The organism is Williamsia sp. z34 (assembly GCF_059553395.1).
In genome coordinates this window covers 224,415-339,757 of record NZ_JCANWW010000003.1, presented here as the reverse complement: position 1 = coordinate 339,757, position 115,343 = coordinate 224,415, and the positions used below count along the sequence as shown (strand labels likewise).

At 64.6% G+C, this 115,343-nt stretch carries 103 protein-coding genes, 2 tRNA genes and 4 pseudogenes (2 of these 109 cut by a window edge); 47 read left to right on the top strand and 62 right to left on the bottom strand.

Annotated features, from left to right (window positions below; genetic code table 11):
• Together AC51GT_RS10315 and AC51GT_RS10310 are read right to left on the bottom strand one after the other, a co-directional pair.
• Positions 1 to 78: the 5' end (the start) of an SDR family NAD(P)-dependent oxidoreductase gene (locus tag AC51GT_RS10315; RefSeq protein ID WP_496324401.1), read on the bottom strand. The gene continues 711 nt to the left of window position 1, outside the view; only the first 78 of its 789 coding nucleotides appear in the window; its start codon is at positions 76 to 78; the stop codon falls past the left edge of the window.
• Positions 79 to 124: 46 nt separating this feature from the next.
• Entirely contained in the window at positions 125 to 952 is an 828-nt protein-coding gene (locus tag AC51GT_RS10310; RefSeq protein ID WP_496328688.1) for a TauD/TfdA dioxygenase family protein, read from the bottom strand.
• A 181-nt stretch (positions 953 to 1,133) separates the two neighbouring features.
• On the opposite strand from AC51GT_RS10310, the gene AC51GT_RS10305 reads away from it, so the two are divergent.
• From AC51GT_RS10305 to AC51GT_RS10290, 4 genes are all read left to right on the top strand, one after another.
• Entirely contained in the window at positions 1,134 to 1,889 is a 756-nt protein-coding gene (locus AC51GT_RS10305) for a maleate cis-trans isomerase family protein (RefSeq protein WP_496328687.1), read from the top strand.
• A gap of 42 nt (positions 1,890 to 1,931) precedes the next feature.
• Positions 1,932 to 3,926 carry an oxidoreductase gene (locus tag AC51GT_RS10300; RefSeq protein WP_496328686.1) on the top strand — a complete coding sequence of 665 codons (1,995 nt, stop codon included), beginning with the start codon at positions 1,932 to 1,934 and terminating at the stop codon, positions 3,924 to 3,926.
• Positions 3,927 to 4,375: 449 nt separating this feature from the next.
• A complete protein-coding gene (locus AC51GT_RS10295) occupies positions 4,376 to 4,786 on the top strand; it encodes a hypothetical protein (protein WP_496324397.1) in 411 nt (136 codons plus the stop codon).
• 387 nt (positions 4,787 to 5,173) lie between these two features.
• Complete coding sequence (locus AC51GT_RS10290) at positions 5,174 to 5,617, top strand: helix-turn-helix domain-containing protein (protein WP_496328685.1); 444 nt, start codon at positions 5,174 to 5,176, stop codon at positions 5,615 to 5,617.
• Here the strand turns inward: AC51GT_RS10290 and AC51GT_RS10285 are convergent, their stop codons facing one another.
• Genes AC51GT_RS10285 through AC51GT_RS10265 form a run of 5 tightly spaced genes read right to left on the bottom strand, consistent with a single transcriptional unit; the run spans position 5,618 to position 11,073 of the window.
• The gene (locus tag AC51GT_RS10285; RefSeq protein WP_496328684.1) at positions 5,618 to 6,649 is read right to left on the bottom strand and encodes an ABC transporter ATP-binding protein; all 1,032 of its coding nucleotides are present in this window, start codon (positions 6,647 to 6,649) and stop codon (positions 5,618 to 5,620) included. It abuts the gene before it with no gap.
• Between the two features lies 1 nt (position 6,650).
• Complete coding sequence (locus AC51GT_RS10280; protein ID WP_496328683.1) at positions 6,651 to 7,763, bottom strand: ABC transporter ATP-binding protein; 1,113 nt, start codon at positions 7,761 to 7,763, stop codon at positions 6,651 to 6,653.
• A complete protein-coding gene (locus AC51GT_RS10275) occupies positions 7,760 to 8,659 on the bottom strand; it encodes an ABC transporter permease (protein WP_496328682.1) in 900 nt (299 codons plus the stop codon). Before AC51GT_RS10275 ends, AC51GT_RS10280 begins: the two co-directional genes overlap by 4 nt.
• Positions 8,656 to 9,618 carry an ABC transporter permease gene (locus AC51GT_RS10270; protein WP_496324392.1) on the bottom strand — a complete coding sequence of 321 codons (963 nt, stop codon included), beginning with the start codon at positions 9,616 to 9,618 and terminating at the stop codon, positions 8,656 to 8,658. The genes AC51GT_RS10275 and AC51GT_RS10270 overlap by 4 nt, the downstream gene beginning before the upstream one ends.
• 30 nt (positions 9,619 to 9,648) lie before the next feature.
• Positions 9,649 to 11,073 carry an ABC transporter substrate-binding protein gene (locus AC51GT_RS10265; protein ID WP_496328681.1) on the bottom strand — a complete coding sequence of 475 codons (1,425 nt, stop codon included), beginning with the start codon at positions 11,071 to 11,073 and terminating at the stop codon, positions 9,649 to 9,651.
• Between the two features lie 748 nt (positions 11,074 to 11,821).
• Here AC51GT_RS10265 and AC51GT_RS10260 point away from each other — a divergent pair.
• The 6 genes from AC51GT_RS10260 (at position 11,822) to AC51GT_RS10235 (ending at position 17,692) form a co-directional block, all read left to right on the top strand.
• Positions 11,822 to 12,655: an SDR family NAD(P)-dependent oxidoreductase gene (locus AC51GT_RS10260; protein WP_496328825.1), complete on the top strand. Its 834-nt coding sequence runs from the start codon at positions 11,822 to 11,824 to the stop codon at positions 12,653 to 12,655.
• A 63-nt stretch (positions 12,656 to 12,718) separates the two neighbouring features.
• Positions 12,719 to 14,419 carry a thiamine pyrophosphate-binding protein gene (locus AC51GT_RS10255; RefSeq protein ID WP_496328680.1) on the top strand — a complete coding sequence of 567 codons (1,701 nt, stop codon included), beginning with the start codon at positions 12,719 to 12,721 and terminating at the stop codon, positions 14,417 to 14,419.
• A gap of 126 nt (positions 14,420 to 14,545) precedes the next feature.
• Positions 14,546 to 15,289: an SDR family NAD(P)-dependent oxidoreductase gene (locus AC51GT_RS10250; protein ID WP_496324389.1), complete on the top strand. Its 744-nt coding sequence runs from the start codon at positions 14,546 to 14,548 to the stop codon at positions 15,287 to 15,289.
• An 11-nt stretch (positions 15,290 to 15,300) separates the two neighbouring features.
• On the top strand, positions 15,301 to 15,915 hold the full coding sequence (locus AC51GT_RS10245; RefSeq protein ID WP_496328679.1) for a carboxymuconolactone decarboxylase family protein: 615 nt from the start codon (positions 15,301 to 15,303) through the stop codon (positions 15,913 to 15,915).
• Positions 15,912 to 17,099 carry a MaoC family dehydratase gene (locus AC51GT_RS10240; RefSeq protein WP_496328678.1) on the top strand — a complete coding sequence of 396 codons (1,188 nt, stop codon included), beginning with the start codon at positions 15,912 to 15,914 and terminating at the stop codon, positions 17,097 to 17,099. The genes AC51GT_RS10245 and AC51GT_RS10240 overlap by 4 nt, the downstream gene beginning before the upstream one ends.
• An 83-nt stretch (positions 17,100 to 17,182) precedes the next feature.
• Entirely contained in the window at positions 17,183 to 17,692 is a 510-nt protein-coding gene (locus tag AC51GT_RS10235) for an FCD domain-containing protein (RefSeq protein WP_496328677.1), read from the top strand.
• 24 nt (positions 17,693 to 17,716) lie between these two features.
• On the opposite strand, the gene AC51GT_RS10230 is transcribed toward AC51GT_RS10235, so the two are convergent.
• On the bottom strand, positions 17,717 to 18,358 hold the full coding sequence (locus tag AC51GT_RS10230; RefSeq protein WP_496324625.1) for an aminodeoxychorismate/anthranilate synthase component II: 642 nt from the start codon (positions 18,356 to 18,358) through the stop codon (positions 17,717 to 17,719).
• Between the two features lie 144 nt (positions 18,359 to 18,502).
• Between AC51GT_RS10230 and crgA the strand changes: the two genes are divergently transcribed.
• Positions 18,503 to 18,793 carry a cell division protein CrgA gene (gene crgA, locus AC51GT_RS10225; RefSeq protein ID WP_496324385.1) on the top strand — a complete coding sequence of 97 codons (291 nt, stop codon included), beginning with the start codon at positions 18,503 to 18,505 and terminating at the stop codon, positions 18,791 to 18,793.
• A 161-nt stretch (positions 18,794 to 18,954) separates the two neighbouring features.
• Positions 18,955 to 19,416, top strand: coding sequence for a PH domain-containing protein (locus tag AC51GT_RS10220; protein ID WP_496324384.1), 462 nt, complete (start codon positions 18,955 to 18,957; stop codon positions 19,414 to 19,416).
• A gap of 21 nt (positions 19,417 to 19,437) precedes the next feature.
• Here AC51GT_RS10220 and AC51GT_RS10215 read toward each other — a convergent pair whose 3' ends face one another.
• Both AC51GT_RS10215 and AC51GT_RS10210 read right to left on the bottom strand, forming a co-directional pair.
• Complete coding sequence (locus AC51GT_RS10215; protein ID WP_496328676.1) at positions 19,438 to 20,271, bottom strand: rhomboid family intramembrane serine protease; 834 nt, start codon at positions 20,269 to 20,271, stop codon at positions 19,438 to 19,440.
• 60 nt (positions 20,272 to 20,331) lie between these two features.
• On the bottom strand, positions 20,332 to 20,868 hold the full coding sequence (locus AC51GT_RS10210; protein WP_496328675.1) for a peptidylprolyl isomerase: 537 nt from the start codon (positions 20,866 to 20,868) through the stop codon (positions 20,332 to 20,334).
• Positions 20,869 to 20,972: 104 nt separating this feature from the next.
• Between AC51GT_RS10210 and AC51GT_RS10205 the strand changes: the two genes are divergently transcribed.
• Both AC51GT_RS10205 and AC51GT_RS10200 read left to right on the top strand, forming a co-directional pair.
• Positions 20,973 to 21,599 (top strand): hypothetical protein, encoded by a 627-nt coding sequence (locus AC51GT_RS10205; protein WP_496324381.1) that lies wholly within the window; start codon positions 20,973 to 20,975, stop codon positions 21,597 to 21,599.
• A gap of 28 nt (positions 21,600 to 21,627) precedes the next feature.
• Positions 21,628 to 22,386: a DUF4190 domain-containing protein gene (locus AC51GT_RS10200; RefSeq protein ID WP_496328674.1), complete on the top strand. Its 759-nt coding sequence runs from the start codon at positions 21,628 to 21,630 to the stop codon at positions 22,384 to 22,386.
• A gap of 94 nt (positions 22,387 to 22,480) precedes the next feature.
• Here the strand turns inward: AC51GT_RS10200 and AC51GT_RS10195 are convergent, their stop codons facing one another.
• The 3 genes from AC51GT_RS10195 to AC51GT_RS10185 all read right to left on the bottom strand — a co-directional run bounded on the left by AC51GT_RS10195 (position 22,481) and on the right by AC51GT_RS10185 (position 26,463).
• Positions 22,481 to 23,407 carry an LLM class F420-dependent oxidoreductase gene (locus tag AC51GT_RS10195; protein ID WP_496328673.1) on the bottom strand — a complete coding sequence of 309 codons (927 nt, stop codon included), beginning with the start codon at positions 23,405 to 23,407 and terminating at the stop codon, positions 22,481 to 22,483.
• A 58-nt stretch (positions 23,408 to 23,465) separates the two neighbouring features.
• On the bottom strand, positions 23,466 to 25,784 hold the full coding sequence (locus AC51GT_RS10190) for a hypothetical protein (protein WP_496328672.1): 2,319 nt from the start codon (positions 25,782 to 25,784) through the stop codon (positions 23,466 to 23,468).
• 250 nt (positions 25,785 to 26,034) lie between these two features.
• On the bottom strand, positions 26,035 to 26,463 hold the full coding sequence (locus AC51GT_RS10185) for a phosphatase domain-containing protein (RefSeq protein WP_496328671.1): 429 nt from the start codon (positions 26,461 to 26,463) through the stop codon (positions 26,035 to 26,037).
• 350 nt (positions 26,464 to 26,813) lie between these two features.
• Here AC51GT_RS10185 and AC51GT_RS10180 point away from each other — a divergent pair.
• A pseudogene (locus AC51GT_RS10180) lies at positions 26,814 to 27,832 on the top strand (transposase family protein).
• 24 nt (positions 27,833 to 27,856) lie between these two features.
• Positions 27,857 to 28,002, top strand: a pseudogene (locus AC51GT_RS10175) (IS256 family transposase); the annotation flags it as partial.
• Between the two features lie 49 nt (positions 28,003 to 28,051).
• Here the strand turns inward: AC51GT_RS10175 and AC51GT_RS10170 are convergent.
• The 10 genes from AC51GT_RS10170 to dnaA all read right to left on the bottom strand — a co-directional run bounded on the left by AC51GT_RS10170 (position 28,052) and on the right by dnaA (position 40,940).
• Positions 28,052 to 28,124, bottom strand: a tRNA-Ala gene (locus AC51GT_RS10170).
• A gap of 170 nt (positions 28,125 to 28,294) precedes the next feature.
• A tRNA-Ile gene (locus AC51GT_RS10165) sits at positions 28,295 to 28,368 on the bottom strand.
• Positions 28,369 to 28,434: 66 nt separating this feature from the next.
• The gene (locus tag AC51GT_RS10160; RefSeq protein WP_496328670.1) at positions 28,435 to 29,583 is read right to left on the bottom strand and encodes a DUF3566 domain-containing protein; all 1,149 of its coding nucleotides are present in this window, start codon (positions 29,581 to 29,583) and stop codon (positions 28,435 to 28,437) included.
• 75 nt (positions 29,584 to 29,658) lie between these two features.
• On the bottom strand, positions 29,659 to 32,169 hold the full coding sequence (gene gyrA, locus AC51GT_RS10155; RefSeq protein ID WP_496324377.1) for a DNA gyrase subunit A: 2,511 nt from the start codon (positions 32,167 to 32,169) through the stop codon (positions 29,659 to 29,661).
• Between the two features lie 45 nt (positions 32,170 to 32,214).
• A complete protein-coding gene (gene gyrB, locus AC51GT_RS10150) occupies positions 32,215 to 34,368 on the bottom strand; it encodes a DNA topoisomerase (ATP-hydrolyzing) subunit B (protein ID WP_496324376.1) in 2,154 nt (717 codons plus the stop codon).
• 291 nt (positions 34,369 to 34,659) lie between these two features.
• On the bottom strand, positions 34,660 to 35,256 hold the full coding sequence (locus AC51GT_RS10145; protein WP_496328669.1) for a DUF721 family protein: 597 nt from the start codon (positions 35,254 to 35,256) through the stop codon (positions 34,660 to 34,662).
• A complete protein-coding gene (recF, locus tag AC51GT_RS10140) occupies positions 35,253 to 36,428 on the bottom strand; it encodes a DNA replication/repair protein RecF (protein ID WP_496328668.1) in 1,176 nt (391 codons plus the stop codon). The genes AC51GT_RS10145 and recF overlap by 4 nt, the downstream gene beginning before the upstream one ends.
• Before the next feature lie 20 nt (positions 36,429 to 36,448).
• Entirely contained in the window at positions 36,449 to 37,342 is an 894-nt protein-coding gene (gene gnd / locus AC51GT_RS10135) for a phosphogluconate dehydrogenase (NAD(+)-dependent, decarboxylating) (protein ID WP_496324373.1), read from the bottom strand.
• 155 nt (positions 37,343 to 37,497) lie between these two features.
• On the bottom strand, positions 37,498 to 38,667 hold the full coding sequence (gene dnaN, locus AC51GT_RS10130) for a DNA polymerase III subunit beta (protein WP_496324372.1): 1,170 nt from the start codon (positions 38,665 to 38,667) through the stop codon (positions 37,498 to 37,500).
• A gap of 656 nt (positions 38,668 to 39,323) precedes the next feature.
• A complete protein-coding gene (gene dnaA / locus AC51GT_RS10125; RefSeq protein WP_496328667.1) occupies positions 39,324 to 40,940 on the bottom strand; it encodes a chromosomal replication initiator protein DnaA in 1,617 nt (538 codons plus the stop codon).
• A gap of 443 nt (positions 40,941 to 41,383) precedes the next feature.
• Between dnaA and rpmH the strand changes: the two genes are divergently transcribed.
• From rpmH to AC51GT_RS10080, 9 genes are all read left to right on the top strand, one after another.
• Positions 41,384 to 41,527, top strand: a complete 144-nt coding sequence (gene rpmH / locus AC51GT_RS10120) for a 50S ribosomal protein L34 (protein ID WP_495513869.1) — start codon at positions 41,384 to 41,386, stop codon at positions 41,525 to 41,527.
• Between the two features lie 43 nt (positions 41,528 to 41,570).
• The gene (rnpA, locus tag AC51GT_RS10115; RefSeq protein ID WP_496324370.1) at positions 41,571 to 41,939 is read left to right on the top strand and encodes a ribonuclease P protein component; all 369 of its coding nucleotides are present in this window, start codon (positions 41,571 to 41,573) and stop codon (positions 41,937 to 41,939) included.
• Positions 41,939 to 42,292: a membrane protein insertion efficiency factor YidD gene (gene yidD / locus AC51GT_RS10110; RefSeq protein ID WP_496328666.1), complete on the top strand. Its 354-nt coding sequence runs from the start codon at positions 41,939 to 41,941 to the stop codon at positions 42,290 to 42,292. The genes rnpA and yidD overlap by 1 nt, the downstream gene beginning before the upstream one ends.
• Before the next feature lie 18 nt (positions 42,293 to 42,310).
• The gene (gene yidC / locus AC51GT_RS10105) at positions 42,311 to 43,492 is read left to right on the top strand and encodes a membrane protein insertase YidC (protein ID WP_496328665.1); all 1,182 of its coding nucleotides are present in this window, start codon (positions 42,311 to 42,313) and stop codon (positions 43,490 to 43,492) included.
• Positions 43,493 to 43,540: 48 nt separating this feature from the next.
• Positions 43,541 to 44,107 carry a Jag family protein gene (locus AC51GT_RS10100; RefSeq protein WP_496328664.1) on the top strand — a complete coding sequence of 189 codons (567 nt, stop codon included), beginning with the start codon at positions 43,541 to 43,543 and terminating at the stop codon, positions 44,105 to 44,107.
• Positions 44,108 to 44,405: 298 nt separating this feature from the next.
• Positions 44,406 to 45,071, top strand: coding sequence for a 16S rRNA (guanine(527)-N(7))-methyltransferase RsmG (rsmG, locus tag AC51GT_RS10095; protein WP_496328663.1), 666 nt, complete (start codon positions 44,406 to 44,408; stop codon positions 45,069 to 45,071).
• An 11-nt stretch (positions 45,072 to 45,082) separates the two neighbouring features.
• Positions 45,083 to 46,078 (top strand): ParA family protein, encoded by a 996-nt coding sequence (locus tag AC51GT_RS10090; RefSeq protein ID WP_496324623.1) that lies wholly within the window; start codon positions 45,083 to 45,085, stop codon positions 46,076 to 46,078.
• Positions 46,079 to 46,185: 107 nt separating this feature from the next.
• A complete protein-coding gene (locus tag AC51GT_RS10085; protein ID WP_496328824.1) occupies positions 46,186 to 47,226 on the top strand; it encodes a ParB/RepB/Spo0J family partition protein in 1,041 nt (346 codons plus the stop codon).
• Between the two features lie 220 nt (positions 47,227 to 47,446).
• The gene (locus tag AC51GT_RS10080; protein WP_496324366.1) at positions 47,447 to 48,166 is read left to right on the top strand and encodes a hypothetical protein; all 720 of its coding nucleotides are present in this window, start codon (positions 47,447 to 47,449) and stop codon (positions 48,164 to 48,166) included.
• A gap of 34 nt (positions 48,167 to 48,200) precedes the next feature.
• Here AC51GT_RS10080 and AC51GT_RS10075 read toward each other — a convergent pair whose 3' ends face one another.
• From AC51GT_RS10075 to trxB, 3 genes are all read right to left on the bottom strand, one after another.
• Positions 48,201 to 49,379 (bottom strand): N-acetylmuramoyl-L-alanine amidase, encoded by a 1,179-nt coding sequence (locus AC51GT_RS10075; RefSeq protein ID WP_496324365.1) that lies wholly within the window; start codon positions 49,377 to 49,379, stop codon positions 48,201 to 48,203.
• Positions 49,380 to 49,562: 183 nt separating this feature from the next.
• Positions 49,563 to 49,895 carry a thioredoxin gene (trxA, locus tag AC51GT_RS10070; RefSeq protein ID WP_496324364.1) on the bottom strand — a complete coding sequence of 111 codons (333 nt, stop codon included), beginning with the start codon at positions 49,893 to 49,895 and terminating at the stop codon, positions 49,563 to 49,565.
• A 69-nt stretch (positions 49,896 to 49,964) separates the two neighbouring features.
• Positions 49,965 to 50,966, bottom strand: coding sequence for a thioredoxin-disulfide reductase (gene trxB, locus AC51GT_RS10065; RefSeq protein ID WP_496328662.1), 1,002 nt, complete (start codon positions 50,964 to 50,966; stop codon positions 49,965 to 49,967).
• 117 nt (positions 50,967 to 51,083) lie between these two features.
• Between trxB and AC51GT_RS10060 the strand changes: the two are divergent.
• Positions 51,084 to 51,683 (top strand): annotated as a pseudogene (locus tag AC51GT_RS10060) (phosphatase PAP2 family protein); the annotation flags it as partial.
• A 171-nt stretch (positions 51,684 to 51,854) separates the two neighbouring features.
• On the opposite strand, the gene AC51GT_RS10055 reads toward AC51GT_RS10060, so the two are convergent.
• The 3 genes from AC51GT_RS10055 to sigM form a co-directional block, all read right to left on the bottom strand.
• Positions 51,855 to 52,619, bottom strand: coding sequence for an RsmA family anti-sigma factor (locus tag AC51GT_RS10055; protein ID WP_496328661.1), 765 nt, complete (start codon positions 52,617 to 52,619; stop codon positions 51,855 to 51,857).
• 71 nt (positions 52,620 to 52,690) lie between these two features.
• Positions 52,691 to 53,257, bottom strand: a complete 567-nt coding sequence (locus tag AC51GT_RS10050; protein WP_496324361.1) for a mismatch-specific DNA-glycosylase — start codon at positions 53,255 to 53,257, stop codon at positions 52,691 to 52,693.
• Positions 53,258 to 53,317: 60 nt separating this feature from the next.
• The gene (gene sigM / locus AC51GT_RS10045) at positions 53,318 to 53,908 is read right to left on the bottom strand and encodes an RNA polymerase sigma factor SigM (protein ID WP_496328660.1); all 591 of its coding nucleotides are present in this window, start codon (positions 53,906 to 53,908) and stop codon (positions 53,318 to 53,320) included.
• A gap of 169 nt (positions 53,909 to 54,077) precedes the next feature.
• On the opposite strand from sigM, the gene AC51GT_RS10040 reads away from it, so the two are divergent.
• From AC51GT_RS10040 to AC51GT_RS10030, 3 genes are all read left to right on the top strand, one after another.
• Entirely contained in the window at positions 54,078 to 54,587 is a 510-nt protein-coding gene (locus AC51GT_RS10040; protein WP_496328659.1) for a flavin reductase family protein, read from the top strand.
• Complete coding sequence (locus AC51GT_RS10035; protein ID WP_496328658.1) at positions 54,584 to 55,312, top strand: pyrimidine reductase family protein; 729 nt, start codon at positions 54,584 to 54,586, stop codon at positions 55,310 to 55,312. The genes AC51GT_RS10040 and AC51GT_RS10035 overlap by 4 nt, the downstream gene beginning before the upstream one ends.
• Positions 55,313 to 55,386: 74 nt before the next feature.
• A complete protein-coding gene (locus tag AC51GT_RS10030) occupies positions 55,387 to 57,021 on the top strand; it encodes a stealth family protein (RefSeq protein WP_496328657.1) in 1,635 nt (544 codons plus the stop codon).
• Here AC51GT_RS10030 and AC51GT_RS10025 read toward each other — a convergent pair.
• Positions 57,018 to 57,929, bottom strand: a complete 912-nt coding sequence (locus tag AC51GT_RS10025; RefSeq protein ID WP_496324356.1) for a phosphodiesterase — start codon at positions 57,927 to 57,929, stop codon at positions 57,018 to 57,020. The genes AC51GT_RS10030 and AC51GT_RS10025 overlap by 4 nt on opposite strands.
• A gap of 105 nt (positions 57,930 to 58,034) precedes the next feature.
• On the opposite strand from AC51GT_RS10025, the gene AC51GT_RS10020 reads away from it, so the two are divergent.
• Positions 58,035 to 58,595 carry an NUDIX hydrolase gene (locus AC51GT_RS10020; protein WP_496324355.1) on the top strand — a complete coding sequence of 187 codons (561 nt, stop codon included), beginning with the start codon at positions 58,035 to 58,037 and terminating at the stop codon, positions 58,593 to 58,595.
• On the opposite strand, the gene AC51GT_RS10015 is transcribed toward AC51GT_RS10020, so the two are convergent.
• From AC51GT_RS10015 to AC51GT_RS10000, 4 genes are all read right to left on the bottom strand, one after another.
• On the bottom strand, positions 58,573 to 59,214 hold the full coding sequence (locus AC51GT_RS10015; RefSeq protein WP_496324354.1) for a DNA-3-methyladenine glycosylase I: 642 nt from the start codon (positions 59,212 to 59,214) through the stop codon (positions 58,573 to 58,575). The genes AC51GT_RS10020 and AC51GT_RS10015 overlap by 23 nt on opposite strands.
• 8 nt (positions 59,215 to 59,222) lie before the next feature.
• Positions 59,223 to 62,918, bottom strand: a complete 3,696-nt coding sequence (gene murJ, locus AC51GT_RS10010; RefSeq protein ID WP_496328656.1) for a murein biosynthesis integral membrane protein MurJ — start codon at positions 62,916 to 62,918, stop codon at positions 59,223 to 59,225.
• A 215-nt stretch (positions 62,919 to 63,133) separates the two neighbouring features.
• Entirely contained in the window at positions 63,134 to 65,710 is a 2,577-nt protein-coding gene (locus AC51GT_RS10005) for a DUF6049 family protein (RefSeq protein WP_496328655.1), read from the bottom strand.
• An 11-nt stretch (positions 65,711 to 65,721) separates the two neighbouring features.
• Positions 65,722 to 66,786, bottom strand: a complete 1,065-nt coding sequence (locus AC51GT_RS10000; protein WP_496328654.1) for an NUDIX hydrolase — start codon at positions 66,784 to 66,786, stop codon at positions 65,722 to 65,724.
• 124 nt (positions 66,787 to 66,910) lie between these two features.
• Here AC51GT_RS10000 and AC51GT_RS09995 point away from each other — a divergent pair, with 124 nt between their 5' ends.
• Positions 66,911 to 68,398 carry a CCA tRNA nucleotidyltransferase gene (locus AC51GT_RS09995; RefSeq protein ID WP_496328653.1) on the top strand — a complete coding sequence of 496 codons (1,488 nt, stop codon included), beginning with the start codon at positions 66,911 to 66,913 and terminating at the stop codon, positions 68,396 to 68,398.
• A 28-nt stretch (positions 68,399 to 68,426) separates the two neighbouring features.
• Here the strand turns inward: AC51GT_RS09995 and AC51GT_RS09990 are convergent, their stop codons facing one another.
• Genes AC51GT_RS09990 through AC51GT_RS09980 form a run of 3 tightly spaced genes read right to left on the bottom strand, consistent with a single transcriptional unit; the run spans position 68,427 to position 71,782 of the window.
• On the bottom strand, positions 68,427 to 69,233 hold the full coding sequence (locus AC51GT_RS09990) for a transglutaminase-like domain-containing protein (RefSeq protein ID WP_496328652.1): 807 nt from the start codon (positions 69,231 to 69,233) through the stop codon (positions 68,427 to 68,429).
• A gap of 51 nt (positions 69,234 to 69,284) precedes the next feature.
• Positions 69,285 to 70,208 (bottom strand): diacylglycerol kinase, encoded by a 924-nt coding sequence (locus AC51GT_RS09985; RefSeq protein ID WP_496324349.1) that lies wholly within the window; start codon positions 70,206 to 70,208, stop codon positions 69,285 to 69,287.
• Positions 70,205 to 71,782, bottom strand: coding sequence for an FAD-binding oxidoreductase (locus AC51GT_RS09980; RefSeq protein ID WP_496328823.1), 1,578 nt, complete (start codon positions 71,780 to 71,782; stop codon positions 70,205 to 70,207). Before AC51GT_RS09980 ends, AC51GT_RS09985 begins: the two co-directional genes overlap by 4 nt.
• A 62-nt stretch (positions 71,783 to 71,844) precedes the next feature.
• On the opposite strand from AC51GT_RS09980, the gene AC51GT_RS09975 reads away from it, so the two are divergent.
• Together AC51GT_RS09975 and AC51GT_RS09970 are read left to right on the top strand one after the other, a co-directional pair.
• Entirely contained in the window at positions 71,845 to 72,483 is a 639-nt protein-coding gene (locus AC51GT_RS09975) for a TetR/AcrR family transcriptional regulator (RefSeq protein WP_496324348.1), read from the top strand.
• Positions 72,480 to 74,033, top strand: coding sequence for a glycerol-3-phosphate dehydrogenase/oxidase (locus AC51GT_RS09970; protein WP_496328651.1), 1,554 nt, complete (start codon positions 72,480 to 72,482; stop codon positions 74,031 to 74,033). The genes AC51GT_RS09975 and AC51GT_RS09970 overlap by 4 nt, the downstream gene beginning before the upstream one ends.
• Here AC51GT_RS09970 and AC51GT_RS09965 read toward each other — a convergent pair.
• The gene (locus AC51GT_RS09965) at positions 74,030 to 75,121 is read right to left on the bottom strand and encodes an aminotransferase class V-fold PLP-dependent enzyme (RefSeq protein ID WP_496328650.1); all 1,092 of its coding nucleotides are present in this window, start codon (positions 75,119 to 75,121) and stop codon (positions 74,030 to 74,032) included. The genes AC51GT_RS09970 and AC51GT_RS09965 overlap by 4 nt on opposite strands.
• 99 nt (positions 75,122 to 75,220) lie before the next feature.
• Between AC51GT_RS09965 and AC51GT_RS09960 the strand changes: the two genes are divergently transcribed.
• Positions 75,221 to 75,835: a hypothetical protein gene (locus tag AC51GT_RS09960; protein ID WP_496328649.1), complete on the top strand. Its 615-nt coding sequence runs from the start codon at positions 75,221 to 75,223 to the stop codon at positions 75,833 to 75,835.
• Positions 75,836 to 75,904: 69 nt separating this feature from the next.
• On the opposite strand, the gene AC51GT_RS09955 is transcribed toward AC51GT_RS09960, so the two are convergent.
• From AC51GT_RS09955 to AC51GT_RS09935, 5 genes are all read right to left on the bottom strand, one after another.
• The gene (locus tag AC51GT_RS09955) at positions 75,905 to 76,708 is read right to left on the bottom strand and encodes a hypothetical protein (RefSeq protein WP_496324344.1); all 804 of its coding nucleotides are present in this window, start codon (positions 76,706 to 76,708) and stop codon (positions 75,905 to 75,907) included.
• Positions 76,705 to 77,121: a M78 family metallopeptidase domain-containing protein gene (locus AC51GT_RS09950; RefSeq protein WP_496324343.1), complete on the bottom strand. Its 417-nt coding sequence runs from the start codon at positions 77,119 to 77,121 to the stop codon at positions 76,705 to 76,707. Before AC51GT_RS09950 ends, AC51GT_RS09955 begins: the two co-directional genes overlap by 4 nt.
• Positions 77,118 to 77,696: a hypothetical protein gene (locus tag AC51GT_RS09945; protein WP_496328648.1), complete on the bottom strand. Its 579-nt coding sequence runs from the start codon at positions 77,694 to 77,696 to the stop codon at positions 77,118 to 77,120. Before AC51GT_RS09945 ends, AC51GT_RS09950 begins: the two co-directional genes overlap by 4 nt.
• 198 nt (positions 77,697 to 77,894) lie before the next feature.
• Entirely contained in the window at positions 77,895 to 78,734 is an 840-nt protein-coding gene (locus tag AC51GT_RS09940; protein WP_496328647.1) for an LLM class flavin-dependent oxidoreductase, read from the bottom strand.
• Between the two features lie 45 nt (positions 78,735 to 78,779).
• Complete coding sequence (locus tag AC51GT_RS09935; RefSeq protein WP_496324341.1) at positions 78,780 to 80,162, bottom strand: MFS transporter; 1,383 nt, start codon at positions 80,160 to 80,162, stop codon at positions 78,780 to 78,782.
• A gap of 102 nt (positions 80,163 to 80,264) precedes the next feature.
• Between AC51GT_RS09935 and AC51GT_RS09930 the strand changes: the two genes are divergently transcribed.
• Entirely contained in the window at positions 80,265 to 80,849 is a 585-nt protein-coding gene (locus AC51GT_RS09930; protein WP_496328646.1) for a YqgE/AlgH family protein, read from the top strand.
• Positions 80,850 to 80,955: 106 nt separating this feature from the next.
• Positions 80,956 to 82,989, top strand: coding sequence for a CocE/NonD family hydrolase (locus AC51GT_RS09925; RefSeq protein WP_496324339.1), 2,034 nt, complete (start codon positions 80,956 to 80,958; stop codon positions 82,987 to 82,989).
• Between the two features lie 118 nt (positions 82,990 to 83,107).
• On the opposite strand, the gene AC51GT_RS09920 is transcribed toward AC51GT_RS09925, so the two are convergent.
• Together AC51GT_RS09920 and AC51GT_RS09915 are read right to left on the bottom strand one after the other, a co-directional pair.
• Entirely contained in the window at positions 83,108 to 84,043 is a 936-nt protein-coding gene (locus AC51GT_RS09920; RefSeq protein WP_496328822.1) for a bile acid:sodium symporter family protein, read from the bottom strand.
• A 55-nt stretch (positions 84,044 to 84,098) separates the two neighbouring features.
• Positions 84,099 to 84,545, bottom strand: coding sequence for an SdpI family protein (locus tag AC51GT_RS09915; RefSeq protein WP_496324338.1), 447 nt, complete (start codon positions 84,543 to 84,545; stop codon positions 84,099 to 84,101).
• An 84-nt stretch (positions 84,546 to 84,629) separates the two neighbouring features.
• Here AC51GT_RS09915 and leuS point away from each other — a divergent pair, with 84 nt between their 5' ends.
• From leuS to AC51GT_RS09900, 3 genes are all read left to right on the top strand, one after another.
• Positions 84,630 to 87,476 (top strand): leucine--tRNA ligase, encoded by a 2,847-nt coding sequence (gene leuS, locus AC51GT_RS09910; RefSeq protein WP_496324337.1) that lies wholly within the window; start codon positions 84,630 to 84,632, stop codon positions 87,474 to 87,476.
• 88 nt (positions 87,477 to 87,564) lie between these two features.
• Positions 87,565 to 88,710, top strand: a complete 1,146-nt coding sequence (locus AC51GT_RS09905) for an acyl-CoA dehydrogenase family protein (protein ID WP_496328645.1) — start codon at positions 87,565 to 87,567, stop codon at positions 88,708 to 88,710.
• Positions 88,710 to 89,738 carry an acyl-CoA dehydrogenase family protein gene (locus AC51GT_RS09900; RefSeq protein WP_496328644.1) on the top strand — a complete coding sequence of 343 codons (1,029 nt, stop codon included), beginning with the start codon at positions 88,710 to 88,712 and terminating at the stop codon, positions 89,736 to 89,738. Before AC51GT_RS09905 ends, AC51GT_RS09900 begins: the two co-directional genes overlap by 1 nt.
• A gap of 23 nt (positions 89,739 to 89,761) precedes the next feature.
• Here the strand turns inward: AC51GT_RS09900 and AC51GT_RS09895 are convergent, their stop codons facing one another.
• Complete coding sequence (locus AC51GT_RS09895) at positions 89,762 to 92,113, bottom strand: FHA domain-containing protein (RefSeq protein ID WP_496328643.1); 2,352 nt, start codon at positions 92,111 to 92,113, stop codon at positions 89,762 to 89,764.
• 56 nt (positions 92,114 to 92,169) lie between these two features.
• Complete coding sequence (locus tag AC51GT_RS09890) at positions 92,170 to 92,967, bottom strand: LppX_LprAFG lipoprotein (RefSeq protein WP_496328642.1); 798 nt, start codon at positions 92,965 to 92,967, stop codon at positions 92,170 to 92,172.
• 159 nt (positions 92,968 to 93,126) lie between these two features.
• Here AC51GT_RS09890 and AC51GT_RS09885 point away from each other — a divergent pair, with 159 nt between their 5' ends.
• From AC51GT_RS09885 to AC51GT_RS09875, 3 genes are all read left to right on the top strand, one after another.
• Positions 93,127 to 94,626, top strand: coding sequence for a cytochrome b5 domain-containing protein (locus AC51GT_RS09885; RefSeq protein ID WP_496328641.1), 1,500 nt, complete (start codon positions 93,127 to 93,129; stop codon positions 94,624 to 94,626).
• A gap of 67 nt (positions 94,627 to 94,693) precedes the next feature.
• Positions 94,694 to 95,887, top strand: coding sequence for a type III polyketide synthase (locus AC51GT_RS09880; RefSeq protein WP_496328640.1), 1,194 nt, complete (start codon positions 94,694 to 94,696; stop codon positions 95,885 to 95,887).
• 40 nt (positions 95,888 to 95,927) lie between these two features.
• The gene (locus AC51GT_RS09875) at positions 95,928 to 97,700 is read left to right on the top strand and encodes an ATP-binding cassette domain-containing protein (protein WP_496328639.1); all 1,773 of its coding nucleotides are present in this window, start codon (positions 95,928 to 95,930) and stop codon (positions 97,698 to 97,700) included.
• Here the strand turns inward: AC51GT_RS09875 and AC51GT_RS09870 are convergent.
• Positions 97,686 to 98,579, bottom strand: coding sequence for an LLM class flavin-dependent oxidoreductase (locus tag AC51GT_RS09870; RefSeq protein WP_496328638.1), 894 nt, complete (start codon positions 98,577 to 98,579; stop codon positions 97,686 to 97,688). The genes AC51GT_RS09875 and AC51GT_RS09870 overlap by 15 nt on opposite strands.
• A 152-nt stretch (positions 98,580 to 98,731) precedes the next feature.
• On the opposite strand from AC51GT_RS09870, the gene AC51GT_RS09865 reads away from it, so the two are divergent.
• A complete protein-coding gene (locus tag AC51GT_RS09865) occupies positions 98,732 to 99,370 on the top strand; it encodes a maleylpyruvate isomerase family mycothiol-dependent enzyme (RefSeq protein ID WP_496328637.1) in 639 nt (212 codons plus the stop codon).
• Positions 99,371 to 99,623: 253 nt separating this feature from the next.
• Here the strand turns inward: AC51GT_RS09865 and AC51GT_RS09860 are convergent.
• Positions 99,624 to 99,833 (bottom strand): annotated as a pseudogene (locus AC51GT_RS09860) (sigma factor); the annotation flags it as partial.
• 81 nt (positions 99,834 to 99,914) lie between these two features.
• On the opposite strand from AC51GT_RS09860, the gene AC51GT_RS09855 reads away from it, so the two are divergent.
• On the top strand, positions 99,915 to 100,298 hold the full coding sequence (locus AC51GT_RS09855) for a DoxX family protein (protein ID WP_496328636.1): 384 nt from the start codon (positions 99,915 to 99,917) through the stop codon (positions 100,296 to 100,298).
• 16 nt (positions 100,299 to 100,314) lie between these two features.
• Here AC51GT_RS09855 and AC51GT_RS09850 read toward each other — a convergent pair whose 3' ends face one another.
• Entirely contained in the window at positions 100,315 to 100,584 is a 270-nt protein-coding gene (locus AC51GT_RS09850; protein WP_496324325.1) for a DUF4235 domain-containing protein, read from the bottom strand.
• Between the two features lie 74 nt (positions 100,585 to 100,658).
• Positions 100,659 to 101,558, bottom strand: coding sequence for an alpha/beta fold hydrolase (locus tag AC51GT_RS09845; RefSeq protein WP_496328635.1), 900 nt, complete (start codon positions 101,556 to 101,558; stop codon positions 100,659 to 100,661).
• A 72-nt stretch (positions 101,559 to 101,630) separates the two neighbouring features.
• On the opposite strand from AC51GT_RS09845, the gene AC51GT_RS09840 reads away from it, so the two are divergent.
• Positions 101,631 to 103,589 (top strand): AfsR/SARP family transcriptional regulator, encoded by a 1,959-nt coding sequence (locus AC51GT_RS09840; protein ID WP_496328634.1) that lies wholly within the window; start codon positions 101,631 to 101,633, stop codon positions 103,587 to 103,589.
• Between the two features lie 27 nt (positions 103,590 to 103,616).
• On the opposite strand, the gene AC51GT_RS09835 is transcribed toward AC51GT_RS09840, so the two are convergent.
• The 8 genes from AC51GT_RS09835 to AC51GT_RS09800 form a co-directional block, all read right to left on the bottom strand.
• Positions 103,617 to 103,943 carry a TfoX/Sxy family protein gene (locus AC51GT_RS09835; protein WP_496328633.1) on the bottom strand — a complete coding sequence of 109 codons (327 nt, stop codon included), beginning with the start codon at positions 103,941 to 103,943 and terminating at the stop codon, positions 103,617 to 103,619.
• 106 nt (positions 103,944 to 104,049) lie between these two features.
• Positions 104,050 to 104,742 carry an urea ABC transporter ATP-binding subunit UrtE gene (urtE, locus tag AC51GT_RS09830; protein WP_496324321.1) on the bottom strand — a complete coding sequence of 231 codons (693 nt, stop codon included), beginning with the start codon at positions 104,740 to 104,742 and terminating at the stop codon, positions 104,050 to 104,052.
• Positions 104,742 to 105,590, bottom strand: a complete 849-nt coding sequence (urtD, locus tag AC51GT_RS09825) for an urea ABC transporter ATP-binding protein UrtD (protein ID WP_496324320.1) — start codon at positions 105,588 to 105,590, stop codon at positions 104,742 to 104,744. The genes urtE and urtD overlap by 1 nt, the downstream gene beginning before the upstream one ends.
• Positions 105,587 to 106,705, bottom strand: coding sequence for an urea ABC transporter permease subunit UrtC (urtC, locus tag AC51GT_RS09820; protein WP_496328632.1), 1,119 nt, complete (start codon positions 106,703 to 106,705; stop codon positions 105,587 to 105,589). The genes urtD and urtC overlap by 4 nt, the downstream gene beginning before the upstream one ends.
• Positions 106,702 to 107,589, bottom strand: a complete 888-nt coding sequence (urtB, locus tag AC51GT_RS09815) for an urea ABC transporter permease subunit UrtB (RefSeq protein ID WP_496324318.1) — start codon at positions 107,587 to 107,589, stop codon at positions 106,702 to 106,704. The genes urtC and urtB overlap by 4 nt, the downstream gene beginning before the upstream one ends.
• A gap of 62 nt (positions 107,590 to 107,651) precedes the next feature.
• Complete coding sequence (gene urtA / locus AC51GT_RS09810) at positions 107,652 to 108,929, bottom strand: urea ABC transporter substrate-binding protein (RefSeq protein WP_496328631.1); 1,278 nt, start codon at positions 108,927 to 108,929, stop codon at positions 107,652 to 107,654.
• Between the two features lie 390 nt (positions 108,930 to 109,319).
• Entirely contained in the window at positions 109,320 to 111,680 is a 2,361-nt protein-coding gene (gene lon / locus AC51GT_RS09805) for an endopeptidase La (RefSeq protein ID WP_496324316.1), read from the bottom strand.
• 128 nt (positions 111,681 to 111,808) lie between these two features.
• The gene (locus AC51GT_RS09800; protein ID WP_496328630.1) at positions 111,809 to 112,672 is read right to left on the bottom strand and encodes an LLM class flavin-dependent oxidoreductase; all 864 of its coding nucleotides are present in this window, start codon (positions 112,670 to 112,672) and stop codon (positions 111,809 to 111,811) included.
• A gap of 109 nt (positions 112,673 to 112,781) precedes the next feature.
• Here AC51GT_RS09800 and AC51GT_RS09795 point away from each other — a divergent pair, with 109 nt between their 5' ends.
• The gene (locus AC51GT_RS09795; RefSeq protein ID WP_496328629.1) at positions 112,782 to 113,648 is read left to right on the top strand and encodes a DUF5995 family protein; all 867 of its coding nucleotides are present in this window, start codon (positions 112,782 to 112,784) and stop codon (positions 113,646 to 113,648) included.
• A gap of 11 nt (positions 113,649 to 113,659) precedes the next feature.
• On the opposite strand, the gene AC51GT_RS09790 is transcribed toward AC51GT_RS09795, so the two are convergent.
• Positions 113,660 to 114,289 (bottom strand): hypothetical protein, encoded by a 630-nt coding sequence (locus tag AC51GT_RS09790; protein WP_496328628.1) that lies wholly within the window; start codon positions 114,287 to 114,289, stop codon positions 113,660 to 113,662.
• Between the two features lie 132 nt (positions 114,290 to 114,421).
• Here AC51GT_RS09790 and AC51GT_RS09785 point away from each other — a divergent pair, with 132 nt between their 5' ends.
• On the top strand, positions 114,422 to 114,703 hold the full coding sequence (locus AC51GT_RS09785) for a hypothetical protein (protein WP_496328627.1): 282 nt from the start codon (positions 114,422 to 114,424) through the stop codon (positions 114,701 to 114,703).
• On the opposite strand, the gene AC51GT_RS09780 is transcribed toward AC51GT_RS09785, so the two are convergent.
• A complete protein-coding gene (locus AC51GT_RS09780; protein WP_496328626.1) occupies positions 114,704 to 115,039 on the bottom strand; it encodes a transcriptional regulator in 336 nt (111 codons plus the stop codon).
• A protein-coding gene (locus tag AC51GT_RS09775; protein ID WP_496324310.1) for a hypothetical protein crosses the window boundary here: on the bottom strand, positions 115,024 to 115,343 show its 3' portion. 145 nt of this gene lie beyond the right edge of the window; only the last 320 of its 465 coding nucleotides appear in the window; its start codon lies off the right edge, out of view; its stop codon occupies positions 115,024 to 115,026. The genes AC51GT_RS09780 and AC51GT_RS09775 overlap by 16 nt, the downstream gene beginning before the upstream one ends.

Genomic DNA, 115,343 nt, shown 5'->3' with positions numbered 1-115,343 from the left:
GGCAAACAGATGTGCGATCGACTTGCCGATACCTGATCCGGCACCGGTGACAACCGCGACCTTGTCCTTCAGTTGCATGTGTGGTCCTTTGTATTCTCGTGGCCTCGGGGATCTGTCGGGGTCTTCAGATGATCTGCTCGGTTCCGGCCAGGGTGGTGCGGTGCATCCGGCGCGCCTCGGTCCGATCGAAAGGGCAGGCGCGATGCAACAGTCCGAGGTTGTCCCAGATGACCATGTCCCCCACCTGCCACTCGTGCCGCAACACCCGCTCGGGTGACGTGGCGCGCCTCTCCAGGTCCGCCAGCAAGGCGCGACCTTCGTCGACATCCATCCCAACGACGTGAGAAGCGCTGTGGCCGAACACCAATGATCGGCGCCCGGATCGGTGCTCCCACACCAGGGGATGTTCCCGTTCAGGCCACGTCGCCCAGTCCGCCAGTTGTTCCGGAGTCGGTTCCGGATGGCTGCGACGCTGGATGGCCTCGAACGTATGCAATACCCGTAGGTCTGCGTATCGCTGTTTTTCTTCTTCGGTCAGTACGTCATAGGCCGCATAGGTGCTGCTGAATTCCGTCTCACCGCCCTCACTCGCCAGCACATGCGCCGTGAGCGCGACAGCCTTCGCGGGCGTTTCGTCCATCGATCCGTCGAAGTGCCAATGGTCGTTGCTCGAGAAATAGCGCACATTCGGATTCGACGGATCGAAACTGATCTCCATCACGTCCGGGTTCGGATAGTTGGGGAATTGCACGAGATCACCGAGTTTCCGGCAGAACCCGACCTGTACCTCATCATCGATGGGCAGGCCACGCAGCAACAGAACCCCGTGTTCTTCCAGTGCGGCCATACACGCGGCGGGCAATTCCTCGTCGTTGCGAAGTCGATCGATGTCGACGTCGACCAGCTCGGCTCCGACGACGTCGGTCAATTTGCGCGTGGTGAGTGTGGCCATCTGCTCCCCTTTTCATCATTGCGGCAAGAAAACCGCGACCGCATGAATGGATGTGTATGCAATGTAGGTCTTCCTCATAACTATTTCAATCCTTGCTAGGATTGCAATCAAAGGTGTATGCAATAAAGGCACCGTTTGCCTTTCGGCAACTCAGGTCCCTACCACCAGAGGGAGATCGCTCATGGCCGATGCGTTGGGTTGGCGACTGAAATTGGGGATTGTGACACCGTCGGTGAACACCGTCGTACAGCCCGAATACGACGACATGCGGCCGACCGGTGTCACCAACCACATCGGACGCATTCACATCCCCGACCGGATCACCAACAACGACGATGACTTCGAATTGTTGGTCCGCGACATCGATCGCGGCCTCGACGACGCGGTCGAGCGGGTTCTGACCTGTGAACCGGACTGCATCGTCCTCGGCGTGTCCATCGAGGCCGTATACGGCGACCCCGAAGCCGGCGCCGGTATCCAGCAACGACTTCGAGCCAAGTTCGGCGATGATCTGCGGCTCGTCCATGCGGGCGACGCGATACCCGCCGCCCTGCGCGCGGTCGGCGTGAGCGATGGCCCGATCGCGCTGCTCACGCCCTACCAACCGGTGTCGGAAGGACATCTGCGCACCTTCGTCGAGAAGAGCGGTTACCAACTGCACGACGCCATCCATCTACGCGCCCCCAGCGCAGTACAGATCGCGCACACCACAAGGGAAACCATCCAAGAAGGATTCGACCGCCTCGCGCAGACCCGCCCACGTGCCATCGTCCAGTTCGGTGCCAACATGTGTGCCGGCCGCATCGCGGCCGAGGCCGAAGCGCGACTCGGCCTACCGGTGTTGGCCGTCAACACCATCACGTACTGGCATGCACTGCGCAGCAACGGGATAACGGATCAGATGGCAGGTTTCGGACAGCTGTTGTCGGACCACTGACCGCCCACGACCTTCACCGATGGCCAGGTATTGGAGCCAGACATGCCCCACGCGTACCCGACGTTGTTCTCTCCGATCGAGCTCGGGCCCCGCACGGCCCGCAACCGGGTCTGGATGACCGCCCATGCCACCGAGTTCTCCACCGACGGTACGTTCGCCGATGCCAGCGCGGACTATTACGCCGAGCGCGCTCGCGGGGGTGTCGCCGTCATCACCATGGAGGCCATGGCAGTTCATCCCACGAGCCAACCGCGGCGCGGGGTGATCCTCGCCTACGATCGCGCCGTGGTCGAGAGCTACCGCACGGTGGCCGACGCCGTACATCCGCACGGAACTCTTCTGCTGGCACAACTGTGGCACCGCGGACGGCAGACCGACGGGATCATCAGCCGGCTGCCGACGTGGGCGCCGAGCGCTGTGCCCGACACGGTGTATCGAGAGATCCCCCACGAGATGACACCGGGCGAGATCGACGAGCTGGTTGCGCATTACGTGCGGGCGGCCGAGTACGCGATCGAGGGTGGGGTCGACGGTATCGAGGTCCATGGCCTGGCCCATGGTTACCTGCTCGGTCAATTCCTTTCTTCGGCAACCAATCACCGCAGTGACGACTACGGTGGCTCGTTCGAGAACCGGATGCGGATCGTTCGGCGGATCGTCGACGATGTACGACGAATCGTCCCGTCCGATCGGATCCTGGGGATCCGGCTCAACAGCAGCGACGGCGATGCCACCGCGGGCCTGACCAACGCCGACTGGGTCCAGATCGCCACCGAGATCGATCGCTGGGGCGCCGTCGACTACATCTCGACCAGCCAGGGCACCTACCTGGACCGGATGCAGATCTACGGAACGTCGGCTGCCCGACCTGCCGGATACGAGGTTTCCGACACCGCCGCCATCACCCGGGCGGTCTCGGTTCCCGTTGTCGCGGTCGGACGCATCACCACCCCGGAGATGGCCGAGGACATACTCTCCACCGGCAGAGCACAATTCGTCGGGATGGCGCGTCAGCTGATCGCCGACCCCCGGTGGGCGGAGAAGGCGCAGCGGGGACGCCCGGGCACCATCCGGCCCTGTGTCGGTTCGAACTGGTGTGTCGCCTCGTTCGCGCGCGGCCCGCTCGCCTGCATCCACAACCCGAAGGTCGGTCGGGAGCGGGCATTCACGCTCGACGATGGCAGGGCCCGCCGAGCCCGCACCGTCGCGGTCGTCGGCGGCGGCCCGGCGGGACTGCGGGCGGCCCTGACGGCCTCCGAACTCGGCCACGAGGTGACACTGTTCGAGCAGGAATCGACGCTCGGCGGGCAGGTCGGATTGATCTCGATGGCGGACTCGTACGGTGAGTGGTCGGGCGTCACCGATTGGCTGGCAACACAACTCACCGAGAGCAACGTCAAGGTCGCGCTCGGGCACCGCGCCGGCGCGGATGATCTGATCGGGCACTATGACGCGGTGGTGATAGCCACCGGTTCGACACCGATCCGGCACGGTTGGACATCGCGTCATCCCGAGCGCTGGGCGGGCGCGGAGGTCCTGCCCGGCTCCGACCAGTGGAACGTCTTTACGCCGGCGCAGATCCTGGGCGGCCGCGCGGAAATACCTCATCGGGTCCTGATCGTCGACGACACCGGTGACCGCCAGGCCTTTGTCACCGCCGAATATCTCCTCAGCCGACGCCACCCGGTACACATCGTCTCCCAGTACCCCCAACTCGGACACGCCTTTGCCGATGCTCACGATCTTCCCTTCGCGTTCGGACAACTACGCAGGGCGGGAGCGACATTCGCGGCCGGAACAGAGGTCACCGCGATCGACGGTGACACCGTTACACTGAAAGACGTTTACACGCAAGACGTTTCGATACTCACGGACGTCGATACCGTCGTACTCGTACTCGGCAACACCGCCGACGATGCGCTGGCCGGCGACCTCCACGGCAGCGGGATGGACGTCCAGGTGGTCGGCGACGCACACGCACCCCGACGGATCTTCAACGCCATCTGGGAAGGCGAACAGGCCGCCCGCAAGCTCTGATCCCTCGCCGGCCTGCCGGCCACCGCTATCGGTGGCCGCCCGTTGTGGAAAAGAAGAACCGGTCAGCAACGAACCGTCGACCGGTCACCTGGCTCACCGTACCGACGAAGAGGATGTTTGCACTCACCGATCTGGGGAACTTTGTTGGCGGTGTCACCGGCGCTGCTCTCCGCATACCTTTTGGAAGCTCATCTGGACCTTCGACCCACGGGGTGTCAGTGGGGAATGCACCGGTGCCGAACCAGCACCCGTCGAAGCACTGACACCACGCTGTCGACTCCAGAGTTCGTTTGTCTTCCACGAGGGGAATTCTCATGTCTAGTCCGAACACCGATCGCACCACCAACATGAGGGCATCGCGCACGGGAATCCGCCATGCCACAAGCACGGGTTTGATCGTCACCGCAGTTGGCGTGGTTGTTTTCAACGTTGCCCCGTTTTTGAACTGGGTGGACGTTGAAGGAGATTCGAACCCGCGCACCGGATACGAGACCGACTCTCTGGTCCCGTTCATCGCCTACCTGGGCGTCGGTCTGCTGATTGCCATGGTCTACGCATACAAGCGGGCGCGGCGTGGCCAACACCGCGGCCTGACCCTGGTATCGATGGCTGTCGGTATTGCAGCTACCGTCCAGTGTCTCGCCTTCGGAATCGAGCCCATGGGAGGTCTCGAGCGCGGCGACGACCTCAACACTGATATCGGAGTGTGGGTGGGCATGATCGGAGCGGCGGTCTGGGCCATCGGCTCAGGCTTACTTGCCAAGGAGATCGAGGGCGACGACCACGAGCACACCGACAACTACACCCGCGATCCTGAGCGCACCGGCAACACCGCCCCCGATTCCGCCACCGGTCACTGAAATCCGAGTAGCCGGAACGGGAAAGACCGGCAAAGGTCAGCGTAATTCCTGATCGTGCTCGGCGGGGTTTGAGAAACAAGACCCGGGCGGCGGGCTGGGGCCGCAGCTCTGCAGGGTGGATCAGTGCTCGACCAGTACAGTCCGCGAACGGGTTGATTTCGCACATACAGAAAATCTGCAGTACCGGGTGTAGACATCCAGGACTGTCTGTTGTAAGCTTCTTTTCGTAACAAAGGAAGAATCACGAGGCGCGGGAGAGACGAACTACCCGCAAGCAGTACCGCAAGACAGGGGTCGTGCCCAGGCGAAGTTTGTGTTTGATGGTCGTGCCTGGGCGCCCCCTACGTTGGCTGACCTGGACATCTAGGCGAGTCCAGCAAAGTCGACATGTGCAGTGATGTCAGTGAGTTCATCCCGGCCCCCGGCGCAACCCCCTGCGCCGGGGGCCCTGTTCATCGACAGAGAGAAGTCCCCATTTCGCAAGAATCGGCCGGCGACCACCCGTCCAACAAGCTTGACGACGAAGATTACCCGGCGTACAGCATGGGTCACGCTGCCGAAATCCTCGGCGTCACGCAAGCTTTCCTACGCAGCCTCGACGCCGCCAAACTTTTGGCTCCACAGCGCTCAGAAGGCGGACACCGCCGCTACTCGCGCTACCAGCTACGCATCGCTTCTCGCGCCCGTGAACTCATCGATCACGGCACACCCCTAGAGGCCGCGTGCCGCATCATCATCCTCGAAGACCAACTCGCCGAGGCCCACCGAATCAACGCCGAGCTTCAAGACACCATCACCGACGCAAACCCCACCGCCGGCGAACCCGACTGATCACTCCCCCGAAGCGGACCCGAGCGTCTTGACCGGTTGACCGTCGACGTGCGGGTAGTGACAAGCCGCGAAGTGCCCGGGACGGATCTCCCTGATCTCCGGTTCGTCTGTTGCACAACGATCTTGCACCGAAGGACAACGCGTCCGGAAGCGACAGCCGCTGGGCGGGTTCATCGGTGATGGCAGATCGCCCTGCAGCTGTGCCTGCGACACCGGCGCGGTCGGGTCGGGCTCGGGGACCGAGTTGATCAGGGCGCGCGTATAAGGGTGTACCGGCGACGAGAACAGTTCTTCGGTGGCCGCGACCTCGCACACCTTGCCGAGGTACATCACCACAACGCGGTCACTGAGGTTCTTGACCACCGCCAGATCATGCGCGATGAACACCAACGTGAGCTGATACCGGTCCCTCATCTCTTTGAGGAGGTTGATGATCTGGGCCTGCACCAGGACGTCGAGAGCGGACACCGGTTCGTCGCAGATGACGATCTCCGGGTCCAGGACCATGGCCCGCGCGATCGAGATGCGTTGGCACTGACCGCCGGAGAACTCGTGGGGGCGTCGGTCGGAGGCGGTGTCCGGATCGAGGCCGACCCGCTCGATCATCGCCCGGGTCCGCGCGATGATCTCCGACTTGGTCAGATTGCCCTGGATCCGCAGGCCCTCGGCGACGATGTCCTCGACCCGCCTCAGTGGGTTGAGCGATGAGATGGGGTCCTGGAAGATCATCTGCAACTTGCCGCGCTGGCGGCGCATGTCGCTGCCGCCGAGCCCGACGATCTCCACCCCGTCGAGGGTCACCGAACCGGAGGTCGGTGGGGGAAGCTGCATGATCGATTTGGCCGCACTGGATTTGCCGCAGCCGGACTCCCCGACCAACCCGACGGTCTCACCTCGTCGGGCATCGAAACTGACGTCCGAAACCGCATGGACGCGTTCATTGCCCTTGCCGCGGTATTCGACCGTGAGGTTCCGGACACCGAGCAGCACGTCGTCGTCGGTCCGGAGATGGGCGGTTCCACTGCCGGCCATGTCAGATCACATCCTTCTTCTCGAAGATGGTGCCGGCCGCGGTATGGCCCGCAACCGCATTCGCCTCCCGCGCCTCGCGACCGGCCGGTGTGCCGAGCGGAAAGAAGCAGGCCACCGAATGCGCTTGCCCGGGTGTGGTTTCCAATACCGGCGTCTCGGTGAGACATCTCGCCTGTGCCGATGGGCAACGCGGCGCGAATGCACATCCCGGCGGCGGGTCGATCACGACCGGAGGACGTCCCGGGATCGCCGGCAGATGGGTGTGGCTCGGTTGCGAGAGCCGGGGGATCGCGTCGATCAACGCCCGCGTGTACGGATGGCGCATACGTTCGAAAAGCTCGACAGTCGGCGCCTTTTCGACAATCTTCCCGGCGTACATGACAACAACGGTGTCGGCCCGGCCGGCAACGACGCCGAGGTCGTGGGTGACCAGCACCAATCCCATGCCCGATTCCCGCTGCAGATCCGATAGGAGGTCGAGGATCTGCTGTTGCACGGTGACGTCGAGCGCTGTGGTGGGCTCGTCTGCGATGAGCAGTTTCGGTGAACACGAGATCGCCAGGGCGATGGTCACCCGCTGACGCATGCCTCCGGACAAGTTGTGCGGGTACTGATCGAACCGGGTCGCCGGCTCCGGGATCCCCACCGAGGTGAGCAGACGAATCGCCGTCTCCTTCGCGGCGTCTTTGCTCAAACCCCGGTGGTAACGCAGGGTCTCGGTGAGTTGGCTGCCTATCGTCAGCACCGGGGTCAGCGATGTCATCGGGTCCTGGAACACCATCGCGACATCCACACCCCACAGGTGCTTGTGTTTCTTCGGGGAGACGGTCGCCAGGTTCTTGCCGTCGAAACGGATCTCGCTGCCGGGCATGATGTGCGCGTTGGGGGCGAGGATTCGCATCATCGCGCGGCAGAGCACCGACTTTCCCGATCCCGACTCCCCCACGACGCCGACGGTGCGTCCGGCCGCGACGTCGAGGTCGACGCCACCGACCGCGCGGACAGCGCCACGTGGGGTGTCGAACCAGACATGCAGATCCCGCACTTCGAGCAGTGGTGAGCCGGCCACCGGAATGTTCTCGCCGACTTCAGCGGTCGCGATCTCGGGGCTCATAGTGCTGACTCTCTTCCGATCCGGCCCCGCACCCAGTCACCGAGGACATTGAACGAATACACCGTGAGGAAGAAGAACACTGCTGGAACCAGCACCAGGTAGGGGTCGGTGGCCAGCGACTCCCGACCGGCCGCGAGCATCCCGCCCCAACTCGGTGTCGGGGGCGGTATCCCGAGTCCGAGGAAGCTCAAACTTCCCTCCGCGACGACCAGGGTCGCCATGACGACCAAGGCCAGCGACATCACCGGCAACATGACATTTGCGAGCAGTTCTCGGCGCAGCACCCGCAATGGACCCGCGCCGAGGGCTTTCGCAGCGGTCACGAACTCGCGGTCGGAGAAAGCAATCGTGTTGGCCCGCGCCACCCGTGCGAAGTTCGGGATGCCCAGCAGGGACAGACCGATCAGCAACGTGGTCAGGCTCGGGCCCATGGCGGCGACGAGCGCGATCAGGAATATGAGCGCCGGGAAGGACAGCAGAAAGTTGATGAACAGGGACAGGACCCGGTCCGCTGCACCGCGGAAGTAGCCGGCGACCAGTCCACAGCTCACGCCGATGACCAGAGCGATCAATGTGCTGCCGATGGCCACGATCAGTGACACCCGCGCACCGTAGATGCAGCGGGACAATACATCCCGGCCCAGCGAATCGGTGCCCAGGACGTGCTCCCACGAGGAGAACGGCGACGCACTGAAGTCGTCGCTGATCTCGCCCGGATCCGGTAGCGGTAGCCATGAGGCGGTGATCGCGGCAAACATCATCAGCCCCAGCCAGATGGCGCCCACGAGCGCCCCGACGGCACGGCGTCGGCGCCGTTTGGGCAGGAACATCCGTTCCGGACCGGAGGCGGCCAGAATCGCCTCTGCGCCCGAGGACTGCCTGATGGTCTCGGTCATGAGGTGCGCACCTTTCTCACTCTGGGGTCGAGCCACGGATACGTGACATCGACAAGTGCGTTGAGGGTCAGGAACAGCAGGGCACTCAGCAACACGATGGCCTGGACGACGATGAAGTCGCGGGATTGGATCGAGGTGACCACAAGCGTGCCCAAACCTGGTATCGCAAAGATCGATTCGACGATCACGGTGCCCCCGATGAGGCGACCGATCACCACCCCGGAGACTGTGACCAGCGAGAAGGACGACTGCTTGAGTGCATGCCGGATGAGGATGCGCCAGGTCGGCAGACCGCGGGCCCGCGCAGACAGGACATGATCCTGCTGCAGGGTTGCCATCATGTCGCCCTTGAGAAGTCGGGTGAACAACACACATTCTCCGGCCGCCAAGGTCATCACCGGCAGGATCAGATACTCGAAGTGCTTGACCGGATCCTCGGCAAAGGACACCCAGCCGAGGACCGGCAGCACGCCCATCTCGACCGCGAAGACGTACACCAGCAGGATGCCGAGTACGAACGACGGGATGGCCAGCGTCGCGGAGGTCACCGCTGTCGCGATGCGGTCTACGACACCCCGCGGCCGGTATGCCGACCACACCGCCACCGGTATCGAGATCACCAGGGCCACGATCATCGCCAGCGCGGCGAGTTCCAGTGACACCGGGGCACGTTCACCCACAGCGGTCATGACCGGCATCCGGGTCGTATACGACCTGCCGAAGTCTCCCTGCATGATTCCGCCCAGCCACGACAGATAACGCTCGACGAGCGGCTGGTCGAGGCCGTACATCTGCCGCGCCTGTTGACGCATTTCCTCACTGGCTCCCGCAGGAACCAGCCCGTCCACCGGATCACCGGGGATCAGTTCCAGCAGAAGGAATACCGCGATGGTCACCGCCGCGAGCAGGAGCAGGAAATTACCGACCGCGACCATCCAACGGATTGCTTGTCCACGCACGTTGCACTCCCTCTTTGGCGTAAAACGCCGTTACTGTGCGATCCAGGCGCGGTCGAGACGTACTCCAGCACCACCCGACGAGCCGACGACGTTCAGGTCGTTCACCTTGTCCGAGGTGAAGATGTAGCCGTTCTGGTACCGGAAGGTCAGCATCGGAGCCTGCTGCGACACCAGGCCGTTGACCTTTGCATATGCCTTCTCGATCTCAGCAGCATCTTTGGAGGTTCGCGTCGTCTCGAGGGCCGCGTCGACTTCGGGGTTCGAGTAGTTGGTGAAGTTCCTGGCACCGTCGGTGTGAAAGACCTCGTACATCATGTCGATGTCATCGGAGAGCTGAGCACCCAAGGCCATCTGGTAGGTCCCGGAATGGCGTTGGCCTTCGAGGGTGGCGAAATCCATGGCGTCGATCTTGACGGTGAGGCCGTCGATCTCCTGAAGCTGCGACTGCAGGAGCTGACCGACGAGATCGAGGTCGGGGATGCCGGCATATGTACTCAGCGTCACCGTCACGTCGGACTTGCCGGTCTTCTTCAGGTACGCGTCGAACTGCTTCTGTGCCTCCTCGACGTTCTTCTCGGGATACATCCCGAGCGCATCATCTCGATAGGGGCTGTCCGGGAACAGGAATGCATCGGCCGGCTTGTCGGCCGGCCACACGGCGGCAACGATCTGCTTGTTGTCGATGGCGTGGAGAAGTGCCGAACGCAGCCCGCTGTCCTGCATGGTCGGATCGGTGAGGTTGAAGTTCACTCCCGTTCCGCCGACCAGCGGGATGTCATACACGGTGAATCCTTCGGCCTCCGCAGCCTGTGCATTCTTGGACTGCAGTGACCAGGCGATGTCGATCTCACCCGAACGCAGGGTGTTCATCCGCTGGTCATCCTGCGAGATGACCTTGAGGACGAAGCTGTCGATGAACGGCCCCTCGCCCCAATAGTCGGGATTGGCCGTGAATTTCGCTTCCGCGTTACGTGTCCAGCTCTCCAGGATGAACGGACCGGCACCGACCGGCTGGTTCCCGAAGTCCGGCCCCTTCTCCGTGATCGCGGTGGGAGAGGCGATCATTCCCAGCGGCGCCGCCATCAGGGACGGAAGGTTGAAGTTCGGCTGTTCGGAGGTGACCTCGAGGGTCAACGGGTCGACCACCTGCCACGTGAGCGGGGTGAGGTACGGAAGTGAGGACGACAATGTCGCCGGATCCTTGAGCCGGTTCCAGTTGAAAGCGACCGCTTCGGCGTCGAACGGCGTCCCGTCGGAGAACGTCATGCCGTCGCGAAGCTTGAGTGTCCAGGCCCTGCCGTCCGCCGACTCGAAGGATTCGGCCATGCCGGCACCGAGTTCGCCTGACTCCGGGTCGTACTCGAGCAGGGTCCCGAACACCGGTGCGCACCTGTCGGGCGCCATCAACGCACACCAGGCGGGGTCCATGCTCTGGCCCTCGGTGTTGATCGCCATGACGATTTCACCACCCCGCTGGGGCGTGCCTCCTGCGCTTTGGTTCGCGTCCGATGGTCCACCGCAGGCGGCGACAACCAATCCCACTGCAGCCAGTGCGATTGTGGTGCGGCCCGCTGCCCTCGTTCGTCCGGTTACCTTCAACGACTTCTCCCGTCATCTCACATCTCCGTCGATCGACCACGACGGCCACTTCACGTATCGGGGATCGAATCAAGCAGGTGCACAACGGTTCTGCCCGGCGCCGGCAATCGACCCCAACTCGGATGAATTATCAACGGGACAGCTCGTATACGCATTCGACCAACCGAAAAGTTTTTTGTTGCAAGTGAATCCAGTTAGCCAGGTGGTAATACCCGGCAACGGCGAGACCCGGGCGGTGTGCGCGGTCCGCCGAAGTACGCCGGCACCCCCACCCGAACCCTTGATGGTGATCGCCATCACAGCAATGATGCACTTCTGGCTCATAATTAGCAAGCATTGCAATCCTTGCGAGGATTGCATATGGTCACGAAAGGGCACTGAGCGCTCCCGCCGAGACGCGCACGATCCGGACCGGGCGTTCTCCTCGCCCTGATCCACGCACGCCGGTTCCCACTGGCTTCCTTTGTCCAGTGCGGCAACCCTTTACGCCTGACATCGAACCGCGATCCCCGCGCGTTCGTACGATCGCAGGGAGCACCCCGCCTAGCGCGAGCGAAAGCAGATCCGTGCCCCCGGGAAAGTGAGACCGCCCGTGAGCGAGAACATGATCGACCTGACCGGCCGGATAGTCATCGTCGCCGGCGCAGCCGGTGGTGGAATCGGCACGGCGGTCACCCGCGCAGTGGCCCGCGCCGGCGCCACCGTCCTCGCGGTGAGCCGGTCCGAGGAAAAGCTCGGCACCCACATCGAACCTCTGGTGACGGAGGGCTTTTCGGTGATCCCGGTATCCGCCGATGTCGGCACCGACGACGGCATCGCAACCGTGATGGATCGGGTGGCCGCCACTGAGGACCACCTCTATGGCCTCGTCAACATTGCCGGCGGCGCTGCGCCGGAGACCTGGATGCGGGCCACGCGGGTCACCCGGGAGACCTGGCGGGAGCTGTTTGCCCAGAACCTCGAAACGATGTTCTTCATGAGCCAGGCGGTTGCAGCCGAACTCCGCAGGCAAGGGCGTCCGGGTTCGATCGTGTCGACGTCGTCGATCAGCGGGATGAACTCTGCCCCCTTCCATATCGCCTATGGCACTGCGAAAGCCGCGATCGTCGCCGCCACGCGCACGATGGCGGTCGAGCTCGCGCAGGACGAAATCCGGGTCAACGCGATCGCACCAGGGGTCACGGAAACCCCGTCGTCCGGCACCTACGTCGACAAAGACGTCGATCGCGACCGGCGGGCGATCACGATGGGACGCCGCGCCCGGCCTGACGAGCAGGCCGGCGCAGCGTTGTTCCTGCTGTCGGACCTCGCCTCCTACGTCACCGGGCAGACGTTGCTCGTCGACGGGGGGCTCAACCTCAAGTGGAACCACCTCGATGCCGACAACATCTCCCTGTTCCTCAAGGACGAGTCGTTCCGGGCTGCCATCACCCGTTGATCCATCCCAACCCCAGACAACGCAGTGAAGGTTCCGGATACCCCGATACACAAAGGATCATCAATGACAGTCAAGGTGTATGAACGAATCCTCGATCTCCTTGAGGCAGAGGGCATCAAGACACTGTTCGGTATTCCGGACCCCAACTTCGTCCATATGTTCCATCTCGCCGACGAACGCGGTTGGCAGGTCGTGGCGCCTCACCACGAAGAGGCGGCGGGGTTCATGGCCGAAGCGGTCTCCCGCATGACAGGTCAGCCCGCCGTCTGTATCGGCACACTCGGTCCCGGCGTGGCCAACCTGGCCGGGGCCATGATGTGCGCGAAGGTCGAGAACTCCCCGGTGATGTTCATCGGCGGTCAGCGGGCCCGGATCACCGAGCAGCGGGTCCGCCGCGGGCGTATCCAATTCGTCCAGCAATCCGCACTGTTCGAACCCTCCGTCAAGTATTCGGCCAGCATCGAATACGCCGACCAAACCGACGAGATCATCCGAGAAGGCCTGCGCAAGGCGGTCTCCGGGACCCCTGGCCCGGTCTACATCGAATACCCGTCAAATGTGATCCTCGAAGAACTCGATGTGCTGCCTCCCCTGCCGCCCGAACGCTATCGCATCGTCGGCCAGGCGGCGGGCGCCGAATCGATCACCCGGGCCGCCGAATTGATCCGGACTGCCCAGCACCCGGTCCTCCTGGTCGGTCACGGCGTCCACACGGCGCGGACCGCCGAACCGGTGCGCGCACTCGCCGAACTGATGGCCTGCCCGGTGATCCAAACCTCCGGGGGCACCTCATATATCGAGGGTCTGGAAGACCGCACCTTCCCGTATGGCTTCTCCCCTTCCTCGGTCGAAGCCGTCGAGAAGTCGGATCTGTGCGTGGCCCTCGGTACCGAACTCGGCGAACCGGTGCACTTCGGTCGCGGACGCCACTGGGCGTCCAACGACGCCACCCGTAAATGGGTCCTGGTCGAACAGGATCCGACCGCGATCGGTGTCAACCGGCCGATCGACGTACCCCTGGTCGGTGACCTGCGAGCGATCGTCCCACAGCTCGTCGAGGCCCTCGCGGACACTCCGCGGCAGCCCACCGGCGAACTGGCACAGTTGATCTCCGACGAGAAGGCGCACCTCGCCGAAGTTGCCGAGTCCGCCCCGGCCGGACAGAGTCCGATACATCCGGCACGTCTGGCCGTAGAGGCCACCAAAGCGTTCCCACCGGAAGGCATCATGGTCCGCGACGGTGGTGCAACCACGATTTTCGGGTGGACATACTCGCAGGCCAAGCCGCATGACGTGATCTGGAATCAGAACTTCGGTCACCTCGGTACCGGTCTGCCCTACGCGATCGGGGCATCGGTCGCCGACGGTGGAAAGCGACCCGTCATGTTGGTGACCGGCGACTCCGCCTTCCTGTTCCACATCGCCGAACTCGAAACTGCGTCGAGACTGAACCTTCCGCTGGTCTGCGTCGTGGGGGTCGACTATTCCTGGGGTCTCGAGGTCGGCGTCTACAAACGCACCTTCGGGCCAGGATCCCGTGAGACCGGCGGGCACTGGAGCGAGAGCACCCGGCTTGACCGGGTTGCCGAGGGTTTTGGCTGCTATGGCGAGTACGTCGAGAAAGAGATCGAGATCGGCCCGGCAATCAACCGGGCCTATGCCAGCGGCCGACCCGGGGTGATCCACGTCGTCATCGACCCGAAGGCCAACTCGGAAGAGATGCCCAACTATTCCGAGTACGCCACCTGGGCCTCCGAGGGATAGCAATGGTGTTGCCCTTCAAACGATTTCCCCAACCCCTCACCACAGAACCCCCGAGAGGACCTCAACCATGCGTGAGTTCGTGACGTTCGACATCAGGATCGACCGAGACCGGACCGGAGCCTCCGAATGAGCCCGCGGGTTGCGGTCGTCACGGGCGCAGGTTCCGGGATCGGACTGGCGATCGCACAACGTCTCGCCACCGACGGCAATGCTGTCGCATTGTTCGATCGCGACGGCGCCTCGGCGAAAGAGGCAGCGGCACAGATCGAGTCAGGCGGTGGTACCGCGATCGGGATCGAGGTCGACGTCACCGACCGCAGCGCGATAGACGCCGGAATCGATGAGGTGAAGAGCCGGCTCGGCGCCCCGCAGATCCTGGTGAACAGTGCCGGGAAGACCGTCGCGGGTCCGACCCTCGACGTGACCAGGGACCTGTGGGATCTGGTGCACGCCATCAACCTCACCGGCACCTTCGACTGCTGCCAGGCCGTCCTCCCGCACATGATCGAGGCCGGCTGGGGCCGGATCGTGAACATTTCGTCCTCGAGCACCCATGGTGGCGTCGCGCAGATGGCGGCGTACGTGTCGTCGAAGTCCGCCGTGAACGGCCTGACCAAAGTGCTCGCCCTCGAGTTCGCCAAGCACGGCATCACCGTCAACGCGATCCCACCGGGCTTCATCGACACCCCGATGATGCGCGACCACGAGAGTCAGGGACTGATCTCGGTGGACCAGCAGATCGAGCGCACCCCGGTCGGCCGCGTCGGGACAGCACAGGACATCGCCGGGGCCTGTTCGTTCTTGGTCGGCGACGACGCGAGCTACATCACCGGACAAGTGATCGGTGTCAACGGCGGCCGAAACACCTAGGAGAGCATGACATGACACGAATCCCACCGCTCGCGGTCGACGACTGGTCGCCCGATCTCACCGAATTCTTCGCGGACTTCCGCTCCAATGTGGCAAGTCAGAACGCGGCAAAGCCCAAGGGCGCCAACCTACTCGGTACCCTGGCGCGGCACCCCGGCCTGGCCAAACCCTTCATCTCCTTCAACCAGCATCTACTCTCGGGTTCTTCATTGACGACACGGCACAGAGAGATCCTCATCCTGCGGGTGGCGAGCCGCCGGGCCTGCGCATACGAGCACGCCCAGCATGTTCTGCTGGCGCGCGACGCCGGGGTGACCGACACCGAGATCGACCACATCGCCGTCGGATCTGCCGCACCCGGCTGGTCACCGTTCGAGGCGGCGCTGCTCGACACGGTCGATCAGCTCCTCGACAACGGCATCATCAGCGATGGCACCTGGGAGATCCTCTCCGCAGAATTGGACGAGAAGCAGCTGATGGACGTGGTCTTCACCGTCGGGACCTACGCGATGGTGGCGATGGCCCTGCGGTCGTTCGGCGTCGAACTCGACGACGATCTGCTGATCCACTTCCCCAACGGTGACGTTCGCCTGAACGCCTCCCTGTCCGGCAGGAGCATCCCATGACCGACCCCATCGAACCCGTCACACTCGATCTGAGCGACGTCGACCATCGGGTGGGGCAACTCGTCGGCGGTGGCCAGCTATGGGATCCCTGCAGCGCCTCCGACATCCGGCGGTGGGTGATGGCGATGGACAATCCGAACCCCTTGCACTGGGACGAAGAATTCGCGCGCAACACCAGGTTCGGCGGACTTGTCGCACCACAGTCCATCGCGGTCGGTCTCGATTTCGGCCACGGCGCCCAGCCGGCCTGCGTCGGATACATCCCGGACAGCCATCTGATCTTCGGGGGCGAGGAGTGGTGGTTTTACGGGACACCAGTGCGCCCGGGTGACAAGTTGTTCCAGGACAGGCGATTCCATGGATACAAGGTGGTCGACACGAAGTTCGCCGGGCCGACCATGTTCTCGCACGGAGACACCATCCACAAGAACCAGCACGGTTCTCTCGTCGCCAAAGAGCGGTCCACGGCCATCCGGTATCTGTCGGCCGAAGCCACCAAACGCGGGATGTACGACAACCAGATCGGTTCACTCAAGAAGTGGACCAACGACGAACTGATCGAGGTCGAGAAGCTGCGACATGAATGGCTGATGTCCAATCGTCTCGGCGTCTCGCCACGATTCGACGAGGTGAATATCGGTGACGCCCTACCCCGCCGCGTCATCGGCCCACACAGCATCGCGAGCTTCACCACCGAATACCGTGCCTTCGTCTTCAACATCTGGGGGACCTCGCAGTGGGTTGCGCCCGAAGGTGTCGACGATCCGTGGATCTACCAGGATCCGGGCTGGACGGACGGTTTCGGCTACGACGAGGAGGGCGCCAAGATCGATCCGCGTAAACGGGACGGCTTGTACGTCGGACCGTCACGCGGTCACATCGACGCCGACAAGGCCAGTGAGGTCGGCATGGCTCGCGCCTACGGTTACGGCGCGACGATGGGTGCCTGGTGCACCGATTTCCTGGCCAACTGGGCCGGGCACGAGGGCATGGTCCGGCACACCAAGGCCGACTTCCGCGGCCCCGCCTTCGAAGGCGACGTCACGTACTTCGACGCCGAGGTGGTCGACAAGATCACCGAATCCGAGTGGGGCGTACCGCTTGTCCAGATCAAGCTCAAGCTCACCAGCCAGGACGGCACCACCCTGGTGACCTGCACGGCCGAGGTCGAGTTGCCGCGGTAGCGGCACGGTGGTGAGATTCCCTGGTCGGCGACCGGGTGCGGATCTGGAACAGGGTCGACGCCCATGAATGAAATGCGGTACGCGTGACCAGTGCACGAAGCAGAAGAGTCCCACAGCGCCGCATCGCAGAAACCGTTGCCGCCCAGATCCGCGACCGCCTCGACGTCGTGGTCCCCGCTCTCGACGAGGCCATCGACGCCTCCACCCATCACCTCACCAGCGGTGTGGCATTCACCCACTCCGCCCGCGATTTTCACGACCTGGTCGTCTCGTTCACACCCAACGCCACCATTCGATTCGCCGTCGGCAGCTACGTCGCACTGTGGTCGGCCCAGGAAGAGGCCTGGGCCGAGGCCCGCACCCGGTACGGCGAATATCCCTCCGGCCACGAAGCGGAAGGTGCGGTCCACGCCCACCGCCGCCTCGTCGACGAGATCGCCGCCGGACATGCCGACGAGGCCGAGCGACTGGCCCGAGCCCATCTGGCCGCCACGCAGGCGTTTGTACTCGAGCGCTTCGGCGATCAGATTGTCAACGCCTCGGCGGCCATGTCGCGCCAGGCGATCGGCTCGGGCCGGCGCTCGCGGATGTGACGTCGCCGGTCTGAGATCCGGGGCTCAGCCCAGCGCTGCGGCGACCTGCGCTTCGAGGGTGTTGACCTGACCGTCGGGCACCGCCATGCCGCAGACCGTCAGCCAGTTGGCCAGCATCCGGTGCCCACCCTGGGTGAGCACGCTCTCCGGATGGAACTGGACGCCATGGATGGGAAGCTCGCGGTGCCGCATCGCCATCACGATGCCGGTGGCGGTGCGGGCGGTGACGACCAATTCGGTCGGGATGGTCTCCGGCAACACCGTCAGCGAGTGGTATCTGGTGGCGGTGAACGGGTTGGGCAGACCGGCCAGGACACCCTCGTCGCTGTGGGTCACCAGTGAGGTCTTGCCGTGCAGGAGTTCGGGTGCCCGATCGACCGTGGCACCGAAGGCGGCGCCGATGGCCTGGTGGCCGAGGCAGACCCCGAGCAAGGGCGTGCCGGCAGCAGCGGCGGCACCCACCAGGGGCATCGTCGCGCCGGCGCGCTGCGGTGTCCCCGGGCCGGGTGAGAGCAGCACACCGTCGAACTGCGTCACCGCGGCCGCCGGGTCTGCGAGCCGCTCGTCGTCGTTACGCCAGACCTGGGCATGCACACCCAGTTGTCCGAGGTATTGGACGAGGTTGTAGACGAAGCTGTCGTAGTTGTCGACAACCAGGATCTGCACAGGGGCGCCAGGGTTCACGTCGACAGGCTACCTGGGTCGATGCGGCGAGCTCATCCCACTTTCGCCGTGGCCGCATATCACTGTCACCGTCGACGGGTGCGTTAGGTTATAGGGAAACGTTTGTACCCGCGAACCGAGGAAATCATGCCCAAGTCAAAGGTCCGCAAGAAGACCGATTACACGATCAACCCTGCCAGCCGCACACCGGTGAAAGTGAAGGCAGGCCCGTCGGGCACCGTCTTCGTTTCGGTGATGCTCGGCCTGATGCTGCTGGGCCTCGCCTGGCTGATGGTTTTCTACCTTGTCGCCACACCCGAATCCCTCGGTGCCCCCGGCAAGATCCTCAACTGGATGTACGAGCTGGGTTCCTGGAACTTCCTGATCGGATTCGGGTTCATGGTCGCTGGTCTGGTCATGACGATGAAGTGGCGTTGAACAGCGATTTCAACAATTCACAGCCTGTGGAACACCATGTGTGTAATTCATCCCCAGTGTGGATAACTCCTGTGGAGTGAAGTGGCGGTGAGCAGCACGTTCATTCATCCACAGCTGTGGAACAACATGTGTGTAATTCATCCTCAATGTGGATAAGGCCTGTGGATAACCTTCAAAACGCCCGTTCGGAATGGGCCACACCAGCACCCATGGGCGCGCTGATGGTGGTCGGTGGGATCGCACTCGGTGCCGCGGGCCTGTTCTCGGGTACCGACGCGGCGGGCATGGCGCTGATGCTCCTCGCCGCGGTGCTGCTGCTGCTGATCGGCGGGCAGAGTCTGTGGGTTCGTCCCAGGCTGGCCATCGAGGGCCGCGAATTACACGTCCGCACGCTCTTTCGGGGGACGTGTGGTTATTCGTTCGATGACGTTCGGCGCGCACAGGTGCTCACGTACCCGCGGTTCGGACGCCGGGTACCGCATCTGGAACTGGATCTCGACGATGAGCAGGCCCACGACGGGGAACGTCTGGTCATCTACGGACGCTGGGATCTGGGCACCAACCCACTCGATGTGGCCGATGCACTGCGTGCGGCCGGACTGACCGTGGAAGAGCGCAAATAGCGGGAGGGCGGCGAACCACCGTCAGAACGTGAGCGTCTGGGCCTTCGCGATGCCGATGACCAGCGCCGCCATGATGAGCAGACCCATCGCGAGGAAGCCGACCGTCGCCGCGTTGCGGGGATTACGTGATCGGGCGGGCAGCAACTCAGGTCCGTAGACGATGCCTGCGGCCGCCGCGGCGCCGAATGCCAGGCCGCCGAAATGGGCCCAGATGGAGATGTTCGGGATCGTGAACGAGAGCACGACGTTCAGGGCGATGATGCCGTACAGACCGGTGGCGGGGAGTTTGGCCTTGAGCACCACGACCAGCGTGGCACCCATCAAACCGAAGATCGCTCCGGAGGCACCGGCATTGATGGCCAGCGAATCGCCGAACAGCATCACCGCGGCACTGCCGCCGAGCAACGAGGTCAGGTAGATCCCGAGGAAACGGGCGGTACCCAGGGTCAACTCGACGTCGCGACCCAGGATGTACAGGGAAAACATGTTGATCGCGACGTGGATCAGTGAGAAATGCAAGAAGCCGGCGGTGAGCAACCGCCAGTATTCGCCGGAAGCCATGAACGGCCCCCAGAGCGCGCCTTCGGCGAACACCCGCGATGACGCCACGACATCGGTGATGCTCTTCGCCTGGGCGGCGACGATCACGAACAGGGCGATGTTGATCGCCATCAGGGTGTAGGTGGCCCAGGCGACCTTGGCGCCGATGGTGCGGGCCCGGGGAACCTGACGACCGGAAGCCCGGACGCAGTCGACACAGTGTTGGCCGACTGCGGCCGGGGTCAGACAATCAGCGCAGGCCGGACGCCCGCACCGGCTGCATGCCAGTCCCGTCGCTCGATCAGGATGCCGCACGCACACCTGGGTCGGCGGCGACGGCGATTGAGAAGACGGGGGCTGGTACGTCACAACAGGTCAGGAAATCGTGATCCGCTCGATGACAACGTCTTCCAGGGGCCGGTCACGACGATCGGTGGCAACCTTCTCGATCGCGTCAACGACCTTCTTCGACTCGTCGTCCTCGACGACACCGAAGATCGTGTGCTTGCGGTTCAGGTGCGGGGTCGGGCCGACGGTGATGAAGAACTGCGAACCATTGGTGCCCGGTCCGGCGTTGGCCATCGCCAGCAGGTACGGCTGGTTGAAGGTGAGCTCCGGGTGGAACTCGTCTTCGAACTGGTAGCCGGGGCCACCCATGCCGGTTCCGGTGGGGTCACCACCCTGGAGCATGAAGCCGGCGATGATCCGGTGGAAGACGGCGCCATCGTAGAACGGTCCGCTGTCGCCACCCGAGGCGTTTGCCGTCGAGTAGTCCTTGGAGCCGTCTGCCAGGCCGACGAAGTTCGCAACCGTCTTGGGTGCGTGGTTACCGAACAGGGCGATCTTGATGTCACCTTTATTGGTGTGCAGGGTCGCGGTTGCGGTTTTCAATGCTGTGGTCACGCCCACCATGGTGCCACTTCGCCCGTGGCACCCCGGACACAACCGCCCAGATCGCGTCGCCGGTGGCACTAGTGTGGAGTCGATCCCGCTGGTTCTACCCGAGGAGGTTTTTCATGAGCACGCTCGAATCCGATCTGAAAGCAGTGCGAGACAAGGCGGTCTCCCTGTCCTCCGGTCAGCGCCTGCGACTCGGCACCCACCAGAGCCTGGCCGGCCTGTCGAACGTGACCCGAGGATCGCTCGGCTTGAGCGGTGTCGGCATCCGCAAGACCTTCGACTCCGCGGCCCTTGCCACCCGCGCCACCGGCGCAGCGGCCTGGTCGGGTGCAAAAAAGCTTGGTGCCCAGGCATATTCGAAAGAGGCCGAACTCGCCGCGGACGCCCGTCGCCGGACCGACGAATATCTGCATCGCGCAGCCGACACCTTCCCCGTGCAGATCAGCAATCCGGTCGTGGTGTCGAGTCTGCAGCGAACCGGCCTGGCGGACGCGTTGCCCGAACAGATCGCAACGATCAAACCCTCACGACGACGTCTGAAGATCGCGCTCATCGCAGCCGGTGCCCTGGCGACCGGTGCGGCCGTGTTCGCGGTCTCGCGTCGTCGCCGTCCGCAACCGCCGTCAGTGGCCGCTGCTCCACCGCGCCTGACCGATGTTCCGGTCGCCGATGAGGTGACACCGGTCCCCGCATCCTCGTCTCCCGCGTCGTCACCGTCATCGAACGGACAGACGGAAAGCTGAGACCGGGCAGACAGGTACCGTGTGATTCGTGAGTGTTGAGAACGGGGACCCAGACCGGCGGCGCAGTGCGCCGGTGCCCGCATGGGAGCAGCGAGGACCTGCGGGTGCGCCGCCTCCCGGCTATCGGCAGCCCCCGCGTGAGGGCACGGGGCCTACCCCGCAGGGTGTGCGCCCGGGACCACCGCCTGTCGATCAGACACCGAACCGCGTCGCACCGCCCGTGCCGGGATCCGGTCCGCCACGGGGTGAGCCCTACCGGCCGGCTCCCGTTTGGCCCGGACCGGGACAGCCCGGCCGGCAGCAGCGGCCACCGCAGCAACCACCGCCACAGCAACCACCCCCTCGGCGACCACCGCCGCCTGCGTCACCGGCTCCCCTGAGCGGACCGGCCGCCGGCATCGGCGTCCCCGTCACCGACGCCGGCAACGCTTATTCACAGACCACCGACCCGGCGGATCGTCGCAATGACAATTACGACAGCTATTCCGCCGACCATCTCGCCGACCCCATCGAGGGTCACGAATCCGGAGCACAGATGACCCCCGCACCCACCTCGCGGGCAAACACGACCAATCGCCTCTCGATCGCGGCGTTGGTCTTGTCCGTGATCGGCGTGACCTTCATCGCCGGGATCATCTGCGGCCACATGGCCCGCGCGCAGATCCGCCAGACCCGCGAGCAGGGCGACGTTTTTGCGATCGCCGCGCTCTGGGTCGGTTACCTGTATCTGGCGGCCTCCGTGCTCGTTCTCGGCGGCTATCTCTACATCGTCGGTACCGGTAGCTGACGCAGGCCACACCCGCTCCACCTTTCGCGATCCGCTCCAGTTGCAGTGCGCTGCAAGTGGAGCGGATCGTTGTTTGTGGAGCAGATGCCGACCATCAGAGTTGGGGCATGACCTTCTCGGCGATGAACTCGATGTGCGCCAGGTCGGTCATGTCGAGCACCTGGAGATAGATCCGCGACGCGCCGGTTTCTGCGAAGGTGCCGATCTTGTCGACGATCTCGGCCGGGGATCCGGCCAGTCCGTTGGTCTTGAGTTCGTCGACGTCCCGGCCGATCTTTGCCGCCCGGCGGGCGACCTCGGCGTCGTCGGCACCCGCGCACACGACCAAGGCGGCGGAGTAGACCAGGTCGTCGGGTGAGCGGCCCCGGTCGGTACAGGCCCGCCGGACGCGATCGAACGCCTCCCGGGCCGTCTGAGCCGACACGAACGGGACGTTGAACTCACTGGCGTACTGCGCGGCCAACGCCGGGGTGCGCTTCTTGCCCTGGCCACCGAGCAGGATCGGCGGAGTCGGACTCTGGACGGGTTTCGGCAGTCCCGGGGAATCGGTCACCGTGTACTGCTCACCGGTATACGAGAACGTCTCCCCCACCGGGGTCGTCCACAGGCCGGTGATGATCGCCAGCGACTCCTCGAGGCGGTCGAACCGCTGACCGAGCGGTGGGAACGGGATGGCATAAGCGTTGTGCTCGGCCTCGAACCAGCCGGCACCGTATCCGAAGTCCACCCGGCCACCCGACATCTCGTCGACCTGCGCGACGGTGATCGCCAACGGCCCCGGATACCGGAACGTCGCCGACGTGACCAACGTGCCCAGTCGGATCGTGGACGTCTCCCTGGCGATGCCGGCGAGTGTGGTCCAGGCGTCCGTCGGCCCGGGCAGCCCCTCGGCATTCATCGCGAGGTAGTGGTCGGAGCGGAAGAAGGCCCCGTATCCCGCTGCCTCTGCGGTCTGGGCCACCGCCAGCTGATCGCGGTAGGTGGCACCCTGCTGTGGTTCGACGAAGACACGTAATTCCATGCCCCTCACTCTTGTCGGAGGGGCCGGGGTTTACCAACTATCCCTGCTGGGATAACCGTCATAGCGCGACGCATCCGCACTTGCATGCCATACCACTGGAGTTTCCACTAATCCAGGACCCACACGCCGAACAGCGCGTTTCGTTGTGGAGCTCTAAGGTGTCTTCCGCCAATTGCCGAATATCGCTCCACGGAATCTCATCGGCCCAGCTGTTGTAATGTGCCCCGAGCAGATTCCGGATGTCGAGGCGCATACCAATCGCTCCAACGAGTTCCTTCAGAGCTGTGCGACGGAGGGCTTTCGCAACACCAGGCCACAGATCGCCCAGAGTGTACTTGTCCCCCTCCCGACGAGTCACGCTAACACCGACTCGCCAACTGAGTTCCTGGGATATTTCCTCCAGCAATAGACCCGTTGCCGCTGCCGTCGGACGTTCGTCCGCATGCGCGAGCGCCACTCGAACCGAGTCGGCCCGACTTCGACTAGGCCCTGTGACCTCAATCCCCCCGTCGAAAGTCCAGTGCGAAATTCTACGTTCGACGAAGCTGCGCCCACGTCGCGAAAACAGACCTCGCAGCTGCTCCAACCAGGCGCGATCGTGCCCTGTCACGATCAGCTGCCAATCATTGAACTCGTCGGCAACGTAATCCATCACACCAAGTCGAATTGTTGAGTCCACGCTTTGCAGAGCGTCGTCTAGAACGAGAACCTTAGCCTGCCCAAATTCGGACGCTTTCTTGGTCACCGTCAAAAAGAAGAGAAGTGCGATCAAATCTTTGTAGCCCTCACTAAACACCTGTTGAGGTAGGGCGGACTTACCATTGTCAAAGTCCACAACTACATCCAGGCTGACCGGGCCAGACTTCGCCACCAAGACTTTGAGGCGCTCGACGTGCGGGGCACGTGTGATTCGTTTAAAACTCGATGTGAGATCTAACGTAACCGCCTGCAAGATGGGGACGATTCGTTCCAGCTGGGACTTGTATGCGACGGGATTGAGAGTTTGTACCCCTTGATCAAGTTTCTTCTTAATTGTTTTGAGGCGCTGCTGTGCTGTCCTGAGCTCTGCGATGCAGTGCCTCGCATCTTCCGGTAGCGCATCCATCCTGTTCTCATAAGCGGCAAGATCGACGTTCTCAAAGAGACGCTCGACAAAGGTCTCTAACTTCGCAGCGTTACTTAGGTCGTCCTTGGCCTCTGGATAGAGGGAGTGAAGTCTATTCGCCGCATCGTCCCGAAGCACACGAAGTACGAAACGCTCCTCCTCCAGCACCTTCAACTCCTCATCAGGCCGAGCTCCGAGAACGCCAGCAGGGTCCGGGAAATAGTCGAAGAAAACGGTGCCACGCGATAGCGCGTCGGTGTCCAGGAACCGCAGAATATCTGCGCGCCGAATTACTACTGGCGCAATGCGAAATCCTGGCCGCACTTCAGCCGTCGAAGGTTCATCGCGGCCAGCAGAGTTGGTGATCAGCGAACGGTCAATTATGGACCCATCACTCAGCTCCACTACAGCCCGGGCTTTGGGAACGCTCAGGTTTCGTACGGACGAGCGCAAAGTGCTGTTGAAGTCAGCTGATCGATCAACGCGGCGTTGTAACGCGAACTCGATTCCATCAACCAGCGTCGACTTCCCCACTCCGTTGTCGCCCCACAGAAGAACATCTGAGGGTTTTTGGTTCTTTGTCAGGTCCAAGGTAACTTCACCGGCCGAACCTCTAAAACCAGCAACCGTCACACTAACCACCCGCAGATTTCGGTCAGCCATGTCATAATTCGGCGGGCTGACAGACGTTTCCGGCTCGTTCGGCGCAAGCCGTGAGAGACGTTCCGCCACACCAAGTTCAATAGGTCGCATCTCAGCGTCAGCAATACGTTGCGCAGCAGGGATGCTCCGCTCCGCAGTCTCAGTGACCATTCCTTGAACCAGTCGGTCCCACTCCCGGCGCTCAAGTCCTGTAATTTCCCGAACCACCAGAGATTTCGCCGCTCCGTGCGCATGACTTGTGTAGTTCATCAGCCATTGTGGGGGTTTAGAAATTCCCTTTGCCAGGTCCCTCGCCATTGCTCGTGCTGACATTCCTGTCGCCCGATTCGGTGACCCCGATACGCTGCGGAGCAGCGAAACAAGCGCTAAAATGACGCGTTCATGCGCTTTCGCAGAATGATCGCGCCGCGCGGCGGCAATCTCACGCCGAAGGATCTCCCGGCTCACGTGGATGACTTTGTCACGGTCACTCTGCTTACTCGCCCCCGCGCGAAGGTTGTAGAGCCACGACAAGTCGCCGCGCTTCAACCCATACGGTTTAGTTCGCAGATTTGCAAACTCGTAGGCTGCTCCCGCGACCTGCTCGACCTCGCCATACAAATCAGGCACTCCGCGGCTCACAGTTCATCCAGGGATGCACGACCGACCAGCACTTGATGCCCACCGGATATTGACGCAGCTATTTCGATACCCGCGCATGCCGTAGCTCTGTTGCCAGCAAACTTCGAGGCCAGCCATATGCCAGCGGTGACAGCACAACAATCAACCGAGACCTCTCTGCCGTCGGGGGCGATGACCGATCGCTTCAACATCCAGCTCCCTCTTTGCAGCCAATACCTGTCCCCATCGACATCCTCACTCAGAAGTTCCCCTCGGCGACCTGGAAGCATGTCAAACCCAACCTTCTCCACATCGTCACAACCTTGTCGCGGTCGTCAAGAACACCCTTCACTTCGTACCGCGTCGCGATGTTTCTGCGATAGATCTCTTCCTTCACGACCTCGTCGCTTCGACCATCCCCATTCGCGCGCATATGAAGCTCGCTGTATGGAACAGCCTGGGCTGATAGCCACATCTCGGTCTGCAACCGAGCGGTCTCTTCTCGCCCTGAGACAGCAATGATCGCGCCAACTCCGGGATGCGCGCTGAGCGCTTGCGTTGCGATGACCACGGATTCGTTCGGTCGGTCTTCGCCCACTCGATGCCAGTCAAAGGGGCTTCGATTGGTGCGTAGCGCGAGCGTCCCATCCAGATCGACGATCCAGGCAACAACACGCGGGCGTGACATCGAATCCCTCCATGATGGGTTCGTTAGTTAAAGCCGCTGCGCCAATCCGCACCGACGTCAATGACCAGGTTCGTCCCCCTGGTGGGAGTCGGGATCGAGTCACTACGAACATAGCTGAAGACGAGACTGGCTACCCGGTGCGGCTCGACGCCAGAACCCGGTCGTCGATGGAGCTGTACGATGTTTCACGGGAAACAATCACATTCGTGTGATTCGTTCGTACGCGCTGAAATTTCGAACTCCTGTCAACACAAAATGGGTAAAGGCCAAGATGTGTGTGCAAAACCGTCGATTTCTGGTGCTTTCCCTCCAATGATGATGGCCTCAACATGCGTTGTAAGCATGTTCTAGTGCCAGGTCCCCGGAATTTCCCGTCGTGTGGTGCACGCGGTTGCATGCTCGTCAGAACGGGACTAGCAGCGCAGGACGGACCCGCTGGCGCTGTAAGTCGTGCGCCGCCTCAACCACGCAGTCGCGCCCAGATATCCCTCGCTAAGCCAACTCGATGCATTCAGAGCCTGGCTCCTCGACGGCGCAAACCCGGCGACGTCGCCTCTAGTCCCCGCACCTTCCGCCGGGACACCGCCTGGCGTTGGAACACCCAGGTCCTACCGCCGACACCGGCGACAACGGCGGCGCAACTGCTGTTGCTCGCCCGCACCTACTTCCAGTTGTGGTGCCTGCTCACTCCCTTCGCAGGATTCAACGCTGCTACTTCCACATTTTTCAGACCGTGCGGCGCCACCATACCTTCAAACCCGGACTCGACTCTGGCCGCGAAATCCTCGCCCTGACAAGGGGCTTTGATGAAAGCAATATCGACCAAGCCGTGCTGTGGCTGCAGCCCTACAACGAGGGGGTACAACGATGGGACCAGTTCCTACGCACCACACCTATGCCCGCATGCACGCCATCCCGCCCCACGGAGTTCCCGAACGCAGCACCTGGTGGTACAGCCACCGACCTTCGCAAGACTCGCAGCCTATTTCGTTGGCGATCACCAACGAGCACCTGTTCACCTGGACCGACCCCAGACTCTCAGACGACCAGCACCCCTGCAGCAGACGACCTCACCACTCGAAGGCGGCCCTACGAAGCCCATAAAACCTCTACTTGGCGACCACTGAGGACTGCCCACCGACCACCCCGTCGAGCCTCCAGTGGTTCCTCAACAGCCTCACCGCCACAACCCGTGGAGTCTGGTCCAACCCGAGCACTACAACCCGCCACCCCAACGCCCGAAACACAAGCCCGTCGAGGACCAGCACATCGGACAACACTGAGCACTGACTTCAGCTGGGACGACGGCAACGGCACCCAACACAGGGCGGCCGATCACGTCGGTAACAACCGTCAGACACGCCAGTAGCCATACACACATTCTGGCCATTACGGCCAGCACGTCGTGGACTGGCAGTGGTGTGATCAGGAAAGAAGATCGCCTGGCAGCAAATCCTGCAGCGCCAGCCACCGCCCGCGGTGACCGTCATGGACGCCGTGGACAACAGGCCCGCGATCGCCGACGACTGGCCCACCACAACGCACAAAATGACCACCTCCCCGGATCGGGAAGGTGGTCATTTTTCTGTGGAGCCTAGGAGATTCGAACTCCTGACATCTGCCTTGCAAAGGCAGCGCTCTACCAACTGAGCTAAGGCCCCGGCGCCAGTTCACACTGACTATTCGGGCAGCCCGTGCCAAATCTCCATCTTGCGGCGAGATTCGGCAAGCAGACCGGCGACCACGAGTGCCAGTGCCGCGGCGGTGATCAGAACGAACTTCATCACGTCCCTTTCGGGTTTTCGTCCGCGGTGTGGACTCATGGTCACAGTGGGCCTAGGAGGACTTGAACCTCCGACCTCTTCGTTATCAGCGAAGCGCTCTAACCGCCTGAGCTATAGGCCCTTGAACCGAAATCAGAGATTACCCGACGTCGGCCCACACAACAAAACGGCTGGTCAAACGCCCTGTTTAGTCGCGATCTGCGAGTGTGACCTCGAGGCCACCGACCAGATCGGACGACAGGTTGTAGATGAACGAACCAACCGTCGCCAAAGCTGTGAACAACACCACGTTCACCGCGCCGATCAAAGCTGCGATCCCGAACACACCACCAGCGCTGATCTCGAACGACGACTCGGTCTCGGTGTCGCTCGACACCAGGGTTCCGAAGGAGTTGTTGACCTGATCCCAGACACCCATCCCGTCGAGGATGAGATACAGCACGCCGATCGCGATCATCCAGACGAAGAACGAGGCCACCGACAACACGGCCGACACCTTGAACGCCGCCCACGGGTCTATCCGGCGCAGCTGGACCGACGCGCGGAGGGCCGCGCCAACCGGACCGTGCGTCGGGACCGCTGAGATCGCCTGTATCGGCGCCGGAGCGGCTTCTGGATGGTGGATGGCATCGAGGTCCGGGAGCTCCTCCTGGACCAGATCCCGGCGATCGATGTTCCGGGTGGGACCGTCGAGCAATTTCGGAGCCGCCGTACCGGTGATCACCGGACGTTTGACGGTCTGCGGACCACTTCCCTGCCCCGGAGCGCCCGAACCCGAGGACGGACGACCGGGAGGCGGCCCGGCCGGACCGCGACCCTGGGTGGGAACACCGGGGTGCTGCTGTCCGGCTGCTCCCGGAAGCGGCTGACTGCCGGTGGCGGGAGGCGGCTGACCGGGTCCACCGGCCGGACCCTGCGGAGGGGCCTGTCCCGGTAGCGGTTGCTGACCCTGGGGTGGCTGCTGACCCGGGCCGGGTGCCCCACCCCCGCCACGCTGCCACGGCGGCACACCGCCGGGGCCGGTACCGGCCGGTCGGCCCTGAACCGGGGCCGAAGCCGACGGGGCCGACGGTGGCGACACGACCGGATTTGCCTTGGTCTCGTCGCCACCCGTCTGCACCTTGTGGGGGCCCGTGTCGGCACCCCGCGCCGGCTGATCCTGCACCGAGACCGCCGGGCGCACACCGTTGGTCCCGGCCGCGGGCGGCGTAGCGCCCACACCGTTCGACGACGCCGCGCCCGCTCCGCTCGACGAGGACGGCTTCTGCACCGGCCCAGGGCTCTCGGCCGAGTCGCCTGAGGTCTTCGGGTCCGTGGGCTCGTTGGGTGTGCTCATGCGTTCCTTTGCCTTCGGCTTCGTCTCGCGGAGCGCTCGCCTGCTCCGACCGTTCGGTGCTACTGCTCTGCCGGCCTACTTCTTGCCAGCAGGCCCGGTCTGCTGCTCCACCGGTTCGTCCGGCTCGTCAGCGTTACGGGCAATAGCCAAGAGAGTAGTTCCTTCGTCGAGGTTCATCAGGCGGACGCCCTTGGTTTGGCGCCCGGCCTTGCGAACCTGGCGGGCCGCGGTGCGGATCACACCACCACCCGACGTGATCGCGTAGAGCTCGCTGTCATCGTCGACGATCAGTGCGCCGACCAAGGCACCACGACGCTTGTCGTACTGGATCGTCAACACACCCTTGCCGCCACGGCCCTGGACCGGGTAGTCGTCCATCGCGGTGCGTTTGGCATAGCCACCGGAGGTCGCCACCAGCAGATAGGTGCCCTCACGGACAACGTTCAGCGACAACAACTGGTCGTCGTCGTTGAACCGCATGCCCTGGACACCCGAGGTTTGCCTGCCCATCGGGCGAAGCGCGTCGTCGGTCGCGGAGAACCGGATCGACTGCCCCTTCTTCGAGACCAGCAGCAGATCGTCGTCGGCGCTACACAGCTGTGCTCCGACGAGTTCGTCCTCGCCGCGCAGGTTGATCGCGAAGATGCCCCCGGAACGATTCGAGTCGAAGTCGACCAGCCGGGACTTCTTGACCAGTCCGTTGACGGTTGCGAGAACCAGGTAGGGCGCATCCTCGTAGCTCTGGATCTGGATGACCTGGGCGATGCGCTCCTCCGGCTGGAAGGCCAGCAGGTTGGCGACGTGCTGTCCACGGGCCGTCCGGTTGGCCTCGGGCAGTTCATATGCCTTGGCCCGGTAGACCCGGCCCTTGGTGGTGAAGAACAGGATCCAGTCGTGCGTGGAGCACACAAAGAAGTGCCGGACGATGTCGTCCTGCTTGAGACCCGCACCCTGCACGCCCTTGCCGCCGCGCTTCTGGCTGCGGTACAGGTCGGTCTTGGTGCGCTTGGCATAGCCGGTCTCGGTGATCGTGACCACCACGTCTTCCCGGGCGATCAGATCTTCATCCGAGACATCTCCGTCTGCGGCAATGATCTTCGTGCGGCGTTCGTCGGCGAACTTCTCGACGATCTCGGCCAATTCGTCACGCACGATGGCGCGCTGGCGCTCGGGCCTGGCGAGAATGTCCTGGTAGTCGGCGATCTCGACTTCGATCTCCGCCAACTCGTCGACGATCTTCTGTCGCTCCAGGGCAGCGAGGCGGCGCAACTGCATCGCCAGGATCGCGTCGGCCTGGATCTCGTCGACGTCGAGCAGGTCGATCAACCCGGTACGGGCCAGATCAACCGTCTGCGAACGCCGGATGAGTGCGATCACTTCATCAAGTGCATCAAGGGCTTTGACCAGACCACGCAGGATGTGGGCCCGCTCTTCGGCCTTGCGCAGGCGGTACCTGGTCCGCCGGACGATGACCTCGATCTGATGGGCCACGTAGAGCCGGATCATCCTGTCCAACCGCAGGGTTCGCGGCACGCCATCGACGATGGACAGCATGTTCACACCGAAGCTGGTCTGCAGCTGACTGTGCTTGTAGAGGTTGTTCAGGACAACCTTGGCCACCGCGTCACGACGCAGGGTGACCACGATGCGCATACCCACACGATCCGAGGACTCGTCATCAATCTTGCTGATGCCCTTGAGTTTTCCTTCGTTCACCTGCTCGGCGATCGAGAGGATCATGTTGTCCGGGTTCACCTGATACGGGAGTTCGGTGATGACCAGGGTGGTCGCACCCTTGTTCTCTTCGATCTCCACGACACCGCGCATGCGCACACTGCCGCGTCCGGTGGTGTAGGCATCCCGGATACCCTGTCCGCCCACGATGAGTCCCGCGGTGGGAAAGTCCGGTCCCTTGATGGCTTCCATACACGCGGCGAGGGTGGTTTCCTCGTCGGCTTCGTAATTGTCCAGGGCCCAGAAGATGGCATTGGCAACTTCACCGAGGTTATGCGGCGGGATGTTCGTGGCCATACCGACCGCGATACCGCTCGAACCGTTGATCAGCAGATTGGGGATACGCGACGGCAATACCGTCGGTTCCTGCGTCTTGCCGTCGTAGTTCGGCGTGAAATCGACTGTCTCCTCGGTGATGTCGCGCAGCATCTCCATGGCGAGCGGCGTCAGCCGTGCTTCGGTGTAACGCATGGCGGCGGCGCCGTCGTTGCCACGCGAACCGAAGTTGCCCTGACCGTCGACCAGCGGGTAACGCATCGACCACGGCTGGGCCAGGCGGACCAGGGCGTCGTAGATCGCGGTGTCACCATGGGGGTGGTAATTACCCATCGTCTCGGCAACCGGCTTGGCCGACTTGACGTAGCTGCGGTCCGGGCGGAAGCCGGCGTCGTTCATCGCATAGAGCAGCCGGCGGTGAACCGGCTTGAGGCCGTCGCGAACCTCGGGCAGGGCGCGGCCCACGATGACGCTCATCGCGTAATCGATGTAGCTGCGCTGCATTTCCTGCTGAATGTCTACCGGTTCGATGCGGTCGCCTTCGCCACTGTCGGGCGGCAAGGTGGTGTCGGTCATCGTTTCGCTTTCGTCGTATCAGGTTGATGGGTCGGTGACGACGGGTCAGACGTCCAGGAAGCGAACGTCTTTCGCGTTGCGCGCGATGAAGCTGCGGCGCGCGACCACGTCCTCACCCATCAACACACTGAACAGCTCGTCGGCGGCTGCGGCGTCGTCGAGCGTCACCTGACGGAGGATGCGGACCGCAGGATCCATGGTCGTCTCCCACAGCTCCTTGGCATTCATCTCGCCCAGACCTTTGTAACGCTGGATACCGTCTTCTTTGTTGATCTTCTTGCCGGCCTCGGCGCCCGCCTGCAACAGTCCGTCACGTTCCCGGTCGGAATAGGCGAACTCCGGTGCGGCGCCCTTCTGCCACTTGAGCTTGTACAACGGGGGCTGGGCCAGATAGACGTGACCGTGCTCGACCAACGGCCGCATGAAACGGAACAGCAGGGTCATCAGCAACGTCGAGATGTGTTGTCCGTCAACGTCTGCGTCGGCCATCAACACGATCTTGTGGTACCGCAGCTTGGAGATGTCGAACTCATCGTGGATACCGGTGCCGAACGCCGTGATGATCGACTGGACCTCGGTGTTCTTGAGAACCCGGTCGATCCGCGCCTTCTCGACGTTGATGATCTTTCCGCGAAGCGGCAAAATCGCCTGGTACATCGAGTCGCGACCGGATTTGGCACTACCACCGGCCGAGTCGCCCTCCACGATGTAGACCTCACACTTGCTGGGATCCTTGCTACGGCAATCAGCGAGTTTGCCCGGCAGACCGCCGATGTCGGTTGCGCTCTTGCGGCGCACCAACTCTCGCGCTTTTCGGGCGGCCAGGCGGGCCTGTGCGGAGTCGAGCGCCTTCTTGATGATGATCTTGGCCTCGGCCGGATTCGCCTCGAACCAGTGTGAGAGGTGTTCGTTGCTCACCTTCTGCACAAAGCTCTTGACCTCGGTGTTACCGAGTTTGGTCTTGGTCTGACCCTCGAACTGGGGTTCGGCGACCTTCACCGAGATGACCGCGGCCAAACCCTCGCGGATGTCATCACCGGTGAGTTTGCCGTCTTTTTCTTTGACCAGCTTCTTGTCGAGCGCGTAGCGGTTGACGGTGGTTGTCAGCGCCGCGCGGAAACCCTCTTCGTGCGTACCACCCTCATGGGTGTTGATGGTGTTGGCGAAGGTGTGCACCGATTCGGCATAACCGTTGTTCCACTGCATGGCCACCTCGAGCTCGTGGCCGGGGCCTTTTGCGGTGAAGCTCACGATCGACTGGTGGACCGCCTGCTTGGTCCGGTTCAGGTGGGCCACAAAATCTTCCAGACCACCCGGGTAGTGGTAGGTGCGGGTGCGCTTCTTCTTGCTGTGGACCTCGGGCTTGCCCTCGGCATCGACGACCATGTCGTCGGCGAGCTCGGTGTTCTCTGCCTCTTCGGCCAGTTCGTCTTCGGACTTGGGTGCTTCGGCGATCTCGACATCGTCGGCATCCCCGACCGCAACGGTGGCCGGGCGCTCATCGGTCAGTGTGATGGTCAGGCCCTTGTTGAGAAAGGCCATTTCCTGCAGTCGCCGCGCGATGGTGTCGAAGTTGTAGGCGGTCGTCTCGAAGATCGAGTCATCGGCCCAGTACCGGACCAGGGTGCCGGTCTTCTTTGTGGGCGCGCCCTTGACCAGCGGCTCTGGAACTGCCTTCTTGTAGGTCTGGGACCAGTTGAAGCCGTCCCGCGCGATCTCGAGTTCGACCCTGGTCGACAGGGCGTTGACCACCGAGATACCGACACCGTGCAGACCGCCGGAGACGGCGTAGGAGTCGGAGTCGAACTTGCCACCGGCATGGAGCTGCGTCATGACGACCTCGACGGTCGGGACGCCGGTCTTGTGCATCTCCACCGGAATTCCACGGCCGTCATCAACAACCTGAACGGCGCCATCGGCCCGCAGGGTGACATCGACACGCGTGGCGTAGCCGGCCATCGCCTCATCGACAGAGTTGTCGACAACTTCCCAGATCAGATGGTGGAGTCCGCGTTCCCCGGTGGATCCGATATACATACCGGGCCGCTTCCGGACCGCCTCGAGACCCTCGAGGATGCTGATCGAGTCTGCACCGTATTCGCTGTTCCCCTTCTTTTTTGCCGGGGCTTTCTTTGCCGGTTCCGGGGTCTTCGCCGGTTCCGAGGCTGCCGGTTCTTGGGGTTCGGTGCTGTCGGCCACGAGTGCGTCCGCTCCTTACATCGCCATTGAGTCACACCACGCAGGACGCCACCCGGCAGTCACAATCTCTGCCTGTTCCGGGGGTTCTCCACGCGGCGGGTCTACCCCGGTTCGGGGCAACTCTCCACATACTACTGGGTGAGGCGACAAGAGATAGCCCTGCCGCACCCCTCACGTCTCTTCTGGCGGATTTTTTCGACGCAGACCTAGTCTGACCGACAACTTCGGGGTCCAACGTTCGTTGCGACGGCTTTCTCGCCCTTTTGCCGACATCGGACCCGGCCGGCGGTTCTATCCGTAGGTGTCCCGCGGTCCGCGACCGCGGACGTGGCGTTCACCCTTACGCCAGGACGGCGCCTGCGGACCGGTGATCCGCAGGCTGGTCACCACGTTGTCGCCCACCACCGCAGCGATCTTCGCGATGATCTGGGCCTGGACCAACCGTAATTGGGTGGCCCACGCCGTTGACTCGGCGGTCACGTGTAAAACCTTGTCCTGCAGTGCTTTCGGTTGAGCATGCGAAGAGATCTCTTCACCGACGATGCGGTCCCAGGATCCGAAGACGGTACCTTCGCTGATCTTGTCACTCCAGCCGCGGCGCCCCGCCAGACCGCCCACGAGCCGCCCGAACGGCTGCGGGTCGTACTGATCCGGGCCCGCACCGGTCCAGGTGCGACGGGCCGGGCGACGTGATCCTGGCTTGCGGGCGGCCGGCGAGGCCCGGCCCTGACCTACCGATTTCCCGGCCGCCCGGGCTGCCGCGCGGGCATCCTCGAGCGCCTTGCGGGCCATGTCGTAGCCACTCGGGCCCGGATTTTTGTTACCCGGTTCGCCTTCCTGCGGCGTGTCGGCACCACCGGTTGTTCGATTCGAATCGCTCTCGGTCATCCCTGTACCACCAACTCTGAGGTCCGAACACCTTCGGATTCGACAATGTTGACCGCGACGGTGCGGCCACCGATCTGCGCGGGGATGTCGTCGGCCACCGCTGCGGTCACCAGGACCTGTTCGGCACCTTCGGCCACCTCGACCAACTTCTCCCGGCGTTTGGCGTCGAGTTCGGCGAACACATCGTCGAGCATGAGCACCGGTTCGACCCCATCTGCCCGGACCAATTCGACCGACCCCAGCCGCAGCGAGAGCGCCATCGACCACGATTCCCCGTGACTGGCGAAGCCCTTGGCGGGTTCGTTGCCCAACATCAGATCGATGTCGTCTCGATGCGGACCGACCAGGCACACACCCCGTTCGATCTCTTTCTTACGCAGCATCGCCAGATCATTGAGCATCACCGCTTCGATGTATTCGACGTCGGCCTTCTCCCCGGCCGCCGGGATCACATTCTCCGACACCGACGAACGGTACAACAGCGATGCCGGTCGTGATTGTGGTGCGATGGTCGAATATGCCTGGCGGACATGGGGTTCGAGCTCAGCCACCAGATCGATCCGGGCCGCGGTCACCTGCGACCCGTATTCGGCGAGCTGAGCGTCCCAGACGTCGAGGGTGCTGATCACCGAATCGGCCTCACCCCCGCCACGCCGCAGTGCCGCCGACGCGGTCTTGAGCAGTGCCGCCCGTTGGCGCAGCACCCGGTCGTAGTCGGCCTTGGCCGCGGCCCATCGCGGACCGCGCCCAGCGGTCAGTTCGTCGGCAAAGCGTCGTCGCTCCCCCGGATCGCCACGGACCAGCGACAGGTCTTCGGGCGCGAACATCACGGTCCGCAGGATCCCGAGGATGTCCCGCGGACGGCGGCGCGGTGCACCGTTGATCGCCGCCTTGTTGGCCTTGGCCGCGACGATCAGCAGATCGACGGTCAGTTCACGCCCGTCGTTTTCCACGGTCGCCGACAATCTCGCCTGCTCCGCACCAGACCTGATCAACGGCGCATCGGTGCTGACCCGATGCGAGCGCAGGCCCGACAAGTAATACAGGGCCTCGAGTAGATTCGTCTTGCCGAAGCCATTCCTGCCGACGAAAAGCGTTGTTCCAGGGGTCAATTCGACGGACACCTGCTCCCAGGAACGGAAATCGTGCAGCGTCAGATTACGGACATACACCTCGTCGGATCAACTCCCGGTCATGTCGTCGACTTTTGGACCACCGAGTGTCCACCGAATTGTTGCCGCAGTGCGGACACCGCCTTGAGGGCGGGCGAGCCACCCTCTTGACGAGAGGCGAAGCGGGCGAACAGTGCAGCAGAGATCACGTTGGCCGGTACCGAATGCTTGACCGCTTCCTCGACGGTCCAGCGTCCTTCACCGGAATCGGTTGTGTAATGGGAGATTTCCGAAAGTCCCGGATCTTCCTGTAGGGCCTTCACCAACAGTTCGAGCAGCCAGGAGCGCACGACGGTGCCGTTGGTCCAGGCCCGCAGCGTTCCGGTGACATCTTCGATCAGTGGTTCGGCGTCGAGGATTTCGTAGCCCTCACCATAGGCGTGCATCAGTCCGTATTCGATTCCGTTGTGCACCATCTTGGCGTAGTGACCTGCGCCGACCGGGCCGGCGTGGACGAATCCATCGGCGCGTTCGCCCGGCGGGCGCAGGGCGTCGAAGATCGGCATCGCCCGCTCGACGTCGTCCTTGGCGCCGCCGCACATCAATCCGTAACCGTTTTCCAGGCCCCACACACCGCCGGACACACCACAGTCGATGTAATTGATTCCGTTGGCCGCCAACAGTTCTGCGTTCACGGCATCATCGGTGTATTTCGAGTTCCCACCGTCGATGACCAGATCTCCGGGGGACAGGGTGTCGGCGAGCACACGTACGGTCGATCGGGTGGCCTCACCCGAGGGCACCATCACCCAGACGATCCGCGGCGTGGCAAGCGCGCTTGCGAGCTCGGCGAGCGAGGTCACATCCGTCACGTCCGGTCTCGGATCGTAACCCACCACCTCGATGCCGGCGTCCCGGAGCCGGGTGCGCATGAAGCCACCCATTTTTCCCAGTCCCACCAAACCCAATTGCATGGTCGTCCCCATCTTCGTGCCGATCACGGTGCTCGCAGTCAATCCCGGTCGGGGGGACGTCGAGGTCTCACCCGACCCTCCGGCGCCTCCCTCATTCTCATCGAGACCGATCAGATATGCGCAGCTCGCCGCCCGGGCACCGCAGGTCAGGCAACTCAGCCGGGCAGACGAACCGGCATCAGCAGATAGGTGTACTCACTGTTCGGTGCAGCGTAGGCACCGTTGCCGTCAGGAGACGGCTCATTTTCGGACCCCGGACGCAGCACGGCAGGCCGTGAGGGGGTGGTGAATCCGAAGTCGACCGATGACGAGTGCAGCGAACTCAGCCCATCGAGCAGATATCCCGGATTGAAGGCGATGGTCAGCGGTTCGCCGTAGAACTTCACGTCGACCTGCTCCTCGGCGCGGCCGGCATCATCGCCGCCGGCGGTCAGCAGCACGGAATCCTCACCGAACTCCAGACGCACCTGGGCGCCACGCTCAGCGACCAGGGCGACACGTTTGATGGCCTCGGTGAGCGGCGCGATCTCGATCGAGGCCACGGAGGTGTGGGTGGCCGGGAGCAACTGCCGGAACTTGGGGAACTCGGCATCGAGCAGACGGGTGGTGGTCCGGCGGCCGGAACCGACGATGCCCAGAAGCCCATCGGCGCCGATGCTGCCACCGGAACCGAACGCCAGTCCGACAGCCGAGCTGCCGTCGGCACCCGCAGTTTTTGCCGCTTCCGACAAGGTTTTGGCCGGGACGAGGACCGCGGAGGTCGTGTCGGGCACCTCAGGGGTCCAGGTGAGCTCGCGAACGGCCAGCCGGAACCGGTCGGTCGCGGCCAGGACCACGGTGGTGCCATCGATCTCGAGCCGGATTCCGGTGAGCATCGGCAAGGTGTCGTCGCGCCCGGCTGCGATGGCAACCTGCGTGATCGCCTCGGAGAACACATCGGCCGGGATGGAGCCGGTTTTGTCAGGAACATCAGGGAGCTGGGGGTAGTCCTCGACCGGCATGGTGGGCAGCGAGAACTTCGCACTGCCGCAGACGATGGCTACGCGGGTGCCGTCGAGCTGGACATCGACGGGCTTGGCAGGCAGGGCGCGGGTGATATCGGCCAGCAACTTGCCCGAGACCAGGACCTGACCCTCATCAGCAACTTCTGCCGACACGTTGACCTGCGCAGACACCTCGAAATCGAATCCCGATACGGACAAACCCGCATCTGTGACCGTCAGCAGGACGCCACCGAGCACCGGTACCGGCGGTCGGCTGGGCAGACTGCGCGCAACCCACGCGACCGAATCTGCAAACTCGTCACGAGTCACCCGAAACTTCATAGTCTCCAGCTTGCCCTTCTTGATTGAACTTTCCGATGCGCAACAGATTGCCTGCGGACGCAGAACATCTGACGAGCGCAGGCGTCAGGGTCTCCACTCTAGGGCCGATCCCAAGTATTCGGTGCCGATGGGGGTGCCCAGTGCCATCGAACGGTCGATCGCCGGGAGCGTGTGTGGAGCAACTTGTGCACAGCCCCACTTTTAAAGAGATTTGTTGATGGATAAATTCGTAGTAGTAGTAGGCACTGTGAATTTGTGGACAGCTACCAAATTTGCCAGGTAGGACCCCCTGAGGGGTTGGTAGCGAATTCTTGGCCATTCGTGGAACAACATGGCCGGCATGTGAACAGTCCTCGGTGTTTGCCGGAACGTTCAGTGTTTATCCACAGAAAATCGGAGTTATCCACTGAGTTGTACACAGGCTCGCGGCGCCGAGGTCGCCCTCTTTTTGTGAGATCACACGATCGGCGAAGTCTCGATGTGAGGTTGAGAGTGGCTTCGGTCCGAGCTGATCTGGGGCCGACGAACAGCTTCGGCGGGCAGCTCTGGATGTGGTTTCGGCCGGCGTTGGCACAGCGCCACGCAGGCAATGACAAAACAGCGGGCGGCCATCAGGCCGCCCGCTGTGGGGGGGTTCTATCGGTGGTGCTGCGCCGCTAGCGGCGTGAGCGCTGCTTGATCCGTGCGGTCAGTTCCTGGACCTGGTCGTAGACGCGTCTACGCTCGGCCATTTCCTTACGGATCTTCTTGTCGGCGTACATCACCGTCGTGTGGTCACGATCGAACGTCTCACCGATCTTCGGCAAGGAGAGGTCCGTGAGTTCCCGACACAGGTACATGGCGATCTGGCGGGCCTGTGCGATTGATCGGGTCTTACCCGGCCCACGCAGTTCCTCGATGCTGATGTCGAAGTACTCGGCGTTGACGGCCAGGATCGTCGCTGCGGTGATCTCCAGGCTTGCCGAGTCCGGGAGCAGGGCCTGGAGCACCACGTCGGCGAGCGCGGTGTCGAGCTCGGAGTGGTTCAGCGACGCGAACGCGGTCACGCGGATGAGCGCACCTTCGAGTTCGCGGATGTTCCGCTCGATCTTCGACGCGATCAGCTCGAGCACATCGTCGGGTACCCGGATCTGATCCATCTGCGCCTTCTTGCGCAAAATGGCGATGCGGGTCTCGAGCTCCGGCGGCTGGACATCGGTGATCAGACCCCATTCGAAGCGGGTACGAAGCCGATCCTCAAGCGTTGCAAGCTGTTTGGGAGGACGATCGGACGAGACGACAATCTGTTTGTTCGCGTTGTGAAGGGTATTGAAGGTGTGGAAGAACTCTTCCTGGATACCTTCTTTGCCCTCCAGGAACTGGATGTCGTCGACGAGGAGCACGTCCATGTCGCGGTACCGGCGCTTGAAAGCCACCCGGCGGTCATCACGGAGCGAGTTGATGAAGTCGTTGGTGAACTCTTCGGTGGAGACGTACTTCACCCGCATTCCGGGGAACAGTCGCTGCGCGTAGTGACCGGCCGCGTGGAGCAGGTGGGTCTTGCCCAGTCCTGACTCACCCCAGATGAAGAGCGGGTTGTATGCACGTGCCGGCGCTTCGGCGATGGCCACGGCCGCGGCATGGGCAAAACGGTTCGAGGCACCGATCACAAAGGTGTCGAAGGTGTACTTCGAGTTCAGGCTCGAGTCGCCACTCGAATCCGACTTCGACGATGCCGCGGAGAAGTATCCGGACCACTCGGCGGCCCCGGTGCGACCGAGATCACGGTCGCGGGAGGCGAAGGTCTCGGGCGGCAGCGGCGGAACGGAATGCAGGTATCGGCTGTCACCCTCTTCCGGGCGCGCGACTCCGGGGCCGGCGGGGTCGGTCGGCACCTGGCCCGGTCCGGGCCCGACTGCCGGTTGCCCGACAGGAGCTTTTTTGTTCTCGGCCCGCTCCGATTTCGCCCGATCTGCCTCGTACGGATCGAAGAGTGTGTCGGCGGCGGCGATCGGATCGATCCGCACACCGAGATCGACCGAATAGCCCAGATGCCGGCTCAGCGCGGTGACGATCGGTTCACGGAGTCCGCGTTCGATCTGTTCCTGCACACGCTGGGTGGGAACGGTCAGCAGTGCGAAGCCCTCGGCAAGCGTCAGCGGGCGGACGAGTGAGAGCCAGGCCTTCTGCTGTTTTGAGAGTGGAAGTCGGTTCCCGGTGCTGTCATCGTTGAGCTCGGTTACGACTTTGTTCCAGATCACTGTGAAAGAATCGTGATCGGAATCGGCTGGCATGGTCATCCCTCCTGGTGGGTTCGTCACCTATTGTCCACACCGTTATCCACAGGTGTGGAACAACAGCGAGACAACAGCGAACCCCAGATGGGTGATCGCGATTCCGCCCCGGGTGGATAGCTTCGGTGAAGTTAACAGACATTGGTCAGGGGTCACAACCGAAAACCACATGTTGCAGGTAAAGGCAAGAATCCGATGCCGTGAGGCGTGTCGATGGTCGATGTCGCAGGTCGGGGGCGGTTCGTACTTTCAGCGGCGGGTTTGACCCGCCCGCCCGTCGTCAGTAGTCTCGAACGGTCGCCAAACGTCGATTCCGGCCGCGGTGAGTAAACCTGTACAAAGGTTGCTCAGCATCCGATGCTTCGAGGTAGCGAACAGACCACCGATTAACAAGCTGGGCTCAAATTGTGTAAGCGAGCCCATCACCATGAGGAGATTTGGCCGTGGCCAAGGGCAAGCGGACTTTCCAACCGAACAACCGTCGTCGTTCACGTGTGCATGGCTTCCGCCTGCGCATGCGGACCCGCGCTGGACGCGCGATCGTCAACGCACGTCGTGGCAAGGGACGCTCGAGCTTGACGGCCTGAGTCGGCACGGCACCGCAGCCCGCGTAGCAGGCCGCAGCAACTCGTGTTGGCTCCGCCCAACCGGATCACCCGGCGATCGGACTTCACCCGCACTCTGAAAAATGGGGTGCGGGTTGGTCGGCGTGATGTGGTTGCGCATGTCTACAGGCCGTCGCACCCGGACTTTGTCACCACCGGCGGACCACGGATCGGATTGATCGTGGGCAAGTCGGTGGGCAATTCCGTGACCCGCCACGCGGTGTCACGCCGGCTGCGTGCGGCCTCTCGGCCGTTGCTTGCCCAGTGTGAGCCGTCCACAATGGTGGTTGTCCGGGCGTTGCCCGGCAGTGCCACCTGTTCGGAGTCAGAGTTGGAACAGCAACTTGTCGGTGCATTGAGCAAGGCGCAACGCCGCATCGAATCGACGGCGTGATGAGCTCGGTAGCGGGTCTTCGTCACGCGGTGGCGATGTGGCCGCGCCGGGCTGTCATCTTCTTGATCGAGCTCTACCGCACGTGGGTCTCCCCCATGCGGCTACCGACCTGCCGTTTTGAACCCAGCTGCAGTACCTACGCCGTCGAGGCACTGACCGAATTCGGATTCTTCCGAGGCGGGCTGTTGTCCATCGTGCGGCTCGCCAAATGTGGACCCTGGCACAAACCGGGCTACGACCCGATCCCCGAGCGCCGCTGTCGGCGCCAGGCTGAACCCGATGATTATGCGACATCGGGCAGCCCGCGGGATCCGGCTCAAACTTCTTCGGCTGCAGAGCCGATTGTGTTGTAACAGTGAGGAACTGACGACGTGCTCGATTTCATTTACTGGCCGGTTTCGGCGATCATGTGGGTATGGCATTGGCTGTTCAGCAAAGTCCTGCCGGATAGCTCGGGCTGGGACGGAATTGCCTGGGCACTGTCCGTCATCTTCCTGGTCTTCACTCTCCGCGCGATTCTGTACAAGCCGTTTGTGAAGCAGATCCGCACCACGCGGAAGATGCAAGAGATCCAGCCGCAGATGCAGGCGATCCGCAAGAAGTACGGCAAGGACCGGGTCAAGATGACCGAGGAGATGCAGAAGCTCCAGAAGGAGCACGGGTTCAACCCACTCCTCGGCTGCCTGCCGATGCTCGCGCAGATCCCGGTGTTCATCGGTCTGTTCCACGTGCTGCGGTCGTTCAACCGGATGGGTACCGGTTTCGGTCAGCTCGGCATGACGGCCGAAGAGACCCGGAACACCTCCAACTACATCTTCAGTCCTGAGCTCGTTCAGAACTTCCTCGACGCCCGGTTGTTCGGTGTGCCCCTGTCGGCAGCGATCAGCCAGCCGGAAACGGAATGGGTGGCATTCAGCCCTACCGGCGTCGTCGACTTCACCCGCGCGAACATCATCTGGCTGGTGATCCCGCTGGTGATCGTCTCCTCCATCGCGACGCACATGAACTCGCGGGCCTCGGTGGCTCGTCAGAGCGAAGCGGCCCTGGAGAACCCGCAGACGCGGATCATGAACAACCTCGCGCTTTACGTCTTCCCCCTGGGCATCCTGGTGTCCGGTGCCTTCTTCCCCGTCGCGATCCTCCTGTACTGGGTCTCGAACAACCTCTGGACCTACGGTCAGCAGCACCTCGTCTTCGGTCGTATCGAGAAAGAAGAAGAAGAAGAGAAGGCTGCAAAGCTGGAGAAGCGCTCACAGAATGCCCCCAAGCCAGGCGCCAAGCCGGGTGTGTCCGGCAAGCCGAAGCCGGGTGCAAAGCCGGTCAAGGGCAAGGCCGTCGACACCACGAAGGCCGATGCTGTCGATCTGTCCAAGGGGAAGTCAGACGCCGACGCCGCCGCAGCCGACGGCACGACCGGGTCCAAGGATTCCCCGGTGGTGAAGCAGACCCAGGACAAGTCCAAGGCCGCTGGCTCCCCCGCTTCGAATAATGCGAAGAAGCCTGCCGGTGGACGCCCGAGCGGCAACCAGCCACGACGTAAGAAAAGGCGCTGACACGATGCGCGGTCAGCTCCCCGGAACAGTACAAAGCGAGGTAATGCGATGAGTGCAGAGGCCAAAGACGTCGCTGTCGAAGACGTGAACGAAGAGACTACGGCCGACGACACCGCTGCCGAGTTGGCGTCGGATGAGCCGGAGATGTCCGACGAGGAGCGGTTGGTAGAAGAAGGCGAGATCGCCGGCGACTACCTCGAGCAACTGCTCGACGTCCTCGACTTCGACGGAGACATCGATCTCGACGTCGACGGAGATCGTGCAATCGTCAGCATCGACGGTGGCTCCGATCTCGGGAAGCTGGTCGGCAAGAACGGTGAGATCCTCGATGCACTCCAGGAGCTGACGCGGCTGGCGGTGCAGCGCACCACCGGAGATCGCAGTCGGCTCATGCTGGACGTGGCACGGTGGCGTGCCGATCGTCGGGAGCGGTTGGCCAAGCTGGGTACCGAGGTCGCCGAGCGCGTCCTCGAGAATGGTGAGCGCGAGACGCTGGATCCGATGTCCCCCTTCGAGCGCAAGATCGTCCACGACGCGGTCGCCGCTGTCGAGGGTGTGTACTCCGAGAGCGAAGGCACCGAGCCCAACCGCCGTGTTGTAGTCCTCAAGTCCTGATCTTCCAGTGTTCGACTGCAATGGGCCCCGGCGGTTTCGCCGGGGCCCATTGCGTTGTTGATACTTGGTGTTGGGTGGACGGAAGTGCTCGCGCCGTCTCGGTGTTCGGCGGCTGGGCGACAGGACCGGAATGGTCCCGCTCTCCCCCACTGTTCACTGTGCCGACCATCGCTCCCCGGGCGATGGTCGGGAGACTTTAGACTCGAACCATTAGTTACACCGATGTAGTTTGCTTGTCCGCGGTTCGGTGCTCCGCACCAGAACGCGGTGATGTTTCACGTGAAACGGAGGATGAACGTTGTCAGCAGAGTTCGAGGGTCCCGAGGGTGAGAAGACACTGGCGGCCGCCCGGGCAGTGTTCGGTGAGCGGTTGCCGCTCGCGGAACGGTATTGGTCGAGTCTGGCCGGCGCGGGAGTCGAGCGAGGGCTGATCGGACCGCGGGAAGTGGACCGCCTCTGGATACGTCACGTGTTGAATTGCGCCGTGATGGGAGACCTCCTCGCCGACGGCGAGAATGTGGTCGATATCGGCAGCGGAGCCGGACTGCCCGGCATCGCCGTGGCCATCGCGAAGCCGTCCGTGCGGATGACGTTGGTGGAGCCCCTCTTGCGCCGAGCGACCTTCCTGGAAGAAGTCGTCGCGGAGCTCGGGCTCGATGTGCGCGTTGTCCGTGGGCGGGCCGAGGAGAAGGAAGTCAAGAAGACAGTCGGCGGTGCCGATGTCGTGACGTCGCGTGCGGTCGCCCCACTGGACCGCTTGGCCAAGTGGTGTGTTCCCCTACTGCGGCCCGGGGGCCGGCTGCTGGCGATCAAAGGATCGTCCGCTGCGGACGAGATCTCTGAGCATCAGGGAACGCTGGGCCGGATTGGACTGTCGAACCTTCATGTTGAAACGTGCGGTTCTGAGATACTCGAAACGCCGACAACAGTCGTTGTTGCCACTCGAATTGGTGGACGTCGGTGACAGAGCGCAGAATGTTCGGTAGGCGTAGCCGAAGGAGCGAAAGCGTGTCCAATGAACCGTATGTTTCACGTGAAACAGTTTCACGTGAAACCACCGGATATGAGGCCAGACCCCAAACCCATTACGACACCCCTATCGCTGCGGCGGCAGAGCGTGCGAGCCGGGTGCTGACCCCGGGAGGGTCGGGTTCACTCCCCCGCCCCCCGCGCACCCGGATCATGACAATCGCCAATCAGAAGGGCGGCGTCGGCAAGACCACCACGGCGGTCAACCTTGCCGCCGCACTGGCCGTACATCAGCTTCGGGTTCTGGTGATAGACCTGGACCCCCAGGGCAACGCGAGCACAGCGCTGGGTGTGGATCACCGTTCCGGCGTTCCGTCGGTCTACGAACTCTTGATCGGCGAGGTCGCGTTCGCTGACACGATCGTCCAGAGCTCGTCTTACGAGAACCTCTTCTGTGTCCCGGCGACGTTGGATCTGGCAGGCGCGGAGATCGAGCTGGTCTCGATGGTGGCGCGGGAGAACCGTCTACGCAACGCACTCGACCGGGAGACCCTCGATCGGTATGACTTCGACTTCATCCTCATCGATTGCCCGCCGTCACTGGGCTTGCTGACCATCAACGCGATGGTGGCTGCCCAAGAGGTGTTGATCCCGATCCAGTGTGAGTACTACGCGCTCGAGGGCGTGAGCCAATTGCTCTCGAACATCAACCTGGTGCAGGCCCACCTCAACCCCGCACTGCACGTGTCGACCGTTGTTCTGACGATGTATGACGGCCGGACAAAACTCGCCGACCAGGTCGCTGAGAGCGTCCGCGCGCACTTCGGTGACCGAGTCCTCAACACGATCATTCCGCGCAGCGTGAAGGTCTCTGAGGCCCCGGGATACGGCAGCACAATCATTGAGTACGACCCGGGTTCACGTGGAGCGATGAGCTACCTGGACGCCGGTCGTGAATTGGCAATGCGATCCGTTCAAGATGATGTGGAGGGCCGGCAGTGACCGACGACAAGAACTCTTCGAAAGCGACTCCTACGAAAGCCCCGGGAGCAGGCAAGCCGGCGAAGGCAGCGCCCCGCAAGGGCGGTCTCGGACGTGGTCTCGCCGCGTTGATCCCCACCGGTCCTGCCGACGGTGGCCCGAAGATGGGTTCAGCTGCCACCGACGTCATGTTCGGCAGCGGCCGCACCGCGCCGACATCGAGCACTGCTGACGCCCCCGACACCATCGTGGACGGCGGTAGCACGGGCAAACCGGCGAAGGCAACGGACACCAACTCCGCGAGTGCGCCGGTGCCCACTCCCCCATCCATCACCGACCCGGCCGGGATCGATGACGTCGGTGCGATCTACCAGGAGATCGAACCGGGTCGCATCCAGCCCAACCCGCAGCAGCCCCGTACGGCGTTCGACGAAGAGGCGCTGGCCGAACTCGTCCACTCCATCCGCGAGTTCGGGCTCATGCAGCCGATCGTGGTGCGTCGCCTGGCGGAGCCGGAGGGCACCGCCGAGTACCAACTCGTCATGGGTGAGCGCCGCTGGCGAGCGAGCCAGGAAGCCGGTCTGGAGAAGATCCCGGCGATCATCCGGGAGACCGCCGACGGCGACATGCTGCGTGATGCGCTGCTGGAGAACATCCACCGCGTGCAACTGAATCCTCTGGAAGAGGCGGCGGCCTATCAACAATTACTCGAAGAGTTCGGTGTCACCCACGATGAACTGGCGAGCCGGTTGGGCCGTTCACGCCCCGTGATCACCAACATGATCCGGCTGCTCCGTCTCCCCATCCCGGTCCAGCGCCGGGTTGCCGCAGGTGTCCTGTCGGCAGGTCACGCCCGCGCACTGCTCTCCCTCGAGGCCGGCGCAGACGCGCAGGAAGTCCTCGCAGCCCGGATTGTCGCCGAGGGCATGTCGGTGCGTGCCACCGAAGAAGCGGTGACATTGGCCAACCGGGACGACGGCAAGACGACACCTGCCGCGAAGCGCAAGCCGATCCAGATGCCCGGCTTGCAGGACGTGGCCGAGCGGCTGTCGGACAAACTCGACACCCGCGTGACGGTCGCAATGGGCAAGCGCAAGGGCAAGATCACGGTCGAATTCGGATCGGTGGGCGACCTCGAGCGGCTGGTGGACATCATCGCGCAAGGGTAGAAAATTCACCCCGAAATCCCAGGTACCGGTGGGTGCAGGTGAAACGTCACTGTGACAACAATGTGTAGAAGCTGCGGATTTTTGACCCAAAGGTCCTTTTACACAACGGCATTGGCGTTCACCCTCGCTCGTTGCGACTCCGATTCCCTCATCGCATATGCTGAGATGTGTTCTTCGGAGAAATTGGTCCAATCAGGTGTGTTCAGGAGGCGGCGGGTCCGTGTCGGTAACGATAACGCCGCTCACCATGGACGGGTTCGAGACACTGCCCGTACACGGTCGGCGCTGTGTGTTCTGGGAGATGGAGCCAGACCTGATCCCCGACATGGTGGGCGGAGCACCATTCGAGAGCGAGTTCGACAAAGAGGCATGGGTCTCCATGCTCCTGCTCGAGTGGGGCACGTGCGCACAGGTTGCGGTCAATAGCCAGACCGGCAAAGTTGTCGGGGCCGCGTTCTACGGTCCCCCGCGCAGTGTCCCCCGCGCGACCCTCTTCCCCACTTCCCCGGTATCTGCGGATGCGGTGATCCTCTCATCGATGTGGGTGGATCCCGGCCACGACAATGCCGCCGAGGATCTGGTGCGGGCGGTGGTCGTCGATCTCACCCGCCGTGGAGTCCGTGCCATCGAGGCATTCGGGATCGTGCGGTCGGAGCGAGCCGACCTGAGTGCCGAACAGGGTGACGGCGAGATCGTCGGTGACGAAACCATTTGTCCTCGCTGCATGATCGACGCGGAGTTCCTCAAAGAATCCGGTTTCGACGTGGTGTCGGCGCACCACCGCTTTCCGCGGCTGCGACTGGAACTGGATACCGACCTCGGCTGGAAGGCCGGCGTCGAGAGCGCGCTCGAGAAGTTGGTTGTGATGGCCGCCATCGATGTGGCCGGTCGAGAACGAACTGCTGTGACCGTCGGACAACGCAACACGCCACAGCCCTGATGAGGCTCGGGTATCCCCCGAGCCGGCAGGCGTTCTAGCGCGGAATCTGTTCGGAGGCCAGCAATCCGGCGAATGTGTACGTGCCGGTGGGCTGGTCGTCCCGCTCCAGTAGATATAGGCGCTTGACGGCGACGAGAATCGCCTCGGCGATCGTGTCACGTACCTCTGGCTTGCTCAGCTCGGTGGCGTCGTGGCGATTGCTGATGTAACCGATGTCCAGCTGGACCGCAGGCATCCGGCTGCGCCGCAAGATGTCCCACGTGCGCTCATGCGAACGGCAGTCTCGCAGTTCGGTTCTGGCGACGATCTCGCGCTGGATGAAGCCCGACAGCGATCGGCCGATCGTCGACGTCGATCCGTGGGAGGTTCCGAAGTGGAAGCACGCCACACCACTGGCGCTACTGTTCGGGTAGTGGGCACAGCGCAGTGCGATGAGTAGGTCGCCGCCGATGGAATTCGCGATCTCGGCGCGTTCCTTGTCGGTCGGGTTCTGATCCTCGGAATGCGACAGGAAGGTCTCCATGCCGGCGGCGATCATCCGACCTTCGAGACGGCGTGCGAGATCCCAGAGGATTTCGGCTTCGAGAGCCGATTCAGCCGGATCGGCACCGGGATGGTCACCACCGGAACCGGGATCGATGACAATGCGTTTGCCTGACAACTGCGGCCCGAGACGACGGACGTGTTCTTCTTCGCGAATCGCGTGCGGGGATCCGCCGGTGACGCGGGTTCCGAGCAGCTCCAGGGACCGCAGCGTGGCCGGACCGCAGATGCCGTCGGCGCTCAGCCCGAACTCGCTCTGGTAATTGCACAACGCGGTATAGGTGTCGCCGCCGAAGTGGCCGTCGACCAGACCGGTGTAGTAACCGAGGTTCTGCAGCCGGGATTGCAGCGTTGCGACGTCGTCGCCGTGCATGGGCGCCGAGAGCTGATAGAACAGCACGCGCGCACCGAGACGGTAAGAGGCCTCATGAAGCGCTCCGAAGGTGGCCGGACCGACAACACCGTCGACAAGCAGTCCACGCTGTTGCTGAAACGCACGAACGGCCTGGTCGGTCTCGGCGTCGAAGACTGCTTCGGGTGGCGCCCAGCCGTTGCTATCGGTAGCCCTTCCCAGCAAGGGAACGGTGTCGGCCAGCAGACCCTGATTCGTCAGGATTGCCCGTATTTCGGCGACAGCGGATCCGTGATCCCCCAACCGGAACAACGGCATCTGAGTGGCCTTCCTTCTAACGACAACACGGACGAGCGACCGCACGGAGCTCGTTGAGCCAGGACACGAACTCGCTAGCCAGTGTCTCAGCAATCCCCTGACAGAGCCAATACGGCCAGGCACCAGTCCGGGACCTTTACGGTCACACTGCTGATGACTGGCCGTTACCGACCCGAGACGATATTACTTACCGATCACTCCGTCGAGCTCGCGCAGCAGAGCTGCCTTGCCCTTGGCGCCGACGATGGTCTTGGTGGGCTTTCCATCTTCGAAAAGAATCATGGTCGGAATCGACATGATCTGAAAGTCCCTGGCCACGTTGGGGTTCTGGTCCACGTCGAGTTTGGCGACGGTGATCTTCTCCGAGTTCTCGCCGGCGATCTCTTCGAGGACCGGGGCGACCATCTTGCACGGTCCGCACCAGGTGGCCCAGAAGTCTACGAGGACCGGCTTGTCCGCTCCGAGTACCTGTTCCTTGAACGTGGCATCGGTGACGACGACGGTGTTTGCTCCCATGGTGTTCTCCTTTTCACAGCTTGGGTTGCAGTCCGTTCAGACGAACGGATCATGCGGTTTGTCGGTGGTTCAGGCCCCGGCCGCAGCCGCTGCTGCCCCGACTGCCTCCGGTACGTCGGGTCCGGTCGAATCTGCCTGATCGGCCAGCCAGCGCTCGGCGTCGATGGCCGCGGCGCAGCCGGAACCGGCGGCGGTGATCGCCTGTTGATAGGTGTGGTCGACGAGATCGCCGGAGGCGAAGACGCCGGGCAGCGAGGTGTAGGTCGTGCGGCCCTCGACCCGCACGTAGCCGTCGGCGTCCAGGTCGACCTGCCCCTTGACCAGGCCACTGCGCGGATCGTGTCCGATCGCGACGAACATGCCGGTCACGTCCAGCTTCGAGGTTTCGCCGGTGGCGGTGTTGACCAGTTCGAGCCCGGTCACGGACGTCTCGCCGAGGACGCGGCCGATCGTAGTGTTGGTCACAAAGCGGATCTTGTCGTTCGCCCGGGCGCGGTCGAGCATGATCTTCGACGCCCGGAATTCCTCGCGACGGTGGATCACGGTGACCGACCGGGCGAACTTGGTGAGGAATGTCGCCTCCTCCATCGCCGAGTCGCCGCCGCCGATGACGGCGATGTCCTGGTCGCGGAAGAAGAAACCGTCGCAGGTGGCGCAGGCGGACACGCCGCGTCCGAGCAATTCCTGCTCGCCGGGCACGTCGAGGTAACGGGCCGCTGCTCCCATGGCGAGGATGACGGCCTTGGCGCGGAAGGTCTCGCCGCCGGCGTCGATCTCCTTGATGTCGCCGGTCAGGCGGACCGCGTCGACGTCTTCCATGCGCAGATCGGCACCGAAACGAAGCGCCTGCTCACGCATTTCTTCCATCAGCTCGGGACCCTGGATGCCCTTCTGGAAACCCGGGAAGTTCTCGACCTCAGTGGTGGTCATCAACGCGCCGCCGAACTGGGTGCCCTCGAATACGACGGGCGACAGATCTGCACGAGCTGCGTAAACGGCTGCCGTGTAGCCGGCCGGACCTGATCCGATGATGATCACGTCGTAGACGGTGTCGGTACCTGCTGAGGTCATCGATGCTCCACTTTCCTTCACTGGGTAACGCCTTGAACAACATCAGCCTAAGGGCATCTGTTCCCGGGCATCGGCGCGACGCAGCGGCTGAGAGGACTCACAGGGTTGTCCGGCACCATGGAGCGTATGTATCGATCGTCCCCGCTTCGTTCGTCGCGCGTACAGCTGTCGCTGTCGTCGGCGTTGTGGGTCGTATCACCGGCGGCCGCGATGATCGCGGTGTATCTGCTCGCAGTCCACACCGCGGCCGGTCAGCGCGCCGATGAGCGGGCCTTTCTGTCCCTGCGTGGGACCGGTGCCACCGCTGATCTCCCCCACATCGTCGGGTTGGGCTCGGTCACCGACCTGAGGTTGTGGGTGGTCTCGGCCGTGGCGATCATCGGTTTGGGCCTGCTGGCCCGCAGGCGACTGAGTATCGTTGTGCTGCTTGTGCTTCCGGTGATCGGGATCGTACTCACGCAGTTGCTGCGCGATGACCTGCTGACCCGTCCCGACTTCGAGGGACTCGGGTGGGTGACCAACACGTTCCCCAGCGGTCATGCGGCAGCTGCCGCGGGGTGCGTCGCAGCGATCGTGCGGGCCGCACCACGTTCGCTCGGGCCGATCGCCGCGGTCGCCGGCGTCGGGTGGTTGACGCTTGTCTCCCAGGATCTGATGGTCTGGGGTTGGCACCGCCCCAGCGATCTCATCGGCTCGGTTCTGCTGGCGGCCGCACTCATGCATCTGGTGCCCGGATCGACCGCGCGAGGACGTCGTCAGGGTGGCAACCGCCTGCTCGTCGGCGCGATCACCGCGGTGGTGGCTGCGCTCGGGCCGCTGGTGTGGGCCGTGGTAACCGGACACCTCGCGGTCGTCCCGGTGGGGGTGATCGCCGCAGTGGCGATCGCCTCACTTGTCGCCGATGGTGGTCCGGCTGATCGTCGCCGGGTTGCCCGTGGTGCAGTCGGTGCCGACGACCAGCGCGTCGAACGTACCGATCGTGCCGGTGGCCAGCAGGACCACCACGGCACGGCCGCCGGCGTTGTCGATTGACCCGGCGCCGAGGACCGGGGTCGAGGGCGGAATCTGATTGGCGAGCAGACACCGATCCTGTGCTGCCCGGTCCACGAATCCGGTGCTCTCGGTGCTGCCGAGGACGCTGAGAAGGGTGGCGGTCGACGGCACGGCCGGGGCGGTCGCCGTGGCCACCGGCACCCGATCGGAGTCGCTCGAATCGGCGGTGAAGGCGAAGGTGGCCCCCACCGCGATCCCGACCACCGCGGCCGCCGCTGCCAGCGACACCGCGACTGCACCGCGCCGGCGTGACAACCAGGTGACCTGCGCTTTGTCGCGATTGTCGTCGGCAATCGCCGTCATGGTCCGGTCGATCCGCTCCTGTACGAAGGGCGGTACCGGGACCGGTGAGGGGGGTAGTTCGGCCAGCTGGGCGGTGGTCGCCTCCAGCGCCCTCCAGATGGCGGCGCCGTCCGGATCGGCAAGCACCCGGGGCCTGAGTACCTGCGCGAAATCGTCCGGGTAGACACCGGCGTGAAGATCGGCGATCACATCCACGCGATAAGGCGGTTCGAGAAGGTCCGGGTGTGGTTGGACTCGGTTGCCGATACCGAACATCGCGCGGACCCCTGCTTCCCTGTCATCTCGATGGCCAGTCATCTCGATACCCAGCTAGGACGTCGGCCGGGTTCGGTCGGTTCCCTCGACATCCGAATCGGTGAACCGGGTCATCATCGGACGATGCCGGCGGCCCTGGCAGGCTCACGGTAGGCAATGCCCAGCGAGTCCACATTGGCATGGGCGTTGAGACCGCTGGGGTTGGGCACCACCCACACCGGGACGCCCGCGATGGTCCGTTCCTGACGGCCGGACACCGCCTTTCGTTCCCCGAATGCGCTGCGGTATGCCGTGATTCCGGCGACGGCGATCACCTTCGGGGACACCGCGGCGACGGTCTCCACCAATCGTTCGCCACCGGTCTGCAGTTCCTCGGGCGTGAGCTCATCGGCCCGAGCCGTTGCTCTCGGAACGAGGTTGGTGATGCCGATGCCGCTGTCCAGCAACAGCTGTCGGTCTTCTTCGCGGTATCCCTTCGATGCGTCGATCACCCGGTCGACGATCCCGGCGCGGGCGAGGGCCGGATAGAACCGGTTGCCCGGACGGGCGAAGTGGGCACCGGTCGCGGCCGTCCACAGGCCCGGATTGATACCGACGAACAACAGCCGGCAGTCGGGTCCGACCAGGTCCGGGATGACCGCATCACGATATGACTCGAGTTCTGCGCGCGTGAAACCCATCCCACCAGTAGACCGCGTTGCCACCGACCAGATCGTCGTGGGGTGCCCCCGATGAACCGACTAGGAATTGGCTTCTTCGGCCGGTGACCGCAGATGCCCCAGCGCCACAGCAAGTCTGGCCCGTCCGCGCGCGCGACGACTCTTGATCGTCCCGGTGGGCACACCGAGGAGCACCGACGCCTCGGCCACCGAGTACCCCTCTATGTCGATCGCCACGATCGCAGCGCGCTGATCGGCCGGCAGGGCGTCGAGGGCCCGGCCCACCGACACCGAAAGGTCGACCTCACCATGCTGGTCATGAGGGTCGGCCAACTCGGTGATGTCGAACTCGGGCAGCGGCACCGTCGGCCGGGCCTTGTTGTGGCGGATCCGGTCGAGGCAGGCGTTGACCACGATGCGGTGCATCCACGAGCTCACCTTGGCGTCGGCCCGAAATCCGTCGGCCATGCGGTGCGCTTTGAGCAGCGCCTCCTGCAAGGCATCCGCCGCGTCCTCGTCCGAATGCGAGGTCCGGCGTGCCACCGCCCACAAATGACCCTGCAGCCGCGTGATCAGTATCCCGAAAGCATCGGAGTCCCCCTCCACATGTGCGGCAAGCAATTCCTCATCGGTCCGCGCATCATCCCCACAGACCTCCCCCCACTCGGCCATGGATGGAGACTAGTGGAGGCCAACGCTCCACGCGACGGTAGAAGCGAAATCCGTATCCCCTGGTGGGCGGGGCAAATGAACCGTGAGGTTTGCGTTCTACTCCACGGGAGACACTGAAAGCGGAACGTGTCCGAGAACGGTTGTGATCAGTGGGACGAAGGATGAGCAAGTGGTGAATGAAAAGGAATCCTCTGAACCCGCTTTCGAGCAGCTGGTGGGCCAGTTGAATTACCCGATGTTCGTGGTGACGACCCGTGCTGCAGATCGACGTTCGGGTTGCCTGGTCGGCTTCGCGAGTCAGGCCAGCATCAATCCGTCCCGGTTCTTCGTCGGGGTGTCCAAGAGCAACCACACCTTCGGGGTGGCACAGGATGCGGAGCACCTGGCCGTGCATGTGCTCGCTCGTAAGGACATCGACGTCGCCCGCCTGTTCGGGACGGAAACCGGTGACGAGGTGGACAAGTTCGAGCGATGCCGGTGGCATGAGGGACCGCAGGGGTTGCCGATCCTCGACGATGCCGCCGCCTGGTTCGCCGGGCGGATCATCCGCCGGATCGACGCCGGTGACCACCAGGGCATACTCCTGGAACCGTTCGACGGTGAGGTGACGCCCGCGGCCGCCGAGGAACTGGTGAGCTTCTCCGATGTCCGCGACCTCGAACCCGGGCACGACGCATGAGCGATTCACAGGTGCGGTTGTTGCCCTCGGGTGAGGTGGACACGACGGCACTGGCCGTCGAATGGTACGCGGATCCGCCCGTCGGCATCCGGGCGAACATGGTCATGAGCCTGGACGGCGAAGCGGCGTTCGACGGACGGGTACGTCAGATCTCGGGTGCCACCGACCAGGCTCTGCTCAAGGCCCTGAGGATCTTCGCCGACGTGGTCCTCGTCGGTGCCGGGACCGTTCGCGCGGAGAACTACGGCCCGGTGGTGCTGAAGGACTCATACCGCCGAGCACGTGAGCTGCGTGGACAGATGACCGCACCACCGGTCGCGGTGGTCACCAATTCCGGTGTTCTGCCGCACACCTCTCGACTGATGGGCGCCACACCCCCGCCGATCATCGTCACGACCACGCGTGCGCGCAGCCGGGTCGAGGATTACGGCGTCGACGTCATCGCTGTCGGTGACGACACCGTCGACCTCCCCGCGGCGATCGCCGCGCTCGAAGACCGTGGGCTGAAACATATTCTGTGCGAAGGGGGTCCGACCTTGCTGGACGCGCTGGTCGGTGCCGATCTGATCGACGAAGTGTGTCTGACGGTGGCGCCGAAGTTCGCCGGGCTGCAGGAACACACCCCGCGGGCGCGGCCGGCCAGACCCCTCGTCGAGCCACGTGGTCTGACGCTGGCACACGCCCTCGCCCACGACGATTTCCTGTTCCTGAGATATGCCCGCTGAGGGGTCGACCGGTGACGGGCCCGGGCCGCAGCAGACCATCTACACTGGAGGCGTTCCGGGGATCTCTCGGCCGTATGCCGTCCCCGGAAGGAATTGCCATCACACCCCCAGCGCCCCATGAGATCTACCTCGTCCCGCCCGAGCCGGAGATCCCGGAGCCAGTGGTCCGGGAGTCGGCCGCGTCGGTGGCCCGCCTGCGAGAGCAGCCGAATGTCGTCGGTTTCGAGGGCCGGTACGCGCTGGCCATCTCGTCGACCACACCGCAGCAGGCGATGGTCGAGGATCTGCTGTTCATCCGGGGTGTCCTCGATGCGACCGAGATCGAGTATCTCCTGGTCCGGGGCAATGACGAACGGCCGGTGATCGCGATCGCGTGGTCCGATCGCGCCGCGTTCAGGACCGCCATGGTCGAGGCCTGTGAGCGTGAGCCGTTCTACTCCAAAACCGTTGATGCAGAACGCGGTAAGGCAGTGTTGGTGGGTGACGGGAAGCTCTCACAGTCCCCCAAGGCCAGGATCTTCCGGCTCTACCGACCGCGGGTCGAACCGACGAGCGGTCTGCATTATGGTGTTGCGACCGCGGTTCAGATCGAGCTGTGGTCGTTCGGAGACACCGAGATCACCCTGCCGATCGAGAACTCGTTGACCCGGCGGACCATCCCGACGGACGAGGCCGTGCGCGGGACCGTCGAGCGCTACGGTCTGACCTGGCCGACCATCGAGAACATGTTCGCCGGGCACGCCTCCGACGTGAACTTCGACATCGACATCGTGTTCTCCTGGGTCGACGGGTCGTCGGCAGAGTTCCAGGCGCAGCGAGCCAAGCGAATGCAGAATTACATTGTCGGAGAAGGGGATGCGTCGGCGGCACGATACCGGCAGATCGACGAGCTGAAGTACGCGTTGCGGTCGATCCACATGTACGCACCCTGGATTCGCCGCATCTTTGTCGCCACCGACTCGCCGCGTCCGGCGTGGCTCGCCGACGATCCCCGGGTGACCTTCGTCCGCAGCGAGGAGTTCTTCGTCGATACGTCGGTGCTGCCGACCCACAACTCGCAGGCCGTCGAGAGCCAGCTCCACCACATCCCCGGGCTGTCCGAGCATTTCCTGTACTCCAACGACGACATGTTCTTCGGCCGGCCGGTCGGACCGCAGGCGTTCTTCTCCTCCGGTGGCGTGAGCATGTTCATCGAGGCGACCACGCGGATCGGACTCGGATACAGCGACGCCGACCGCAGCGGCTTCGAGAACGCCGCCAGGGTCAACCGGCGACTGCTGCAGAACCGGTTCGGACTGATGACGACACGGCATCTCGAACATGCTGCAACACCGTTGCGCAAGAGCGTGTTACAGGAAATGGAAGATGAGTTTCCCGAGGAGTTCGCGGCCACCGCCGCCAGTGCTTTCCGCACCAGTACCAACATCTCGGTGACCAATTCGCTGTACCACTATTACGCGCTGATGACCGGCCGCGCGGTCGTTCAGAAAGAGGCCAAGGTGAAGTACATCGACACCACGGCCGTGGCGGGACTCAAGGCGATGGAGAAGATGTTGCCACGCCGGGCCGTCGACTTCTTCTGCCTCAACGACGGCAGCACGCCCGAGGTCGATCTGGAATTGCGAACCCAGACGGTGACCGGGTTCCTCGACCGCTACTTCCCCATCGCCGCACCGTGGGAGACCGTCGCGGAGGCGGCGTCGGCCTAGTTCCGGGCCGCCGCGCTGCGCCGGGTGCTCTCAGCGATGCGGATGTTGGCCGCGGCCAGCCGCCGTGCCGTCTCGTCCGGTGAAACATATTCACCCACAGTCGCATACGTGCCGATGGGTACGGCCGAGTGGACCACGGTGGAGTCGTAGACGTGGATCAGGTTGAAACCCTGTCCCCCGTCCCGGCCGCGCATCGCCCCGGCCGGGACGTTGAGATCCTGGTTGTAGCAGGTGGCGGCGGCCACCGAGACCGGTATCCCGGCGAACATCGCGGTGGTCGAATAGTGCAGGTGTCCGGCGATGATGGAGCGGACATCGCTGCCCTGCAACACATTTGCCAGTCGCTGCTGATCGTGTAGTTCGACGGTCACGGCCAGGTCGAGCACACACGGCACCGGTGGATGGTGCATCGCGAGGATGGTGCCGTATTCGGCGGGTGTCGCCAAATGTCGACTGAGCCAACCGAGTTGGGCATCACTGAGCTCGCCGTGGTGAAAGCCGGGGACAGTCGAGTCGAGCGTGATGATCCGGAGCCCGCCGATGTCGTGCACCATGTCGATGGACCCGGTCAGCGGCGGCTCGTCGAGCAGTTCGGTGCGGAAGACGGCGCGGTCATCGTGATTGCCCATGGCCCAGATGACTTCGGCCCCGAGCCCCTCGGCGATCGGCTCGACCATGCCGCGCAACGTGGCATAGGCGCGGGCGTCGCCCTTGTCGGTCAGGTCGCCGGTGAAGACCAGTGCATCGATCGCGGCCTCGGAAGCGGCGAGTTCGTCGAGGATCTGGCGCAGTCGCGCCGTGCTGTCCACACCGCCGTAGAGGTCGCCGTCACCGTGGATCAGATGGGTGTCACTGATGTGCACGAGACAGTGGTTCGGTCTGGGATATTCGGCCGTTCGAGCCATCATCGAGCCCACTCGCTTCCGATCGGCCGTGCACTCCGGTGTGCCGGGCGGACGCCCGGGCTGCCATCCGTAGCCAACAACCACACTAGCCAAACGCACTGTGCGAGCGTGACCATCACCCCCTACCCCGGGGCCAATGGTGTGACCTGCTGCCAGATCCGGTCGCGGATCTGGCAGGGTGATGGAACGGAAAGGGGTCCGGTGATGGAATCGGTACGGCGCCGCCGACTGGCAGCGCGCATGATCCTGATCGATGAGCTCGGCCGGACACTGCTGTTCCGCGGGGTCGATCCGATGAACTCCTCCGGCCCGACATGGTGGTTCACCCCCGGCGGCGGGCGCGAAGGCGACGAGACCGACGAGCAGACGGCCCGGCGTGAGGTCTACGAAGAGACCGGTCACCTGGTGGAGGCGATGTCGGGTCCGGTGCTGCGTCGAGAGTTCGACGTCGACTTCGCCGGCGAGCCGATCCACCAGGTCGAGGTCTATTTCGTGGCCTACGTACCGGCTTTCGAGCCGCATTCGGTCGGCTGGACCGACCTCGAGCGGATGACGATCCTGGACCACCGCTGGTGGTCGCCCGCGGACCTGGAGTCGAGCACCGAATTGATCTTCCCGACGAACCTCGCCGAACTCGTCCGGCGCCTCAGTCCGCCGGATCCGCGGTAGCCGACTGGTCGGTGTCGGTCCAGACACCCGAACTCCCCCGCCGGAACGAGGTCATCAGGTGGGTGTCGACGATCCCGATGGCCTCCATCAGCGCATACATGGTGGTCGGGCCCACAAATCGAAAACCTTTTGACCGCAAGGCCTTGGACATCGCGACCGACTCCGGCGACGTGGTCGGTACGTCGGCAATGGTCTGCGGACGTGGGGTGGACGCCGGTTTGTAGGACCACAGGAAGTCGACCAGACCACCCTCGGCGCGCAGGTTCTGGGCGGCGCGGGCGTTGCCGATGGTCGCCTCGATCTTGCCGCGGTGCCGGATGATCCGGGCATCGGTGAGCATCCGGGCCACCTCGACCTCGCCGTAGCCGGCCACGGTGTCGACATCGAAGTCGGCGAAGACCTCCCGGAACGCCGGCCGTTTGCGCAGGATCGTCGCCCACGACAATCCGGCCTGAAATCCCTCCAGCGCAAGACGTTCGAAGTGGGCGTTCTCCCCCGACACCGGCATACCCCACTCGGTGTCGTAGTAGTCGCGCATCAGACCCGACTGCGCGGCCCACGCCGGACGGATCAACCCGTCTTCACAGCGCACCGCGCCCGCCGGCAGATCGTCGCTCACCGGCCGTACTAGCCCGTCATCGACACTTGACCGACCGCACCCTGGTAGCGCCCACTGTCGTTGCGGGGCAGGGACGTCAGCCACACCAGAACGTACTTCGACGGTCCGGCGCCGCTGATCGGGATGCGGGTTTCCGCGCCCTCGAGGGTGGCGGCACCCACGAGGGTGGTGTCTTCGAATGCCGTCTGGACCGAGTTCGCGGTGCGGATCTCGAGCTGCATGCCCGGCGTCGGTGACCGCACGACGACCTCGGAGAGGGTCGCGTCCCGATCGAGCGTGAACATCAGGCCGAGACCGGGTTTGAGGTTGCCGAACTTCGCGCCACCGCGATACTCGTCGGTCTTCCATGCCGGTGCCTGCCCGGTGATCACGTTGTTCAGATTGGTACGGCCGTCGGGAACCTGATCCGAGTAGTCGAGCATCGTGACCGCCGTCAGGCCGACCGGTCCCGCGGGAGCCGGAGCCGGAGCGGGGGCCTGTGTGGCCGCATCGCCGGACGGGCCCGCGGAGGTGGAGAAGATCGAGTCGATGTCCGGGGTGTCGTCGTCGCCGCCGAAAGCGTTGGTGGCCCAGACGACCACGGCGATCACCAGGAACAGGATGAACAATCCGGCACCGGCCAGGATCGCCATGGTGCGCACCGAACGAGGCTTCTTCGTCTCGTGGTCGTCGCCCCCACCGAGCATTCTCGGGGTCGCCCGCGGCGCGGCGTTCACCGGTTTACCGTCGGCCCCGACCTGAGCGATCAGGTCGGTCTGCTGATCGAGAACCGTCGCCTGGTCGAGGACATGCTGGACGGTGGCCGCGGTGCGGATCCCGCTGTTGCCCTCCAGCGCCCGAGCCGCGACCGCGGAGATCTCGAACGGGATGTCAGGACGCTGCGCCCGGGGTTCACGCGGCAGACCGTCGTTACCGGGGGCGGCCGGCGGCAGACCACCGATCGGTTCGGCTGATTGCCGGCTGGTGGCGAGTTCGATCCCGGTCTCGGCATCGAGCGGCCAGTGCGCCAGCAGGAGTGCATAGAGAACCGCGCCCAGGCCACGGACGTCCGAGGACTTGTCGGAGTCGGCGAGCGTACCGGGGAACGCCAGGAATGCATTGCCCTCCTGGCTGATCCGGACGCGTTCGGGATGGTCGATGGACAGCGCGCCGCCGTTGCGGTGGGCTGCCTCGGCGGCTCCGGCCAGTGCGCGGACTGCGCGAGCAGCACCGACCGGCGACGGATTCGACTTGGCGACATCGGCCAGCGACGAGCTCGGGATCCACTCGGCGACAACAATTCCGCCCGATGAACCGCGGACCACGTCCAGGACCCGCGCGATGCCGGGCGAGTTGATCCGGCCGAGGCGAAGCGTCCGTGACAACACTGCCTGCGGACCCTCGGCGCGGGGATCGATCCGGACACCGGGTTCCGGGGGCGGAGCGGTCTGTTCGGCGTCGACGAATGTCAGTGCCACGTCGCGGTCGAGGTTGATGTCGCGGGCCTGCCAGAACTGCAGCCCGCGTGCCCCACCGTGATGTTGCAGGAGCCGGTACCGGCCGCCGGCGACGGCGGCTCCGGGAACGAGCCTGGGGCCCCGGCGAACCCGTGGCCTGGCGGGGGCCGGTGCCGGCGGACGGGCTCCGGTAGGGGCTTCGGGTGCGGCCTTGCCTGCTGCTGCCACGTCCGCGAGATTCATCTGCGCGGTCTCGTCGGCAGCCGGCGTGCCCGCTGACGGGCGTGCCGACGTGGGCGCCTCGACCGGCTTGCTGTCGGCATCCTGTTTACCCAAAGCACCCACTCCTTTCCTTCGATACCGCAGGTCTTGTGGCTGACGGAATTCGGTTCCGGCAGCGCCGCCGCTCGTGACCGCGTAGGCCTGCCAGCTCGACGTACCCCGGTCGAAGCGTCGGATAACTTCGACCTGACCAGAATACGGAACAGATTCCTCGCCCGAGATCCGCGGGAACTGGATGGTCATCGTCGCCGCACCCTCGGTCTCGGGTTGCGGCGCCGGGGCGATGGCCGGGATGAATCGGCCGAGCAGACGTCGGACCACGACCACCACGGTCAGCACATCGGGCACGCGCAGCAAAGTCAGCACGATGTAGATCAGTGAGATCGTCACGATGCCGACCAGGGCGAGGTAGGCGAGCGACCCCACCTTGCCGTGATCGGTGGACAACTGGTCCAGCCCGGAGAGCTCGGCGAGCGCCCACACCAGCGCGCTGCATCCGACGGACACGACCAGGGTCCACGACACGGTGCGGCCGACGTTGGTCATCCGCGCGCCATCGAGGCGGCTGCGCAACAGATAGTGCCCGACAACGGCACCGACCAGATAGCCCAGACCGTTCGACAGGGCGAGCCAGCGGATGATGTCGTCCGGGTTGTCGAACAGCACCGGGCCCAGGTACGACGCGGCGACCTTGACCGCGGTGATCCCGACGACCATGTACGTCGGGGTCCAGGCGTCTTCGCGGGCGTAGAACACCCGTAGCTGCACGAGTGTCATCGCGTACGGGATCATCGTGAACGCGCCCCACGACAGCACACTGCCCAATTGGGAGGCGGTATCGGCGTTGAACTTTCCGAAGTTGAAGACGGCCACACCGATCGCCGGACCGAAGAACGTCATGAACGCGATCACCGGGACGAGTGAGACCATCGTCAGGCGGGTGGCGAGCGAGAGGTCGTCGATCACCGCGTGGGTGTCGTCGGCGGCGGCGTTGCGGGACAGCCGCGGCATGATCGCGGTCAGGATGGTCACGCCCAGCACGCCGTACGGCAACTGCAGCAACTGCCATTGCGTGGCGTACACACTGACGCCGTCCGCGCTCGCGGCCGACGCGATGCGATAGGTGACGATCAGACCGATCTGCAACACCGCCACGTACAGGACGATCGCCACGGCCATGTTGCCGAACTTGCGGAGCCGGGCGTCCAGACCCCACTGCAGACGCAGTTTCACGCCGCTGCGGCGGATGGCCGGGACCAGGACGAGCGTCTGCGCGACCACACCGAGAGTGGTGCCGATGCCGAGGATGAGCAGTTTGGTGTCGCCCATCCGCACCGGGTTCAGGGAGATCTCACCCGGGCTGGCGGCGTAGGCGATCAACGTGACGATCTGCACGATGTTGTTGAGCACCGGTGCCCAAGCGCCCGGTTTGAACAGGCCCTTCATGTTCAGGACCGCGATGAACAGGGCTGATAGGCCATAGAACAGGATCGCCGGTAACAGCAGGTATGCCAGTGCGGTCGCCAGATCCCGGTTGACCTTGCCGTCACCGAGATTCAGGGTGGTCAGCAGCGGCGCCGCGATCACCGCGATCAGCGTGGCGGCCCCGAGCAGGACGACCGTGAGGGTGAAGATCCGGTTGATGAAACCGGCTCCCCCATCGGCGTCTTCGCGTTCGGCACGGACCAGGACCGGGATGACGATCGCGGTCAGCACCGCGCCGAGGACGACCTCGGCGATCATGTTCGGCAGCACGTAGGCGGCCTGGAACGACGACGCGACCGCGGCACCGAGCATCGCCAGCACCAGGACCGTGCGGACGAAACCGGTGATCCGGGAGACGAGGGTGGCGAGCGCGATGGAACCACTGGTCCGCATCACACTGTCGTCGGACGGCTGTCGCGGTGTGTTGCCGGTCGGCTCGTCGGGTTCGGGTTCGCCGGGCTTGGGGTCGACCGTGATCGACGCCGGGGCGGCACGGTTCATCCGCGCGCGGTTCAGAGCCGGCGCACCGGGCGGCGGCCGGTCGTCGTACGGGGGCCGTGACTGTGGAGTGGGACGCCCCTGCGGTGCCGGACGTCCCTGCGGTGCGGGCCGAAATCCCTGCGGAGCACCCGATGGCGGCCGAGGAGCCGACCCCCGACCCGGTATCGGTCCGGGCGGCGGGCGGCGCCGGGGCGGCGGAGGTGGTGGCTGATCGGTCATCGGAGATCCCCGTCATGCGGCTCGGGGTTGTGGCCGGGCCGGTGCCCGGGCTCCGGCGAAGCCCACGTGCCGATGGCGCCGCTGTGCAGGGCGCGACTGTCCGCCATCAGACGCTCATGTTCGTCTGGTTCGGGTCGGTCGAGGTCAGCGGGGTCTGGTTCGCCGCGGAATCGGTGCCAGAGCCGTCGGCCGGCGAGGAGCACGAGTAGCACTCCGGCACAGATCGTGATGATGAATAGCGGTTGTCCATATGCGTTGGAATGTACTGACAATTCGATCGGACTACCCAACGGGACACCACTGGATGTGACCAAACCGATCTGGACGGTCATGGATTTGGAGCGGTCGGACCGGGTCGGGATCTGGAGTTGCCGGGTTCCCTGCGCCGGGATCTCGATGGTGCCGAGATTCCCGACCGTCATGTCCGCCGGGGCCGTGATGGAGAGACGGACCCGCATCGCGACGGGGAGATCGTTGCGGATGACCAGCAGCAACGGGCTCCGTTCGGAGGCCAGGGTGAAACGGCCGCCGGGATCGAGGATGCCGACACCACCCCGGATTCCGGCGACGGTGATCGCCACCGCCGAGGTCCGCATCCTGCCTGCCTCCGCGGCGGCCTGCTGGTCCTGCGGTGAGACCGACGCCATCGCCCGGAGCAGATCTTCCCGCAGCGGAGCCATGTATGCCTGCGGCGTGATGGGGACATCGGGCTGCGCGACCATCGATTCCTGGAGATCCCAGGTCTGGGTGGTGTCCGACCCGACGGCGGTGATCGTCTGCACCGACGGACCGGTGATCTCGGTCCCTGTCGGCGCGATCAGGTCGGCCCCGGCCGGTGCGGTGGCGGTGGCCGTGAGGTCGGTACGCACTGCCTCCAATGGTCGCGGGACGGCCAGATTGGACGCGAGCAACTGGGTCATCGTGGACAACACGGCCTTGGCGTCGTCGGCGGTGGCCGACCACGTGGGCGGCGGCATCAGGACCTGCCCCCGGCCGACCGTCTCGGCGATCGGGTCATCGGACCGGGCCCGCCCGAGGGGGGCGGCCGCCGCGGACGATGTCGACGGCGTCAGTGCGGGGAACATCATCGCCCCGAGTGCGGTCTGCCGCCGGCCCTGCTCGCTGCCGCGCAACCAGCCGTCGCGCTGATCGGTCGGGGTGACCTGCGCGGACCGGGGGGTCTGGCCCATCGCGGCCAGCGCACTGGCCATCGCGGGATCGAATGTCTGCACGGCGAGGTCGTTGCCGAGGGGATATTCACCGTGGGTGGAGGTGGGGGTGGTGGTCCGGACCGCGGAGGCGGACAGAAGCGTGCCGACCGCGCCGTTGTCCTTCACCAGGGCGGCGGCCTCGTCGTCGAGAACACCGGAGGTGGGAAGCGTGAGTCCCCGCACGCTCTTCACCTTGAGGATGGTGTCGACGATGTCGGCCGGGGTGGCCAGCGCGGCCTCGGAGAGCCCGGAGTCGTCCACCTGAGCAAGTGCGTTCGTGTCCACGTGGGCGAACGGGGTCGCCACGACGCACATGGTCGGTGCCAGGGCCTGTAACCGGGCCAGCCAGGACTTGGCGACCTCCGATCCGGTGCCCTCGAACGCGGGTCCGGTCGGATCGCCGGGGTCGGTGCTGACCAGGTAGGGGCCGGTCATGGCCTGGACGCTGACGAGCAGATCGGGGTCGACGGCCAGGCACAGGCTCTGGGTGAGCGGGGTGTTGGCCTCTTGCTCGTGGGTCTGCTCCATCGCGGCCAGGAGGGTGTCGAGTCGTCCACCGGGCTCGAGCGACCGGCGTAATCCGTTGTCCATCAGCCGGACGGTTTCGTCGCCGCCGCCGGTCACGCCCGGCGCAAGTGAGGCGGGTGCGGCGATCGGCCACAGCAGCGTCAGTCCCACCGGCTGGGAGGTGTCCGGGGCGATGGACCCGTCCGGGGCCACGGGGAGCTCCCTGGACAGGGTGGAGTCGGAGCCGGCAGAACCCTGGGTCTGTGCGCGGGTCTCGTCGTCGGGCAGACCCATCACCGGCAACAGGGTTCGGGAGTCGTCGAGTCTGGCCGCATCGCCGTACTCGGGCGTGCCGTTGACGTTGATCAGGATCGGATAGACGCCGGGCGTGTCGATGTCGAGGCTGGGCCGGCCGGAATCGTCCGCCGACAACGGCATCCGCAGGGTGAACGGTACGGATTCGCCGGGTTCGAGCTCACCGGTCACATCGACGAAGTTGCCGACGATCTCGAAACTGTTCGGATCGTCGGCCAGCGAGTCCCCGAGTCCGGCGCTGGTGGTGATCACGTCACCGCGCTGCATGCGCATCGCGATGTTGCGCACCGGGCGGTCACCGATGTTGTCCAGCGTGCCGCGCGCGGTGACGGTGCCGGTGCTGGTCGTCGAGACCGTCGACGGGTCGATCGACTCCAGGGAGATCTGCAGGAACCGGTCGGACGTATCCCGCACATCGCCGGGCGCCGCGAGTGCCGCGGGGGCCGGCGACACCGCCACCAGCAGTATCGCGCCCAGGATGATCAGGAGTCGCCGGACAACCAGGAACCGCCGCAGGCGGACGTTCCCCCGTTCCCCCATCGAACCGCCCTTCACGTGGCTTCTGATGGGCCGGAGTCGCCGATCGGGTGGTGCGTGGTCGATCCCCCGCCTTTACCCGTCGAACCGTCGCCGCCACGCCCGGAACCGCGTCGACCGCGCCGTCGGCGCCGTCGGGGCTTCTGGACCGGCGCCGGGGGCTCGTTACGTTTCTGGTTGCGCGCTGCGGCGGCCTTCTCATAGGCGTTGGGTTCGCTGCGGGTGCCCAGGGCCTCGGATTCGGCCATCCGATCGGGATCGGCGGTCAGTTCGGCGATGACGTCTTCCGCCACGCGGGCCAGGCGCCGCTCGTCGGAGTACGTGAGCCGGCGGGGCAGGTCGGCCAGCGGCACCCAGGCCACCTCGGCGACCTCGTAGTCGGCGTCGGACAGCTCACCCCCGGTGAACCGCATCAGATAGTGGTGCACCGTCTTGTGGATACGTTTGCCCTCGCTGACGAACCAGTAGTCGATCTTGCCCAGGGGCGCGACGACGTTGCCCTCGATGCCGGTCTCCTCGGCGACCTCGCGGATGGCGGTCTGCTCGGCGGTCTCACCGGTTTCGATGTGGCCCTTGGGCAACGACCACATCATGCGGCCACGGCGGTCGACCCGGCCGATCAGAGCTGCACACCGTTCGTCGTCGGGACCGTCGAGACCGGAGACCATCAGGCCACCGGCCGAGGTCTCCCGGACGGTACGCAACCGTTGCTTCGCAAGGTTCGCCGGAACCTTCGTGGGCAACTTCGATTTGCCGACGTCCGAGGGCTTGACCTGCGCGGTCCGACCCTCCAGGGCCTTGGTGCCCGCGACACCGGTCGATTCGCTGCGGGCGGCGTCGACGGTGTTGTCGACCGGACGGGACGGCTTGCGCCGCCGACCGCGACGCGAGCGGCGGGAGGATCCGCCGGCCGCCGGCTTGTCGGCCGTCGGCGCGTCGTTGGGCGCCGGTGAATCGGACACCGCTGCGGGTGGCCGGGGATCGGTGGCCTGACCAGCGCCGCCCCCGCGGCGACTGCCGCGCCGACGCCGAGGACGCCGGGTGACGTCCCTACTCGGCTCTGTGGGTTCGGCTGACACTCAATAGATGCTAGTCGTCGGTAACCGGCTGTTTCCGCCAGCGTGGCCGATCAGGCCCCGAACTCACACCTGGTGGTGGCCCGTGAACTCCTCGGCCCCTCCCGCTCGACTAGTCTGGCGTTTCGTGACAACTCCCCCTTCTGCCGACGATTCCTCTGCCGCCGATTCCGCAGGCGCAGAGGAACGACGCACGCGGCTCCTGGCCGCTGCCGCGGTGTCGCTGCGGGAGCTCTCCGACGTCCTCGATCCGCTCGGCGCCAAATTCGCCGCCGCCGGATTCCAGCTCTACCTGGTCGGCGGCTCGGTGCGCGACGCCGTCCTCGGACGTCTGACGAACGATCTGGATTTCACCACCGATGCCCGTCCGCAGGATGTGCAGGAATTGCTGCGCGGCTGGGCCGAGGCGATCTGGGACACCGGTATCGACTTCGGGACGATCAGCGCGGCCAAGTCCGGGCACCAGATCGAGATCACCACGTTCCGTGCCGACAGCTACGACCGGGTCGGCCGCAATCCGCAGGTCCGGTTCGGGGACACGCTCGAAGACGATCTGGTGCGTCGGGACTTCTCGATGAACGCGATGGCGGTGAAGATCGGGGCGGATGGCAGCCAGGAGTTCGTCGATCCACTCGGTGGCCTCGAGTCGTTGCTCGCCGGTGTCATCGACACCCCCGCCGCCCCCGAGGACTCCTTCAACGACGATCCCCTGCGCATGTTGCGGGCGGTGCGGTTCGTGTCCCAGCTGGGTTTCTCCCTGAGCCCGCGGGTGTTCGAGGCGATCACGACGATGGCCGACCAGATCAACCGGATCACCGTCGAACGGGTCGCCGCCGAATTGGACAAGCTGATCCTCGGCGAGCACGCGGTCGAAGGGATCGACATGCTCTGCGAGACGGGTCTGGCGCAGCGGGTGATCCCGGAGATCCCGGCGATGAAGCTCGCGATCGACGAACACCATCAGCACAAGGACGTCTACACCCACTCGTTGACGGTGCTGGCCCAGGCGATGGACCTCGAAGACGGCGATCCCGATCTGGTGTTGCGGTGGGCCGCCATCCTGCACGACATCGGGAAACCGGACACCCGCAGGCATGAGCCCAACGGCGGAGTCAGCTTCCACCACCACGAGGTGGTCGGTGCGAAGATGGTCCGCAGGCGGCTGCGTGCACTGAAGTATCCGAAGGCCGTGATCGAGGACATCGCGAATCTGGTGTTCCTGCATCTGCGGTTCCACGGTTACGGCGACAGCCAGTGGACCGATTCCGCGGTCCGCCGATACGTCACCGACGCCGGTGACCTACTCCCCCGCCTGAACAAACTGGTTCGCGCCGACTGCACCACCCGCAACAAACGCCGGGCCCGCCGGCTGCAGCAGAACTACGACAACCTCGAAGAGCGGATCGCCAAGATCGCCGAGCAGGAGGATCTGGCGCGGGTGCGCCCCGACCTCGACGGCAACGCGATCATGGAATTGCTCGGTCTGCCGCCCGGCCCCCAGGTCGGTAAGGCCTGGCGCTACCTCAAGGAACTCCGGCTCGATCGTGGCCCGATGTCCCATGAGGAGGCCGAGCAGGCCTTGCGCCGGTGGTGGGCGGAACAGCAGCAGGGCTAGGCCCGCCCGGCGGTCCCGGCGGGGATGGTCAGGTGATCGAGATCAGGTCACCGATGTCGTCGGAGGGGAGCGCGCCGTCGACCACCGCGGTCACCGACGCATAGTTCAAAGTGATTGCGCCACCATGGTTGTCGAGGAATGCGGTGTCGGCGGCATCGCGCCCGGTGGAGATCCGCACGAGGGTCTGACGGGGCGCGAGGCAGGTCGCATCGACCACCCGCCATTGCCCGTCGACGAGTGCTTCGGCAACGGCGTGGAAGTCCATCGGGTCACACCCGGGTGCATAGACGGCGACGAGCCGGGCCGGCACGTTCAGCGCACGAAGGGCTGCGACGACGAGATGTGAGTAGTCCCGGCACACGCCGGCCCCGGCGAGCAGGGTGTCGGTGGCCCCGTCGGTCGGACCGCTGGCGCCGGGTGTGTAGTCGAGGTGGTTGCCCACCCAGGCCGCAACGGTTTCGAGGAGTTTGGCCGGTTCGGCGCTGGTATCGAATTGCTTTGCGGCCCAACCGAAGAACTTGTCGGCCTCGGAGTACCGACTGGGCCGCAGATAAAGCGACCGGTCGTAGTCGGTGGCCGTGGCGGGTGCGGTGTTGCCGACGACGGTGGCCTTGTACGCGACCTTCAGTTTGCCGACACCGGCATGCAGCAGATGGATCCGGTTGCCGTGGGGTCCGGCGACCTCCCGGGCCTCCACGGGCTGTCCGTCGAGAAGGAATGACAGGGTTTCGGACACCTCGGCGCCCGGATGTGGTGCCACGGCGATCTGGAACTCGAGGTCGGTCTCGCCGGTGATGTCGACGTCGAGATGGGCTGATACATCGCGCTTTTGCACGCAGAACTCCTGTGTTGATCAATGCGGAACCTGGATCGGACAGGAGAACTCTCATACACCCCCGGGTGCTGCCGACGAGAGAAACGATACCGCACCCCGGCGGACTTCGATGGTTGCCGGTAGTTCACCGATCCGGTCCCCGTCGGCGTAGATCGGTGTCCGCCTCGAACTGGTGAGCTCGATGCTCTTCCCCCGCAGCTGCTCCACCTCTTTGCGGTGAATATGCTTGCCGCTGTAGATCGTTGGGAACAACCCCATCAGTTTCAGGCGGGACCCGTGATGCACCAGGGTGATGTCCAGTTCGCCGTCGTCGATGACGGCCGACGGAGTGATCTGCATCCCACCGCCGTAGGTTGCGGTGTTCCCCACCGATGCCAGTACCAGATCTCGGTCCAGAGCCTGGCCGTCCACGGTGATCCGATACGGAAACGGCTTCATCCGGGACAGCTCGATCAGGGCCGCAATCGGGTATCGCAGTTGGCCTTTCGGCCAGGACAGGGTGTTGGCCCGTTCGGTGACCAGGGCGTCGAGACCGCTGGCCGCGACGGTGCCGAACGCGTGGACGCTGCCATCGGACAGCGTGATCGTGGCGGTGTCGCAGATCCGGCGGGCACCGCGAGAGATGATCGCGGCCGCTGCGGCAGGATCATCGGTCGGTATACCCAGTGTCCGGGCCGTGTCGTTACCGGTGCCGGCCGGCATCAGACCGATGGGTACGGCGTCTGCACCCGCCTCGTACGCGGCCTGCAACGCCAGTCGGATCGTCCCATCTCCCCCGACGACCACCAGGGCGTCATGTTCAGGGGACCGCACCCCGCGGGCGAACTCGAGGGCTTCGTCGGCGCTCGACCCGGTCAGTGCGGTGACCTCGAGTCCGGTCGCCACCAGTGCTTTGACGGCGGCGGCGACCGCCGCACCGGCAAGGCCGTGACGTGCGGCCGGATTGATGAGCGCGGCAACTCGACGGATGGTCATGGAATGAGTTTGCCCGGGTTCAGGATCCCGGTGGGATCGAGTGTGGATTTGACCGCACGCAAGACCCGGGCGCCGACGTCACCGATCTCATCCGCCAGCCAGGGACGGTGGTCGGTACCCACGGCGTGGTGGTGGCTGATCGTGCCTCCCGCCTGCACGATCGATTCGGTGACAACCGCTTTGACGGCCGACCATTCGGTGACCGGGTCGTCGCCGCAGCGGTAGACGACCGTGAAGTAGAGCGAGGCGCCGGTCGGATAGGTGTGGGAGATGTGGCAGAGCACCAGCGCGGGGGAGCCGGACAGCCCGATGGCCTCGGTCAGGCCACGGGTGACAGCGGTCTTGAGCGCGGTCAGGTTCGACCAGGTGGTGGCCGTCTCCAGCGTCTCGCAACCGACCCCGATGTCCAGCAGGGCGTCTCGTAGATAGGGGGTGTTGAAGCGGCCGTGTTCCCAGGCCTGTGCCCGGTCGGCGCCGAGTGAGGTGCCACCGGCCTCGGCGAACAACAGTCCGGTCAACTCCTGCCGAGCTCGGGCCACCGGCTCGGTTCCCTCGAAGGTGGTGACCGCCAGGCAGCCACCGGAGACGCCATCGGTGTCGGCGCCGATCTTGTCCGGGCTGGTCAGGTTCACTCCGGTTTCCGCCTCGTCGGACAACCGCATGACGGTGGGCCCGACACCCTGCTGTGCCACGGCCCGCAAAGCCGCTGCGCCGGAGCTGAAGTCGGTGAAATGCCAGGCGTCGTGGAGGGTCACCGGCGCGATGCGGCGCACGCGCAGGGCGACCGCGGTGATCACACCGAGGGTGCCTTCTGAGCCGAGGAACAGCTGGCGCAGATCGGGTCCGGCGGCGGTCTTCGGAGCCCCACCCAAGTCGACGATGCCGGTGGGTGTGACCACTCGCAGGCCGGTGACCATGTCATCGAACCGGCCGTATCCGGCAGAGGCCTGTCCTGATGAGCGGGTCGCCGCGAACCCGCCGATGGTGGCGAACTGGAAGCTCTGGGGGAAATGGCCGAGGGTGAATCCGTGTGCAGCCAAGAGCTTCTCGGCCTGTGGGCCGGTGACGCCGGCGCCCAGCACCGCTTCGCCGGAGATGGTGTCGATCGACAGGAGTTGATCGAAACGCCGAAGATCGAGGCTGACCGCCGCCCGCAACGAACCGGCCTGCGGGTCGAGGCCACCGACCACGCTGGTGCCACCACCGAACGGCACCACCGCGATCCGGGAGGTGGCGCACCAGCCGAGGAGATCGACGACCTCCTGTTCGGTGGCAGGTTCGAGCACCGCATCCGGTGCGTCCTGACTGCGGGTCCTGCGGCGCAGGAGGTCAAGGGTCGACTTCCCGCCGGCACGGGTCAGTCGATCGCCGTCAGCCGTCGACACCGCACCGACGATGCCGCGTAGGGCCTGCAGGTCCGCGTCGGTGAGGCGGATCGGTGAGAGTTCGATGTCGGTGGCCGCCGGAGCCGGGACCCGGTCGCCGGTCACGCCGAGCACCTGTGAGAGCAGGCCCCGGATCGCGTCGGAGAGGTCGGTGGCGGCCTCTGCAGACCCCCAGCCGTCCCAGCGCATCGGGGGCAGTGGCAGGGAATGCTGAGGAAAATCGGCTGTCATGAGTTACAGTTTTACATAACATGTCACTCCGTAACGATAAATCGGCCCTGGTTGGACACCTCGATGACCGGACGTCGGACCCGGTGGCCTCAGCGATGGGCGACAACATCACCGACCGGGTGCTCGACGCGACCCGGACGGTGCTCGTTCGTGCCGAGGGACGCAAGATCACCCTGGCGGAGGTGGCGCGGGAAGCCGGCGTCAGCCGGCCGACCGTCTATCGCCGGTGGCCGGACGTGCGAACGCTGACCACCGACCTCGTCACCCGGGAGCTGATCGGCACGATCGCCGACATCCCGGCACGCGGCGACACGCTCGATGACAAGGTTGATCGCCTGGTGGCCGTCGCCGAGGCGATCCGCGACAACGATCTCCTCGAAATGCTCTGGCGCGAACCCTCCACCGCGCTGGCGCCCTACGTCTTCGTCAGGCTCGGGCGCAGCCAGCACGCCGCCCTGGCGATCTTGCAGCGTGCGATCGCCGACGGTCAGCGTCGCGGCGACGTCCGCGACGGGGCCCCCGAGGAGATGGCCGCGATGGTGTTGTTGATCTGCCAGTCGGCCATCCAGTCGCACGCGATCGTGCAGCCGATCCTGGCCGATCGGTGGACCGTGGAATTGCGGTACGCGCTGTACTCGTACCTGCGCGTGCAGTCGTGACCTTCGAACAGTTCTCGGCCGGAGCACTCAACGCGGCATCTCGCCGTGCGAGCCTGGATCGATTACGTTCACGGACAACACCTTTGGATGTCCTGGTGATCGGCGGGGGCGTCACCGGAGCCGGCGTCGCATTGGATGCCGCAGGCCGCGGCCTGTCGGTCGCGCTCGTCGAGGCACATGACCTGGCTTTCGGCACCAGTCGCTGGAGCAGCAAGTTGATCCACGGCGGTCTGAGGTATCTGGCGAGCCTTGACGTGTCGATCGCTCAGGAGTCGGCGCTCGAGCGGCACCGGATCATGACGGTGATCGCCCCGCATCTGGTTGGCTCACTGCCGCAGGTGATCCCGGTCTTCGACGGCAGTCCGGTGAAGGGGACGCTGGCCGCACGGTTGGGGATGTTGGCCGGGGATGTGTTGCGGCACAACGCCAAGACGCCCACCGCAGTGCTGGCGCGGTCACGGCGGGTGTCCGCGGACGAGGCCACGGCCCTGTGTCCGGCGATCCGTACCGACGGGCTGCGAGGTGCGGTGGTGGCCCATGACGGACAGCTCATCGACGATGCCCGGTTCGTGGTGACCCTGGCCAGAACCGCTGCGGCCCATGGCGCGATCATCAGCACCTATACCCGTGCCACCGATGTCACCGGGCGGGGTGCGACCCTGACCGATGTCCGGACCGGTACCTCGTTCGGGGTCCGGGCGCACGCCGTCATCAACGCGACCGGTGTCTGGGCCGGCGAGGTCGACGAGAGCGTCAAGCTGCGGCCGAGCCGGGGAACCCATCTGGTGGTCGATTCTGCAGCGCTGGGCAATCCGACCGGCGCACTCACGGTTCCGTTGGGCGAGAGCATCAGCCGGTATGTGTTCGCATTGCCGCAGCAGCTCGGTCGCACCTATATCGGATTGACCGACGAGGATGCACCCGGTCCCATCCCGGACGAGCCGAAGCCGACCGATGCCGAGATCAGGCTGCTGCTCGAGACCATCAACAAGGCGCTGGCACGTCCACTGACCATCGACGATGTCCGCGGAGTGTTCTCCGGGTTGCGTCCACTGGTCGACGAGGTGGATCACGGTGTGCCGCTCAGTACGGCGGACCTCTCGCGCAAACACCTTGTGGCGGTGAGGGACGACGGTCTGATCACAGTCGTGGGCGGCAAGCTCACCACATACCGTGCGATGGCCGAGCAGGCCGTCGACGAGGCCGTCGGTCGGTCGGGTCTGGTCGCCCGGCCGTGCCCTACCACTGAGCTGCCGCTGATCGGGGCGACCGGAACACCGGACCGCTCAGATCTGCCGAGTTCGCTGATCGCCCGTTTCGGTGCGGAGGCCGCTCACGTGCTGGAGGTCGCCCGGGTATCGGATCCGGCGGCGCCGATCGCACCCGGAATCGATGTGACCCGGGCCGAGATCGAGTTCGCCATCACACACGAAGGTGCCCTCACGGTGGATGACATCCTGGCCCGCCGGACCCGGATCTCCTTGGTACAGAAGGACGCCGACCTGGCGCGGGCCGCGGTCAGCGACATGATGGACCAGACGCCGGACTAGTAACCCATCCCGCGGAGTTCACCGGCCAGCAGGTCGAGATGGGACCGCTGGACGTCGAGGTGTGGGCTGATCCGCAGAACCGACTGCTCCGAATTCAGTGGCGCCCGCCACGAGTCGGCGCACGTCACCAGGATTCCGATCGATCGCAGTTTGTCGCGCGCGGCCAACACATCCGACGGGCCCCAGCCCGGTGGCGGTGCCAGGGTGACGATCGCCGAGGGTTCGTCGATCGGTTCGAGCACCTCCCAGCTGCCGATGCCGTGCAGACGCTCACGGGTGAAGCGGCCGATGGCGGCCAGTTCACGGTTGACCCGCTCGGGTCCGAAACTCTGCAGTTCCTGGATCGCCACGCCGAGGCCGAGACGGCCGGCGACAAAGGCCTCCGAACTCTCGATCTCCACCGGACGCACGGAATTCGAACGGACGGCGAGGAATCCGACGCCGCGTGGGCCGGCGAGCCACTTGCGGCTGGTGCCGTAGACGACGTCGGCACCGGATGCGCAATCGCGCTGGCCGAATGACTGTGCGACGTCGACGACGACGGGCACACCGGCGACCCGGGCGAGTTCGACGATCTTGCCGACCGGCTGGACGACACCGCTCTGTGAGCCGATATGGCAGATGTGGATGAAGTCGGGCTGGTCGAACTGCAGCATGTTCTCGAGCGCGTCGGTGTCGACATGTCCGTACACATCCCCGGAAGGGATGGTGTGGACGGCGTAGCCACGCCGTTCGAATTCGTCGAGGTTGGGGCCGAACTCGTTCTTGGCCACCCAGACGGTCGCGGATATCGGGAGGTTCCAGTAGGTGAGCAGCGCGCGCAACGCGGCCTTCGCCGATTCGCGGAACGCGAGTTCATGGGCCTGGTGTCCGACGAGCGCGGCGATGTCGTGACGGCACCGGTCCAGGGCCTCGCTCATCTGTTCCTGCGCGACATAGGCGCCGCGTTCGGATTCACGCCACAGGTGCGCGGTGATCGTCTCGATGACCTTGGTGGAGGAGCGTGACGCCGCCGCGGAATCGAGATGGATGCTCATCGGCTCGGTACGACCGCGATGCCACAGATCGCCGAGCTCGCTCACATACATCCGAAGATCCTCCTCGACGCCGGGACATGGTGTGCATCACACGCTACCGCTTCCGGACGATCGGGAACCGGTGCACGGGTCCAGTCCGTCCAAGTACCCATGGAGCCGGTCATCGAGTACGTCTTTGGCATCGGCGACGGATCGACCACCACGTGGACGTCGCCGGCCGGTGTGGTGCTCGGTGGGGGTGCGGCAGATGCGATTCCACTCGATTTCGATGGGGACGGCAGAGTCGACGACGTGTTGTGGGACCGCAACGGTGACGGTCGGGCCGATCTCAGCGGTCTCGACCTCGACGACGACGGTGCGGTCGACAATTGGTTCTCGGACAACGGCTCTGGCGTATGGGGGCATCCAGAGCCCGATCCGCGGGGCAGCAATCCGACCGCCGGCCCCCAGGTCGCGGTCCCGGAGCCCACGGACATCCATCTCACCTGGACCTCGCTGGACGGAGCGCAGCAGACCGCGACCGCAGAGACCGATCCCGGGGGTTCGCGGGCGCTGGTCGATTTCGTCGGCGACGGGGAGGCCGCCGACCTGCTCTACGACCGCGACGACGACGGCCGCGGCGAGATCGTGGTGGTGCGCTCGGGCGGGCGCGTGTATTTCGATACCGACGGAGATCAAGCGTTCGACCAGTTGTTCGTCGACCATGATCTCGACGGGACGGCCGACGCGGTGATGTTGCCGGACCAGCCCGGGTTCGGACCCTGATAACTCAGATTGTGCAATGCAACCGAAGGCCGGCTGTCCCGAAGTCGGACAACCGCATGCAGCGCGACGTCAGGCGGCCTTGTTGTGGTGCCGTAGTCGTCTGTCTTCGATCGCGCGTGCGTTCCGGTAGATCCGCCCGTTTTGCCATGCGGAATAGGACGCGGTCATCCCCAGTAGCAGCGCCCCCATCACGCAGAACGCCAACGCCAGGAATCCGAGGGTCACGCTGACCGGGCTGTTCTCGGCGATGTCGATGCCGCCGATCCAGATCGTCGCGGTGACGATGATCTTCCAGATCGCCCAGAGCACACCGCAAATACCGCCGATCCCGACGATGTAACGCAGGGGCCCGAGCTCGGACCGGACCACTGTCCACCCGAAATAGCCGGCCGGGAATCCGATCCAGACCGCGAATATCACCTGATACACCGCCACCTGGTACATGTGGCCGTACTCGGAGAGGAAGTTTGCCGATGGTGCGAGCGTGCTGTGGACGAGCGACAGGTTGAGCACTGCTATCGACCCTGCCGCGGCCACCACGAGCAGCACTATCCGCTGGTTGAGATCGGAATCGCTGTGGATGTCGGCGTCCGGGTTGGCGTTGCCGCGGCGGATCGCCATCAGGGTGGCGACCAGTGCGCAGCCCGCGATCACGGCCGAAGTGGCCCCCCAGATGCGTTCGGAGGTGTTCAACACCTCGCGGACACCGTGCTCGGGAACCAGGGAGGTGTAGGTCTCCCCGGTCAGGCAATAAAAACCGACACATACGCCGAAGGCGGTGGTCGCAGTTTGGCGGTACAGGGCCCCTCGGACGGCGAGCATCGCTCCCAGGGCGACCCCAATCCAGGCGAGGGCGCCCAGAGCTTGACTCATGCGACTATGCCAACAGCTCCGAACGCTGCAGTCAAAGCGCGGTTGTTGCGGGGTTCGCTACCCCGGCCTTCGGCGAGCGTGCCGACGGTGGTGGCAAATGCCTCGGCTTGCGCTTCACGACGTGCGTTCTGATCGCAACCTTCGTGACCGGCCAATAGATGCCAGGCCTCGTGAGCCGCAATGTGGATTCGGTGCGCATCAGAGACGTTGGCAGGAGAAACGATGATCGCGGTCCCACGGCTGGTCCGCAATGCGGCGCCGGTGATCTCGCCGGAGTCGAAAGACTCCGACGTGATGCACCGGACCTCGCATTCCAGTTGCTCGCCGAGACGGGATTCGAAATCGTCCCAGTCCCATCCACTCATCGGCGTGATGGCCGCGGCGAGGCGGAACATCTTCTGCCGGGTCATCATTGTCCGACGCTCTTCTCGGCTTCGAGGACCCGACTCACCTCTCGCAGTAGGGAGGCGAGTTCGGCCCGCCCGGTCGACGACAACTGATCGGCGCGGAGACCGGCTACCTGAAGTCCTGTTTCCTCGATCGCAGCCTGCACCTCTTGACCGAGAGTGCGGGGGCTGAACGAGAAATGTTCTTTCGAGACCCCGAAAAATGAACAGATGGCGTCGCGTACCGCGCCGTCCACCTTCATTACGCGGCCCTTGCGGATCCGCCATACAAATTGCCGATCGATGTTACGACCTGTTTCGGCCGTCACCCAGTCGGCAATCTCTGCATTTGCAGTGCGCGACCCACCTGGCCAGCGAGTAGCACAGAGCCTATTGAGTTCAATGGCGAACTCAGATACCTCGTCACGATTGCGCATGCGCCAATAGTGCCAGGTGATTCCCGGTTTTGTCGCCTTGATCAGGCTAATTGCCGATATTTTCTCCTCACTCCACCGGGCAAGTTGTATCCCGACGTCTACGCCCGCGGATAGATCATGGCGCTGACCTGCATAAACGATCAGACCCCGACGTCGTTTCGGCATTCTTTCGCAAAGGTTACGATCAATGTTCGTAAATCGGTGTCGGACTGGCGGATATGTCGCTGACCACCACAGACAACCCATTTATGGGGTAGTGCGCGAGGGGTTCGGCTGGAGCGACCGCCGAGTCGACGAATCCCCTGGCTCGGGAGCGGAAACAATTCGGGACCCGTGACGGCATATTTCGCGAGCCGAACATTCTCACTTGTCGCCGGCGGGCGGTCCGGCGTTGATCCGTTCGAGTTGGTAGGCGATGGGATCGTCGGGGGTGGCGCCCCAATCGGAATCCAGCCACCAGGTGATGCCGGCATCGGCCAGCGCCGCCGCCCGTTCGCGTTCGCCGGCGGGATCTTTCAAATCGGCGGTGGCCTCATAGACGACGTCGTAGCCTCCGGTGCATCCGAGTTCCTCGCGTAGCTCCCGGACCTCGCGGGCCACACCTGCCCACCGCTCCAACGGCTGCGGCTGCGGGCCTTCGACGCCGGCGAAGTTGGGGATCAATCCGTCGCACCGCGCCGCCCGCGACATCGACTTGCGAGAACCCTCCAACCCAACGCACCACGTGGTGATCCGGGGTTGCTGGACCGGTGGGTCGGGCAACTCGAACTCGGTGGGCTGCACGCGGTAATGCTTACCGTCGTACGAGAAGGGCTGGCCGCCCCATAGCCCGAACAACACGTCGAGCCCTTCGTCGAGGAGTTCGGCACGCACCTTGCGTCCCTGATCGGGCTCGAAGGCCAGCCAGCCCGGGTGCAGCGCACCCAAACCGACGCCGAGAATCACCCGACCACCACTGAGTCGATCGAGGGTCGCGGTGGTCGACGCCAGGTCCCACGGCTTGCGCCGGGGCAGGGGCGTGAGCATGGTGCCGAGTTTGATCCGATCGGTGCGCATGGCCGCGGCGGTCAACGAGATCCAGGGGTCGACGCCCCACAGCGCTTCCCAGCCGAACACCGCGTCCCAGCCCGCTTCCTCGGCGGCCACCGCCATCTCCGCGAAATCGGCGCTGTCACCTTTGGGGAAAACGATCCCGTACTGCACGGTGCCTCCTGTGAGAGTGGACCTGACCGGCAGCTGTCACCGGGGTCAGGCAGTGGTCGCCAGCGGCGCGGACGGTGGTGGACAGACGGGGACGTCACGATGGTGGATCAGCGTGACCGAAATGATGGCCAGGGCGTAGAGCACTGAACCGGCCACGACCAGGACCATGGATTTGCCGTCGGTGGGGATGGCGAACGCGGCAGCGGTGACCGCAGCCACGAACGCGACGTTGAACAGCGCATCCTGGAACGAGAACGCCTGTCCACGGCGGGCGTCGTCGACGTCCATTTGCATGGCTGCGTCACCGCACAACTTGCACACCTGGCCGATCAGGCCCAGAACGACCGCGGCGAAGCAGATGACCACACCGTTGAAGGTCAGCAGCGCCAGCTGGGCCACCGTGCCGATGGCCAGCGCCGAGACCACCGCTCGTTGACGCCCGAATCGGGCGACCGCAAACGGGGTGAGCACCGCGGCGAGCAACATACCCACCGCGGTCAGGCCGGCGACCAGCCCGAAGCCGGTCAGGCCGCCACCGAGTGCCGACTGTTTGGTCAGGACGAGCAGTAGGAGCGTGTTCATGCCGAACACGATGCGGTGCGCGCCCACGCCGGACAGTGCCGCGGCGGCCGGCGGCGAGCTCCACACCGCCCGGGCGCCATGACCCAGACCCACCGCGACCGCGCGCAGGGCGCTGCCCTCCGGATGGCCGGGGGTCGGATGACCGACGAAGTCCGGATGATCCGGACCCAGCTGCAGCGGCTTGAACCGGCGGGCGATGCCCGCGGTGATCAGCGCCATCACGACCGCGCCGAGCAGGGTCAGGGCGCTGCCGGTGTTGTCGGAGCCGAAGATCTCCCGCAGGGTGAAAGCGGCACCGGCGCCGAGGGCCAGAATTCCGGAGCCGGCGGTGGTGAAGAACGAGTTCATGCCGACCAGCAGATCGCGCGAGACCACGTGGGGCAGCGACGCCGACAGGCCCGACGCGACGAACCGGCTGGCACCGGTGACCGCCAGCGCGGCGACGAGTACGCCGGTGTCGCCGGCTCCGGTCGCGACCACCACCGACACGATCGAGACGAGGATCGCCCGCAGGACGTTGGCCCAGACGAGAACCAACCGTCGATCCCAATGGTCGAGGAGCGCGCCGGCGAACGGGCCGACGAGGGAGTAGGGAAGAAGCAGGACAGCCATCCCGGCCGCGATCGCCATCGGATCGGCGTGGCGCTCGGGGTTGAAGAGGATCGCACCGCCGAGCGCGGCCTGGAAGAGGCCGTCGGTGAACTGGCTTCCGAACCGAACCGTCAGGAGCCGGGACAGGCCCGGTGACTTCTGGAACGACCGCGTGAAATCGCGCAACGGCAACCGCTGATGGCCGGCGCGGACATGCGGCACCGGGTCCGCGACGGGTGGTTGGACGTTCATCATCATCAGCGTACAAACGAATTCACGATCGGGTGCTCCGGCGATCCGAAGACCGGGTACTTCCGCCTGTTCGTCGTAGCCTGTTGGAGCCACGGGCGTGGCATCATGTTCGGGGTGTCATCTGGTATCGAGGCGATTTCCGCCGGCAGCTTGTTGATGGCGTCCACCGATCTTGCGGAGCCGACATTCCGGCGCACGGTCATCTACGTCATCGAACACAACGACGCCGGCAGTCTGGGCGTTGTCCTGAACCGGATGAGCCAGACCGCGGTGCACAACCTGTTGCCGGCATGGACCGATACCGCCGCCCGGCCGAAGGCGGTATACGTGGGCGGTCCGGTCAAGCAGGACTCGGCGCTGTGTCTGGGCGTGATCAATCCCGGTGTCGGCATCGAGGGCGTGCCCGCCCTGCGATCGGTTGCCGGCCGCGTGGTCCTGGTCGATCTCGATGCCGATGCCGACGAACTCGGTCACCTTTTGGTCGGGGTCCGGATCTTTGCCGGATATGCCGGATGGGGTATCGGACAACTCGGTGACGAATTGCGCACGGGCAGTTGGATCGTGGCACCGTCGATTCCGGAAGACGTCATCGCCCCCGCCGAGGTCGATCTCTGGTCGCAGGTCTTGCGACGTCAGCCGTGGCCGCTTCCCATGCTCTCGACCCACCCGATCGAACTCGAACGCAACTGATCGCTGATCGTCGATTTGGCTTCAGCAATCTGTTAGTGTCACCCCTGATGTGAGCGGCGTCTCAGCGGATGCTCGCTCGGGGGTCGGGGAACGCGGAGGGGGTCCGATGGGTTTGTGGGGTCGAGGTGCGGGCGTGGTGGCCGGCCTGGTTTCAGTGGTTCTGGTTGCCGGATTCAGCAATCCTGTTGCAGCGCTGGCTGATCCGACAGGTGGTGCCGATGGGGCGCGGTGGACCGCGCAACACGACGGTGCGTCGCGGTATCCCGGCATCAACGTCCGGTGGGATGTGCCGATCACGATGAGTGACGGCACGGTCCTCAAGGCCAACATCTACCGGCCTGCCGATGGTGCGAACAGGCCGGTCGCCACCAAGATGCCCGTGATCGTGAACATGACGCCGTACACGAAGCTGGTCAGTGCGGTGGCCGATGCGGCGTTGTCGAACCCGGTGCTGGCGCCGCTGGCCCTGCAGCTCGCCGATCTGCTGAACTTCTCCGGCACCCCGTTCGACGGCCTGTCCGATCTGGTGCAGACCCTCAAAAGTGGCTTCGCCCAGACCTTCAGCGTCGATCCCGAACTCATCCGTTCCGGGTATACCCAGGTTGTGGTGGACGTGCGCGGGACCGGCTTCTCGCAAGGAGTCTGGGATGTCTTCCAGGCCCGTGAGCAGCAGGACACCGTCGAGGTGATCAACTGGGCCGCCCGGCAGAGCTGGTCCGACGGCAAGGTCGGCATGAGCGGGGCGTCGTACTCGGGGATCAATCAGATCCAGGCGGCCAACAAGAATCCCGAACCGCTCGAGGCGATCTTCCCGGTCGAGCCCGGCGGCGACCTGATCCGGGACATCGTCGCCCCCGGAGGTGCGCTGGGTGTGGGCTTCCTGCCGGCCTGGCTCGCGCTGGTCAACGGACTCAAGTTCGTGCCCGATGTGCAATCGATGTTCAACGGCACCTTCGACTGGAAGTGGTTGGGGTCGAGGCTTTCCGATCCGGCGGTCTTCGCCCCGCAACTGTTGGACGCGCTGCTCTCCCCCACCGTGGAGTCGGTGCCGCCGCGTACCCAGAGCCTGCTCGACGAGAGCTCGTCCGAACGCACCAACTGGCTGGATTACGCCGAGAACATCACCACACCGACGATGATCTACGGCGGCTGGTACGACCTGTTCACCAACAGTCAGTGGCGGATGTTCGACAAGATCCCGCTCGCAGATGGCAAAAAGCAGCTGATCATGGGCCCGACCTATCACGTCACCGGCGGTTCCCGATTCGGGGATCCCGGCTATCCGCCGCGGCTCGACGTCCTGCAACGCGCCTGGTTCGACAAGTGGCTCAAGGGAATAGACAACGGCATCGAAAATTATGGACCGGCCACCCTGTACCAGCAGGGTAACGGTTGGACCACCGCCGAGGACTTCCCGCGACCGGGGATGAACCACCAGCGGCTCTACCTCTCCGACAGTGCGAGCGGCACCGCACCGCACGCGGTGCGCGACGGATCGTTGTCGGCGGCATCCTCGGACAGCCGCGGCAGGCTCACGGTCGCACCGGCTTTGGCCACACTGTGTTCGCGTGATGCCGCACAGCAGACCGCGGGTCTCCTCGCGGTGTTCTCCTTCTGTGCGGACGATTCGCGGATCGCCGAGTCGAGCGCATTGACGTTCACCACTGCGCCGTTCGCCGAGGCGACCAGCCTGAGTGGTCCGATCAACCTGCACCTGAACACCGTCATGGACGCGGCCGACGGCTACTGGACGGCAACGCTGAATGATGTTGCTCCCGACGGCACCTCGACGGTGCTGACCTCGGGCCAGCTGATGGCCTCGTTGCGGGCGCTGGACGAGGACGCAACCGGGTACGGACCGAACGGTGACGTCGTCGATCCGGTGCAGACCCTGACCCTGGCCACCCGTGCGCCGGTGGTCCCGGGCCGGGCCGTGCAGCTCGATGTCGGTCTGCTGGCCACCGATGCCCTGATCAAACCCGGACATCGGTTGCGCGTCGACGTGTTCGCGGCGAACTTCCCCCGAGGTCTACCGTTGCGGCCGTTGCTGAATGATTCGCAGCTGAGGCCGCAGCACATCCAACTCGACCCGAATGCCCCGAGCTACGTCAACATCCCGGTGTCCCGGCCGGTGCGCTGATTTCCGTTCATCAAATTCGCGCCACCTGCCTGCGTCTGCGCCGGTTGCAACCGGCGCGTTCGCGAGTAAGTGGCGCGAATTTCGGAAGGCGGGCAGCGGACGTGGAGCGAATTTCGGGCTAGACCTCGGACTGGCGGCTGTATCGCGCGGCAAGCCAGGCGCAGATCATCAGCTGAACCTGGTGGAAGATCATCAACGGCAGGACGATCAGACCGATGGTGCGTCCCTCGAACAGGACAGCGGCCATCGGCAGACCGGTGGTCAGCGACTTCTTGGTGCCGCAGAACTGGATGGCGATGGAATCGGCCCGGTCGAAGCCGAGCCGCCGTGATCCCGTGCGGGTCAGCCACAGCATGAGAGCAACCAGCACCACGGCCAGCACGACGAGGATCACCACCTGCCACCAGCTGACCTGACTCCAGATGCCATCGCGCACGCCGTCGCCGAACGCGGCGTACACCACGAGCACGATGATGCCGCGGTCGAAGAACTTCGTGAGGCTCGTGTGTGCGGCGATCCGCCGGCCAACCAGCGGCCTGAGCAACTGCCCGGCGACGAACGGCACGAGCAACTGCAGGACGATCGTCACGACGGACGAGGCCGAGAACGAGATCTCACCCGAGGAGTTCATCAGCAACACCACGAGCATCGGGGTGAGGAACACACCGAGCAGGTTCGACGCCGAGGCGCTGACGATGGCGCCGGCAATGTTGCCGCGGGCAATCGAGGTGAAGTTGATCGACGACTGGACCGTGGACGGGACCAGGCAGAGGTAGAGCACACCGGTGGCCAGATCGTCGCCGACGAGGTGCGGGAGCAGCGGCCAGAGCGCCAGGCCGAGCAAGGGGAACACCACGAAGGTGAATCCGAGGATGGTCAGGTGCAGACGCCAGTGGGTCAGGCCGGTGAGGGCATCCCGGGGATGCAGGCGGGTGCCGTAGAGGAAGAACAGCAGACCGACGCCGATCTTGACGACCCAGTCGAGGATGTCGTCGGCTACGCCGCGGGCCGGTAGCACCGTGGCGACCAGAACCGCCGCGATGATGGCCACCATGAAGCCATCGATGTTGAAGCGCTGCAGGAAGGCCAGCGGCGAGCGCGCCACGCCTTTAGTCGGACGGGGTTGCGCCACCTGCGGCGCTGTCGGTGGTGCACATGCTCTGCAGGGAACAGCTCGTGCAGCCACCGCTGACGCCGCAGTCGGAGGCCGGATCTGGCATCGCTGCAGCCGCGCGGACACCGAGTGAACCGATGACTCCGGCCAGGCCGATACCGACCGCGATGGCGGCGGCGGCGATGATCACGCCGACGGTGCCACCGAGCAAGATCGCCAGGACCGCGCCCATCAGCAGGACCGCAGCCGCGCAGATCAGACCGGGCCCGGCGACGCGGTTGGCCAGCTGGAACTTCTCGTCGCTGCCCATGGTCTCGACGGACCGTACACCGAGCCACCTGTTGCGAGGAAGACGCCTCGTGGTGCCCAGGACACCGGGTACTCCGAAGACCAGCGCCAGCGCCAGGGCGACGACGGCGAGGATGTTTGCTGCGACGGTCACGCCCATACAATACGAGGCCTGGGAAAATCAATGGTCACCCAGGCCTGCCTGCAGCCCGGATGAGCCAGGCTTTACGCTGGTCAAGTGACTGGCCCGACGACTTCAGCCCCCGACGAATCCCCGCAGCACCGCTACACGGCAGAGCTGGCCGGGCAGATCGAGGCGCGATGGCAGCAGAACTGGACCGAGCGGCGCACTTTTGAGGCGCCCAACCCGGTGGGAGACCTGGCAGGTGATCTGTCGGTGTTCGACGGTCCCGACGCCAAGCTCTTCGTCCAGGACATGTTCCCGTACCCCTCGGGTGCCGGACTGCACGTCGGGCATCCTCTCGGTTTCATCGCCACCGATGTCTACGCACGCTTCCACCGGATGAACGGTCGCAACGTTCTGCACACGATGGGCTTCGACTCGTTCGGGCTCCCGGCCGAGCAGTACGCGGTGCAGACCGGAACCCATCCGCGCACCACCACCGAGGCCAACATCGAGCGGTATCTGGAACAGATCCGCCGGTTGGGCCTGGGTCACGACGAACGTCGCCGGGTGGCCACCACCGACGTCGACTTCTACCACTGGACCCAGTGGATCTTTCTGCAGATCTACAACGCCTGGTTCGACGGCGATGCAGGCAAGGCCCGTCGCATCCCCGAGTTGATCGCCGAATTCGATTCCGGTGCGCGCACTCTCGCCGACGGACGCAACTGGGCGGATCTCGACGAGGCCGCCAGGGCCGAGGTGATCGACGACTACCGGCTGGTCTACCAGAGCGATTCGCTGGTCAACTGGTGCCCCGGTCTGGGCACCGTGCTGGCCAACGAAGAGGTCACCGCCGACGGTCGCAGCGACCGCGGCAACTTCCCGGTGTTCCGTAAACACCTGCGGCAGTGGATGATGCGGATCACCGCGTACAGCGACCGGTTGCTCGACGACCTGGACCTGCTGGACTGGCCCGAGAAGGTCAAGACCATGCAGCGCAACTGGATCGGCCGATCCCGCGGCGCGCAGGTCGCGTTCAGCTCGCCCGCCGGACCCATCGAGGTGTTCACCACCCGCCCCGACACCCTTTTCGGCGCGACGTACATGGTGCTCGCCCCCGAACACGAGCTCGTCGATCCGCTGATCGCGGCGCAGTGGCCGGCCGATGTCAACCCACTGTGGACCGGTGGCGCGGCCACCCCGGCGGAAGCCATTGCGGCCTACCGCAACACGATCGCGGCCAAGTCGGACCTCGAGCGGCAGGAGAACAAGGAGAAGACCGGTGTCTTCACCGGCTCCTACGCCGTCAATCCGCTCAACGGGGCGCAGGTCCCGGTGTTCATCGCCGACTACGTGCTGCTCGGCTACGGGACCGGCGCCATCATGGCCGTCCCGGCCCACGACACCCGCGACCACGAGTTCGCGACGGCTTTCGGACTGCCGATCATCGAGGTCATCGGTTCGGAGCAGGGTGTGGCCGACGAGGCCTACACCGGTGACGGGCCGCTCGTGAACTCCGGATTCCTGAACGGGATGCGGGTCGACGAGGCGAAATCGGCAACCATCGAGCGCCTCGAGGCCGACGGTACCGGCAGCGGCACCGTCCAATACAAGCTGCGCGACTGGCTCTTTGCGCGTCAGCGCTACTGGGGTGAACCGTTCCCCATCGTCTACGACGAGTCCGGTGCGCCGCACGCGATCCCGGATTCGATGCTGCCCGTGGCACTTCCGGACGTTATCGACTACGCGCCGATCTCGTTCGACCCCGACGATCCGAACAGTGAACCGTCTCCCCCGTTGGCGAAGGCCACCGACTGGGTGAACGTCGAGCTCGACCTCGGTGACGGACTCAAGCACTACACCCGCGACACCAACGTGATGCCGCAGTGGGCCGGCAGCTCCTGGTACCAGCTGCGTTACATCGACCCCACCAACCCGGATGAGTTGTGCGCCAAGGAGAACGAGGCGTACTGGATGGGCCCGCGGCCCGAGGTGCACGGCGAGAATGATCCCGGCGGGCTCGATCTGTACGTCGGTGGTGTCGAGCACGCGGTGCTGCACCTGCTGTACTCGCGCTTCTGGCACAAGGTGCTGTTCGACCTCGGGCACGTCAGCTCGGCCGAGCCGTACCGGCGTCTGTACAACCAGGGCATGATCCAGGCGTACGCGTACACCGATTCGCGTGGTGTCTATGTGCCTGCCGAAGAGGTCGTCGAAGAGGGCGGCAAGTTCTTCTACAACGGCCAAGAGGTCAACCGGGAATACGGCAAGATGGGCAAGTCCCTGAAGAACTCCGTTGCGCCGGACGACATCTGCCGTGACTACGGTGCCGACACCTTGCGTGTCTACGAGATGTCGATGGGACCGCTGGACACCTCGCGGGCCTGGGCGACCAAGGACGTCGTCGGTGCGCAGCGATTCCTGCAGCGCGCCTGGCGTCTGGTCGTCGATGAGGTCACGGGCAAGACCCGGGTGGTCGACGTGGACCTGACCGATGACACCAATCGTCTGCTGCACAAGACGATCGACGGTGTGCGCGAGGACTATTCGAACCTGCGGGACAACACCGCAGTGGCGAAGCTGATCGAGCTGACCAACCACCTGACCAAGCAGTACCCCGACGGTGCGCCCCGTGACGCGGTCACGCCGTTGGTGCTCATGCTGGCGCCGGTGGCACCGCACGCGGCCGAAGAACTGTGGGAGCGTCTGGGCAACACCGCGTCGCTGGCCCACGGGCCGTTCCCGGTGGCGCAGGAGCAGTGGCTCGTCGACGACACCATCGAGATCCCGATCCAGGTCAAGGGCAAGGTACGCAGCCGGATGACGGTGGCGGCCGACGCAGACGAGGCGACGTTGCGCGCGACGGCGCTCGCGGACGAGAAGATCATCCCGTTGCTCGAGGGTGAGCCCCGCAAGGTGATCGTGGTGCCCGGCCGAATGGTCAACATCATTCCGTAAACCCTCGAACCCCCGGAAGTGGTGGGTTATGGTGAGCGACGCGCAGTGGCACTCACCAACACCCATCACTGTGGGAGGCATCAGGAGCATGACGGATCTGAGGTTGGTTCCACCGGTTTCGGACGATCCACACGCACTCGATGGGTTGCGTTCGCAGGTCCGGGAATTCGTCGCCGAACAACGCGCTGCCGGACGGATCAGTGGGCAGGTGGACAACTGGCTGACCGGCTGGGACGAGGACTTCTCCCGCGCGTTGGCCGCCCGCGGTTGGCTGGGCATGACCGTCCCCGAGGAGTACGGCGGGCACGGGCGCACACACCTCGAGAGATTTGTGGTCACCGAGGAATTGCTGGCTGCCGGGGCACCGGTGGCGGCGCATTGGATCGCCGATCGGCAGATCGTGCCGTCGCTGCTGAAGTACGGCACCCAGACCCAGAAGCGAACGTACCTACCGCGTATCGCGCAGGGCGAGTGCTACTTCGGGATCGGCATGAGCGAACCGGATTCCGGCTCCGACCTGGCCAGTGTGCGGACGAAGGCCACGTCCGTCGAGGGGGGCTGGACGATCACCGGCACCAAGGTGTGGACATCCGGTGCACACCGCGCGAACGCCTTCATCTGCCTGGCCCGGACCGCTGCGGTCGATCCCGCTCATCGACACGACGGCCTGAGCCAGTTCATCGTCGACCTGACCTCACCGGGCGTCGACATCCGACCGATCATAAGCATGAACGGGCGACATCACTTCAACGAAGTGGTCCTCGACGACGTCTTCGTGCCGGACGCGATGGTGTTCGGGACCATCGGCGACGGATGGAACCAGGTGACCTCCGAGCTGAGCTTCGAACGCAGTGGCCCCGAACGCTTTCTGTCGACGTTCCCGCTGTTGGCCGAGATCGCGGAGCGGACCGCCACCGGTGAACTGCCCGCCCACCCGGACCTGGGCCGATACGTCGCCCGCATCGCGGGCCTGCACCAGATGTCGGCAGCCGTGGCAGGCGCCCTGGAACGTCATGAGCCGGCCGACACCGCCGCAGCGGTCGTCAAAGTCCTCGGGACGTCGACAGAAGGTGACATCGCGGACTTCGCCGACCTCCTCGGGGCCGATGGCACATCTATCGATTACGCGGAGATGATCGCCGATGCCGTCGCCGGACGTCCGGGTTTCACGCTGCGCGGCGGCACCAACGAGGTGTTGCGTGGTGTGATCGCACGGGGATTGGGGATGCGCTGATGAATGCATCTGCGGGTGTGGATCGGGCACTGCTGGAGATGATGTCCGACGTCTTCGCCGCCCATCGGGAGCATCATGGGCCGAATATCGAGGTCGCACAGTGGGATACGGAGCTGTGGAAGCAGCTGTCCGAACTCGGACTGGTCCGCTTGACCGGAAGTGAAGAGAGTGGCGGGAGCGGGGCGGGTTGGCACGAGGCGGCGGCACTGAGCCATGCCGCCGCCCACCACGGCGTACGTATCCCGTTGGCCGAGCATGATCTGCTCGCCGGATGGCTCCTCGAGACTGCCGGACTCCCGGTCGACGAAGCCCGTCGGACGGTCTGCGTGCTCGACGATCGGGGCGTCGCGTCGGGGGTGCCGTGGGCGTCTGCGGCAGATCGGGTGGTCGTTCTCTGGCGCGACGCGGACACGTACCGCGTTGCTGATGTCGAGGCTTCCGCTGTGAGCATCACCGGCGGCTCGAACCTCGCACGCGAGCCACGTGACACCGTCACATACGACATCACCGATCAATCCGGGATCGCGGTCCCCGACGCCGTGGTCGACCAACTGGTGATGCGCAGCGCCCTGGTACGTGGCGTACAGGTGAGCGCAGCGCTCGATCGCATCCTCGAGATGTCGATCGCCCACACCTCCGAACGAGTTCAGTTCGGACGCTCGTTGGCCAAGTTCCAGGCGGTGCAGATCCTTGTCGCCGACATGGCCGCGGAAACCGCACTCGCCCGTGCGGCGGTCGAAGCCGCAGTGGGCGAGGCCGTCCGCTCTGATTGGACCGGAACCGGTCTCGGGTTTCTGGTCGCGGTGGCGCGATCCTGCGCCGGACATGCCGCCTCCGTGGTGGTGCGTAACGCCCACCAGGTGCACGGTGCGATCGGCACCACCCGCGAACACCGCCTGCATGAGTTCACCCAAGCGGCCCTGGCCTGGCGTTCGGAGTACGGCTCGGTGCACCACTGGGACAACGAGATCGCCGGCGTGGCTGCCGCTGCCGGCCGCGACGGTCTCTGGTCACTGGTCACCGGCTGAGCCGGCCCCGATCGGGGTGGGGTTCAGGACCGCTTCAAACGCAACCGGCTGTAGATGAACAGCAACAGGACCACGGCCATCGCGCCGAGAACCGCGTAGCTGGTGCCCAGGGAGGTCATGTCGTGTTGCCAGAGGGGTTCGTCCTCGGTGGCCGAACCGGGGGTCGTCCATTGCACCTCGACGGTGGAAGCCGCTGCGGCATAACCCCATCGGGAGGGGCTGAGCCAGGCGATCTGTTCCAGTCCGACCCGGTCGTGCAGGGCGAAGAGGCCGCCGCAGAACACCAGTTGGATCATCACCACGACCACCAGAGGCGGCATCGTCTGTTCGGGGGTTCGGACCGTCGCCGAGATGGCCAGGCCGATGAGGGCTCCGATGCAGGTCAAGAAGGCGAGGTCGATACCGAGTTCGACTGTGGCAGGCAGATATACGCCCTTGCCGGGCGTCCCTCGGCCGGCATGGCAGACCAGCAGCATGATCACCGATTGCGCGATCGCGAAGACCGCGAAGACGAGTACCTTCGCCGCGAGGTAGGCGCCCGGGCGTAGGCCGACGGCACGTTCGCGCTCGAAGATGGAGCGTTCGGCGACCAGGTCGCGGACCGTGAGCGCCGACCCCATGAACGTCGCGCCGATCACCAGGATCACCAGGATCTGCAGGGTTTCGGTGGTCCCGGGTGCGTTGAGCCCGAAGCCGGCCGATCCCGGGATCACCATGGTGAGTGCTCCCAGGACCATCGGCAGCAGCAGCAGGAATATCAGGTATCCACGGTCGGCCAGGATGAGCCGGAACTGTCTGCGCGCAATGGTGCTGACCTGGCGGAGTGCACTGGCCTGACGTGACCGTGGCCGGGATGAGCCGGGTTGCGGCGGCGGTGGGGGTGGCCGCCTGCGGACGCTGTCCCGGTAGCGACGCGACGCCTCGTCGGGCCGGGCCGCGACGTAGGCGAAGATCTCGGGCCAATCATCGGTTCCCATTGCCGTTTTCACTGATCCGGGCGGGCCGCAGAACGCGGTTTTTCCGCCCGGCGCCAACAGCAGCACCTGATCGCAGATCGACAGGTGGGCCACCGAGTGGGTCACCACGATGACCACCCGTCCGGCGTCGGCGAGCCGGCGCAGGGTCTGCATCACCTGCCGGTCGAGGGCCGGGTCCAACCCCGAGGTCGGCTCGTCGAGGATCAGCAGCGCCGGTCCGGTCAGCAACTCCATCGCGACCGATGCCCGTTTGCGCTGTCCCCCGGAGAGTTTGTCGATGCGGGTGCCGGCGTGCTCGGTCAGTTGCAATTCGGCGAGCACTCCGTCGATCACCAGATCCCGGTCGCCGCGGGACATGTCCGGTGGTAGCCGCAGCTGTGCGGCGTAGCGCAGGGCCTGCCGCAGGGTGAGCCGACTGTGCAGTACATCGTCCTGCGGCACCATCCCGATTCGGGTTCGCAGGGCGTCGTACTCGTCATGAACCCCGTGTCCTTCGAACGTCACGGTCCCCACCGAAGGGTGGTGTGACCCCGAGATGATCTTGGAGACAGTCGATTTACCGGCGCCCGACGGGCCGATGATCGCGGTCAGTGTCCCGGGTGCGGCGGTGAACTCGACGTCGTCTAGGAGTTGCTTGCCATCGATGGTCAGGCTCACCGAACTCACGTGTACCCCACCGGAGACGACCGACCGCGCCTGACCGCGGATCAACTGGCCGTCGGAGACCACGAAGTCGCTGTTACCGATGGTGACGACGTCACCGTCGGTCAGCGCCTGCCGGGTGATCCGGCGCCCGTTGACAAACGTCCCGTTCACACTGCGCAGGTCTTCGATCACCAAACCTGTTGGACCACTCATCATCTGGGCGTGGTGACGAGAGGCGAGCACGTCACTGACCACGACGTTGTTGTCGGGCGTGCGGCCGATGCGGATGGTTGATCCGCCGGCGATGTCGACCGACTGACGTTGCGGCGGCTGATTCCCGGCGCTCCGGTACACCGCCGACATGTTCTGCCGCAGGGCTTGCATGTGCGGCAGGTCGTCGGCACCTGCCGGTTTCTGCAGGGATCGGATCGGGGCCGGAGTGGGTTCTGAGATTCTGATCCGCAGTACCGGTCCGGCGTCGGGACCACCGAGGCGGACGTCCTGGGTGCCGCACAGGTTCACCGACTGCACCCGCTGACCACCGGCGTAGATCCCGTTGGTGCTGCCGCTGTCGGTGATCGACCATCCGCCGTTCCAGGTCAGCATCGCGTGCCGTCGGGAGATCAGTGGATGGTCGATCGTGATGTCGTTCTCCGGCACCCGCCCGATCTGGATCCGGGTGGTACCGGGAACCGGCGGAGCCTGGATTCCGTCGACCCATATCTGCAGTTCGGTGGGGATGGATGTGGTCATGGCTCGGTGCTACCTGACGTCGGGTGTTCGGTGGGCGCTGCCGGTTTCGACGATGACTATTCGGGGCTTGCGACGGTGACTGGTTCCTGCCACTTCGAGGTGACGATGTTCACCTCACCGCCCGAGACCTCGGCCGTGATCTGCACCAGGTTGTACGGGGCTTCGGCGGTGACCCAGAGTGTGATGGGCAGATCGGTACCGGTCTTGTCGACCTCGGGGAGGATCGGCTTGAGTTCGGTGCTCGCGATGGTGCCCTCGATCATGACCGCCTCGACCCCGTTGACCTCTTCGGTGCCGACGACTGTCGGGTTGTGCACCTGGGAGATCACGTTGGCCAAGCCCTTGTCCTTGTCGAGGATGATGGCCGGGTCGTAGATCCGCTGGGCCGGACCGAGATTGGTGTAACCGTCGGCGCCTTCGCCCCGGGTGTAGAGGTTGCCGTTCGCGACGATGAAATCTGACGCCGTCAGGTTGTTGTTGATCCGGAATTCGCCGGCACCCTGAGCGCCGACCACCGGCGCATTGGTGACGTCACCGTCGATCTGTTGAATGGGGAGACTCTCGATCGATTCGTCCACCATCAATGCGATGTGCACGGAATTCATCAGCCGTGTCGTCTGGGAACTCTGCTCGATCACCGCGGCCGGATCAGTGGGGACCACCGATGGTTGTGTGGATCGAGAGGTTTCCAGTACTGGCGGAACCGACTGGGAGACAGTTCGTTCCGGATCGTTGGAGCCACCACCGCCGCATGCGGTCAGCAGGACACCGGAGACCGACAGCGCGACCGCGGCCGCGAACAGGTTTGATTTCGAGCGCGTGATTCGCGGGTTGCTACGTGGTTGATTTGGCATGCTCAGGGACGGTATAGGCCCGCGTCGACCGTCAAAAGTCGTTCAAATGACCGTAATCGGTTTCCCCGTCCGGGAACATCGGCCGCCCCCGCGTACTCCTATGGCCAAACCAAGCCCGCTGCCGTCACCTGATTCCGGCAGCCGACACGGAGGAATCGGATGACCGAATTGCAGACCGACGACGAGACGGATGCCGTCGTCGATCAGGGGCCGGCGGACGATCACGACCTCGGCCGCGAGCCCGGACCCGACGGCGGCCCGCGGCTGGCGAATGTGTGGATCTACCGGGGCCGGGCCTATGACCTGACGGACTGGATCTCGAAGCATCCCGGCGGGGAGTTCTTCATCGGACGGACCAAGAACCGCGACATCACCTCGATCATCGGGTCCTATCACAAGAACCCTGAGCGGGTCGAGAAAATCCTCGAGAAGTACGCCCTCGACCGCGACGCCGAGGTCGAGGACATCCATCCGAAGGCCAACGCGCCGGACTTCCTGTTCAAGGACGGCTTCGACAGCTGGCGAGACACCCCGCACTTCCGGTTCGACGACAAGAACGACCTGCTGCACCGGATCAAGCGCCGCCTTCGTGAACCGGAACTCGCGGCCCGGATCAAGCGCATGGACACGATCTTCAACGTCGTGGTCGTCATGCTGGTCCTCGCCTACTTCGCCGTTCAGGGACTGCGTCTGTACGACACCGAGTGGATGCCACTGCCGGCCTTCGTGATCGCAATGGTCGTGTTGCGCAGTGGGATTGCCGGTTACGGGCATTATGCGATACACCGAGCACAGAAGGGTGCCAACAAAGCGTTGGTCAGTGCCTTCGACATCAACTACGTTGCTCTGTCGTTTGTCACCGCGGATGGCCATGCGCTGCTGCATCATCCCCACACGCAGAGTGAGGTCGACATCAAGAAGAATGTCTTCACCTTCATGATGGATCTGCCCCGCGCCTTCCGGATCCCGATCCACACGCTCCACAAGTTCGGGCACGCCACCACCGGCATGGTCATCCGGCTCCTGGAGATCTGCAAGCTGACCCGGCAGGTCGGGGTCTCCGACATGTACGGGTCGCTGCGCGGTGGACTGCCGCATTTCATCGGTGCCTTCGGTCTGCGAGTTCTACTGATCTCCGAACTCGTGATCTTCGTTGCGATGGGCGACTTCTGGGCCTGGCTGGCACAGTTCGTGGCGGTCCTCTGGTTCAGCACGTTCCTGGTGGTCGCCAGTCATGACTTCGATGTCGACAGCCACGACCTGCCCGAGGTCGAGACCGATGACTGGGCCGTTGATCAGCTGGAGAAGGCCTATGACCTCAAGATCATCGGGAACCGCTACGCCGACTGCTTCTTGTCCGCCGGACTCGCTTCTCACCGCGTTCACCACGTACTTCCCTTCCAGCGCAGCGGTTTTGCCAACATCGCCACCGAGGACGTGGTGCGTGAGGAAGCGGCGGATTTCGGTGTCGAATGGTTGCCGGCGAAGAGTTTTGTCACCGATCGCCTGCCCAAACAGTGCCGCGTCTACCTGGGTTCGCGGTCGCGACCGGCCCAGGACAACGGGTGGGGCTTCGTTCGGGAGCACTTCTCCCCTGCCGCACTCAAGACGTGCGCCGACTACACCATCAAGGGTTTCACCGGTATCGGCACCGTCTGAGCCGGATCGATCGAAATCATCTCTCCACGAAACACTTCAATACCCTCCTGAAAGGAACCCCTCCCCCATGTCCGTCATCTCCGACCAACCGGTCACCGCATCACACCCCGCGTTTGTGGACCGCGGTCCGCACATCCGCCCGCACCTGCCGCCCGCTCCCCCGACGACCGTCGCGGTCATCGAGGGCATCGCCACCGGGGCGCCGGAACAGACCTTCTCTCAAACCGATGCCGCCGACGAGGTCGCCGCGCTGTTCACCGATCCGATTCAGCAGGAACGGATCCGCCGGATCTATGAGAAGACACGAATCAACGAGCGCCACTTGGCGATCGACCCCACCGACCCCGGGTTCCGCGAGTTCGGCGAGCGGCGGGGCACCATCAGGGACCGCATGGATCTCTACCTCGAGCATGCTGCACCCCTGGCGATCGACGTGGCGCGCCGGGCGCTGGGCAGTATCCCCGGACACGTCGAGGTCGGTCTCCTGGTATTCGTCACCAGCACCGGTTTCATCGCTCCGGGCGTCGACGTCGCCGTCATCAAGAAGCTCGGGTTGCCCCGCACCACCAACCGCGTGGTCGTGAACTTCATGGGCTGCGCCGCGGCGATGAACGGGATTCGAATCGCCGCCGACTTCGCCCGCGCCAACCCGGACAAAAAGGCGCTGGTGATCAGCCTGGAGGTGTCGTCGGTCAACGCCGCGTTCGCCGACGACATCAACGAGATCATCACCCACAGCCTCTTCGGCGACGGATGTGGTGCAGTGGTCGTCGGTGCCAGTGAAGCGCGCCAACCGATCCCGGCCGGAAGAATTGTCATCAGGGAGACGTTCAGCCATCTGTTCGACGCCGCCGAAGACGGAATCGTTCTGGGCGTCAACGACAACGGGATCACCTGCGAGCTCTCCGAGGAACTCCCCGAGTACATCTACCGTGGGGTCGAGTCGGTCATCGATCGGGTGCTGGGCTCGCACGGGCTGGGCAAATCCGACATCGACCTGTGGGCGATCCACCCCGGTGGACCCAAGATCATCAACTCATCGGCGCGCTCGCTCGGTATCGACCCCGAGCGCGCCGACGTCAGCTGGGACATCCTGGCCCGCTACGGGAACATGCTCAGCGTCTCGCTGATCTTCGTACTCGAGCAGATGGCTCAGCGCAGCGCGCAGGACCGCGATGAGGACTTCACCACCGGTGTCGCCTTCTCCTTCGCCCCCGGAGTCACCCTCGAGGGACTCCTCTTCGACATCGTCCGTAGCTGACCTGACAACAGGCCGACAACGGAACAGGAAGTCAAACATCATGCAGCTCATCAGATTTTTGATCTCGGTGTCCTGGAAGGGCATCACGTTCGCGGTCATCGCCGGCCTGATCGGCGGTGCTGCCAACGCCTATCTGGTCACGCAGATCAACGCCGTGGTGTCGCCGGGACCGCGTCCCGACGACATGATTGCGCGGTTCGCGATCACAGCGGCGGTGGTCCTGGTCACCGGGCTGCTCTCGCAGATCGTGCTGATCGGGTTGGCGCAGAACGCGATCTACCGACTTCGGGCCAAGCTCAGTGCCGGCGTCGTGTCCGCCCCGCTCGAACACCTCGAACGGCTCGGGATGCACCGATTGATCGCCACCCTCACCGAGGACGTGCGGGCGTTGTCGATGGCGGTCTCGGCGATTCCCAGCATCTGCATCGACGCCGCGACCATCGTCGGTTGTCTGGTGTTCCTTGCGATGCTCTCCGGCCCCATCTTCGCGATCACCGTCGGATCGACCCTGTTGGCGATCATGTGCGTGGAGACCGTGCTGCGGCGGGTTCGCGCGATCTATCAACATGCCCGCGAGCGCGAGGACGACCTGCTGCGTTCCTTCCAGTCGGTCACCCTCGGCATCAAGGAACTCAAACTGCACCGCGGTCGTCGCCGGGATTTCATGGATCGTCACCTGCTCGGTACCGCCGAAGATCTGCGGGCCGCGAATGTGTCTGCCGGAGTCAAGTTCTCGATGGCCCAGGGTTTCGGACAGTTGTGCCAGCTGGCCACCATGGCGTTCATCCTGTTCGGATTGGCCCTGCTGCTGGACATCCCGCGCGAGCACATGATCGGTTACGTCCTGATCACCACGTTCCTGTCGATGCCGATGCAGAACATGATGCATCTGATCCCGGACATCCTGCGCGGCGACGTCGCCCTGGCGAAGATCCAGGACATGAATCTGACGATGGCGTCGGTCAACGATGAATCAGCCCTGCCGTACACCGACCGCCCGGCGGTCTCCAGTGCGCGAATCGAGCTGCGAGGCCTAGGGTATGCCTACCCCGGTGAGCAGCCCACCGGCTCCCCGCCTCCCCCGCCGTCCGGTCCCGAGAAGCCAGGCAAGAAGCACCGGCAGCATCCGTCCGGCCCGCCCCCGGGTGGCCCCGACGAAGGTCCGGGGTTCGCACTCGGACCCATCGATCTGACGCTCGATCCGGGGCAGGTCACCTTCATCGTCGGCGGAAACGGCAGCGGCAAATCGACTCTGGCCAAACTGATCACGGGTTTGTATGCGCCCCATCGCGGGCAGGTGGTGCTCAACGGCGAGCCCATCGGCCATGACAACGTGGAGTGGTACCGGCAGAACACCTCGGCGGTCTTCACCGACTTCCACCTGTTCGAGGACTACCTCGGGTTCGATCGTCCCGGCATCGACGATGAGGTACGCGGTTACCTGCATCAGCTGCAGATCGCGCACAAGGTGACCGTGGCCGACGGTAGGTTGTCGACGATCAATCTGTCTCAGGGTCAACGCAAACGGCTCAGCCTGGTGACGGCGCTACTCGAGGATCGTCCGATCTATGTCTTCGATGAGTGGGCAGCCGACCAGGAACCGCAGTTCCGGGAGTTCTTCTACCGCCGAATCCTGAACGACCTCAAGGAGGCCGGGAAAACGGTTGTGGTGATCACCCACGATGACCGCTACTTCGACCTCGCCGACCAGCTGGTCAAGCTTGACTTCGGGCGGTTGGCCACCGAGAGTTCGACGACGGGGCTTCCGCTGAGAGGACGAGCCCGGGGGCAACTGCATCTACCGCGACGATGATCGAATGCGCTGCGTCTCAGAGGCGGAGTGAGTGACGCGAGCCCGGGCGACCTGGGCTCGCACCGCCGGTGCGACCTTCGTCCCGAAGTCCTCGATGACTTTCGGACTGTCTGACGCCACGATGAACGCGCTGATCCCTTGGTCAAGGGCTAGTTCGACCAGTTCGTCGACACCGGCTGCAGCGTGAACATTGAGAAGACGGACGATCTCACGCGGATCGCGATCTGCAGCAAGCGCAGACTGATCGATCACTGAGTTCCCGAGAGCCAGGTCCCCGTCTTTCAGATACGCCTGGGACGGTAGCCAACCATCGGCCTGCCGACCGATGAGTCGCAAGAGTCGCGGCTTCAGTGCACCGATCCAAATCGGTAAGTCGTGGTCCAGCGCTGGGCCACGCTTCGCGCCGCTGACACTGTAAAAGTCACCTTCTACACGCAGCAGAGAGTGCTCGCTTGTGTCGAGGATCCCGCGAATGACCTGAACCGCCTCCCCGAGGGCGGCCACGCTCTCGCCCGGAGTCAGTTTCGTGACCCCCATGGCTTCGATGGCGTCCCAGAACGCACCGGCCCCCAATGCGAGTGCCACGCGGCCACCTGACAGCAAGTCCAGTGCCGCCGCCTGACGCGCCAGAACTGACGGCAAACGCAGCGGGACGTTCATGACGTTCCCCGCAATTCGAATCTCCGTGGTCTTCGCGGCGACCCATGTCATCAACGTCCATGCGTCGAGCAACTTCGGCTGATAAGGGTGGTCTTGGAATGTGACGAGGTCGAGTCCGCTCGATTCCGCCAACACCGCCAGTTCTACGACATGTTCGGGATTTGTGGTGGTTGGGGTCAGGAACGAACCGAACTGCCAGCTGTGTCCGTAATCGGGCATCGTGATCCTCCATGTTGCCGGCAGGTACTTGATGCACGGTACAAAGCGGACTACGGCCCGTTTATTCCGTTACCGCTGTTTTCTCGGTGCTGCGCAGGCGAGAATGTGCCAGGGACCGATGAGTTTTCTGACGGCCGCTGGTCTGTTGGTGCATGAATATCGAGTTCTCGGATGTGTGGCCGGTGGTGCATGCCGAGCGAACCCAGCTGGTCGACGACCTGTACGGCATACCCGCTGATGCGTGGTCGACGCCCTCATTGTGTCCGGGTTGGGACGTGCACGATGTCCTCGCCCACCTGGTCGATTCGGCGATGACCACCAGAGTCGGCTTCGCTCGACGAATGTTACTGGCACGCTTCGACTTCGATCGTGACAATGCCACCGGTATCACCCGGCAGAGGCGGGATCGCCCCGCCGAAACGCTCGAGGCGCTGTCCGCAGTGGTGGGGTCCACCAGGACACCGCCGGCGAATCCGGCCACGCGTCTCGTCGAGGCCTTCGTCCACGGCGAGGATATTCGTCGTCCGCTGGGCCTCGATTCGACCTACCCGGTCGAATACGTGGTTGACGCCCTGCGATATCAGGTGAAGACCGCGGTTGGCTTCGGTGGTGGGCGTGAGCGGGTCGCCGGGTTGCGCCTGATCGCGGTCGACGCGGAGTACGCCGACGGTGTCGATTCCGGGAACGAGGTTCGCGGCCGGGCGATCGATCTGCTGCTGGCGGTGTCGGGCAGGGTGGTGCCGCCCGGTGCGTTGACCGGTACTGCGGCAGGAGAGCTGACCGGTCATTGAGTGTTGTCGGGGCCGGGGAGATCGATCGCTGCGAGGCGGGTCGGGTCGAGCACGGCAACGACCTGGGCCATCCGACCATCGACCACGGTGCCAGTCGCTCATCGGGGTTCAGAGACCCCAGTACGACCAGCAGAGCCAGCCCGACAGATTCCGCGAGTACCGCGCTGTCCTCCGGTGTGTCGACGTCTTCGGTGACAACGAGGTCCAGGAATACGTCGTCATACAGCGGCCCCGGCTTGGTCTTGCGTGAGCGCAACATATCGATGCAGACGCGGCCCACCACGGTGGTCAGCCAGCCCGAGACATTCGCGAGTGAGTCGGGATCCTGACGCGCCAGACGTAGCCATGCCTCCTGCACTGCGTCCTCGGCGTCGGCGCGCGAGGCGAGCATCCGGTAGGCCATCGCCACCAGGCGTTCCCGCTCGTCCTCGAATGCCCCGGCCAGATCAACATCGGGGTTCATGGTCGTTACCTTCTGTCGCCGATATCCGTCACAGGTATGACGAGCCCTCAAGGGCCGAGGTAACACGATGAAGGAGGAATTGTGAACACCGCACTGTGGATCCTTGCCGGTGTGCTGTCAGTCGCTTTCCTGGTCGGCGGCGCGGCGCAGGTACTGATGCCCAAAGAAAAATATCGGTCACTCGGCGCGAGTCAGCACTGGGTCGACGACTTCGGCCCCGGACACCTCAAGGCGATCGGAACCATAAAGATCGCCGGAACCGTGGGTTTGGTGCTACCCGCGGTGGGCGACATCGCGCCGGAGTTGGTCCCGTTGGCCGCCTCCGGCCTGATGCTCTTCATGGCCGGGGCGGCGACAACGAGGTTCCGGCGCAGCGAATGGGGCTACCTGGCCGGGGACGTGATGTTCCTGGCCCTGTTCGCATTCTTGGCGTGGGGCCGGTTTGCGCTCGAGCCCTTCACGTGATCTGTTGGGCGCGAACTCAGGTCGGGTCCTCGTGGGTCATGGCCTTGTAGCTACGGGCACCGGCGCGATCCACGGCTGCCCGCACCAGACCGAAGACCAGGCCCTGGAGGGCGGCCGCGACCAGTACCTCGGTGTTGCTCTTCTGCAGATCCTTCGGGTCCGGGACCTCCGGATCATTGCCCAACCGCTTCCACACCTGTCCGAAGGCGGCCGAAGCTGCCAGTCCACCCAGCACGCTGGTAGCGATCGACAATGGCTTGTACATGGCCTTGGATTTGACGCTCATGCGCTTCCCTTCTTCGAACGCGGATCTGACGACCAGAGAGTACCGACCGGTGGCAAGTTGAAACCTTTTCGCGGCTAACGGTCTTTCCGCGACTGACGGTTCAGTAGGTCGGTGATGGCCGAGACGACCTCGGCGGGCGACTGTTCGGCCATGAAGTGGCCGTAGTCCCGGAGGCGGTGATCGAGATCGGCCGCCCAGCTCTTCCAGATCTGCTTGCCGTCAAAACCCATCTGCATCCCCCAGTCCTGCTGGATGACGGTCACAGGCATGGTCAGCGAGGTCCCGGCGGCACGATCCCGCTGATCGTGCTCGAGATCGATGCCTGCGGACGCGCGATAGTCGGCGACGATCGAATCGATGGCGTCGGCACTTGCCTGCAGGTACCGCGCCCTGATGTCGGCGGGAATCACCCGACCATCGGCGCCCCAGGCATCGAGGAAGTAGCCGAAGAAGGTGTCGGCGCTGCCGCGGATCATCGCCTCGGGCAACCCGGCCGGCTGAGCCATCAGATAGAGATGGAAGCCGACTGCGGCGGAGACCCCGTGCATGACGTCCCACATGTCCAGTGTGGGCAGGACATCGAGGCAGGCCAGATGGGTGATCCGGTCCGGGTGGTCGAGTCCGGCGCGGACGGCCACGAGTGCGCCGCGGTCATGGCCGACGAGTGCGAACCTGTCGAAGCCGAAGTGTGCGGTCAGCGCGACGACGTCGTCTGCCATGGTCCTCTTGCTGTAGACCCCCGGACCCGTCTCCGCCGGCTTGTCGCTGTCGCCGTACCCACGCAGGTCCGGAACGATCACGGTGTGGTCGCCCGCCAGGGCGGGCGCGACGTGACGCCAGCACAGGTGGGTCTGCGGGAACCCGTGGAGCAGTACGACGGGCGTGCCCTGACCTGCGACGGCGACGTTCAGGGCGACCTCGGGTGCGACCTGGACACGGTGATATTCGAATCCGTCGATGGATGGTGTGGTCATGGCGATCCGGTCTCCTACAGTTGAGTGGTGATGTCGTTCGGGTCGAGTCTGTGCGGAGCGGATGAGTAACCGATGAGTCCTGCCCGTGCCGCGCCCGTGGTCGCCGCCGAGATGGTGTGCGTCCTGGGATTTGTCGGCGGTCGAACACCGGCCGGTGACCGGATCGAGCTCGGCGGCCGGCGGCAGGCGCAACTCCTGTGCCGGTTGGTGGCAGCGCGGGGCACAACCGTCTCCGCCGACGATCTGGTCACCGCACTGTGGCCGGCGGAGCGTCCGAAAGACCCGATCGCGGCGATCCGCACGTTTGTTGCCGACATCCGACGCCGTCTCGAACCACAGCGGCCGCGCCATCTGTCGTCGGCATATGTGGTGACCGACGGCCGTTCCTATCGTCTGGCCCACTCGGCACGCGTCGACGCCTGGGAGTTCGCCGAGGTCGCCGCATCGGTGGGCGGGATGCCGTGGGCACAGCGGCTCAGCAGGCTGCCCGACGCTCTGAATGATCTGTGGGGTGGCACGCCGTTCGGCGACCACCGCCATCTGCCGGGGGTCGAAGCAGAGCATGCCCGACTCGAAGAACTACACGCCCGGACGGTCGAAGCACTCGCGCAGGCGCAGATCCATTCAGGCCGCGGCGATCTCGCCATCCCGGAGCTGCAATCGCATCTCGACCGGCACCCGGGTCGGCAACGCGCTTGGATCCTTCTGGCGTCAGCACTGCACTCCACCGGACGCACAGAAGAAGGCCTCTCGGTCCTGGCCCGCGCACGCACCCGGCTGGTGGAACGGTTCGGTTTGGACCCGTCGGCGGAGCTGGATCGAGTGCAGCAAGATCTGCTTCGGGGCGACGGACCGCCCGCACCGGTCGGGCAGTCGTGGCCGTGGCCGGCAACCGCGCTCATGCCCAAGGGCGACCGGTCCAGGGTGCTCAGCTCTGCGGTTCTCCTGCGTGACCTTGCCGTCAGTGGCGCAGACGGTCTGGTGACCGCACAATCAGAACGGTCAACGGGTGCAACGGAACTCGCCAACCGCGACGATCCGCGCCTCGCCGCTGACTTTCTCACCCGCCTCGAGATCCCGGGCATCTGGACCATTTCCGACGACCCGGCACGATCCGCCCGGATCGTCGCGGCTTCCCGACGATGCCTCGACATCCTCGACGGCGCCCTGGCCCCGGCGCAACGTGCCCGCCTGCTGGCGCTCATCGGCATCGAATCACGGGGTACGCGTGGTCCGGCCGGCGCCGAGGCCGCGAATCGCGCCGTCGCGATGGCCCGCGAGCTGGGGGACCCCACCGTGCTGTGCGTTGCACTCAACGCCGCGTTTCTGCAGTCGTTCCACACGCTCGATGCCACCGACCGGCGGAACGCGATCGGTGGAGAATTGATCGCGCTCGGAACCGACCACGACCTGCCGACCCATCAGATTCTCGGGCACCTGATCGGTCTTCAAACCAGCGCCAGTACAGGCGATCTCGGCCAGGCCGACCACCACGCAGCCACCGTCGACCGACTCGGTGACTACCACGAGCGCAGTCTCGCGGGGTTCTTCACCACCTGGTACCGCGCGATCCGCGCGGATATGACCGGTGATCCGCCCGCCGAGATACAGCGGCACTACGACATCGCACTGTCGCTGCTCCCCTCCTGTGGGATGCCGGGCATCACCCGTGGGCTCGCCCCGCTGATCGGGCTGGTCCGTGCGTTGAGAGCGGGCTCGGCCATCAGCACCTTCGACGACGTCGACTTCGGACCGAATGCGCCGTGGACGACCCCCATCACGGCCTATGCCGCCGGCGATCACCGACGAGCGTTGACAGCGCTAGGGCAGGCACCGGCACCACCGCCCGATCACCTCGCGACCACGAGGTGGGCGCTCCTGTCGATCGCGGCACATCAGCTGGGCTGCAACACAACCGCGTCGACCGCGGACGGTCGGATCAGGCACCTGCCCTATCCCATCGGCTCCGAAACCGGAATGTTCACCCTTGGTGATCCGGCGCAGCTCCCCGTTGTCGTGCCAACGGGGTGAGCGAGCCCAACCGGATCGCGAACTGGATCAGGATGCCAGATGCGCCTGCCCGACACCTCGGGCGATCCAGGTCTGTAGTTGCCCCTTCGTCTTGACGCCCTCGGCGTCGACCCGGAGCCAGCCACGGGTCTCGCGGTTCCGCATCACCATCGGCGAGACGTACTTGCCGCGCAGCAACACCGCGCATTCATCAGCAGCGACCCGCACCAGGATCCCACCATCCCTGCTGACCGCGATGGCCATGTGACCGTTGACGAGGAACGCCAGACCACCGAACATGCGCTTCTCCGACACACCGAGCTGCGGCCCGAGCAGTTCCCGGATCCGACCGGCAAGATGTTCGTCGTATGCCATCACCCCAGTGTGCGACGACAAGGGCACGCTCGGTGGTGTTTTCGGCACGGTCGACGGTGATTTTGGCCCGCTCGACGGTGATTTCGGCCCGCTCGGGGGGGTGGGGTCAGATGGTCATCGCCTCACGGACACCGGCCTCGGCCTCCGCGCCGCCGGCACCGCTCGAGGTGATGCGGCCACCTTCGAGGATGTAGTAGCGATCGGCGGCTTCGAGGGCGAAGCCGATCTGCTGTTCCACCAACAGGACTCCCATGTCACCGCGTTGGGTGAGGGCAGTGATGGTGTTCTCGATCTCGGCCACCACCGACGGTTGAATGCCTTCGGTGGGCTCGTCGAGGATGAGCATCTTCGGTTCGGTGATCAGGGCGCGCGCGATGGCCAACTGCTGGCGCTGGCCACCGGAGAGCAGACCGGCCCGGCGGGTCAGCAGTTCGGTCAGTGCCGGGAACAGGTCCAGCGCCTCGGCGACAAGCTCTTTGCCCCGTTTGCGACCGTCGGCGACAACCTGCAGATTCTCCGCAGTGGTCAGGTAACCGAAGCTCTGCTGGCCCTGCGGGACGTAGGCCAGTCCCCGGGCCACCCGCGCGCTCGGGCGCAGTGACGTGATGTCGGCACCGTCGAACTTGATGGTGCCCTTGGTGACCTTCAGCAGGCCCACCGCGGCCCGCAGCAGGGTGGTCTTGCCCGCACCGTTGTGGCCCATCACCGCGGCAACACCATCGGTGGGTACTTCGATACTGGCACCGTGGACGACCTCGGTGCGGCCGTAACCGGTACGGACGTCGATCAATTCGAGCATCAGGCGGTCCCTTCGGATTGTACGGCGGCGGCGACTTCTTCGATCTCGGTGCCGCCCGCTGCGGTACCGAGATAGACCTCCTGCACCTGTGGGTTGGCCTGTACCTCCGCGACCGATCCCTCGGCGATGACCTTGCCCCGGGCGAGCACGGTCACCGACGTGGCGAACGAGCGCATGAATTCCATATCGTGTTCGACCACCACCACCGTGCGCTGCCCACCGATGCGGCGTAACAGTTGTCCGGTTTCCTCGCGCTCCTCGTGGCTCATGCCGGCGACCGGCTCATCGAGAAGCAGGACAGAGGCGTTCTGTACCAGCAACATCCCGATCTCGAGCCACTGCTTCTGGCCGTGTGCCAGGATCCCGGCGGGGGAGTCCTTGAGGTGTTGCAGTCCGATGGTCTCGAGTGCTTCCTCGATCTCGGGCAGGATGCCGGACCGGCGACGCAACAACGTCAGGGGACCGCGTCCGGCGCCGGCGGCGATGTCGAGGTTCTGCAAGACGGTGAGTTCTTCGAAGACGCTGGCGGTCTGGAAGGTTCGGCCCACACCCAGGCGTGCGATGCGGTGCACCTTCTTGCCGACCAGCTCGACACCGGACTTCTGGATCGATCCGGTCGCCGGGACCAGGCCGGTGATGGCGTCGATGACGGTGGTCTTACCGGCACCGTTGGGGCCGATCAGGAATCGCAGATCGCCCTGCAGCAGAGTGAGATCCACGTCGCTGACGGCTTTGAAGCCGTCGAAGCTGACCGTCAGTCCGCGGACCTGGAGATAGTCGCTGGACATCCCGGCGTTGCCACCGAGGGTGGGTGCCTTGTCGACGACCGGGGTTTCGTTTGTGCTCATGAGGAAGCTCCCACTGGTGTGACGTCCGCCTTGTCCGGATCGGGATCAGGTTCGGGTGGGTCGGGTTCGGCCTTCTTGCGGCGCCACTTGGCCAGCGCGCCGAGCCCGGCGAGTCCGGCGGGGAAGAAGCCGACCACGACGATGAACAGCAGGCCCTGGGCGTAGACCCATCCGGAGGGGAAGTTCTCCGAGAGGTTGGTCTGTGCCCAGGCGACGCCGATGGCACCGAGTACCGGACCGAGCAGCGTGGTGCGGCCACCGATGGCGACACCGATCAGGAAGGCGATCGACGGAACGATGCCGACGTCCGCGGGGGAGATGATGCCGACGATCGGAACGAACAGTGCGCCTGCGACACTGGCGAACAGCGCGGCCACGGTGTAGGCCACCAGTTTGATGTTGGCGGGGTCGTAGCCGAGGAAGCGGACGCGTTCTTCCTGATCGCGGACGGCGACCAGCAGTTCGCCGTAACGGCTGTTCATCAGTTGCCGGGTGATCGCGACGATGATCAGCAGGGTTGCTGCGGCGATGAAGAACAGCAGCCGCTTGTTCGCCGGATCATTCAGTGCCAGACCGAAGAAGCTACGGAAACGATTGAGTCCGTTGCTGCCGCCGGTGCTCTGCTGACCGATGAGCAGAATGGCGAACGCAGCCGCGAGAGCCTGGGACAAGATGGCGAAGTATGCGCCCTTGACCCGGCGTTTGAAGATTCCCAGACCCAGGATCAGTGCCACCCCGGCCGGGATGAACAGAATGCCCAGGACGGTGACCACCGGTGAGGCGAACGGCTGCCAGTAGGCGGGCAGTTCGGTCGTGCCGGCGATCTGCATGAAGTCGGGGACGTCGTCACCGCGGAGTTCTGCGTCCGAGATCTTGAGGTGCATGGCCATGATGTACGCGCCGAGACCGAAGAACACGCCTTGACCCAGGACGAGCATTCCGCCACGGCCCCAGGCCAATCCGATGCCGACGGCCACCATGCCGAAGCAGAGGAACTTGCCGAGCAGATTGAGCCGGAAGTCGCTGAGTACGGCCGGGGCGACGGCGAAGAGGATGATGGCCGCGATCGCGAAGCCGGAGTATGCCTGCCAGCGTGAAGAAAAGAACTGTTTCATACCAGGCTCCTCGTCTTGACGGTGAACAGTCCCTGCGGCCGGATCTGCAGGACGACCACGATGATGACGAAGACGATCACCTTGGCCACCGATGCGGTGGTGTTGTATTCGATGAATGAGTTGAGCAGTCCGAGTGACACGGCTGCGATGACCGCACCCTTGATCTGCCCGAGGCCGCCGATCACCACCACCAGGAACGCATCGATCAGGTAGGTGGTTCCGGTGTTGGAACTGGTGGAGCCGATGAGGGTCAACGCCACGCCGGCGATGCCCGCCAGGCCGGATCCGATGAAGAATGTGGTGATATCTGTTTTGCGACTTGAGATTCCACTGGTCTCGGCGAGTTCGCGGTGTTGCACCACCGCCCGGATCCGCCGGCCCATGGGCGTGTACTTCATGGTCGCCGCCAGTGCCACCACACAGACGACGGCGAGGATCATGATGAAGATCCGGCTCTTGGGCACCACTGCGCCGAAGATGTCGACACCGCCGCTGAGCCATTCGGGACCGACCACGTTGACCGCGGGTGCACCGAAGATGTCGCGGGCGGCCTGTTGCAGAACCAGGCCCACACCGAACGTGACCAGCAGGGTGTCCAGCGGCCGGTGGTACATGCGCTGGATGAGCGTGACTTCGAGGAGTACACCCATCAGGCCTCCGACGAGGAAGCCGACAAGAAGTGAAACGATCAGGGAGACATTCGTATTGGACACCAGGTGTTCCTGCACCACATAGGCGGTGTACGAACCGGTCATGATGAATGCACCATGAGCCATGTTGATGACGCCCATCTGACCAAAGGTCAGTGAGAGTCCCAACGCTGCCAGTAGCAGGATCGACCCCAGACTGAGTCCGGTAAACGTCTGTCCTATCAGCACATCCACGTGGGCTGTTCCTTCCCGATCACTTCTTGTCGGCTTCCGTCGTCGCTGTCGAACTCCGAGGGCTACTTGCTACCCAGGCCCTCAGCCCACGGGTACCCCTCGAGGTACGGGTCGGGCTCGATGGGTGCCGGTGACTCCCAGATCGTGTAGATCAGGCCGTCGGAACGGATTTCACCGATGCGAGCGGTCTTGGTGATGTGGTTGTTCTCGCCGTCGATGGTGACCAGACCCTCGGGTGCTTCGAACGTGACACCGCCGGCAGCTTCCTGAATCGCTGCCACCTCAAAGGAATCCGCCTTCTCGACGGTGTTCTTCCACAGGTAGACCGAGACGTACGCGGCTTCCATCGGATCGGAGGTGGGCTTGTTTGCGCCGTACTTGGCCTTGTATGCGGCCACAAATGCGTTGTTCACCGGGGTGTCGATGGTCTGGTAGTAGTTCCACGCCGTCAACTGACCGTCGATGTTCTGTACACCGATACCGCCGACCTCTTCCTCGGCGATCGAGACAGAGACGACCGGCATGTCCGCGGCGGTCAGGCCAACGTTGTTGTACTCACGGAAGAACGCCACGTTGGAGTCACCGTTGAGGGTGTTGAAGACGGCGTCGGCGTCAGCGCTGCGAACCTTGTTGACGATGGTCGAGAAGTCGGTGGAGCCCAGGGGTGTGTAGTCCTCGCCCTTGATCTCCATGCCGTTGGCCTCCGCATATGCCTTGATGATGCGGTTGGCGGTCTGCGGGAAGACGTAGTCACTGCCGACGAGGTAGAGGGACTTGACGCCCTTTTCCTTCAGGTAATCCAGCGCGGGGACGATCTGCTGGTTGGTGGTGGCACCGGTGTAGAAGATGTTGGGCGAGGATTCGAGGCCCTCGTACTGCACCGGGTAGTAGAGCAATGCGTTGTTGTCTTCGAACACCGGGAGCATCGCCTTGCGGCTCGATGATGTCCAGCCGCCGAAAACTGTTGCAACACAGTCGCTGCTGATCAGTTTTTCGGCCTTCTCGGCGAAGATTGTCGGCTCTGAGGCGCCGTCTTCCCCGACGAGCTGGATCTGCTTGCCCAGCACACCACCGGAAGCGTTGATCTCATCGACCGCGAGTGCGATCGAATCGCGAACGGTGACTTCGGAAATCGCCATCGTGCCCGACAGTGAGTTGAGCGAGCCGACCTTGATCGTGCTGCCCGAGGTGTCGACGCACGACGTGGCCGACGAGGTGGCCTCGTCACTGGCCGAGCTGCCACAGGCACTCAGTGCCAGGGCAACCGCTGCGAGTGCGGCAGGGGCGACGAGGGCGGACCGGCGGAACCGGGACCTCTGGGGAACATCGGATTGCGGCATATCGGCCTTTCACTTGTGTTGCGTTGCACGAGAAGTTGCACCGAAAAGGGGGAGGTCGGCAAGCAGCGCTCCGACCCAGAACTGCGCGTATGCGGTTCCGTGTACCCGCATAAAAATAGGTAGGTTTTGTTTCATCGACGTGACCTGACGTGACAAACCGATTTCCGATTTACGAAATTTGCGCGTTGACGGTGCTGGGAGCCGCTGTTGTGATGCGAGTCACTACGTGTTTGCAGTTGGAATGCGCTGTGCTGTAGATGCTTTGCGAAAGCAGGTAGGCAGCAATTCTTTTCGGGCAAAGTCTGTAGCTACGCTAAATAATGGGAGATGCCCCGGACACAAAGAAGCCCACCCGCAACCAGGTTGCGGGTGGGCTTCAGATCGGGTGGGTCAGGCTGCGGCGATCGCGCCTTCGGAGACCGGCTCGAGTGCCTGGGCAACTATCTGTGCCACATCGGTCATCGGGAGCACCGTCAGTGCTTCGAGAACTTCGGTCGGCACGTCGTCGAGATCGGGCTCGTTGCGTTGCGGGATGAATACGGTGCTCATTCCCGAGCGGGCCGCAGCGAGGAGCTTCTGCTTCACCCCGCCGATCGGCAGGACCCGGCCGTTGAGTGTGACCTCACCGGTCATCGCGACGTCTGCGCGAACATTGCGGCCCGTTGCCATCGACACCAGCGCAGTCACCATCGTCACACCCGCGGACGGTCCATCCTTGGGAGTGGCACCTGCAGGCACGTGTACGTGGATACTCCGTTCCAATGTCGCCGGATCGATACCGAACTCGGCTGCGTGCGAACGGACGTAGCTCAGCGCGATCTGTGCGGACTCCTTCATCACGTCGCCCAGTTGTCCGGTGAGGACGAGACCTTCACCGTCGGTGGATCCGGCCTCGATATAGAGGACGTCACCGCCGAGTCCGGTGACCGCGAGTCCGGTCGCCACTCCGGGCACCGCGGTGCGTTCCTCGGCGTCCGGGGTGAACCGGGGCCGTCCGAGGTACCCGACCAAATCGGGCTCGTCCACCAGGACCTTGTCGGTGTTGCCGACGGCGGTGAGTTCCGTCGTCACTTTGCGCAGCAGCTTGGCGAGGAGGCGCTCGAACTGGCGGACTCCCGGTTCCCGGGTGTAGTCGGCCGCGATCTTGCGGAGCGCGGCGTCGGTGACCTCCACCTCGTCGTCGGTGATGGCGGCGCGGTCCTGTTGCCGGGGCAGCAGGTAGTCACGCGCGATGACGACTTTGTCGTCCTCGGTGTAGCCGTCGATGGTCACGAGCTCCATCCGGTCGAGCAGCGCCGACGGGATCTGTTCGATGACGTTGGCCGTGGCCAGGAACACCACGTCGGACAGGTCGAGGTCCAGGTCGAGGTAGTGGTCACGGAACGTGTGGTTCTGCGCCGGATCGAGCACCTCGAGCAGGGCCGCGCTGGGGTCGCCGCGGTAGTCGGCGCCGACCTTGTCGATTTCATCCAGCAGTACAACGGGATTCATCGATCCCGCCTCACCTATGGCCCGGACGATACGGCCCGGCAGTGCGCCGACGTAGGTACGCCGGTGGCCGCGGATCTCGGCCTCATCGCGGACGCCACCGAGGGCGACACGAACGAACTTGCGGCCCAGCGCCCGTGCGACACTCTCGCCCAGCGACGTCTTGCCGACCCCGGGAGGTCCGGCCAACACCATCACGGCTCCGGAACCGCGCCCGCCGACGACCTGCAAGCCACGTTCGGTCCGGCGGGCCCGTACCGCGAGGTACTCGACGATGCGGTCTTTCACGTCGTCCAGACCGTGGTGATCGGCGTCGAGGATCGCCCGAGCGCCCTTGATGTCGGTGGAATCAGTGGTGGTGATGTTCCAGGGCAGATCGAGGACGGTATCCAACCACGTTCGGATCCAACCTGATTCGGGACTCTGGTCGCTGGCTCGTTCGAGTTTTCCGACTTCGCGCAACGCGGCTTCGCGGACGTTGTCGGGCAATTGTGCGGATTCGACACGGGCGCGGTAATCGTCGCTGCCGTCCGGCTCATCCTCGCCGAGTTCCTTGCGGATGGCGGCCAGTTGCTGACGCAGCAGGAATTCCTTCTGCGTCTTCTCCATGCCGTCGCGGACTTCGCCGGCGATCTTGTCGTTGACCTCCACCTCGGCCAGGTGGTCGCGGGTCCAGGTGATCAGGGTACGCAGGCGGCTCCCCACGTCGGGGGTCTCCAGCAGTTCACGCTTCTGGACGTCGGTCAGATATGACGCGTAGCCCGCGGTGTCGGCGAGTGCCGACGGATCGGTCAGCTTGTTGACCGAATCGATGACCTGCCAGGCCTCGCGGCGCTGCAGCATCGCGAGCACCAGTTGTTTGTATTCGGTGGCCAGTTCACGGACGTCGTCGGTGACGTCGGGTTCGTCAACAGGCTCCACCTCGACCCAGAGCGCAGCGCCGGGGCCGGTGGTACCCGAGCCGATGTGCGCGCGGGATTCGCCCCTCAGCACGGCGCCCGACCGGCCGTCGGCCATCCGGCCGAGCTGCACGATCGAGGCAACGACGCCGTAGGCGGGATAGCGGTCATCCAGTCGTGGGGCGACCAGTAATTTGCCTGCGTAGTGGTGGGGTTCCGGCTTCGCTTTCGTCTCCGGATCGCCGGCTTTCGCAGCGTCGACCGCAGCTCGAGCGGCGTCGTCCAGCTCGACCGGCACAACCATGCCTGGCAGGAGAACGGGCTCGGTCAGGAACAGCACCGGCAAGCGATTGAGTTCGGTCATGCTTCCTCCAAAGTTAAGTTCATTCGGCTCAACTTCGAATTCAGAAGCGTTGTTCCCGCAGGTGTCGATGTTCATCGACAGCAGAATCCGACCTCGGTTCACACACCACACCCCGGGCCGGTTCTTGACTAGGGGTTGTTGAATCCGCGTTCTGTCAACGATTCCAAGACCGAGACGGATCCACGGAAGGGGTCGGTCTCACGTGGCCAATGGGTGATCACATCGGTGAACCCGAGTTCTGCTGCCTGGCCGACCATGTCGTCGAAGACGCCGACGCTCTCCAGCGAGAATTGTGGCGAGGCGTCGAGGTTGAGGTAGCGATCGAAGCCGCCCGGATCCCGATCACTCTCGACCAGTGTCTCCTCGAGGAGTCCGCAACTAGCGGCTATTCCGGTGAACCACTCATCGAGGGTCTCGACCTTGGCGCCGGTGGTCATCCAGGCGTCACCGTGTTGTGCGGCGAAGCGGATCGAACGGGGACCGTTGCCCGCCAATATGAGTGGGATCTCATCTCGCACCGGTCCGCCCACGAGACGCATGTTCCGGGCCTGGTAGTACTCACCGTTCGCGGTGACGTGGTCTTCGCTGAAAAGCCGTTCGAGCAACAGTGTGAACTCCTGGAACCGGTCGACCTTCTGTTTGGCGGTCAGCGGCGCTGTACCTTCCAGGCCGTCGTCGGGGGTACCGCCGGCACCCAGTCCCAGCAGGATCCGGTCACCGGCGATATCGAGGAGCGTCTCTATTTCGCGGGAGAAAGAGACCGGATGCCGAAAGTTCGGGGTGGCCACGAATGTCCCGAGTTTGATCGGTGTCACCGCGGCGGCCGCCGTCATCGTGGGAATGCAGGAGAACCACTGGGAGTCCGGGAGGCCGCCCCACACCAAATGGTCGAAGAACCACCCGTGGTCGAAGCCCATGCTTTCGACGCGCTCCCATTTGGGCCGCGCTTGATGCCATGGCTGATCCGGAAGTATTGAGATCCCATACCGCATCTCATCAGCCTAAACCGCAGACCGCCGCGGCCTTCGGTGGCGCGCGGCGGCGAGGACGCCCACAGACCCGAAGCGGCGTACCGACCACGGCGTACGTTAGTGTTCCGCCGTGATTCTGAAGAAGACGACCCGAGCAGCCATCGGTACGATCGCGTTGATCCTCGGATCCGCGACATTGACCGCACCCACCGCCACTGCCGCCCCCGTCGGCATCGCCGCACCGGCCTCGTCGGCCTGTGTGCCCGCGTCCACCCCGGAATCGGAGGCCGCCCTCGCGGCGCTGACCGACCCGGCCGGTATCGAGACCTTCCCGCAGGCCCGAGATCGGATCTCCGCGGTGCGCGCCGAACTGACCCACTCCGACGACTACCGGGGAACCTTCCCGCTGGCCTTCGATGAGATTCTCGATCTGGTCGGTCCGAGTATCGATTCGGGGACGTACGACGACCCGGTCTGGGCCGCCGATCTCGCAGTGGAAGTGGTCCGGCTGTACCTGGCGGACCTGCACGAATACGTCACCGGCGGGACGCCGTCACCGCACTGGGCCGACGCGTTGGCGTTGACCGGGGATTGTGACCGGAGCCCCGGACGGGTCGTCACGGGCGCAATCTTCGCGCACCTGGTCATCGATTTCCCCAAGGCGCTGGTCAACATCGGTACCACCGCGGACAACACCAGGGACTTCTACACATTCGGCGGTGCACTCGTGGACGCGACGCCGGGGATCATTGCCGACTTCGAGAAGACCTACGGGACGGACCTCGAAGGGCTGTTCACGGGCTGGTTCGCCGGGGACATCTTCGGCGATGAATTGGCCACCACGCTGATGTTCCAAGCCGTTCGGACCGTTGCCTTGGTCAACAGCGCAGGCCTGCAGAATCCGGCCACGCGCGATGTGACGGTCGCCGAGATGAACCTGCTGCTCGGCACCGCCAACATCGCCCTCGACGGCCTCGAGGTGACCGGCCTCATCTGATCGTCGAACACCTACTGCTGGGTGTGCCTTTCTCCAGGGGCCTGAGCACCATCGATGGGCGCCGGGTCGCCACCGCGGCGTACCGGGTTGGCCGAGGGAGCTGAACGATCGACGCCGGGCGCCGGCTGGTTGGCCCCGGGTGCGAATTGATTGGCTCCGGGTGCGGCCGGATTCGCCCCGTGCCCCTGCGCCTGCTGGTTGCCCACCGGTGCGGCCGGAGCGGCTCCTGGTGCCTGCCGGTTGCCCTCCGCGACAGGCTGGTCGCCGGCGTCCGCATCGCGCTCGTGCCGACCGGCGTGCGGGACATCGGGATCGATCTTGTCGGCGTGCCGGAGCTGGGCGTCGAGCTCCTCACGCGCTGACGCTGCGACATCTTCGTGGGTCGACGCCTCGTGCTTCAAACGCTTGGCCTCGGCGGCCTTGGCCTCCGCGTCCGCCTGGGCGCGGCGTGCCTTTGCTGCCGACTCTTCGGCGATGGCCTCGTTTCGCTGAACCTCGTTCACGCGCTGCGATGCCGCTTGACGGATTTGTCCGGCTTCGACCCGCCGCTGTGCGCGGCGCCTCCGCATCAGGAGGGCGATCAGGGCGATCAGGACAAGTACGACAACAACGGCTATGACGATCCAGACAACGGTGTTCACGATCAGCTCCAGACATGTCGATGGTGCTCACGGACTACCCCGCGCACCGCGGCGGCAAACACCGCGGCGCCCATGCGACGCCCATCACCGCTGGTCAGCGGGTACGTCGGGGGCTACGAATACAGTGCTCCCATGAGCGAAACCGACGGCTACCCCGACGACTGCCCGACGCTGGCCCGGGACGGCCGGGTGATCGGCTTCTGCCCGTCCCCGAGCGGCTCGCACCTGTTGGTGTGGTGGCGGGCGGACAGCGTGGTCATCGGCGGATTCGAAACCTACGAGGCCGGGGTCGTCGCCGCTCTGCGGGCCCTCGCCGGCGACGGTCTCGATCCCGATCCCGATGAGGTCAAGGTCGAGGCCGCGCACCTGGAGAAGGAGTTCACCGCCACCGACTGGATGGGCCTGGGCTTCTAGCTAAGAACCGTCGGTGACCGGGTCACCGGGGGCGGCGCTGTCGACGATCGCCTGCAACGCGGCGATGTGGCCTTTGAACGCCTGCCTGCCCACGTCGGTGAGTCTGACCCGGACCGTCCGTCTGCGGCCGGCGGGTGCACGTTCGGTGATCAGGTACCCGGCCCCTTCGAGGGTCGACAACTGCTTGGACAGCGCCGAATCGGATAAGGCGAGGCGTTCTTTGAGGAATGAGAACTCGGCCCAGTCGGCGGCCGCCAGGGTGGCTACCAGCGACAACCGGGTACTGGGGTGGATGAGTTCATCGAAACCGTCGGTCGGGCTCACACACGCGCCCATCTGCGCACCGTCTTGAGTATCTCGGGTCCGCCGACCCCGGTGATCACGGCGACGACCAGTGCCGACCACAGCGCGGGCATCCCGACGTCCTGGGCGTCGAGAACCAGTGCGAACGAGATCGTCAGGGCGACCAGTATCAGCAGTATCCCGACCACCATGATCGCGTTCTTGACGCCGGTCACCTCGTGGCTGACCTGGATGCGGGAGGTGCGGCGACGGCCGCTCAAGAACTGCGAGGCCAGGACGGCATGACCCGCCCCGAACAGGATCGTCCCCGCCGCGGCCAGCCACCACGGGGTGAAGG

What these genes read in the sequence shown, in the direction of transcription:
- AC51GT_RS10310 (WP_496328688.1), bottom strand. Translation starts at nt 952, where the DNA reads ATGGCCACACTCACCACGCGCAAATTGACCGACGTCGTCGGAGCCGAG.
- AC51GT_RS10305 (WP_496328687.1), top strand. Translation starts at nt 1,134, where the DNA reads ATGGCCGATGCGTTGGGTTGGCGACTGAAATTGGGGATTGTGACACCG.
- AC51GT_RS10300 (WP_496328686.1), top strand. Translation starts at nt 1,932, where the DNA reads ATGCCCCACGCGTACCCGACGTTGTTCTCTCCGATCGAGCTCGGGCCC.
- AC51GT_RS10290 (WP_496328685.1), top strand. Translation starts at nt 5,174, where the DNA reads ATGTGCAGTGATGTCAGTGAGTTCATCCCGGCCCCCGGCGCAACCCCC.
- AC51GT_RS10285 (WP_496328684.1), bottom strand. Translation starts at nt 6,649, where the DNA reads ATGGCCGGCAGTGGAACCGCCCATCTCCGGACCGACGACGACGTGCTG.
- AC51GT_RS10280 (WP_496328683.1), bottom strand. Translation starts at nt 7,763, where the DNA reads ATGAGCCCCGAGATCGCGACCGCTGAAGTCGGCGAGAACATTCCGGTG.
- AC51GT_RS10275 (WP_496328682.1), bottom strand. Translation starts at nt 8,659, where the DNA reads ATGACCGAGACCATCAGGCAGTCCTCGGGCGCAGAGGCGATTCTGGCC.
- AC51GT_RS10265 (WP_496328681.1), bottom strand. Translation starts at nt 11,073, where the DNA reads ATGGCGATCAACACCGAGGGCCAGAGCATGGACCCCGCCTGGTGTGCG.
- AC51GT_RS10260 (WP_496328825.1), top strand. Translation starts at nt 11,822, where the DNA reads ATGATCGACCTGACCGGCCGGATAGTCATCGTCGCCGGCGCAGCCGGT.
- AC51GT_RS10255 (WP_496328680.1), top strand. Translation starts at nt 12,719, where the DNA reads ATGACAGTCAAGGTGTATGAACGAATCCTCGATCTCCTTGAGGCAGAG.
- AC51GT_RS10250 (WP_496324389.1), top strand. Translation starts at nt 14,546, where the DNA reads ATGAGCCCGCGGGTTGCGGTCGTCACGGGCGCAGGTTCCGGGATCGGA.
- AC51GT_RS10245 (WP_496328679.1), top strand. Translation starts at nt 15,301, where the DNA reads ATGACACGAATCCCACCGCTCGCGGTCGACGACTGGTCGCCCGATCTC.
- AC51GT_RS10240 (WP_496328678.1), top strand. Translation starts at nt 15,912, where the DNA reads ATGACCGACCCCATCGAACCCGTCACACTCGATCTGAGCGACGTCGAC.
- crgA (WP_496324385.1), top strand. Translation starts at nt 18,503, where the DNA reads ATGCCCAAGTCAAAGGTCCGCAAGAAGACCGATTACACGATCAACCCT.
- AC51GT_RS10210 (WP_496328675.1), bottom strand. Translation starts at nt 20,868, where the DNA reads ATGGTGGGCGTGACCACAGCATTGAAAACCGCAACCGCGACCCTGCAC.
- AC51GT_RS10205 (WP_496324381.1), top strand. Translation starts at nt 20,973, where the DNA reads ATGAGCACGCTCGAATCCGATCTGAAAGCAGTGCGAGACAAGGCGGTC.
- AC51GT_RS10195 (WP_496328673.1), bottom strand. Translation starts at nt 23,407, where the DNA reads ATGGAATTACGTGTCTTCGTCGAACCACAGCAGGGTGCCACCTACCGC.
- AC51GT_RS10185 (WP_496328671.1), bottom strand. Translation starts at nt 26,463, where the DNA reads ATGTCACGCCCGCGTGTTGTTGCCTGGATCGTCGATCTGGATGGGACG.
- AC51GT_RS10160 (WP_496328670.1), bottom strand. Translation starts at nt 29,583, where the DNA reads ATGAGCACACCCAACGAGCCCACGGACCCGAAGACCTCAGGCGACTCG.
- gyrA (WP_496324377.1), bottom strand. Translation starts at nt 32,169, where the DNA reads ATGACCGACACCACCTTGCCGCCCGACAGTGGCGAAGGCGACCGCATC.
- AC51GT_RS10145 (WP_496328669.1), bottom strand. Translation starts at nt 35,256, where the DNA reads ATGACCGAGAGCGATTCGAATCGAACAACCGGTGGTGCCGACACGCCG.
- gnd (WP_496324373.1), bottom strand. Translation starts at nt 37,342, where the DNA reads ATGCAATTGGGTTTGGTGGGACTGGGAAAAATGGGTGGCTTCATGCGC.
- dnaN (WP_496324372.1), bottom strand. Translation starts at nt 38,667, where the DNA reads ATGAAGTTTCGGGTGACTCGTGACGAGTTTGCAGATTCGGTCGCGTGG.
- dnaA (WP_496328667.1), bottom strand. Translation starts at nt 40,940, where the DNA reads ATGCCAGCCGATTCCGATCACGATTCTTTCACAGTGATCTGGAACAAA.
- yidD (WP_496328666.1), top strand. Translation starts at nt 41,939, where the DNA reads ATGAGCTCGGTAGCGGGTCTTCGTCACGCGGTGGCGATGTGGCCGCGC.
- AC51GT_RS10100 (WP_496328664.1), top strand. Translation starts at nt 43,541, where the DNA reads ATGAGTGCAGAGGCCAAAGACGTCGCTGTCGAAGACGTGAACGAAGAG.
- AC51GT_RS10090 (WP_496324623.1), top strand. Translation starts at nt 45,083, where the DNA reads ATGTTCGGTAGGCGTAGCCGAAGGAGCGAAAGCGTGTCCAATGAACCG.
- AC51GT_RS10075 (WP_496324365.1), bottom strand. Translation starts at nt 49,379, where the DNA reads ATGCCGTTGTTCCGGTTGGGGGATCACGGATCCGCTGTCGCCGAAATA.
- trxA (WP_496324364.1), bottom strand. Translation starts at nt 49,895, where the DNA reads ATGGGAGCAAACACCGTCGTCGTCACCGATGCCACGTTCAAGGAACAG.
- trxB (WP_496328662.1), bottom strand. Translation starts at nt 50,966, where the DNA reads ATGACCTCAGCAGGTACCGACACCGTCTACGACGTGATCATCATCGGA.
- AC51GT_RS10055 (WP_496328661.1), bottom strand. Translation starts at nt 52,619, where the DNA reads ATGACTGGCCATCGAGATGACAGGGAAGCAGGGGTCCGCGCGATGTTC.
- AC51GT_RS10050 (WP_496324361.1), bottom strand. Translation starts at nt 53,257, where the DNA reads ATGGGTTTCACGCGCGCAGAACTCGAGTCATATCGTGATGCGGTCATC.
- sigM (WP_496328660.1), bottom strand. Translation starts at nt 53,908, where the DNA reads ATGGCCGAGTGGGGGGAGGTCTGTGGGGATGATGCGCGGACCGATGAG.
- AC51GT_RS10035 (WP_496328658.1), top strand. Translation starts at nt 54,584, where the DNA reads ATGAGCGATTCACAGGTGCGGTTGTTGCCCTCGGGTGAGGTGGACACG.
- AC51GT_RS10030 (WP_496328657.1), top strand. Translation starts at nt 55,387, where the DNA reads ATGCCGTCCCCGGAAGGAATTGCCATCACACCCCCAGCGCCCCATGAG.
- AC51GT_RS10025 (WP_496324356.1), bottom strand. Translation starts at nt 57,929, where the DNA reads ATGATGGCTCGAACGGCCGAATATCCCAGACCGAACCACTGTCTCGTG.
- murJ (WP_496328656.1), bottom strand. Translation starts at nt 62,918, where the DNA reads ATGAACCGTGCCGCCCCGGCGTCGATCACGGTCGACCCCAAGCCCGGC.
- AC51GT_RS10005 (WP_496328655.1), bottom strand. Translation starts at nt 65,710, where the DNA reads ATGGGGGAACGGGGGAACGTCCGCCTGCGGCGGTTCCTGGTTGTCCGG.
- AC51GT_RS09985 (WP_496324349.1), bottom strand. Translation starts at nt 70,208, where the DNA reads ATGACCATCCGTCGAGTTGCCGCGCTCATCAATCCGGCCGCACGTCAC.
- AC51GT_RS09980 (WP_496328823.1), bottom strand. Translation starts at nt 71,782, where the DNA reads ATGCGCTGGGACGGCTGGGGGTCTGCAGAGGCCGCCACCGACCTCTCC.
- AC51GT_RS09975 (WP_496324348.1), top strand. Translation starts at nt 71,845, where the DNA reads ATGTCACTCCGTAACGATAAATCGGCCCTGGTTGGACACCTCGATGAC.
- AC51GT_RS09965 (WP_496328650.1), bottom strand. Translation starts at nt 75,121, where the DNA reads ATGTATGTGAGCGAGCTCGGCGATCTGTGGCATCGCGGTCGTACCGAG.
- AC51GT_RS09960 (WP_496328649.1), top strand. Translation starts at nt 75,221, where the DNA reads ATGGAGCCGGTCATCGAGTACGTCTTTGGCATCGGCGACGGATCGACC.
- AC51GT_RS09955 (WP_496324344.1), bottom strand. Translation starts at nt 76,708, where the DNA reads ATGAGTCAAGCTCTGGGCGCCCTCGCCTGGATTGGGGTCGCCCTGGGA.
- AC51GT_RS09950 (WP_496324343.1), bottom strand. Translation starts at nt 77,121, where the DNA reads ATGATGACCCGGCAGAAGATGTTCCGCCTCGCCGCGGCCATCACGCCG.
- AC51GT_RS09945 (WP_496328648.1), bottom strand. Translation starts at nt 77,696, where the DNA reads ATGCCGAAACGACGTCGGGGTCTGATCGTTTATGCAGGTCAGCGCCAT.
- AC51GT_RS09935 (WP_496324341.1), bottom strand. Translation starts at nt 80,162, where the DNA reads ATGATGAACGTCCAACCACCCGTCGCGGACCCGGTGCCGCATGTCCGC.
- AC51GT_RS09930 (WP_496328646.1), top strand. Translation starts at nt 80,265, where the DNA reads ATGTTCGGGGTGTCATCTGGTATCGAGGCGATTTCCGCCGGCAGCTTG.
- AC51GT_RS09925 (WP_496324339.1), top strand. Translation starts at nt 80,956, where the DNA reads ATGGGTTTGTGGGGTCGAGGTGCGGGCGTGGTGGCCGGCCTGGTTTCA.
- AC51GT_RS09920 (WP_496328822.1), bottom strand. Translation starts at nt 84,043, where the DNA reads ATGGTGGCCATCATCGCGGCGGTTCTGGTCGCCACGGTGCTACCGGCC.
- AC51GT_RS09905 (WP_496328645.1), top strand. Translation starts at nt 87,565, where the DNA reads ATGACGGATCTGAGGTTGGTTCCACCGGTTTCGGACGATCCACACGCA.
- AC51GT_RS09900 (WP_496328644.1), top strand. Translation starts at nt 88,710, where the DNA reads ATGAATGCATCTGCGGGTGTGGATCGGGCACTGCTGGAGATGATGTCC.
- AC51GT_RS09895 (WP_496328643.1), bottom strand. Translation starts at nt 92,113, where the DNA reads ATGACCACATCCATCCCCACCGAACTGCAGATATGGGTCGACGGAATC.
- AC51GT_RS09890 (WP_496328642.1), bottom strand. Translation starts at nt 92,967, where the DNA reads ATGCCAAATCAACCACGTAGCAACCCGCGAATCACGCGCTCGAAATCA.
- AC51GT_RS09885 (WP_496328641.1), top strand. Translation starts at nt 93,127, where the DNA reads ATGACCGAATTGCAGACCGACGACGAGACGGATGCCGTCGTCGATCAG.
- AC51GT_RS09880 (WP_496328640.1), top strand. Translation starts at nt 94,694, where the DNA reads ATGTCCGTCATCTCCGACCAACCGGTCACCGCATCACACCCCGCGTTT.
- AC51GT_RS09875 (WP_496328639.1), top strand. Translation starts at nt 95,928, where the DNA reads ATGCAGCTCATCAGATTTTTGATCTCGGTGTCCTGGAAGGGCATCACG.
- AC51GT_RS09870 (WP_496328638.1), bottom strand. Translation starts at nt 98,579, where the DNA reads ATGCCCGATTACGGACACAGCTGGCAGTTCGGTTCGTTCCTGACCCCA.
- AC51GT_RS09865 (WP_496328637.1), top strand. Translation starts at nt 98,732, where the DNA reads ATGAATATCGAGTTCTCGGATGTGTGGCCGGTGGTGCATGCCGAGCGA.
- AC51GT_RS09850 (WP_496324325.1), bottom strand. Translation starts at nt 100,584, where the DNA reads ATGAGCGTCAAATCCAAGGCCATGTACAAGCCATTGTCGATCGCTACC.
- AC51GT_RS09845 (WP_496328635.1), bottom strand. Translation starts at nt 101,558, where the DNA reads ATGACCACACCATCCATCGACGGATTCGAATATCACCGTGTCCAGGTC.
- AC51GT_RS09840 (WP_496328634.1), top strand. Translation starts at nt 101,631, where the DNA reads ATGAGTCCTGCCCGTGCCGCGCCCGTGGTCGCCGCCGAGATGGTGTGC.
- AC51GT_RS09835 (WP_496328633.1), bottom strand. Translation starts at nt 103,943, where the DNA reads ATGGCATACGACGAACATCTTGCCGGTCGGATCCGGGAACTGCTCGGG.
- urtE (WP_496324321.1), bottom strand. Translation starts at nt 104,742, where the DNA reads ATGCTCGAATTGATCGACGTCCGTACCGGTTACGGCCGCACCGAGGTC.
- urtD (WP_496324320.1), bottom strand. Translation starts at nt 105,590, where the DNA reads ATGAGCACAAACGAAACCCCGGTCGTCGACAAGGCACCCACCCTCGGT.
- urtC (WP_496328632.1), bottom strand. Translation starts at nt 106,705, where the DNA reads ATGAAACAGTTCTTTTCTTCACGCTGGCAGGCATACTCCGGCTTCGCG.
- urtA (WP_496328631.1), bottom strand. Translation starts at nt 108,929, where the DNA reads ATGCCGCAATCCGATGTTCCCCAGAGGTCCCGGTTCCGCCGGTCCGCC.
- lon (WP_496324316.1), bottom strand. Translation starts at nt 111,680, where the DNA reads ATGACCGAACTCAATCGCTTGCCGGTGCTGTTCCTGACCGAGCCCGTT.
- AC51GT_RS09800 (WP_496328630.1), bottom strand. Translation starts at nt 112,672, where the DNA reads ATGCGGTATGGGATCTCAATACTTCCGGATCAGCCATGGCATCAAGCG.
- AC51GT_RS09785 (WP_496328627.1), top strand. Translation starts at nt 114,422, where the DNA reads ATGAGCGAAACCGACGGCTACCCCGACGACTGCCCGACGCTGGCCCGG.
- AC51GT_RS09780 (WP_496328626.1), bottom strand. Translation starts at nt 115,039, where the DNA reads ATGGGCGCGTGTGTGAGCCCGACCGACGGTTTCGATGAACTCATCCAC.